86 protein-coding genes are annotated in these 88888 nt (G+C 64.2%); 51 read left to right on the forward strand and 35 right to left on the reverse strand.

What is annotated here, in order from left to right; genetic code table 11:
* From MFF62_RS28005 to pruA, 3 genes are all read right to left on the reverse strand, one after another.
* Positions 1–211 (reverse strand): ATP-binding cassette domain-containing protein (locus MFF62_RS28005; protein WP_238266698.1); only part of this gene is annotated, 211 nt, incomplete at its 3' end.
* A 93-nt stretch (positions 212–304) separates the two neighbouring features.
* Complete coding sequence (locus tag MFF62_RS28010) at positions 305–1513, reverse strand: ABC transporter substrate-binding protein (protein ID WP_238266699.1); 1209 nt, start codon at positions 1511–1513, stop codon at positions 305–307.
* Positions 1514–1550: 37 nt separating this feature from the next.
* Positions 1551–3176, reverse strand: coding sequence for an L-glutamate gamma-semialdehyde dehydrogenase (pruA, locus tag MFF62_RS28015; RefSeq protein ID WP_238266700.1), 1626 nt, complete (start codon positions 3174–3176; stop codon positions 1551–1553).
* A 118-nt stretch (positions 3177–3294) separates the two neighbouring features.
* Between pruA and MFF62_RS28020 the strand changes: the two genes are divergently transcribed.
* Positions 3295–3966, forward strand: a complete 672-nt coding sequence (locus MFF62_RS28020) for a GntR family transcriptional regulator (protein ID WP_238266701.1) — start codon at positions 3295–3297, stop codon at positions 3964–3966.
* A gap of 191 nt (positions 3967–4157) precedes the next feature.
* On the opposite strand, the gene MFF62_RS28025 is transcribed toward MFF62_RS28020, so the two are convergent.
* Positions 4158–4760 carry a helix-turn-helix domain-containing protein gene (locus MFF62_RS28025; RefSeq protein WP_238266702.1) on the reverse strand — a complete coding sequence of 201 codons (603 nt, stop codon included), beginning with the start codon at positions 4758–4760 and terminating at the stop codon, positions 4158–4160.
* 98 nt (positions 4761–4858) lie between these two features.
* On the opposite strand from MFF62_RS28025, the gene kbl reads away from it, so the two are divergent.
* Positions 4859–6061: a glycine C-acetyltransferase gene (gene kbl / locus MFF62_RS28030; protein WP_238266704.1), complete on the forward strand. Its 1203-nt coding sequence runs from the start codon at positions 4859–4861 to the stop codon at positions 6059–6061.
* Positions 6058–7044 carry an NAD-dependent epimerase/dehydratase family protein gene (locus MFF62_RS28035; RefSeq protein WP_238266707.1) on the forward strand — a complete coding sequence of 329 codons (987 nt, stop codon included), beginning with the start codon at positions 6058–6060 and terminating at the stop codon, positions 7042–7044. Before kbl ends, MFF62_RS28035 begins: the two co-directional genes overlap by 4 nt.
* Here MFF62_RS28035 and MFF62_RS28040 read toward each other — a convergent pair.
* The 4 genes from MFF62_RS28040 to MFF62_RS28055 form a co-directional block, all read right to left on the reverse strand.
* The gene (locus MFF62_RS28040; protein ID WP_238266709.1) at positions 7031–7567 is read right to left on the reverse strand and encodes a type II secretion system protein; all 537 of its coding nucleotides are present in this window, start codon (positions 7565–7567) and stop codon (positions 7031–7033) included. The genes MFF62_RS28035 and MFF62_RS28040 overlap by 14 nt on opposite strands.
* A gap of 3 nt (positions 7568–7570) precedes the next feature.
* Entirely contained in the window at positions 7571–7927 is a 357-nt protein-coding gene (locus tag MFF62_RS28045; RefSeq protein WP_238266711.1) for a type II secretion system protein, read from the reverse strand.
* Positions 7927–8346, reverse strand: coding sequence for a hypothetical protein (locus MFF62_RS28050; RefSeq protein ID WP_404990851.1), 420 nt, complete (start codon positions 8344–8346; stop codon positions 7927–7929). The genes MFF62_RS28045 and MFF62_RS28050 overlap by 1 nt, the downstream gene beginning before the upstream one ends.
* A gap of 146 nt (positions 8347–8492) precedes the next feature.
* Entirely contained in the window at positions 8493–8807 is a 315-nt protein-coding gene (locus tag MFF62_RS28055; RefSeq protein ID WP_238266714.1) for a hypothetical protein, read from the reverse strand.
* A 262-nt stretch (positions 8808–9069) separates the two neighbouring features.
* Here MFF62_RS28055 and MFF62_RS28060 point away from each other — a divergent pair, with 262 nt between their 5' ends.
* From MFF62_RS28060 to MFF62_RS28110, 11 genes are all read left to right on the forward strand, one after another.
* Entirely contained in the window at positions 9070–9534 is a 465-nt protein-coding gene (locus tag MFF62_RS28060) for a MarR family winged helix-turn-helix transcriptional regulator (protein WP_238266716.1), read from the forward strand.
* A gap of 5 nt (positions 9535–9539) precedes the next feature.
* Complete coding sequence (locus MFF62_RS28065; protein WP_238266718.1) at positions 9540–11516, forward strand: FUSC family protein; 1977 nt, start codon at positions 9540–9542, stop codon at positions 11514–11516.
* Positions 11516–11725, forward strand: a complete 210-nt coding sequence (locus tag MFF62_RS28070; RefSeq protein WP_238266917.1) for a DUF1656 domain-containing protein — start codon at positions 11516–11518, stop codon at positions 11723–11725. Before MFF62_RS28065 ends, MFF62_RS28070 begins: the two co-directional genes overlap by 1 nt.
* On the forward strand, positions 11722–12708 hold the full coding sequence (locus tag MFF62_RS28075; protein WP_238266720.1) for an efflux RND transporter periplasmic adaptor subunit: 987 nt from the start codon (positions 11722–11724) through the stop codon (positions 12706–12708). Before MFF62_RS28070 ends, MFF62_RS28075 begins: the two co-directional genes overlap by 4 nt.
* Positions 12705–14153, forward strand: coding sequence for an efflux transporter outer membrane subunit (locus tag MFF62_RS28080; protein WP_238266721.1), 1449 nt, complete (start codon positions 12705–12707; stop codon positions 14151–14153). Before MFF62_RS28075 ends, MFF62_RS28080 begins: the two co-directional genes overlap by 4 nt.
* Positions 14154–14373: 220 nt before the next feature.
* Positions 14374–14655, forward strand: coding sequence for a UxaA family hydrolase (locus MFF62_RS28085; protein ID WP_137923741.1), 282 nt, complete (start codon positions 14374–14376; stop codon positions 14653–14655).
* Between the two features lie 63 nt (positions 14656–14718).
* On the forward strand, positions 14719–15894 hold the full coding sequence (locus MFF62_RS28090) for a UxaA family hydrolase (RefSeq protein ID WP_238266723.1): 1176 nt from the start codon (positions 14719–14721) through the stop codon (positions 15892–15894).
* Positions 15894–16829: a hydroxyacid dehydrogenase gene (locus tag MFF62_RS28095; protein ID WP_238266918.1), complete on the forward strand. Its 936-nt coding sequence runs from the start codon at positions 15894–15896 to the stop codon at positions 16827–16829. The genes MFF62_RS28090 and MFF62_RS28095 overlap by 1 nt, the downstream gene beginning before the upstream one ends.
* On the forward strand, positions 16826–17842 hold the full coding sequence (locus MFF62_RS28100) for an Ldh family oxidoreductase (protein ID WP_238266726.1): 1017 nt from the start codon (positions 16826–16828) through the stop codon (positions 17840–17842). The genes MFF62_RS28095 and MFF62_RS28100 overlap by 4 nt, the downstream gene beginning before the upstream one ends.
* 69 nt (positions 17843–17911) lie before the next feature.
* Positions 17912–18925, forward strand: coding sequence for a Bug family tripartite tricarboxylate transporter substrate binding protein (locus MFF62_RS28105; protein ID WP_238266728.1), 1014 nt, complete (start codon positions 17912–17914; stop codon positions 18923–18925).
* A 156-nt stretch (positions 18926–19081) separates the two neighbouring features.
* Positions 19082–19822: a GntR family transcriptional regulator gene (locus MFF62_RS28110; protein ID WP_238266730.1), complete on the forward strand. Its 741-nt coding sequence runs from the start codon at positions 19082–19084 to the stop codon at positions 19820–19822.
* Between the two features lie 49 nt (positions 19823–19871).
* Here MFF62_RS28110 and MFF62_RS28115 read toward each other — a convergent pair whose 3' ends face one another.
* Positions 19872–21386, reverse strand: coding sequence for a CoA-acylating methylmalonate-semialdehyde dehydrogenase (locus MFF62_RS28115; protein ID WP_238266732.1), 1515 nt, complete (start codon positions 21384–21386; stop codon positions 19872–19874).
* A gap of 185 nt (positions 21387–21571) precedes the next feature.
* On the opposite strand from MFF62_RS28115, the gene MFF62_RS28120 reads away from it, so the two are divergent.
* From MFF62_RS28120 to MFF62_RS28170, 11 genes are all read left to right on the forward strand, one after another.
* On the forward strand, positions 21572–22537 hold the full coding sequence (locus tag MFF62_RS28120; RefSeq protein WP_238266734.1) for a LysR family transcriptional regulator: 966 nt from the start codon (positions 21572–21574) through the stop codon (positions 22535–22537).
* A 179-nt stretch (positions 22538–22716) separates the two neighbouring features.
* Positions 22717–23451 (forward strand): succinate dehydrogenase/fumarate reductase iron-sulfur subunit, encoded by a 735-nt coding sequence (locus tag MFF62_RS28125; RefSeq protein WP_238266736.1) that lies wholly within the window; start codon positions 22717–22719, stop codon positions 23449–23451.
* Positions 23452–23453: 2 nt separating this feature from the next.
* The gene (locus tag MFF62_RS28130) at positions 23454–23789 is read left to right on the forward strand and encodes a succinate dehydrogenase/fumarate reductase transmembrane subunit (protein ID WP_238266738.1); all 336 of its coding nucleotides are present in this window, start codon (positions 23454–23456) and stop codon (positions 23787–23789) included.
* On the forward strand, positions 23786–24133 hold the full coding sequence (locus tag MFF62_RS28135) for a succinate dehydrogenase/fumarate reductase transmembrane subunit (protein ID WP_238266740.1): 348 nt from the start codon (positions 23786–23788) through the stop codon (positions 24131–24133). The genes MFF62_RS28130 and MFF62_RS28135 overlap by 4 nt, the downstream gene beginning before the upstream one ends.
* Position 24134: 1 nt before the next feature.
* Positions 24135–25883: an L-aspartate oxidase gene (locus MFF62_RS28140; protein ID WP_238266745.1), complete on the forward strand. Its 1749-nt coding sequence runs from the start codon at positions 24135–24137 to the stop codon at positions 25881–25883.
* Between the two features lie 11 nt (positions 25884–25894).
* Positions 25895–26833: a fumarate hydratase gene (locus MFF62_RS28145; RefSeq protein WP_238266753.1), complete on the forward strand. Its 939-nt coding sequence runs from the start codon at positions 25895–25897 to the stop codon at positions 26831–26833.
* Positions 26827–27510, forward strand: coding sequence for a fumarate hydratase C-terminal domain-containing protein (locus MFF62_RS28150; protein ID WP_238266762.1), 684 nt, complete (start codon positions 26827–26829; stop codon positions 27508–27510). The genes MFF62_RS28145 and MFF62_RS28150 overlap by 7 nt, the downstream gene beginning before the upstream one ends.
* Positions 27511–27529: 19 nt before the next feature.
* On the forward strand, positions 27530–28363 hold the full coding sequence (locus MFF62_RS28155; RefSeq protein ID WP_238266763.1) for an amidohydrolase family protein: 834 nt from the start codon (positions 27530–27532) through the stop codon (positions 28361–28363).
* 78 nt (positions 28364–28441) lie between these two features.
* Complete coding sequence (locus MFF62_RS28160; protein WP_238266764.1) at positions 28442–29356, forward strand: LysR family transcriptional regulator; 915 nt, start codon at positions 28442–28444, stop codon at positions 29354–29356.
* Positions 29357–29612: 256 nt separating this feature from the next.
* The gene (locus MFF62_RS28165) at positions 29613–30707 is read left to right on the forward strand and encodes a tripartite tricarboxylate transporter substrate binding protein (RefSeq protein ID WP_238266766.1); all 1095 of its coding nucleotides are present in this window, start codon (positions 29613–29615) and stop codon (positions 30705–30707) included.
* A gap of 51 nt (positions 30708–30758) precedes the next feature.
* A complete protein-coding gene (locus MFF62_RS28170; protein WP_238266768.1) occupies positions 30759–31502 on the forward strand; it encodes a sulfite exporter TauE/SafE family protein in 744 nt (247 codons plus the stop codon).
* On the opposite strand, the gene aspA is transcribed toward MFF62_RS28170, so the two are convergent.
* Positions 31491–32927 carry an aspartate ammonia-lyase gene (gene aspA / locus MFF62_RS28175; protein WP_238266773.1) on the reverse strand — a complete coding sequence of 479 codons (1437 nt, stop codon included), beginning with the start codon at positions 32925–32927 and terminating at the stop codon, positions 31491–31493. The two genes, MFF62_RS28170 and aspA, sit on opposite strands and share 12 nt — an antisense overlap.
* A 302-nt stretch (positions 32928–33229) precedes the next feature.
* On the opposite strand from aspA, the gene MFF62_RS28180 reads away from it, so the two are divergent.
* Positions 33230–33466: a porin family protein gene (locus tag MFF62_RS28180; RefSeq protein ID WP_238266775.1), complete on the forward strand. Its 237-nt coding sequence runs from the start codon at positions 33230–33232 to the stop codon at positions 33464–33466.
* Between the two features lie 69 nt (positions 33467–33535).
* Here the strand turns inward: MFF62_RS28180 and MFF62_RS28185 are convergent, their stop codons facing one another.
* The 3 genes from MFF62_RS28185 to MFF62_RS28195 form a co-directional block, all read right to left on the reverse strand.
* Entirely contained in the window at positions 33536–34513 is a 978-nt protein-coding gene (locus tag MFF62_RS28185; protein WP_238266778.1) for a FecR domain-containing protein, read from the reverse strand.
* The gene (locus tag MFF62_RS28190; RefSeq protein ID WP_238266783.1) at positions 34510–35019 is read right to left on the reverse strand and encodes a sigma-70 family RNA polymerase sigma factor; all 510 of its coding nucleotides are present in this window, start codon (positions 35017–35019) and stop codon (positions 34510–34512) included. Before MFF62_RS28190 ends, MFF62_RS28185 begins: the two co-directional genes overlap by 4 nt.
* A 180-nt stretch (positions 35020–35199) precedes the next feature.
* Positions 35200–35340, reverse strand: coding sequence for a hypothetical protein (locus tag MFF62_RS28195; RefSeq protein ID WP_238266784.1), 141 nt, complete (start codon positions 35338–35340; stop codon positions 35200–35202).
* Between the two features lie 18 nt (positions 35341–35358).
* Here MFF62_RS28195 and MFF62_RS28200 point away from each other — a divergent pair, with 18 nt between their 5' ends.
* From MFF62_RS28200 to MFF62_RS28215, 4 genes are all read left to right on the forward strand, one after another.
* Entirely contained in the window at positions 35359–35871 is a 513-nt protein-coding gene (locus MFF62_RS28200) for a sigma-70 family RNA polymerase sigma factor (RefSeq protein WP_238266785.1), read from the forward strand.
* 20 nt (positions 35872–35891) lie between these two features.
* Positions 35892–36893 carry a FecR domain-containing protein gene (locus MFF62_RS28205; RefSeq protein ID WP_238266794.1) on the forward strand — a complete coding sequence of 334 codons (1002 nt, stop codon included), beginning with the start codon at positions 35892–35894 and terminating at the stop codon, positions 36891–36893.
* Positions 36894–37101: 208 nt separating this feature from the next.
* Positions 37102–39237, forward strand: coding sequence for a TonB-dependent receptor (locus MFF62_RS28210; RefSeq protein WP_238266801.1), 2136 nt, complete (start codon positions 37102–37104; stop codon positions 39235–39237).
* A 10-nt stretch (positions 39238–39247) separates the two neighbouring features.
* Positions 39248–41653, forward strand: coding sequence for a TonB-dependent receptor (locus tag MFF62_RS28215; protein WP_238266810.1), 2406 nt, complete (start codon positions 39248–39250; stop codon positions 41651–41653).
* A gap of 12 nt (positions 41654–41665) precedes the next feature.
* Here the strand turns inward: MFF62_RS28215 and MFF62_RS28220 are convergent, their stop codons facing one another.
* From MFF62_RS28220 to MFF62_RS28240, 5 genes are all read right to left on the reverse strand, one after another.
* The gene (locus MFF62_RS28220; RefSeq protein WP_238266820.1) at positions 41666–43978 is read right to left on the reverse strand and encodes a TonB-dependent siderophore receptor; all 2313 of its coding nucleotides are present in this window, start codon (positions 43976–43978) and stop codon (positions 41666–41668) included.
* Positions 43979–44157: 179 nt separating this feature from the next.
* The gene (locus MFF62_RS28225) at positions 44158–45024 is read right to left on the reverse strand and encodes a FecR family protein (RefSeq protein WP_238266825.1); all 867 of its coding nucleotides are present in this window, start codon (positions 45022–45024) and stop codon (positions 44158–44160) included.
* Positions 45008–45547, reverse strand: coding sequence for an RNA polymerase sigma factor (locus MFF62_RS28230; RefSeq protein ID WP_238266826.1), 540 nt, complete (start codon positions 45545–45547; stop codon positions 45008–45010). The genes MFF62_RS28225 and MFF62_RS28230 overlap by 17 nt, the downstream gene beginning before the upstream one ends.
* Before the next feature lie 132 nt (positions 45548–45679).
* Positions 45680–46408, reverse strand: coding sequence for a DUF4198 domain-containing protein (locus MFF62_RS28235; protein WP_238266827.1), 729 nt, complete (start codon positions 46406–46408; stop codon positions 45680–45682).
* Between the two features lie 7 nt (positions 46409–46415).
* A complete protein-coding gene (locus tag MFF62_RS28240; RefSeq protein ID WP_238266828.1) occupies positions 46416–48578 on the reverse strand; it encodes a TonB-dependent receptor in 2163 nt (720 codons plus the stop codon).
* Positions 48579–48953: 375 nt separating this feature from the next.
* Between MFF62_RS28240 and MFF62_RS28245 the strand changes: the two genes are divergently transcribed.
* On the forward strand, positions 48954–49463 hold the full coding sequence (locus MFF62_RS28245; RefSeq protein WP_238266830.1) for a response regulator transcription factor: 510 nt from the start codon (positions 48954–48956) through the stop codon (positions 49461–49463).
* 14 nt (positions 49464–49477) lie between these two features.
* Here the strand turns inward: MFF62_RS28245 and MFF62_RS28250 are convergent, their stop codons facing one another.
* The 3 genes from MFF62_RS28250 to MFF62_RS28260 all read right to left on the reverse strand — a co-directional run bounded on the left by MFF62_RS28250 (position 49478) and on the right by MFF62_RS28260 (position 53212).
* Positions 49478–50188: a hypothetical protein gene (locus tag MFF62_RS28250; RefSeq protein ID WP_238266832.1), complete on the reverse strand. Its 711-nt coding sequence runs from the start codon at positions 50186–50188 to the stop codon at positions 49478–49480.
* Between the two features lie 3 nt (positions 50189–50191).
* Positions 50192–52660 (reverse strand): TonB-dependent siderophore receptor, encoded by a 2469-nt coding sequence (locus MFF62_RS28255; protein ID WP_238266833.1) that lies wholly within the window; start codon positions 52658–52660, stop codon positions 50192–50194.
* A gap of 102 nt (positions 52661–52762) precedes the next feature.
* Positions 52763–53212: a Fur family transcriptional regulator gene (locus MFF62_RS28260; protein WP_238266835.1), complete on the reverse strand. Its 450-nt coding sequence runs from the start codon at positions 53210–53212 to the stop codon at positions 52763–52765.
* 374 nt (positions 53213–53586) lie between these two features.
* Between MFF62_RS28260 and MFF62_RS28265 the strand changes: the two genes are divergently transcribed.
* From MFF62_RS28265 to MFF62_RS28285, 5 genes are all read left to right on the forward strand, one after another.
* Complete coding sequence (locus tag MFF62_RS28265) at positions 53587–54330, forward strand: response regulator (protein WP_238266841.1); 744 nt, start codon at positions 53587–53589, stop codon at positions 54328–54330.
* Positions 54327–55700, forward strand: a complete 1374-nt coding sequence (locus MFF62_RS28270; RefSeq protein ID WP_238266850.1) for an ATP-binding protein — start codon at positions 54327–54329, stop codon at positions 55698–55700. Before MFF62_RS28265 ends, MFF62_RS28270 begins: the two co-directional genes overlap by 4 nt.
* Before the next feature lie 206 nt (positions 55701–55906).
* Entirely contained in the window at positions 55907–58162 is a 2256-nt protein-coding gene (locus MFF62_RS28275) for a TonB-dependent receptor (protein ID WP_238266852.1), read from the forward strand.
* 70 nt (positions 58163–58232) lie between these two features.
* On the forward strand, positions 58233–58919 hold the full coding sequence (locus MFF62_RS28280; protein WP_238266854.1) for a Fe2+-dependent dioxygenase: 687 nt from the start codon (positions 58233–58235) through the stop codon (positions 58917–58919).
* Positions 58920–58924: 5 nt separating this feature from the next.
* Complete coding sequence (locus MFF62_RS28285; RefSeq protein ID WP_238266855.1) at positions 58925–60016, forward strand: alpha-hydroxy acid oxidase; 1092 nt, start codon at positions 58925–58927, stop codon at positions 60014–60016.
* A gap of 25 nt (positions 60017–60041) precedes the next feature.
* On the opposite strand, the gene MFF62_RS28290 is transcribed toward MFF62_RS28285, so the two are convergent.
* The 8 genes from MFF62_RS28290 to MFF62_RS28325 all read right to left on the reverse strand — a co-directional run bounded on the left by MFF62_RS28290 (position 60042) and on the right by MFF62_RS28325 (position 68514).
* Positions 60042–61376, reverse strand: a complete 1335-nt coding sequence (locus tag MFF62_RS28290) for a tetratricopeptide repeat protein (protein WP_238266856.1) — start codon at positions 61374–61376, stop codon at positions 60042–60044.
* 134 nt (positions 61377–61510) lie between these two features.
* Positions 61511–62308 carry an ABC transporter permease gene (locus MFF62_RS28295; RefSeq protein ID WP_238266866.1) on the reverse strand — a complete coding sequence of 266 codons (798 nt, stop codon included), beginning with the start codon at positions 62306–62308 and terminating at the stop codon, positions 61511–61513.
* Positions 62305–62928, reverse strand: coding sequence for an ABC transporter ATP-binding protein (locus tag MFF62_RS28300; protein WP_238266867.1), 624 nt, complete (start codon positions 62926–62928; stop codon positions 62305–62307). The genes MFF62_RS28295 and MFF62_RS28300 overlap by 4 nt, the downstream gene beginning before the upstream one ends.
* An 89-nt stretch (positions 62929–63017) precedes the next feature.
* On the reverse strand, positions 63018–63755 hold the full coding sequence (locus tag MFF62_RS28305; protein ID WP_238266868.1) for an aspartate/glutamate racemase family protein: 738 nt from the start codon (positions 63753–63755) through the stop codon (positions 63018–63020).
* Positions 63756–63757: 2 nt separating this feature from the next.
* The gene (gene hydA / locus MFF62_RS28310; RefSeq protein WP_238266927.1) at positions 63758–65176 is read right to left on the reverse strand and encodes a dihydropyrimidinase; all 1419 of its coding nucleotides are present in this window, start codon (positions 65174–65176) and stop codon (positions 63758–63760) included.
* Between the two features lie 27 nt (positions 65177–65203).
* Complete coding sequence (locus MFF62_RS28315) at positions 65204–65932, reverse strand: maleate cis-trans isomerase family protein (RefSeq protein WP_238266871.1); 729 nt, start codon at positions 65930–65932, stop codon at positions 65204–65206.
* Between the two features lie 61 nt (positions 65933–65993).
* Positions 65994–67169, reverse strand: coding sequence for a serine hydrolase domain-containing protein (locus tag MFF62_RS28320; RefSeq protein WP_238266873.1), 1176 nt, complete (start codon positions 67167–67169; stop codon positions 65994–65996).
* 46 nt (positions 67170–67215) lie between these two features.
* Positions 67216–68514 (reverse strand): MFS transporter, encoded by a 1299-nt coding sequence (locus MFF62_RS28325; protein WP_238266874.1) that lies wholly within the window; start codon positions 68512–68514, stop codon positions 67216–67218.
* Between the two features lie 205 nt (positions 68515–68719).
* Here MFF62_RS28325 and MFF62_RS28330 point away from each other — a divergent pair, with 205 nt between their 5' ends.
* Positions 68720–69445 carry a GntR family transcriptional regulator gene (locus tag MFF62_RS28330; RefSeq protein WP_238266877.1) on the forward strand — a complete coding sequence of 242 codons (726 nt, stop codon included), beginning with the start codon at positions 68720–68722 and terminating at the stop codon, positions 69443–69445.
* A gap of 26 nt (positions 69446–69471) precedes the next feature.
* Here the strand turns inward: MFF62_RS28330 and MFF62_RS28335 are convergent, their stop codons facing one another.
* From MFF62_RS28335 to MFF62_RS28355, 5 genes are all read right to left on the reverse strand, one after another.
* The gene (locus tag MFF62_RS28335; protein ID WP_238266879.1) at positions 69472–70284 is read right to left on the reverse strand and encodes a GntR family transcriptional regulator; all 813 of its coding nucleotides are present in this window, start codon (positions 70282–70284) and stop codon (positions 69472–69474) included.
* A 109-nt stretch (positions 70285–70393) separates the two neighbouring features.
* The gene (locus tag MFF62_RS28340) at positions 70394–71596 is read right to left on the reverse strand and encodes an MFS transporter (protein WP_238266881.1); all 1203 of its coding nucleotides are present in this window, start codon (positions 71594–71596) and stop codon (positions 70394–70396) included.
* Entirely contained in the window at positions 71593–72438 is an 846-nt protein-coding gene (locus tag MFF62_RS28345; protein WP_404990852.1) for an isocitrate lyase/PEP mutase family protein, read from the reverse strand. The genes MFF62_RS28340 and MFF62_RS28345 overlap by 4 nt, the downstream gene beginning before the upstream one ends.
* Before the next feature lie 38 nt (positions 72439–72476).
* Complete coding sequence (locus MFF62_RS28350; protein ID WP_238266884.1) at positions 72477–73613, reverse strand: TauD/TfdA family dioxygenase; 1137 nt, start codon at positions 73611–73613, stop codon at positions 72477–72479.
* A gap of 11 nt (positions 73614–73624) precedes the next feature.
* Complete coding sequence (locus MFF62_RS28355) at positions 73625–74590, reverse strand: tripartite tricarboxylate transporter substrate binding protein (RefSeq protein ID WP_238266886.1); 966 nt, start codon at positions 74588–74590, stop codon at positions 73625–73627.
* A 258-nt stretch (positions 74591–74848) separates the two neighbouring features.
* Between MFF62_RS28355 and hisD the strand changes: the two genes are divergently transcribed.
* The 12 genes from hisD (at position 74849) to MFF62_RS28415 (ending at position 86397) form a co-directional block, all read left to right on the forward strand.
* A complete protein-coding gene (gene hisD / locus MFF62_RS28360; RefSeq protein ID WP_238266888.1) occupies positions 74849–76171 on the forward strand; it encodes a histidinol dehydrogenase in 1323 nt (440 codons plus the stop codon).
* A complete protein-coding gene (locus MFF62_RS28365) occupies positions 76168–76944 on the forward strand; it encodes an SDR family NAD(P)-dependent oxidoreductase (protein WP_238266889.1) in 777 nt (258 codons plus the stop codon). Before hisD ends, MFF62_RS28365 begins: the two co-directional genes overlap by 4 nt.
* The gene (locus tag MFF62_RS28370; protein ID WP_238266891.1) at positions 76941–78008 is read left to right on the forward strand and encodes a LacI family DNA-binding transcriptional regulator; all 1068 of its coding nucleotides are present in this window, start codon (positions 76941–76943) and stop codon (positions 78006–78008) included. The genes MFF62_RS28365 and MFF62_RS28370 overlap by 4 nt, the downstream gene beginning before the upstream one ends.
* Positions 78005–78979: a 3-hydroxyacyl-CoA dehydrogenase gene (locus MFF62_RS28375; RefSeq protein ID WP_238266894.1), complete on the forward strand. Its 975-nt coding sequence runs from the start codon at positions 78005–78007 to the stop codon at positions 78977–78979. The genes MFF62_RS28370 and MFF62_RS28375 overlap by 4 nt, the downstream gene beginning before the upstream one ends.
* A gap of 80 nt (positions 78980–79059) precedes the next feature.
* A complete protein-coding gene (locus tag MFF62_RS28380; RefSeq protein WP_238266896.1) occupies positions 79060–80061 on the forward strand; it encodes a Bug family tripartite tricarboxylate transporter substrate binding protein in 1002 nt (333 codons plus the stop codon).
* A gap of 3 nt (positions 80062–80064) precedes the next feature.
* Complete coding sequence (leuC, locus tag MFF62_RS28385) at positions 80065–81468, forward strand: 3-isopropylmalate dehydratase large subunit (RefSeq protein WP_238266904.1); 1404 nt, start codon at positions 80065–80067, stop codon at positions 81466–81468.
* On the forward strand, positions 81465–82070 hold the full coding sequence (gene leuD / locus MFF62_RS28390; RefSeq protein ID WP_238266906.1) for a 3-isopropylmalate dehydratase small subunit: 606 nt from the start codon (positions 81465–81467) through the stop codon (positions 82068–82070). The genes leuC and leuD overlap by 4 nt, the downstream gene beginning before the upstream one ends.
* 58 nt (positions 82071–82128) lie before the next feature.
* On the forward strand, positions 82129–82992 hold the full coding sequence (locus MFF62_RS28395; RefSeq protein ID WP_238266910.1) for an isocitrate lyase/PEP mutase family protein: 864 nt from the start codon (positions 82129–82131) through the stop codon (positions 82990–82992).
* 52 nt (positions 82993–83044) lie between these two features.
* Positions 83045–84040, forward strand: a complete 996-nt coding sequence (locus tag MFF62_RS28400) for a tripartite tricarboxylate transporter substrate binding protein (protein ID WP_238266911.1) — start codon at positions 83045–83047, stop codon at positions 84038–84040.
* A 218-nt stretch (positions 84041–84258) separates the two neighbouring features.
* Positions 84259–85233 carry an alpha/beta fold hydrolase gene (locus MFF62_RS28405; RefSeq protein ID WP_238266912.1) on the forward strand — a complete coding sequence of 325 codons (975 nt, stop codon included), beginning with the start codon at positions 84259–84261 and terminating at the stop codon, positions 85231–85233.
* A 187-nt stretch (positions 85234–85420) separates the two neighbouring features.
* On the forward strand, positions 85421–85789 hold the full coding sequence (locus tag MFF62_RS28410; RefSeq protein WP_238266913.1) for a hypothetical protein: 369 nt from the start codon (positions 85421–85423) through the stop codon (positions 85787–85789).
* A 5-nt stretch (positions 85790–85794) separates the two neighbouring features.
* On the forward strand, positions 85795–86397 hold the full coding sequence (locus tag MFF62_RS28415) for an HD domain-containing protein (protein ID WP_238266929.1): 603 nt from the start codon (positions 85795–85797) through the stop codon (positions 86395–86397).
* A 17-nt stretch (positions 86398–86414) separates the two neighbouring features.
* On the opposite strand, the gene gcvA is transcribed toward MFF62_RS28415, so the two are convergent.
* The gene (gene gcvA, locus MFF62_RS28420) at positions 86415–87305 is read right to left on the reverse strand and encodes a transcriptional regulator GcvA (protein ID WP_238266914.1); all 891 of its coding nucleotides are present in this window, start codon (positions 87303–87305) and stop codon (positions 86415–86417) included.
* Between the two features lie 122 nt (positions 87306–87427).
* Here gcvA and MFF62_RS28425 point away from each other — a divergent pair, with 122 nt between their 5' ends.
* Both MFF62_RS28425 and MFF62_RS28430 read left to right on the forward strand, forming a co-directional pair.
* Positions 87428–88270, forward strand: coding sequence for a DMT family transporter (locus MFF62_RS28425; protein WP_238266915.1), 843 nt, complete (start codon positions 87428–87430; stop codon positions 88268–88270).
* Positions 88271–88286: 16 nt separating this feature from the next.
* Entirely contained in the window at positions 88287–88709 is a 423-nt protein-coding gene (locus MFF62_RS28430; RefSeq protein ID WP_238266916.1) for a GFA family protein, read from the forward strand.
* Positions 88710–88888: the final 179 nt, after the last annotated feature.

Genomic DNA, 88888 nt, shown 5'->3' on the forward strand with positions numbered 1-88888 from the left:
GCGTGATGTCGATGCCGTTGAAAAGGATGGTGCCCGTGGTGGGCTCCAGGAATTTCGTGAGCAGATTGAAGCAGGTGGTCTTGCCCGCGCCGTTCGGTCCGATCAATGCATGGATCGAGCCGCGACGCACCTGCAGATCCACACCGCTGACCGCCGTGAAGCCCTTGAAGGTCTTGGTCAGGTTGCGGACTTCCAGTACGTTGGTAGTCATTCGATAGGGATTGAATATTGCGTATGCGCCTGCGTGTTTTCTCCCCTCTCCCGCTCCGCGGGAGAGGGGAGCACTGTCGTGGCGGGATGAGGGTTACTTCTTCACCAGCGGGCAGCGCGATTGCGACAGCGGCTGGAAGGCTTCCTCGGCGGGCACCGTGGCCACGAGCTTCAGGTAGTCCCACGGCGACTTGGAGTCGGCGGGCTTCTTCACTTCCATCAGGTACATGTCGTGCATCATGCGGCCGTCGGCGCGGATGTAGCCGTTCTTGGCAAAGGCGTCATTGATTTTCGCCTTCTTGAGCGCGGCCATCACCGTGTCCGAATCGTCGCTGCCGGTGGCCTGCACGGCCTTCAGGTATTGCAGCACGGCCGAATAGGTGCCGGCGTGCACCATGTTCGGCATGCGCTTCATGCGCGCGAAGAAGCGGGTGCCGAACTCACGCGTCTGCGGATTCAGGTCCCAGTACCAGGCGTCGGTCATCTTCATGCCCTGCGTCAGCTTCAGGCCCAGGCTGTGCACGTCGCTGATGGTCATCAGCAGGCCCACCAGCGTCTGGTTCTTCGGCAGGCCGAAGTCGTTGGCGGCCTTGATGGCGTTGATGGTGTCGCCGCCACCGTTGGCCAGCGCCACGACCTGCGCCTTCGCTGCCTGCGCCTGCAGCACGAACGACGAGAAGTCCGACGCGTTCAGAGGATGCTTGATCTGCCCCACGACGTTGCCGCCCGAAGCCTTCACCACGTCGGCCGTGGCGGTTTCCAGCGACGCGCCGAACGCGTAGTCGGCGGTCAGGAAGTACCAGCTCTTGAGGCCCTGCTTGACCATCGCCTTGCCGGCCACGTTGGCCAGCGCGTAGGTGTCGTACACGTAGTGCACGATGTACGGCGAGCATTCCTCGTTGGTGTGGCGCAGGTTGGCGCCGCCCGTGATCAGCGAGATGCGCTTCTTTTCCGAGGCAATGCGCGATACAGCCAGGGCGACCGACGAGTTGGGCAGGTCGACGATGGCGTCGACGCCGTCGCGGTCGATCCACTCGCGCGCACGGGCGCTGCCGATATCGGCCTTGTTCTGGTGATCGGCGGTGACCAGTTCGATCTTCTTGCCAGGCAGGCCGTTGCCAAAGTCCTCGATGGCCATCTTGGCGGCTTCGACCGAACCCTTGCCGGCGTAGTCGAGGTAGACGCCGGACAGGTCGGTCATGACCCCGATCTTCACGACATCGCCCGAAATGGCCGCATTGGCAGCGCCGGCAAACGTGGTCAGGCCGAGCGCCAGGGCGCCCAGCAGTGTGGCTCGCTTCATCTTCTTATCTCCGTGGTGGTGGTGCGCAATGAAATCGTCAGTCCGCCATATGCGGGTAGCGGTACTCGGCGGCGGGCACAAAGGTCTCCTTGACCGTGCGCGGCGATACCCAGCGCAGCAGGTTCAGTGCCGACCCCGCCTTGTCGTTGGTGCCGCTGCGGCGCGCGCCGCCAAACGGCTGCTGGCCGACCACGGCCCCGGTGGGCTTGTCGTTGATATAGAAATTGCCGGCGGCAAAGCGCAGCGCATCGGCCGCCTGCGCGATGGCCGCGCGGTCGGTGGCGAACACCGCGCCGGTCAGCGCGTACGGGCTGGTGCTGTCTACCAGCGCCAGTACCTCGGGCCAGTGGCTGTCGGCATAGACGTAGACGCTCAGCACGGGGCCGAACAGTTCGGTTTCCATCAGTGTGTGGCGCGGGTTGTCCACCTGCAGGACAGTGGGCTCGATGAAGTAGCCCACGCTGTCGTCTGCCCGGCCGCCGGTGATCACCTTCACGCTGCTGTCCTGGCTGGCGCGCTGCAGATGACCGTGGATGCGGTCAAATGCGCGGCGGTCGATCACGGCACCCATGAAGTTGGTGAAGTCGGTCACGTCGCCCATGCGGATCGTTTCCACCAGGGCCACCAGGCGCTCACGCACCTGCGGCCACAGCGACGCGGGGATATAGGCGCGCGATGCCGCGCTGCACTTCTGACCCTGGTACTCGAACGCGCCGCGCAGCAGCGCCACGGCCAGCGTCTCGGCATCGGCGGAAGGGTGGGCCAGCACGAAATCCTTGCCACCCGTTTCGCCCACCAGGCGCGGATAGCTGCGGTAGCGCGACACGTTGCGGCCGACTTCGCCCCACAGCGTGTCGAACACGGCCGTCGAGCCGGTGAAGTGGATGCCGGCCAGTTCCGGCCGCGCCAGTACGGCGTTGCTGACGGCCACGGGGTCGCCCGGCACGAAGTTGATGACGCCCTTGGGCAGGCCGGCGGCTTCGAGCAGTTCCATGAACAGGTAGTTCGACAGCGACGCCGTGGCGGCCGGCTTCCACAGCACGGTGTTGCCCATCAGCGCCGGTGCGATGGCCAGGTTGCCGCCGATGGCCGTGAAATTGAACGGCGTCACCGCGTAGACGAAGCCTTCCAGCGGGCGGTATTCCAGGTGGTTGCGCAGACCCCGCGACGAGATCGGCTGCATTGCCGACAGCTCGTGGGCGAACTGGACGTTGAACCGCAGGAAGTCGATCAGCTCGCAGGCCGAGTCGATTTCCGCCTGGTAGGCGGTCTTGCCCTGGCCGAGCATGGTGGCGGCATTGAGCCGGGCGCGCCACGGGCCGGCCAGCAAGTCCGCTGCCTTGAGGAACACGGCCGAGCGTTCGGCCAGCGTGGCATGGCTCCAGTCGCGCTGGGCCGCGATGGCGGCACCAATGGCGGCGTCGATGGTGGCTGCGCTGGCGTTGTGGATGCGGCCAAGTTGTTGCGCGTGGTCATGCGGGGCGGTCACGGTACCGGTGTCGCCGCTGGTGATGCGCTTGCCGCCGACCACTGCGGGAATGTCCAGTACCACCGATTGTTGCGCGCCCAGTTCGGCGATCAGTGCCTGCCGTTCGGCGCTGCCCGGTGCATAGGCGAGAACGGTTTCATTAGTGGTTTTTGGATAGGAATTGTTTACAGACATATACGACTGAGAAGCTATTGGATATTTAAAGTTTAAAATTGGATCCAATATAGCAGTGCAAATATTCAGGCACAATAGGGACCTCACTCGAATCGCACACCGATCTCCAGCACCTCCCATGTCCACGCAAACGGGCCGCGCAAGCGCCCCCACCAAGGGTTTACCCCAGATCATTCGTGACCAGCTTCGCTACGAAATCCTGAAAGGCACGCTGGCGGCCGGCGTGCAGTTGCGCCAGGACGCGTTGGCCGAGCGCTTCAATGCGAGCCGGATTCCGGTGCGCGAAGCACTGCGCCAGCTAGAAACGGAGGGATTGGTGACCTACCAGCGCAATCGCGGCGCGGTGGTGTCAGGCATGGATGTGACGCAGATCTGCGAACTGCTCGATATCCGCGTTGCGCTGGAATGCCACGCGGCGCGGCTGGGCGTGCCGAACATGGTCCAGCAGGACTTCCAGCAGATGCAGGAAATCCTGGACGCGTACTCGAAATCGGAGTCGCTGGTGGAGTGGGCCGAGTACAACCGGCGCTTCCACCTAGCGCTGTGCGCGCCCGCGAACAACAAGAAGCTGCGCCGGCTGATCGAGGAGTTCTGCCTCAATACCGACCGCTATACGCACGAGCAGATGTCGCTGGCCACGGGCAAGGACAGCCCGCAGGCCGATCACTACCGCATTCTGGAGGCGTGCAAGGCACGCGACGCGGAACAGGTGGCTAGTTTGCTTGAGGAACACATCCTGGAAACCAAGCGGAATTTGCTGGCCAGCGAGCGGATGAAGGAAGAGGACTAGTTTTCGGTCTCTCCCGTTTTTTCTCCCCTCTCTTGTTTTTCTCCCCTCTCCCGCGAAGTGGGAGAGGGGCGGGGGGTGTGGGCCGGCGGTTCAAGTTGGAACAAGTCGCAATTTGAACCTCGCTGCCCTCACCCCCAACCCCTCTCCCGCCTTGCGGGAGAGGGGAGTAAGACAGCAGTGCGACACAGGCCTTAACCCGGATGCACCACCACCAGCAGCGCCGTGGCCACGCTTTTCCCCGGGTTTCCAATCGCATGCGCAACGTCCGCACCATAACGTGCCGTCTCGCCATGCTTGAGCTTTCGTTCATCGGCACCTGACCGCACGGTCATCGCGCCGGCCAGCACCGACAGGTGTTCCTGCGTGCCCGCCTCGTGCGGCTCCGAAGCCAGCACACCCCCCGGCTGGATCGTCAATTCATACCATTCAAAGCGTCCGGCCAGGTCGATTGGCCCCAGGATGCGCAGTTCGCAACGCGCGTCCGGGCTCTTGAGCGCCGGCACCGCGTGCGACTGCACCACGGTAATGGCCGGCGCCGACGCCGCGCCCGATCCCTGCGCCAGGAAATCGGTCAGACTGACACCCAGCGCGTTAGCCAGCCGCCACAGCACCGCCACCGTGGGATTGGCCAGGTTCCGTTCGATCTGCGAAAGCATAGACTTGGAGACACCGGCGCGGCGCGACAGGTCGTCCAGCGATAGCTGCTGGGCCTGGCGCAGTGCCTGCAGGGCGCTGCCCACCGCCGGCGGGCCTTCGACGGCCACGGACGGTTTGGCGGAGGAGGGTTGCGTCATCGACATTCGTTCGTTATAGTGCACGTCACGTTCGTTATATAGAACACGTTCGATTTATCGATCGAACGATCCGAGACACTACCACCGGGAGTCTGGCCATGTCGAGTGCCGAGGCTTTTTATGCATCGATCCGTGCGGAACTGGATGCCATCCGCGAAGCTGGCCTGTATAAGCGCGAGCGCATCATCGCCACGCCGCAGGGCGCCACCATCCGCACCGCGGACGGGCGCGAAGTCATCAACCTGTGCGCCAACAACTATCTTGGCCTGTCGTCGCACCCAAAGGTGATGGAAGCCGCCCATGCGGCGCTGCGCACGCATGGCTATGGCCTGTCGTCGGTGCGCTTCATCTGCGGCACGCAGGACCTGCACAAGGAACTGGAAGGGCGGCTGGCCCGCTTCCTGGGCACCGAGGACACCATTCTTTATGGCTCCGCGTTCGATGCCAACGGCGGGCTGTTCGAGACACTGCTGGGGCCGGAAGACGCCGTGATCAGTGACGAGCTGAATCACGCGTCGATCATCGACGGCATCCGCCTGTCCAAGGCGCGCCGCTATCGCTACAAGCACAACGACCTCGACGACCTGCGCGCGCAACTGCAGCAGGCTGATGCCGATGGCGCGCGCTTCAAGCTGGTGTTCTCCGACGGTGTGTTCTCGATGGACGGCACCGTGGCCCGGCTGGATGAGATCCGCAAGATCTGCGACGCGCACGGCGCGCTGCTGGGCATCGACGAATGCCATGCCTCCGGCTTCATGGGGCCGCGCGGACGCGGAACGCACGAAGCGCGCGGCCTGTTCGGCAAGATCGACATCATCACCGGCACGTTGGGCAAGGCACTGGGCGGCGCATCGGGCGGCTTCACGACGGGGCGCAAGGAAGTGATCGACCTGCTGCGGCAGCGCTCGCGCCCGTATCTGTTCAGCAATACCGTGGCGCCGGCCATCGTGGGCGCCAGCATCGCCGTGCTGGACCTGCTCGAAGCCAGCACCGAACTGCGCGACAAGCTGGAGCGGAACACGAAGTTCTTCCGCGACGGCATCGTCAAGCTGGGCTTCGACATCAAGCCTGGGGACCATCCGATTGTGCCGATCATGGTCTACGACGCCGAAAAAGCACAGAAGCTGGCCGAGCGGCTGCTCGAACTCGGCGTCTACGTGGTGGGCTTTTTCTACCCCGTGGTGCCCAAGGGCCAGGCGCGCATTCGCGTGCAGATGAGCGCGATTCACGATGAAGGTACGCTGCAAACCGCGCTCGATGCGTTTGCCAAGGCTGGCCGTGAGCTGGGATTGATTCAATGACTGAAGCAGCAAACAACGCGGCGCCCAAGATCCTGATCATCGGTGCCAACGGCCAACTGGGTTCCGAACTGGCGTTGGCGCTGGCCGAGCGCCATGGCAGGGAACAGGTCGTGACGTCCGATGTGGTGCCTACCGGGCGCCATGTGCATATCGCCCATGAGATGCTCAACGTCACCGACCGCGGCGAGCTGACCACGGTGATCGAGCGGCATGGCATCACGCAGATCTACCTGCTGGCCGCGGCGTTGTCCGCCACTGGCGAGAAGGCGCCGCAGTGGGCGTGGAACCTGAACATGACGGGTCTGCTGAACGTGCTGGAAGCCGCGCGCCATCACGGCATCGAACGCGTGTTCTGGCCCAGTTCCATCGCCGCGTTCGGACCGACCACGCCGCGTACGGACACACCGCAGAAGACCGTCATGGAGCCCACCACCGTGTACGGCATCTCCAAGCAGGCCGGAGAAGGCTGGTGCCGCTGGTATTTCGAGAACCATGGCGTGGACGTGCGCAGCCTGCGCTATCCGGGGCTGATTTCGCACAAGACGCCACCCGGCGGCGGCACCACCGACTATGCGGTAGACATCTTCCACCACGCGATGCGCGGCCTGCCTTATACGTGCTTCCTGAAGGACGACGAGCGTCTGCCGATGATGTACATGGACGACGCGATCCGCGCCACGCTGGAACTGATGGACGCGCCACGCGAAGCCGTGCGCGAGCGGGGCAGCTACAACCTTGCCGGCATGAGCTTCACGCCGGCCGAGATCGCCGCCGCCATCCGCCTGCGCGAACCGGAATTCGAGATCCGCTACGAGCCGGACTACCGCCAGGCCATCGCGCAGGGCTGGCCCGATTCGATCGACGACAGCGCCGCGCGTGCCGACTGGGGCTGGCAGCCCAGGTACGACCTGCAGGCCATGGTCGACGACATGCTCGACAACCTCAGGCAGGCGTTGGCAAAGGACGCCGCTACGGCGGGCTGACCGGGTTGCCGGTCACCTGGCCGGGCCAGTAGGCAAAGCGCCAGTCCTGATAGCTGGCGGCATGCGCCAGGCCCGGCTCGTCGTCCGGGAAGTTGTCTTGCTGAAGCGGACGTTTGGTCGATGCGCTGTGCACACCCATGAAACCGTCACCAGGGGCCGGCAGGTAGATCCAGTCGGCGCCGGTCACCGGACCGCGCCATGCGCGGCGCAGCCATCGGCGTGTCTGCCCCGTACGATTGTCCTCGACCAGGTCGTCCAGCGTGCGGGGATACAGCCCATCCCCGTTCTCCACATAGCGCCGCACGGCCTCGCGGACCTCGTGACCGACGTGCCGCAGTTCAAACTCGCGCTCGCGCTGGACGCGTGTCTGCCAGACCTCGCCCACCTTCATCAGGTAAATGCCCATTACCGCCACGGCCGCCAGGCAGAGGATCAGCGAAAAGCCGCGCTGGCGGCGGCTACAGGTCCTGGACGGCGTGCCATCGCGGGCCTTTCCGGTGGCGGTGCTGCGTACGTCGAACACGCCCTAGGCACTGCCGGCTACGGGCGCGCCGATGCCCGAGGACTCGGCCGGCGGGGGGACGATTGCCCAGCTCGTGCTGCTCTGCGTGATCGGGTCGACCGGTAACTGGCGCAGGTACGCGCACTCGACCAGCACTTCCAGCGAGGCGGGGTAGCCGCCATGGTCGGCGTGAAAGCGGTCGATGGCCTCGCGCATCGTCATCAGGGTGTGCCGCAGGACCACTTCCTCGGCCCGATCGGTCTGGGTAGCATAGCGTGGCACGACCAGCGTCATCAACGACGCCATGATGGCCAGCATCACCAGCAGTTCGATCAGGGTGAATCCGGCGCGCCGCCACGGCGTGCCCTGGCGTCGTTTCATTACCACTCCTTGTAGGGAACCCCATTGATGCCGGCTTCCGTCGACTTCGAATAGACATCGAAGACGTCGTCCCCGGCCTCGGGTGCGTCCGGCGGGCTTGCGTAGGAGCGCAATCCCCAGGTGTCGATGTCGGGCACGCCGGGACACGCGCACATCGGGTCGCGCGGGATGCGGCGCAGGAAGTAGAGCTTGGCCCCGGCCGGATTCCGGATGTCGGTCACGCCTTCGACCAGCGTCGCCAGCGTGGGCGGATATCCGCTGGCGCCGACCATGCGTGTCATGCGTCCCCCGTCCATGGCCGCCTTGTGCGCATCGATGGCGCCGCGGATCTGCCACAGCGCGCGGCGCAGCTCGGTTTCCCGGTTCTGCTTGGCGGCGATACGCGCCAGCGGCCACGCGGACATCGCCAGCGTCGCCAGAAGGGTGAGCGTGCGGCTGGCGTGCCGCGTGTTGCCATGGGACGGTGTCAGGAAATGGATGCTGGTCTTGCCCTGGTTGGGCACGACGTAGATGGTCGGCTTGGGCGACTCGTTGTTGGTGACGGTGACGAGCAGGTCCGGCGTGGCTAAGGCGGTGTGTAAGCGCCGATATCGAACCAGAGCTTCGCCATCGGGCTGGCGGGATGGCCAAAGTAGATGGGGTGGTCCGCACCGGGGCGTTGACCGGGGTGGGCAAATCGGTCGGCGGCCCACACGCGATTTTTGAAGTTGACGCAGCTTTCCGGACCGTAGTGGTCGGTACTGCGCCATTCGGCAATGTGACGGCAGGCGTCCGGAGTTGTTGGACGGGCTGCGTTGGCGTTGGCTGTCGTCATGAGCAGCAGCGCCATGACAGCAGACGGAATGGCTGCTTGCCGGAACAGTTTGTTTTGAGTGTCCATGGTCTCTCGCAGGAGTGGCTGATAAGGCGCGGAACCGATTCGGCGCTCTGACTCTGAGCCATGGGGGCAGCCCTATGAATCGCCGTTCAGCAAAAACCGGCGGGCATTGCGTGGTGAGGGTGGAACAGAAAGATTTTTGGGAAGGTTGTCTCAAAGCGTCTTTTCGGATGCCCGGCGGGAACACGTGTTGCGCAACGCACTCTTAACTAGTTTGCAAAGAAATCATTTGTATTCTAATTAATTCACGTCTATCATTCGGCCCATGCCAAACATAGACGCCCTCCGATTCGCCTTCACCGGACAACTGATGCTGTCCGGTCGCCAATGGCGCCAGATCAGCCAGGCCGCAGTCACCGCCCACGGCATTTCTGCCGCGGCCGCCGCGCCCTTGCTGTTTATCCGTCGCCTGGGCGGCGGCGTGCGCCAGGTGACGCTGGCCGACTACGTGGGTGTGGAAGGCGCCACCCTGGTGCGACTGGTGGACCAGTTGTGTGCCGCCGGGCTGGTGCGCCGCGAGGTGGACCCCAGCGACCGGCGCGCTAACGTGCTGTCGCTGACTGACGCCGGCGAGCGCATGGCCGAGCAGATCGAGGTGGAACTCAAGCAATTGCGCGCCGAGGTGTTCGCGGATGTCAGCGAAGCCGACATGGCCGCCGCGCTGCGCGTGCTCGATGCACTGTCGCAAGCCGCGGCCAATGCGTCGGCGGCGAGCAAGCAGGAGTCCTGAGCGCCATGGTTAGCTGGCCGTCCGCCAGGGACTGGGTTTTTTCGTTCAAGGCCTTCATCGCCGCGATGCTGGCCCTGTGGATCGCGATGTACCTGGGTCTGCCCCGTCCGTACTGGGCGATGGGCTCCGTCTATATCGTGGCGCACCCGCTTACCGGTGCCACGCGTTCCAAGGCGCTGTACCGCGTGCTGGGCACGCTGATCGGCGCCGCCGCCGGCGTGGCCATGGTGCCGCCGCTGGTCAATTCCCCGCCGTTGCTGATGGGGGCCGTCGCAATCTGGGTGGCCTGCCTGCTCTACGTGGCTCTGCTGCATCGCACGCCGCGCAGCTACGTGTTCATGCTCGCCGCCTACACGCTGCCGCTGGTGGCGCTGCCGTCGGTCGACAACCCGGTCGGCATCTTCGACCTGGCCGTGGCCCGTTCCGAGGAAATCTGCCTGGGCATCCTGTGCGCGGCCGTGGTGGGCGCCGTGATCATGCCGGCCAGCGTGGCCGACGTGCTGCGCGACAAGTCGCGCCAGTGGATGGCCGACGCCACGCTCTGGGCATCGGACATGCTGTCGCTGGCGCCCGGCGCATCGGTATCGCGCCATCACAGCCGCCATCGTCTGGCCGCCGACATCCTGGCGCTGGACCAGTTGATCAGCCAGTTGAGCTACGACGCCGAAAGCGCCACCCGTGTGCATGCCGCCCGCGAGTTGCGCGGCCGCATGACGATGCTGCTGCCCGTGTTGTCGTCGCTGTCGACGATCGTCGAATCGCTGCAGGCCGCTGGCGGCGTTCCCGCCCCGCTGGCCGCGCAGATGCACGCGGTCAGGGCCTGGATCCAGGCTGGCGCGGCACCCGACGCGCGTCCGGTGCTGACGTCCACGCCGCTGCAGCAAGGCTGGGACGCCGCGCTGGTGACCGCCGCCGAAGACCGCCTCCAGCAGATGCTGGCCCTGTGGCACGACTGCGTGACGCTGTGCCGGCGCCTGGGCGAGAAGCACGCCGAGGGCCAGTGGATGCCCGAATTCCTGCGCTGGGAGGTGGGCCGTGCCCGCCACTATGACCACGGCATGCTGCTGTTTTCGACCGTGACCGTGGCCATGGCGATCTACGCGATGGGCATGGTGTGGATCCACACGGGCTGGGCCGATGGCGCGGGCGCCGTGGCGCTGGGCGCGATTTCCTGCTGCTTCTTTGCCGCGCTGGACGAACCCGCGCCGATGATCCGGTCGTTCTTCAACTGGAATATCGTCTGCCTGCTGATCTCGCTGGTGATGCTGTTCGCCGTGCTGCCCGTGGCGCACGACTTCGAGATGCTGGTGCTGATGTTCGCCGTGCCGTACCTGATCATCGGCCTGCTCGTGGCGCAGCCGCGCCTGGCGATGATCGGCATGCCGCTGGCGGTGGTCACGGCCAACGACATCGGTATCCAGGGCGCCTACAGCGCCAACTTCCAGTCGTTCTTCAACAGCAACATCGCCGGCATCGCGGGCATTGCGTTCGCGCTGGTCTGGACGCTGGTGGTGCGGCCGTTCGGCACGCGTGCCGCCACGCGCCGGCTGGTGCGGGCCGGCTGGAGCGATATCGCCGAGAACGCGCTGGGCAAGCACCCCGATTCGCATACCCGGCTGCGCGCCCGCATGCTGGACCGTCTGGCGCAACTGGTGCCGCGCCTGGCCGCCAGCGAGAGCGAAGTGTCCACCGATGGCTTTAGCGAAGTGCGCGTGGAGCTGACGGCGCTGGCGCTGCAGCGCGAGATGGCCGACATGCCCGCCGACGAGCAACATGCGGTGCGCCGCGTGCTGCGCAGTATTTCCACCTACTACAAGGCGCGCCTCGATGGCACCGCCGATGCGCCGCCCGCCGCGTTGCGCACACGCCTGGCCAACGCCCAGGGTAAGGTGCGCTCGCCCGTGGCGCTGGCGGCGCTGGTCGACATGCAGGTGGCCCTGTTTCCGCCGGCGCTGCCGGCAACCGTTTCCGGAAAAGCATGATGCCCGGTGAAATCAGTATCTATGGCGTGTTCATCCCCAGCCTGCTGGTGTGGATGCTCGCCGCCTTCATTGTCACCAGTGCCGCACGCGCGGTGTTGTCGCGCGTGGGCTTCTACCGGCTTGTGTGGCACCGATCCCTTTTCAATCTGGCGCTGTACGCGATCATCCTCGGTGGGGTGGTGGCCATGGTGCCGTGGCTGCAATCATGAAACTCAGACTCTCTTCGCTCGGGCCGGTCGTGTTGACGCTGGCCGTCACTGCCGTTGGCGCGGTCGTCGTCAAACACCTGTGGGACTACTACACGGTGGCCCCGTGGACCCGCGACGGCCACATCCGTGCCGATGTAGTGCAGGTGGCGCCTGATGTCTCGGGGCTGGTCACGCGCATCGCCGTCAAGGACAACCAGCACGTGAAGGCCGGCGACGTCCTGTTCGAGATCGATCACGAACGCTACGCGCTGGCGCTGCGCCAGGCCGAAGCCACGGCCGCCGCGGTGCGCGCCAACCTGGCGCAGGCGCGCCGCGAGGCGTCGCGCAGCCAGAAGCTGTCTGACGTGGTGTCGAAGGAAATCATCGAAGAAGGCCTGGCCAAGGTGCAGCAGGGCGAGGCGCAATTGGCGCAGGCCGATGCGGCCATCGGCGTGGCGAAGCTGAACCTGGAGCGCACGAAGGTGATGAGCCCGGTGGAAGGCTACGTCAATGACCGCCTGCCACGCCTGGGCGACTACGTGGTAACCGGCAAGCCGGTGCTGTCGATGGTCGATTCGCGGTCGTTCCACGTGGAAGGGTACTTCGAGGAAACCAAGCTGCAGGGCATCCATATTGGCAGCCCGGTGGACATCCGCATCATGGGCGAGAAGCGCGTGCTGCAGGGCCACGTGCAGAGCATCGCGGCCGGTATCGAGGACCGCGACCGCACCAATGGGTCGAACCTGCTGCCGAACGTGAATCCCACGTTCAACTGGGTGCGGCTGGCCCAGCGCGTGCCGGTGCGTATCCAGTTCGACCAGATGCCCGAGGACGTGCGGCTGGTGGCGGGCCGTACCGCCACGGTGTCGGTGACGGGCGACGGCAAGTCGGCCCCGGCCAACGACAAGCCGTCCGCCGCGCCGGCGGCGACAAGTAGCAATGCCTCGCATGACAAGGTCGCGCTGGCCGGCAAGGGCGCGGCAACAACCGGAGTGCTGCAGTGAAACGCTTTGCCCGTGCCTCGCTGGCGGCGATGTTGCCGCTGGCGCTGGCCGCCTGCATGACCGTCGGCCCTGACCACAAGGTGCCCGACAACGCCGCCGTGAAGGCGGCCGCCGCCAACGGCCCGTTTGCCCACACCGACAGCGACGCCGTGTCCATCGGCGAAGTGCCCAATGACTGGTGGCGCCTGTACGACGATCCGCATATCGACGACCTGGTGCAGCAGGCGCTGGTCGCCAACACCGACCTGCGCGTGGCCGCGGCCAACCTGAAGCGGTCGATCGCCGTCTATCACGAGGTGGAAGCCGAGAACCTGCCGGAAGCCAAGTTCCGCGCCAGTGCGGAGCGCGGCCAGATTGCCGGAGAACCGCTGCTGCACGAGGAAAAGATCCCGGCGATGAACTTTGGCGACATCGGCTTCGAGGTGTCGTACCTGATCGATTTCTGGGGCAAGCTCAAGCGCGCCGACGAGGCCGCGCTGGCGGCGGCGCAAGCCAGCCATGCCGCGCTGGACCAGGCCCGGGTGGGTGTGGTGGCGGAGACCGTGCGCGCCTATGTGCAAGGCTGCACGGCCACGCACGAACTGCATGTGGCGCAGCACCAACTCGACCTGCAGGAGCGTGGCGTGACGCTGGCGCAGAAGCTGGTGGACGCCGGGCGCGGCCAGCCCACCGATCTGCTGCGCGCGCAGGCTCAGGCCGACACGCTGCGCGCGGTGCTGCCGAAGTATCGTGCCGAGCAGGAAGGTGCGGCCTACCGTCTGGCCGTGATGCTGGGCAAGCCGCCCATGGCGCTCGATGTGAAGAGCGTGGCCTGCGAACACGTGCCCGCGCTGAAGCAGGCGCTGCCCGTGGGCGATGGCACGGCGCTGCTCAAGCGGCGCCCCGACGTGCGCCAGGCCGAGCGCGAACTGGCGTCCGCCACGGCCAAGATCGGCGTGGCCACGGCCGACCTGTTCCCGCAGATCCGCATTGGCGCATCGGCCGGCTTCACCGGTATTCTCGATCACCTGGGCCAGGCGCCGACCGCGCACTGGGGCTGGGGACCGGCCCTATCGTGGACCATCCCCACCAGCGGCACGCGTGCACGCATCCACAACATGGAGTTCGGTGCCGAAGGCGCACTCGCGCATTTCGACGGCGTGGTGCTGAAGGCGTTGCGCGAGACACAGAGCGCGCTATCGGCTTACTCGCACGAGCTGGAGCGCAACCAGTCGCTGCGCGCCGCCCGCGACAAGGCCGACGAGGCCGCGCGCCAGAACCGCCTGCTCTGGCAGGCCGGCCGCTCGCCGTACCTGCAGAGCCTGGACGCCGACCGCACGCTGGCCAACACCGATGCCGCACTGGCCGCCTCCGATGCGCAGGTAGCGATGGACCAGATCAACCTGTTCCTGGCGCTGGGCGGTGGGTGGCAGAACGCGCCGGCGATTGCTGTGACTGCACAATAAAGTCAGGATATGGTTGGTCTGAAAGGCCGGGATTGCTTTGCCTGGCTTGATTTCGAAGACTTTCCGCCGCCAGAACTCAACTGAATCAACGCCGGGGCACCCCGAAAGGGATGCCCCGGATTTTTTTCGCTCCGCAAATTCATATATATGAGTTGGTTGACATGGATGAATTCAGCGCCTACGATGGTTTCACGCTTGACCCACACGAAGGAGACAAAAAATGATTCACGTCGTACTGCATGACGCCAAGGACACCGTTGCGGTGGCCGTGGTTGAAGGGATCGAGCCGGGCACGAAGCTCAACGCCTGGATCATGGATGAAGACAAGGTGGTGACGGTGACAGCGCTGCAGCCGATTCCCATCGGACACAAGGTGGCGCTGCGCGATATGGCGCTGAACGAAACCGTCTACAAGTACGGCATCGACATCGGCAAGGTCGTCGCACCCATCAAGGCCGGCGAGCACGCACACGTGCACAACATCAAGACGAAGCGCTGGTAAGCCGCCACGTCCCGCACGTCAGTCCACGATTCCACTTCCCTTTCAAGACTCTGAGGACCCGTCATGTCTGTCATCGATCAAAACACCACGTTCTGGGGATATCGCCGCGACAATGGTCGCGTCGGTGTTCGCAACCACGTCATCATCCTGCCGCTTGACGACCTGTCCAACGCGGCGGCGGAAGCCGTTGCGGTGGCCATCAAGGGGACCATGGCGATTCCCCATCCCTATGGCCGGCTGCAGTTTGGTCCCGACCTGGACTTGCACTTCCGTACGTTGATCGGTGCAGGCAGCAATCCCAACGTGGCCGCGGTGGTGGTGATTGGCATCGAGGATGGCTGGACCAAGAAGGTCGTTGACGGCATCGCCAAGACGGGCAAACCTGTGGTGGGCTTCGGCATCGAGGGCCATGGCGACCACGACACCATCATGCGGGCGTCAAAAGCCGCCAGGCAATTCGTGCAATACGCCACGGCGCAGCACCGCGTGGAATGTCCGATTGGCGACCTGTGGATCTCAACCAAGTGCGGCGAATCGGACACCACGTCCGGCTGCGGTGCGAACCCCACGGTCGGCAATGCATTCGACAAGCTGCATCCGCTTGGCACCACGCTGGTGTTTGGGGAAACCTCGGAACTGACTGGCGGTGAGCATATCGTGGCCAACCGTTGCGCGAACGACGAGGTGCGTCACAAGTTCATGGCGATGTTCGAGCGCTACCAGGGCATGATCGACCGCTGGAAGACTTCCGACCTGTCGGAATCGCAACCGACCAAGGGCAACATCGCCGGCGGGCTCACCACGATCGAAGAAAAGGCGCTGGGTAACATCCAGAAGATCGGCAAGCAATGCACCGTCGATGGCGTGCTGGACAAGGCAGAAGAGCCTACGCATCCGGGCCTCTGGTTCATGGATTCGTCGTCGGCCGCTGCCGAAATGGTGACACTGTGTGCGGCCGCCGGTTACGTCGTTCACTTTTTCCCGACGGGCCAGGGCAACGTGATTGGCAACCCGATCGTCCCGGTTATCAAGCTGTGTGCCAATCCGCGCACCGTTCGTCTCATGAGCGAGCACATGGACGTGGATTGCTCGGGGCTCCTGCAGCGGGAGCAGACGCTGGACCAGACTGGCGACAAGCTGCTCGAATGCATGATGGCGACCATCAATGGGCGCTGGACGGCCGCCGAGGCACTGGGTCACCGTGAATTCGTGTTGACCCGCATCCACGAGTCCGCATGATGAAGCGAATCTGCATCAGCGAGTTCATGGACTCGGCAGCGGTGCAGACGCTCACCCCGGGTTTTGACGTGCGATACGAACCGGGGTGGGTGGACAAGCGCGCTGATCTGCTGGAGGGGCTGGGCGGTGTGCACGGACTGATCGTGCGCAATCGCACCCAGGTCGACGGAGCACTCCTGGCTGCGGCCAGCCATCTCAAGGTGATTGGGCGGCTGGGCGTAGGCCTGGACAACATCGATGTCGAATCGTGCCGTCAACGCGGTATCCGCGTGATCCCGGCATACGGTGCGAATGCGCGATCCGTCGCCGAGTACGTTGTGACGACGGCTGCGGTGCTGTTGCGCGGCGCGTATCTATCCAGTGCCGAGGTAGCCGCTGGAAAATGGCCGCGCGCGAGGCTGTCCGATGGCAGGGAGGCTCTGGACAAGACGCTGGGCCTCGTGGGCTTTGGCGATATCGGCAGGCGTACGGCGGCATTGGCGAAAGCCTTCGGCATGGAAGTGATTGCCCATGATCCGATGCTCTCTGCCGATGACCCTGCATGGAGCGCTACCGGCGTGCGCTGCGTTGGCCTTGACGAACTGCTGGCCCAGGCCGACGCAGTGAGTCTGCATGTGCCGCTTGTGGATGCCACGCGGAATCTTCTCGATGTGGGCCGTCTGGCATCGATGAAGCCCGGTGCCGTGCTGATCAACACCGCTCGAGGTGGCGTGGTGGATGAGGCCGCATTGGCCGACGCCTTGCGTGCGGGGCATGTCGGCGGCGCCGCGCTGGACGTATTCGGGCACGAGCCGCTACCGGCAGGCAGCCCACTGGCCAACGCGCCCAACCTGATTCTTACGCCGCATATCGGAGGCGTCACGCAGGAAGCCAATGCGCGTGTGTCGATGATGATCGCCAACGAAGTACGCAAAACGCTGGAGGCCAGCACATGACTCTTGTTCGCCTGGACGTCCTGGAACAAACGGCTACGGCTGCCTTGCGCCGGGCTGGTGCAAGCGAGGCACAAGCCTCGGCCACGGCCTCCGCGCTGGTACGGGCCGATGCAGTGGGGCTGCCATCGCACGGCGTCTCACGGGTTCCCATGTACGTGGCTCACCTGCGTCATGACAGGGTCGATGGTAATGCCGAGCCCACTGCCAGTGGCCGGCGTGCCAGCTCGCTGCTGGTCGATGCAGGCTGCGGCTTTGCCTTTGCCGCATGCGACCTCGCGGTGAAAGAGGCGATTGCGTGTGCCCGTGTGACCGGCGTCGGCGTTGCGGCCGTCACCAACAGCCATCACTTTGGCGCTGCGGCATTGCCGCTTGAGGCGGTTGCGGAAGCGGGCATGGTGGGAATTGCGATGGGCAACTCTCCGGCGGCGATGCCTGCCTGGGGCGGCAAGCGACCGCTTTTCGGCACCAATCCGATCGCCGCGGTGTTTCCGCGGCGCGGCAAGCCACCTGTCGTCATCGACTTGTCGTTGTCCGAGGTGGCGCGCGGCAAGATCATGGTTGCTGCAAGGCAAGACAGGCCGATTCCGCTGGGCTGGGCACTGGATGAAGCGGGCCAGCCAACCACGGATGCCAAGGCAGCGCTGCGCGGCTCCATGTTGCCAGCAGGCGGCGTCAAGGGCGCGATGTTGGCGCTCATGGTCGAGCTGCTGGTGACATCGCTGGCCGGTGCGCAGTTTGGCGCGGAAGCCGATTCATTCTTCGATGACGGAGGGAATCGTCCGCGCATTGGCCAGTTGTTCCTGGTGCTTGATCCAGGGGCATTCGCAGGGAGCGCGGCCTACGCGGAGCGTGTAGAAGCCCTGCTCGGCGCCATGCTGGACGACGAAGGCGCGCGCGTGCCAGGCGAGCGGCGGCATCGTGCCCGAACGGAAGCCGCGGAACGCGGGTTGGAAGTACCAGATGCGTTGTGGAGCGAACTTCGCACCTTGGCAGGAGAGTCCATCGAAGCTTGACGTAATCACTCATCCGTACAGCGGCTAGCCTGCGCAAAGACAGGCTGACGACCACAAAGGAGACAAACCATGCATCGACGCTTTAACCTTGGTGCGCGCAGAAGCATTTGCTGTGCGTTCGCGATGTTGGCAGTGATCACTACCCTGGCGGGGCCCCGATCCGTGGCCGCGGCACCGCAGGATGGCGTGGCAAATTATCCGGACAAGCCGATTCGGTATGTGGTGCCGTTTGCCGCGGGCGGACTGACGGACCTCATGGCGCGTACGGTTGCCCAGCAACTGAGTGAGGAGTGGAAGAAGCCGATCGTCGTCGACAACAAGCCAGGTGGGAATGCCAATATCGGCGCGGACCAGGTCGCCAAGGCGCCTGCGGACGGTTACACGTGGCTGGCGGTGACGCTGACGCACGCGTCGAATGTGACGTTGTTCCCCTCGCTGCCGTTCAGCATGCAGAAGGATCTGCTGCCGGTCGTCCGGGTGGCGTCGTCGCCCATGGTGGTAGTGGTGCCCGTCAACTCTCCGATCAAATCCCTGAAGGAACTTGCGGGGGCTGCGCAGAAATCGACGTTGAATGCCGGATCCAGTGGCAATGGCACGCCGCCGCACCTGACGCTGGCGCTGTTCGAGAGCCAGGCCAAGGCCAACATGACACATGTGCCCTACAAGGGCGGGGCGCCATCGATGACGGATCTCATTGGTGGACAGATCGACGTGGTGTTTTCCAACTTTCCCGAGTCGCTGGCGTACGTAAAGGCAGGCAAGCTGCGCGCGTTGGCAGTCACTACGCGCGAGCGCCACCCATTGCTCCCGGACGTGCCGACCGTCGCCGAGGCGGGATATCCGGACCTGATCGTTGAAAACTGGACTGGCCTGATGGTGCCGGCTGGTACGCCGCGCCCCATCGTGGAGAAGATATCGGCGTCCGTCGCGCGAATGCTGGGATCCGACTCGGTGCGTCAGCGCATCGCGGCCGCCGGATTCACGCCGGCTCCGCAGAGCGGACCGCCTTTTGCCGAGTACTTCGGTACCGAGGTGACGCGATGGGCAAAGGTCATTGAAGAGAAGCGCATCCGGGTGGAATGACATCGAGTACCGGGTGCTGATTATTACTGGAGTGCGCGGATGCGCGCTTCAGTGACCCGTATGTTGGGGCCGCGCGGCAACTTCAGTATCATGCAGGTTATCTATCTGAATTGCGCCCGTATTGGCTTGGCAGTCGCATAACTTGAGGATTTCGACGTGGGTTCCAGATTCGACGCGAGCGCTTCCATTGGCGGCGTTCTCTACAAGGATGTGAAGCGTGCCCTTCTGGCCGCGCTCTCGGAAGGCGAGTGGAAGCCGGCCGAGGCGATTCCGTCCGAGCGCAGGCTGATCGAACGGTTCGGCGTTTCCGTCGGGACACTGCGCAAAGCGATCGACGAGCTGGTTGCGGAGAACATCCTGATTCGCCACCAGGGCCGGGGCACGTACGTGGCAACGCATCGGATGGAAGACCACTTCTTCCGGTTCTTCCGTGTCGTGCGCCAGGATGGACATCGGGACTATCCGACCGTTCGTCTCGCAAAATTCCGCCGTGCCAAGGCAGACAAGTCTGAAGCAACTGCCCTGGGATTGTCGCCCGGCGATGCCGTTTTCAAGTTCTCCAACGTACTTTCGCTGGAGAACACCCCCGTCATGATCGATGACATTGCAGTACCGGTCGGAAGATTTCCGACGCTGACCGAGGCGCGACTTCGCGAGCGCCCGAATACGCTCTACAACTTCTACCAGGACGATTTCGGCATCAACATCATTCGTACCGACGAGAGGCTCCGCGCGACGCTGGCGAACAAGGAGGATGCCGAATTGATGGGAGTCGCCGAGGGAGATGCGTTGCTGCAAATCTTGCGCGTGGCGTATTCGTATCACGATGAGCGTATCGAGTATCGGGTTTCGAAACTCAACACGACTCATCACGAATTCACGTTCGCGCAGCCTTAGCAAGAGCGGGGCGGGAAGCCACCGGACAGCGGCGGCCTTATCCGTAGTTTTACTTTGCAGTCGGCATGGCGAATTCCGCGCCGCGTGCCGTGTCGTTCGGCCACCGTTGCATGATGCTCTTCTGGCGGGTGTAGAACCTCACGCCTTCTTCGCCGTATGCGTGCATGTCCCCGAACAACGAGCGCTTCCAGCCACCAAAGCCGTGCCACGCCATCGGAACAGGAATGGGCACGTTGATACCGACCATGCCCACTTCGATGCGGCGGCCAAACTCGCGGGCGACCTGGCCATCACGCGTATAGCATGCGACGCCGTTGCCGAATTCGTGTTCGTTGACCAGCTTCACGGCTTCTGCGAAATCATCCACGCGCACGCACGACAACACGGGACCGAAGATCTCTTCCTTGTAGATGCGCATCTCGGGCGTGACGTTGTCGAATAGCGTGCCGCCAGTAAAGAAGCCTTGCTCGTGGCCGGGGACCTTGTAGTTCCGGCCATCGACGACGAGCTTTGCTCCCTCTTCCACCCCGAGCGCAATGTAATTCTCGATGCGTTCGAGCGCTTGCCCCGTAACGACCGGGCCCATTTCCGCGTCGGCCTCCATGCCGTTCTTGATCACCAGTTCGCGTGCGCGGGCTTCCAGCTTCGGAATGATCTTGTCGGCCACGTCGCCGACGAGTACGGCTACGGAAATGGCCATGCAGCGCTCGCCCGCGGAACCGTAGGCTGCGCCGATCAGTCCGTCCACGGCCTGGTCGATGTCTGCATCGGGCATCACCACCATGTGGTTCTTCGCGCCGCCCAGTGCCTGCACGCGCTTGCCCAGCTTTGCACCCGTTTCGTAGATGTAGTTTGCAATCGGCGTGGAGCCGACGAAGCTCACAGCCTTGACGTCGTGGTGATGGAGAAGGGCGTCGACGACCGTCTTGTCACCTTGCACGACGTTGAACACGCCGTCGGGCAGTCCGGCTTCCTTGAGGAGACGGGCCATGAAAAGCGATGCGGACGGGTCGCGCTCGCTCGGCTTGAGGATGAAGCAATTGCCCGTGGCGATCGCAACAGGGAACATCCAGCAAGGGACCATGCAGGGAAAATTGAACGGCGTGATACCTGCAACCACGCCGAGCGGCTGGCGCAGCGTCCAGTTATCCATGCCGGTCGACACCTGGTCAGTGAAGTCGCCCTTCAGCAGTTGAGGCACGCCGCAGGCAAATTCGATGATGTCGATGCCACGGCTGACTTCCCCCGCCGCGTCGCTCAGCACCTTGCCGTGCTCGGCCGTGATGATCGCCGCCAGCTCGTCCTTGTGCTGATTCATCAGTTCCAGAAACTTCAGCATTACGCGCGCCCGCCGAATGGGCGGCGTGTCCGCCCACTTGGGAAATGCCGCTACCGCCGAGGCCACCGCAGCGTCGACATCTTCCACGGTACCCAGGCGGACCTGGCGTGCTACCGCGCCGGTGGCGGGGTTGAAAACGGCCTGAGCCCGCTTTCCATTGCCTTCATACGGCTTGCCGGAAAGGAAGTGAATTACCTCGGAGGTGTTGGTGTAGGGCGCAGTCATGGGCATCTCCTGTCAGTACTGAGCGGGAGGAATCGTCCTCCGCGTTATGGATGCATGCAGTGTAAGAACCGGGTGGGGCCCACGGTAGCCCCGCAGCGCCGAACTCACTGTTCAGGAAATTTATATGGTGGCATGCTATAGATACGGAATATCCCAGATATTTGTGACGATTAAGGAGCGTGCCGATGCGCAAGGAGAATGTGGAAGAGCTTTGGGAACACCTGCATTGGCTCGTTGTTCTGCAGCAGCAAGGCAGTTTCAGCAAGGCCGCCGCACGTCTTGGTGTCAGCAAGGCATCCATGAGCCAGCACATCACCGACCTCGAGAAGGCCGCCGGCATCGCGCTGGTGCAAAGGACCACGCGCAGCGCGAGCCTGACGGACGCCGGTCGGCAACTGGTCGAGTCGATGCGTGGCGCATTCGAGCAGATCGCAACGGGCTACGCCAACGTTCGAGACCTGGCAGGCGCGCCGAGGGGATTTCTGCGCGTAACGGCTCCCGTGGCATTTGCCAGGCAACAACTGGTTCCTCGTCTTCCCGAATTCCTGCGGCAGTATCCACAGATCCAGTTGGAACTGGACATGTCGGATCGCCTGCGGCCGCTGGCGCAAGAGGGCTTCGACATCGCTGTCAGGCATACATCTGCGCCGCCGGAAACCCATGTGGCATGGACGCTGTCGTCGACCCGCGCCATTCTCGTAGCGAGCCGGGCGTACCTGCGTAACCGGGGCTCCCCCGAAACGCCGCAAGCCTTGGCCGACCACGCCTGTCTGCACTATCCGAGGCGGCAAGGGGCGGCAACCTGGACGTTCGTGCCTTCGGTGGCGAGTCCTGGGTCGAAGCATGCCGATCCGGTGACTGTTCCGGTCGCCGGGCCTCTGACTGTGAACAATAGCGAAGCATTGCGTGATGCAGCGATCGATGGCGTAGGCATTGCACTGCTGCCGGACTTCAGCGCGCAGTCCGCACTTGAGACCGGCCGCCTGGTCGAGGTCTTGCCGCAATGGCGATCGACCGGTGCCTTTGGCGACTGGCTCTATGCGATTCGCCCGTACTCGGCCCATGCCTCACGGGTGTCGCAGGTATTTGTGGACTACCTGCGGGAGATCTTTTCGGAAGGTTTTACGTCGACGCCGCCCACCCTGATTTGACTTGCGCGGAAATAAGTAACGCGTAGGGCATTTTTCGTTCTTTAGTTCAAAAAATATCAAGTTATTAATTATTGATTAAGAAATAACGATTACTTAAACTCGTTTCAACACACCACGAAAGACCACGGGCACGCAGTCAGGTTTGCGCGTCCGCGCGTTGAATGAAACGGGAGACAGTGATGGAGGCGACAAAGACCGCGCAACGCATGTTGACGGTGCGGATTGCCCGCGGCACCGAGGACGGAAATTTCGCGACGTATAAGGTGCCGTGGCGCGAGAACCAGACTGTGCTCGATGTGGTAACCGAGGTGCAGCGTCGCATTGATCCGACGTTGTCCTATCGATTCGCTTGCCGTGTGGGTGTGTGCGGATCCTGCGCGATGACGGTGAACGGCAAGCCGCGTTGGACATGCCGCACCCACGTCAGTCGCGTCGAGGAGGATGGCGTGATCGTCATCGAGCCGATGCGCAACATGCCACGCATCAAGGACCTCGTGGTCGACATGTCGGAGTTCTTCGACAAATGGAAGAAGGCGGGTAACACGTTCGTTGGCACTGCCACGCGTCACGACCCGCCCGCCGCGGTCTCTCCGAACAGCAAGAAGCGGAAGATGGCCGATGCCGCCATCGAGTGCATCAACTGTGGCGTCTGCTATGCCTCGTGCGACGTGGTGGCATGGGACAAGGAATACCTTGGTCCTGCCGCGCTGAATCGTGCATGGACGCTCTACAACGACGAACGTCACGCCGATCCGAAGGATGTCCTGAAGAAGGCAACCTCGGGCAGTGGCTGCAATTCCTGTCACACGCAGGGCAACTGCATGACGCACTGCCCGGTCAGCCTGAGCCCGACGGGAAGCATCGCGGGGTTGAAGAAGAATGCCCTGATTCAGTTCCTCAAGGGAGGTGACTGACCATGGAGCAGCGTCTGTTCGCACTCCAGCGCCTGAGCGCGATGGTCATGGCCCCTTTCGTGCTCGTACATCTGGGCGTGATCTTGTACGCGGTGCGAGGTGGGCTGACCGCGGCGGAGATCCTTTCCCGCACGCAAGGCAGCCTTCTCTGGATCCCGTTCTACTCGCTGTTCGTGATCAGCGTGGCCGTTCACGTGCCCATTGGCCTGCGCAACATCCTGATCGAGTGGGGGCGCTTGAGCAGAAGCACCGCATCGATCTGCTGCCTGCTGTTCGGGCTGCTGCTGCTTTCGATGGGCCTGCGCGCCGTGGCCGCGGTTGGAGGACTGGTGTCATGAAGTCGCCGAGAAATCACCGTGCCTACTGGGCGTTTCTTGGGCATCGTCTATCGGGCCTGGCGCTTGGCATCTTCCTGCCAGCTCACTTCTACGTCCTTGGTCTCGCGCTGGATCAGCAGGCCCGCATGGACGCCTTCCTGAAGATCGCCGATATGGGCGCAGTCAAGTTTGGCGAATGGGGCCTCGTGCTGCTCCTGTCCATCCACATGTCGTTTGGCCTTCGGCTGCTGACGCTTGAACTTCTGCCATGGAGTACGACGCGCGACGCGCGCCTGTCGTGGATTAGCTGGGGAGGCGCGCTATCACTGTTCATCGGCGTGATCTTTGCCGTGGGGGTAATCTGAAATGCAAATCGAGAACTACAAGACAGACATCCTGATCCTGGGCACAGGTGGAGCGGGGCTGTTCGCGGCGTTGCATGCCAAGAAGGCAAATCCGACGCTCAGGGTGTCGGTGGCAGTCAAGGGCCTGCTGGGCAAGTGCGGCTGTACTCGAATGGTCCAGGGTGGCTACAACGTAGCGCTGTCCACCGGCGATTCGGTCGAACGTCATTTCATGGACACGATCGAAGGCGGCAAATGGTTGCCGCGCCAGGATCTGGCCTGGCGCCTCGTTGAGGGTGCAATCGAGCGCGTACGTGAACTTGAAAACGAGATCGGCTGCTTTTTCGACCGCAACCCGGACGGGACACTGCATCAGAAAGCATTCGCTGGCCAGAGTTTTGACCGGACGGTTCACAAGGCTGACCTGACGGGCATCGAGATCATCAACCGCTTGATGGAGCAGGTGAGGGCGCTCGATGTGGAAGAGCTGGAAGAGCATCGGGCTATCGAACTGATTCCCGCTGCGGACGGATCGGGTATTTCCGGCGTTCTTTTCATCGACATGCGTCGCGGCACCTATCGCTTCGTGCAGGCCAAGGCGGTGCTGCTGGCGACCGGTGCAGGACCGACGATGTACCGCTATCACACGCCATCCGGTGACAAGACCTGCGACGGGCTTGCGATGGCCATGCGCTATGGCTTGAGCCTTCGTGACATGGAGATGGTGCAGTTCCACCCAACAGGCTTGCTGGGCGGACCGGACACCCGCATGACTGGGACTGTGCTCGAGGAAGGCTTGCGCGGTGCGGGCGGCTGGCTGATCAACGGCAACGGGGATCGCTTCATGACCAACTACGACCCCCGTGGCGAGCGCGCTACGCGCGACGTGGTCAGTCGTGGCATCTACGCCGAAATGCGCGCAGGCCGGACCGGCCCGATGGGCGGTGTCTACATCCAGATGAGCCATCTCGGCCCCGAGAAGGTGGCAAAGACCTTTCCGGGGATGGTCAACCGGTGCAAGGACTGCGGCTTTGACCTGGCAGGCGGACGTGTTGAAGTGGTACCAACCGCCCACTATCTGATGGGTGGCGTCGAGTTCAATGTCGACTGCAGCACCGCGTCTCCTGGCCTGTTCGCGGCCGGCGAGGACTGCGGAGGCGTGCACGGTGCCAATCGTCTTGGCGGCAACGGGGTGGCGAACTCCACAGTTTTCGGCGGTATCGCAGGCGATTCCATGGCCGCCTACGCATCGAAGGTTCAGCATTGGAAGGAACCGGACAAGCGGGTCATCCTCAGTGGCATCGAACGTGCCGAGTATCCGTTCTCGAAGACGCCGGGCGCGATCCATGAACTCCGCGATGCGCTCGCCCAGACGATGTGGGATGACGTTGGCGTGCTGCGCCATGAGTCGGCAATGCGTCGAGGGCTTGCCTCGGTCGCGTGCCACCACGACGCGTTGATGGCCATGGGCGTGCCCGATGGCGACCGCCGCTACAACGTGACCTGGCATGACTGGCTGAATCTGCAGAGCCTGGTCGACATGTCCCGCGTGATTACCGTTTCGGCACTGGCGCGCGAGAACAGCCGCGGCGCCCATGCTCGCGAAGACTTTCCGGAGCCCGGCGATCTGCATGGCAGTCGCTATACCCGCGTGACAGCGGATGGCGATGACATTCGACTGGAGATGGTGCCGGTGAAGTTCGACATCGTGACGCCGGGCACATCACTGATTACCGGTGAGGCCGGTCAACCCCCCAAAGTTGCAGCATAAGGACCGCTACGATGACGACGATATCCATCGACCGGGTCGAGGAAGCCGCGTTCGAGATCATGAAACGCGCCGCAATCGAAATCCCCAAGGACTACAAGCAGGGCATCCGGGCGTTGCAGAAGACCGAGACCGGCAAACTGCCGCGATTCGTGATCCACGCAATGCAGGACAACTGGGAAGCCGCCGACCAGGATCGCCGGCCAATGTGCGCCGACACCGGCCTGCCGCGCTACTACGTCAAGGTAGGCAACAACGCCACAGTGCAACGCGGCTTTGTCGCGGTGGAGCGCGCGCTGCGCAAGGCCACGGCCGACGCCACGCTGGCGGTTCCGCTGCGCCCCAATCGTGTCCATCCGCTCTGGCGCACGGATAACAACAACAACGTGGGCATCAACGCGCCCGAGATCGAATGGTCGTTCGAGCCGGATTCGGACTGGGTGGACATCACCACGGTCCACAAAGGCGGGCTGTTCGGCACCGACTACCGGATGTTATTCCCCGGCGATGGTATCGACGGCATCAAGCGATTCGTGCTCGATACCCTGATCGCGTTCGGGAAACGGGGCCTGGCCTGCCAACCCGCGATTGTCGGCATCGGCCTGGGCGGATCGAAGGATACGTGCATGCAGCTTGGCAAGCAGGCAGCCTGCCTGCGGGTCGTGGGTGACCGCAATCCCGACCCGAAGATTGCCGAGCTGGAACTCGAACTCATGAAGCTTGGCAACTCCATTGGTATGGGCGCCATGGGCTTCGTGGGCTCGTCGATGGTGGTCGACTGCCATATCGAGGTTGGGCATACGCATACCGGCGGGATGCCGATCAGCCTGCATACGTTCTGCCTGTCCTCGCGGCGCGCCACAGCGCGGATCCATGCGGACGGCAGCATCGAATACCGGACGGACCCACAGTGGTTCACCCCATACCTGCGCAGGGAGACGGTCGAATGGTAAGCCCGCAAGACGATGACCTGAAGGTCTTCCACATCAATCTGCCCGCCACCACGGAAGACATTGCCAAGCTTGAGCTGGGGGCCGCCGTGTACCTGACTGGCGTGGTCTACACGGCGCGGGAAGGTGTCTACAAGAAGGTGCTCGACGAGGGCCTGGAGCCGCCCGTCGAGCTCCGCGGCCTTAGCAATGTCAACTTTCACTGCTCGCCTGCCGCCGCGCCCAATGAGGATGGAAGCTATAACGTCGGTGCAGTGACAGCCACCGCAAGTTTCCGCTTCTCGAAGTGGATACCAAAGTGGATGGAGAAGACCGCGTGCCGCATCTTCATCGGCAAGGGCGGCATGCCTGCCGACGACTACAAGCGCGTGCTAGCGCCAGGTGGGGCCATCTATCTCACGACGGTAGGTTACGGCACCGGTGCGCTACTCGGTCGGGGTATCAAGCAGGTGAAGGACGTGTTCTGGCTCGACGAACTCGGCATTGCGCAAGCCATGTGGATGTTCGAAGTGGAGAACTTCGGTCCGTTCATTGTTGAGAGCGACCTGGAGGGCAACTCGCTTTTCGCGCAGCACGCCGAAGTCATCAACGCTGGAATCGAAAAGCTTTACGCAGGGCTGAAGCCGCCAGCACTGCATCGATACGGCGAGACCGACGATCGGAAGAACGAAGTGATGTAACCAGACCCGGGAGCACGCAATGATCATCGATTTCAGGCTTCGCCCACCGATTGGGGGCTTTCTCGACACGCTGATGTATTCGGCAGGCGAGCGCCGCGACGGCTTTACCCGTACCGTTGGCTTTGACCCGTCGCCCGCGGCCCAGCAGCAATCCATGGACCTGCTGGTCAAGGAGATGGACGAAGCCCGCGTAGACAAGGGCGTCGTGGTTGGGCGTCTCGCTGGAACACTGGGCAGCGTGTCAAACGAGGACGTCGCGCGAATCGTGCGCGACTATCCGCAACGCTTCATTGGTGCGGCATCCATCGACCCGACAAACCGGGTGGCGGCATGCAAGACGATCTCGGATGCGGTCGCCGGGGGCTTCAAGGCCATCAACATCGAGCCGGGCTCGTATCCGGTTCCCATGTATGCCGATGACCGGCGCCTGTATCCGATCTATGCACATTGCGAAGATCTGGGCGTGCCCGTGATCATGATGGTTGGTGGCACCGCAGGTCCGGATCTGAGTTACTCGGATCCGGTGAAGACCGACCGCGTCCTGGCGGACTTTCCGGGGCTCAAGGTTGTTGTCGCGCATGGCGGGTGGCCCTGGGTAACGGAGATCCTCCATATCGCCTTCCGCCGGCGGAACATGTATCTGTCGCCGGACATGTACTTCTCGCGGATGCCCGGCTGGGAGGAGTACGTCAAGGCGGCGGACACGTTCCTCTCAGACCGCATGTTGTATGCAAGCTCCTTTCCATTCTGTCCGGTGCGAGACTACAAGCAATGGTTCGAGACGCTGCCGATTCGTCCTGAGAACCTGGAAAAGGTGATGGGCGGCAACGCGCGTCGCCTCCTGGGGATCTAGGTCGCGTGCGGGATGTCCATGCGGCAAAATGACAGTCTCACGCGCTAGCGGAATGCATCACTCCACAATTTGGCAGACATGGACGTCAAAACGCTTTATACGCTGGTAGCCATCGCCGATCGAGGCAGTTTTGCCGAGGCTGGCAACGCTATCGGGTTGACCGTCTCGGCCGTCAGCATGCAGATGCGGGCGCTTGAGGAAGAACTGGGCATCACCATCTTCGACCGCAGTCGCCGTCCCCCTGTGTTGACTGACGCCGGGCTGGCATTCACCAATCGTGCGCGTGACCTCCTGACCCATTGGGAAAGCATGAGCGCAGCCCTCAAGCGGGAAGCGGCCGGTGGTGTGTTGAAGCTGGGTTCGGTGCATACCTGCGTGTCCGGCGTCCTGCCGCTTGCTCTCAAGCGGCTGCATCAGCAGGGGCATCGCATCGACATCCACCTCACCACAGGCCTTACCCATGACCTGGAGCGGGCGGTGTATCGACGGCAATTGGACGTGGCTGTCGTCACTGAACCGGAGGTCCCGCGCCTGGACTTGCAGTTCATGCCTTTTTTCAACGAGGAATTCGTGGTGATCACACATACCACCACGCGAGGAGACTCGGACAAGGGAATCCTGGAGACAACGCCCTACGTGCGATTCAATCGTACCGCCCGTGTGGGGCTTCTCGTCCAGGAGGAAATGGTCCGGCGCCAGATCGCGGTCCGATCGACCATGGAAATCGATACGCTCGAGGGCGTGATCGCCATGGTCGCAAATGGGCTGGGCTCGTCGGTTGTACCTGCCCGTGGAGTAGAAAACGAATTTCCGGCATCGATCCGAACCATCCCGTTTGGCTCACCGCCTTTGATGCGCCGGCTCGGCATTCTGGTCCCCCGGGACAATCCGCGTGCGCATCTTTCGCACCTGCTGCTGGAGGCCCTCACTGCCGTGACAAAGCCGACAAGTACACCGGACGATGGTCGTCCGAGACTCGTGCAGAAGAGCTGACCATGGCCATGTCGGATTTTCTGAATCCGTACCGAATGGCATAAAGATTACCAAGTAGCAGACATTGGTGACTCCGATCCGGAAGGTCGGATGGGGGGCGTTTTGTCAAAAAAAATAGATAAGAACTTTAACTGGTAACGGTGAGCGTTATATCTCGTTTTCGTTATCAGTGAGCTGAAACTAGGATTTTCTGAAAGCACACAACGATATGCACACATAGTCGTCGACGGATGACGACGCCACAAAGGAGACAACAATGAACGCGAATGACACGGAGATGGCCAGAGGCGGTTGGATTGTGCGAGGGCGACAGTGGTGGCGTCGCATACGCCAGCATCCCATCGTCAAGGAGTTGTACCGCGACCGCGATGCACCGTCGTTCAGCACGTCTACCGGAGTGGCCATGTTTGCGTTTGTCATTGCGCCGGTGGCAATGGTGCAGGTTCATGCAGAGGAGTGGCCCACCAAGCCGGTTCGCCTTGTGGTGCCGTTTGCCTCTGGGGGCGCCACGGACCTGCTGGCTCGCGCAGTCGCCGTCGAGCTTGGCAAGCAGTGGAAGCAGCCCGTCGTCGTGGACAACCGGCCAGGTGCTGGCGGCGCGGTGGGGGCGGAAGCCGTTGCCAAATCTGCGCCTGACGGATACACGCTGTTGCTTGCGTCGGGAAGCATGTTCACGGTCAATCCATTCATCTATCAGAAGCTTCCGTACTCGGCCGAGAGTTTCGAGATGATCAGCAAGATCGCCAGCGGGCCGATGGTGCTGACTGTGAATACCAGGTTGCCGGCGAAATCGATGGCGGAATTCATCAATTATGCGAAGGCAAATCCTGGTAAGCTGACTTTCGCATCGGCCGGCAATGGCAGCCAGGTACACATTGCAAACGAAGCCTTCGCGGAAGCCGCCGGTATCGATGTGGTGCACGTGCCGTACAAGGGGGAAGGGCCCGCCTACGCAGATCTGATGGCGGGGACGGTGGACATGACGGTGGGCAACATCAATGCCATCTCTCCGCTGCTCAAAGGCAACCGTCTCCGGGCTCTGGCTGTGACCGGAAAGGAACGATCCCCGCTGTTGCCCGACGTACCGACCACATCCGAGGCAGGTCTTCCTGGATTCACCTTCTATGGGTGGTTCGCATTGATGGCGCCGACAGGGACGCCCAAGGAGCTGACGGCGAGGATGTACGCGGATCTGGAGAAGGCCACCGCCGGGCCGAGCATGCAGCAGTATCTCGCTGCGCAAGGCATGACGAGAACGTTGACGCCAAAGGGCCAGCTGCCACAGGAGATCGCACAAGAGTCCGGGCGCTGGAAGCAACTGGTCACCAAGCGCAAAATCTCTGCCAACTAAATGAATTGCGGCAGTTCCTTGCTACGCATTTCAGCCGTGAACTGGGGATCCATGGGTACGGAACACTATGCAGTGCTTGGGGCAACGGTCGTAAGTGCCTACACGGTATTCGGACTCACCGGTTTCGGCGCGGCGATGGTGGCCGTACCGATCCTGGTGCAGTTCATGCCGCTACAGTTCGTGGTGCCCATGCTTCTGCTCCTCGACCTTGTGACAACTGCGATGGTCGGCATGCGCAACTGGAGCTCGGTATCCCGGCCAGAGCTGCTTCGCCTCATTCCATTCATGCTGGTGGGCGTGGCGCTGGGCACTACGGTGCTTGCACAGGTCGAATCCCGCTGGCTGCTCGTAGCCCTGGGCCTTTTTGTGATCCTGATGACGGCACGGGCGCTGCTAAGCGCTTCGGCACGCGCAGAGGGCGTGGCAAACGGCTGGGCGGTACCGGCTGGCGTTGTGGGGGGGATATTCAGCGCGCTGTTTGGAACCGGAGGCCCGATCTATACGATGTACTTGTCTCGCAGGCTGCCGCAGATCGACGCATTCCGATCGACAATCGCTGCTGTCATCCTGTTGAGTGCCCTGGTGCGCCTGGCAGCTTTCGCCAGCAGCGGCCTGCTTCAGCAAGAAGACTTGCTGCGCAGCGCCGCCATTGCGATGCCCTTCAGCCTGATCGGGCTGGCGATTGGATCGCGACTTCGGCGTGTCATCTCCGCTGACGCGGTGCGGCGCGCGTTACTGCTCTTTCTTGGCCTCAGCGGAGCTTCCGTGCTCTGTCGCGGTCTGCTAATGCATTGAACGCGGCTTCGTATGAAGATCAAGCGGGACAGGGCGCGTGAGCGACTCCGGCTGCAGGATTCTGTCGAGTTCTTCCTGCGATAGCAGCCCTCGACGCAGCACGATCTCATAGACGCTGCCGCCTGTGACATGGGCTTCCTGAGCAACCGCCGTCGCGTTCTCATATCCGATGTAGGGGTTCAGGGCCGTGACCACACCAATCGAGTTTTGAACTGCGGCGCGTAGTTTGTCCTCATTGGCCGTGATGCCCTTGACGCAGCGTTCCGCCAGGGTCAGGCAGCCCGCGCGAAGATGGCTGACGCTCTTGAAGAGGCTGTGCGCAATGATGGGTTCGAAGGCATTCAGCTGAAGCTGCCCTGCTTCTGCCGCAAAGCTGACAGTGACATCGTTGCCGATGACTTCGAAGGCAATCTGGTTAACCACCTCGGGAATGACCGGATTCACTTTTCCCGGCATGATGCTCGACCCGGCCTGCATCGGCGGCAGGTTGATTTCACCGAATCCCGCCCTGGGTCCGCTGGACAGCAGGCGCAAATCATTGCACGTCTTGGAAAGCTTGACCGCCACGCGCTTGAGCACGCCAGAAAGCTGCACGAATGACCCGCAGTCTTGCGTGGCTTCGATAAGGTTGGGCGCTGTCGAGAGTGGGATACCGGTGATGTCACACAGCCGCTTCAGCACAACCGGTGCGTACGACGGATGCGCCGTAATGCCTGTACCGATCGCCGTGGCGCCGAGGTTGATCTCGCAGATCAGCAGGGCGGCCTCACGCAGGCGTTGCTCGTCTTCGCCCAGCATCACCGCATACGTGCTGAACTCCTGCCCAAGCGTCATGGGTACGGCGTCCTGCAATTGCGTGCGCCCCATCTTGATGATGTGAGCGAACTCGTCTGCCTTTTCCTCAAATGCCTTGCGCAAGACGGCCATGGCATCCACCAGGCCAGCAATCCCGAACCAGGTGGCAATCTTGAGTGCCGTCGGATAGACGTCGTTCGTGCTTTGGCCGATGTTGACGTGCTCGTTCGGGTGGAGATGCTGATACTCCCCTTTGCCGTGGCCGAGCAACTCCAACGCACGATTCGCGATGACCTCGTTGGCATTCATGTTCGTCGAGGTGCCGGCGCCGCCTTGTATCACATCGACCACAAACTGCTGATGGAGCGCACCATTGGCGATTTCCTTGCACGCATTGACGATGGCATCGCAACGCTGCTGGTCCAGCAAGCCGAGTTCATGATTTGCAAGGGCAGCCGCTTGCTTGATTGCGGCCAGGGCCTTGATGAGCTCGGGATAGATGGAAATCGGCGTGCCCGTGATCGGGAAGTTCTCGACGGCGCGTAGTGTATGGACGCCATAGTATGCGTCCGAAGGAACCTGGCGATCGCCAAGTAGGTCGTGTTCGGTTCTGAAGCCTGCGCTGGACATGATCGCCTCCGGGTACGGTTCGCCTGCAGTTGGTGGCTGAAGTCTAATGCTTGATCGCGTGCCTCACCGTCGTCCATGCAAAGACGGTATTACGGCAGAAGGGCACACAGACGTTATGCAAAAAGTGCATGGATACAGGTGCCGACGTTCCTTCGAGGCGGTCACGCTCGTCACGGGCAAGGCAGAGGCTCGATAGAAATCAAAAAAAGCGGCGCAATGACTTCTGGTTTACGGGTGTCACCTACAAGTTCACGCCGGCGTTTGACGTGCAGTTGGGGTAGTACTACTCCAACATCAAGAAGATGAACCTGAATGGTCCCACAGGTGCCACCAGCAATCCGGCGAACCCGCAGCAGGTCAATCTGGTTCTGGACTATGCGTTGAGCAAGCGCACCGACGTCTATGTGTCGACGGCCTGGGCGCATAACGGCAGTCTGGACAATGACGGCGCCTTCACGCTGTACCTGTTCAACTACGCACAGCCTCCCGGCGCCAAGAATATGGTGGGCTTTGCAACGGGTATCCGGCACGTGTTCTAAATTCCGGGTACCGGAATGCTCACGCCAGAAGGCTCAACTGGGCCTTCTGGCGTCATGCAGGCGATTCGATCAGGCTGGCAGGACGGTCGTCCAGTACCGCGTCAGGGAATGGATGCGAACGGGCAGGGCACTGCGTAGCGCATCGAGGATGCGGTCAGTGTCCTGGACCGGAAACGTTCCGGATACGCGTAGGGCCGCAATCGAGGGATCACAACGAAGATGCCCGGGTCGATACCGGTCGACTTCGGTCAGGAACGAGCCCAATGGCATGTCCGTGGCTACCAGCATGCCGTCCGCCCACGCAATCGCGGCCTCGGCGAGGGTCTGCGGCGCGTCCACCTCACGCGACGAGAATCCAGCTTCCTCGCCCGCGCTGACGACGTGCTCCGCGAGGGCATCGTCCGCTGGGCGCACAGCTACCGCGCCTTCCGTAACGCCGATCCATCCCCGGTCCTGATGTTGCCGAACCGCGAAGCAAGTGCCAAGCGGTCTTAGCGTGGCGCTACGCAAGGCCACCACGAAGGGTCGCGGAACGGCATAGGGGTCTGGTGCAGTCTCGACCTGCACCTCGCCGCGTTGCAGCGTGACGCGGCGCTCGGCGGCCGTGAAGGCAACGTCGATAGCGGTGTCCGTGTTCAGGCGAACTTTTGTGCCGTCATCGAGCGTGATCAGCCGCTGTTCGCCCACGCTCGTATGGACATCGGCCATCATGCCTTGCAGGCCGGTGTAATCGCGTGTCAGCCAGGCCGCGCCCCCACCGACGAAGAGTAGTGCCAGCGTATTGACGGCGCGCCTGCGGCTTGCCGACTTGGGCGGCGTCAGCGCCGCGCGTGCCACCGCCGTGGCCAGTGGCGACGCAATGCCGCTCAACCTCGCGTTCACCGTTTCGATATGGTCCCAGGCCCGCTTGTGGTCGGGATGCTGGCCGAGCCAGTTGCGCCAGGCGCGCCGGATATGGTCGTCCACGTCATCGCCTTGCAGCGTGACAAGCCATTCGACGGCGGTCCGGGCGATCTCGGGAGGGATGTTGGTGCCAGCGTTGGTCATGTCGGCCCGATGGCGAAATAGCACTGCGTGCCGGCCTTGACCAGGTAACGCTTCACCGTTGTCAGCGAAACACCCAGCGCAGCGGCAATCTCGGCATGGCTCATGCCATCGAGCTGGGCCATCAGGAAGGCGCGCTTGACCGGAGCCGGCAGGCCGTCGAGAAGATCGGCGATTTCCTGCAGCGTTTCCAGCAGAATCGCGCGGTCCTCGGTCGACGGAATCGAATCGGACGGCAGGTGGGCCAGCGCTTCCAGGTAGGCCTGTTCGAGCTTCTCCCGGCGCCGCTGGTTGGCCATGACGCGCTGGGCCACCGTGGTCAGGAACGCCCTTGGTTCGGCCAGGGGCGGCATCTCTTCGCGGGCAAGCAACCGCATGAAGGTGTCGTGGGCGAGGTCCGCCGACTTGTGCCAGCAGCCCGACTTCCTGTGCAACCAGCCCAGCAACCACCGGTGGTGGTTGACGTAGAGCGCACCAATGTCCTGGTGTGGACTTGCGTCGGCAGCCATCAAACGTTCCTTGTACCGCAGCGGGTTTTGCTGGAAATGAGAATCGTTATTGTATAGGGATGGGCGTACGGAAGGTACTCGTCTTGTGCTTCATCGCCCATTCCCGGCGCAGAGAAGCCATCTGTTCGTGGCTTGTGTGGCGCGCCAGCATCGGCCTCTATATAAGTAAGTGAGAATCAGTTACAGTTGCGCCCGTGAATGCACGCCTTGCAGTGAGGAAAGCGGCACACGATTCACATCACTTCCCATGTTCCAGGCTGCGCCAGAGTTTTCCCAGATGGCGATCGTTCGCGTCACATTCCCGGTTTCGGCATCCGTCATGGCGGCGGAGTCCGCTCGATGACGGCCGTCGATCCGTCGACGCGGTCTCAGGTCGACGCGCTCTACAGTCGTCATCACGACTGGCTCAAGGGCTGGCTGCTGCGAAAAATCGGGAACGCATGCGATGCGGCCGATCTGGCGCAGGACGTCTTCGTGCGTGTGCTTCACCGGAAAGTGGCCGAGATCCGCGAGCCGCGCACCTACCTGGGCACCATCGCCAATGGTCTGGTGATCGATTTCTGGCGGCGCAGGGAGCTGGAACTCGCGTGGCTGGAGACGCTTGCCCATCTGCCGGAGGCCCATGCGCCATCGCCGGAGAGCCGGCTGCACTTCCTGCAGACGCTCATGGAAATCGACCGGATGCTGGACACCCTGAAGCCGCGCGCCCGCACGGCGTTCCTGCTCGCGCAGCTCGACGGCCTGACATGCCCGCAGATTGCCAAGCATATCGGCATGTCGCTGGCCACCGTGGAGCGATACATCGCGCAGGCAATGCGCCGATGCTATGAGCTTCAGTTTGCCAACGGGTGATCGGGTCAGCCTGCCGAGCCATGTCCAATCCTCACGTAGATCTACCGTCCAGCATTGTCGACGAGGCCATCGACTGGGCCGTCCGCCTGCTGTTCAATGAGCCGACCGACGAGATGCGCCGCCGATTCCTGGCCTGGGAAGGCGCCGACCCCCGGCACAAGCTCGCCTGGCAGCGGGTCAGGTCGTTGCGCGATGGATTTCCGAGCGTGCCTTCAACGCTGGCGCTGGAGACGATGCGGAACGCGGATGCCATACGCGGCCGTCGCCGAGCCGGACGCCGGCAAGCCATCAAGGTCCTGGCGTTCGGCGGGGTATCGGTGCTTGGGTTGTCAACCGCATACCACCAAGCGCCGTGGGAGCGCTGGCTCGCGGAAGTCAGTACCGGCGTGGGCAGGCAGCGCCGGCTGGTGCTGGACGATGGCACGGTCGTCGTCCTCAATACCGACTCTGCGGTCGACATCCGCTTCAATGACGAGCGGCGCGATCTCGTGCTACGACGCGGAGAGATTCTGGTCACCACCGGTCATGACGAGCGATTTGCCGCCCATGCGATGCGCCGCCCGTTCCAGGTGCGCACGCCATTCGGGACGATGCGCGCCCTGGGCACGCGCTTTGTCGTGCGACTCCAGGACGATTCCGCCCGGGTGAGCGTCCAGGAGGGCGCGGTCGCCCTGCACGCAGAGCGTGATATCACCTCATCGGTTGCCAAGGCGGGGACGTCGTGGCAGATGGACCGCGTTTCCAGTTCGGAGAGCGCAAACGCGGGCATGTCGCAGGATAGTTGGGCCGACGGCTTGCTGTCGGGCAGCAATATGCGCCTGGGCGATGTGCTGGCTGAACTCGGCCGCTATCGGCATGGGCGCATCGATTGCGACCCGGCGGTAGCGGACCTGACGCTGTCCGGCACTTACCGGATCGACGACACGGATCGCACCCTGCGCTTCCTGGAGAAGGCGCTGCCTATCCGGATTTCGTATTTCAGCCGCTACTGGGTGCGGGTGGGACCGGCGGCCCGAGGTTAGGCCACTGCCTTGTTACAAATTAGTGCGATGAGAATTGAGGGGATTGGGGGCGACTGTCCGGCTTGGATTGAAGGAACACCCTTCAACCTGCCTTGGACTATCGAGAACCATGTCGTTACCGCAATCCCGTCGCCAGCCTTCCTCGCTCCGCACCGAAATCTCATGCCGACTTCCCCTGCGTCCCATCACTGCCGCACTGCATCAGGCCATGTTGTGCCTGGCAGTCGGCTCGGGCGCGGTCACCTGCAACGCCTTCGCCCAGACCCCCACTGCACCGGGGCCGGAAACCACGCTCCCCACGGTCACGGTAAGCGGCGTGGCCACGAATGATGCGACCGAACTCCCCGCCGCCTACGCGGGCGGGCAAACCGCACGCGGTGGCCGGCTTGGCCTGCTGGGCAATCGCGGCAACATGGATACGCCGTTTTCCACGAGCAGCTACACCGCCCAGCGCATCGAGGATCAGCAGGCCGTGACCCTGGCTGATGTGCTGAACGCCGATCCGTCGGTTCGATTCACTGGCCAGACCGGTGGCGTCACCGACTCGTTCATGATTCGTGGCTTCCCGATCAATGAAGGCAACCTCTCGGAAGTTGCCTTCGATGGCGTGTACGGTGTGTCGCCGAACTACCACCTGTTCCCGGAATACATCGAGCGCGTGGAGGTCCTCAAGGGCCCGGCCGCCATGCTCTACGGGATGTCGCCGAACAGCGGGGTAGGCGGTGTGGTGAACCTGGTGCCCAAGCGGGCGGGGGACACTGACCTGACGCGCTTCACGCTCGACTACGGCTCCGATGCACAGGTGGGCGGCGCCGTGGACGTGAGCCGTCGCTGGGGCAAGGACAAGGAGTGGGGCGTTCGCTTCAACGGGCTGCATCGCCAGGGGGGAACGCCGCTGGACAACCAGAAGTCGCGTAGCGAAGTGGCGGCGGTCTCGCTCGACTATCGCGGCGACCGTCTGCGCGCATCGCTTGACCTGATCGAGCAGTATCAGTGGATCGACGCGCCGACACGTCCGTTCCTGGTAGCGGCCGGCATCAACGTGCCGACCGCACCGGACGGGCGGCGCAACACCACCCAGCCGTGGGGATGGTGGAAGTCCAATGACGTATCGACTCTGGCGCGTGTCGAGTACGACATTGCCGACAACGTGACGGTCTATGCCGATGCGGGCGGGACGCGTTCGGACGTTGCGCGGCTTTCCGACCAGACGCCGACCATTCTCAACGCGGCCGGCGATACGTCGACTGCGGTGCAGAACTGGAAATTTCAGGTGAACCGGATGTCGTTCGACACCGGTGTGCGCGCGAAATTCGACACCGGGCCCATCAAGCACGCGCTGGCGCTGCAGGGCAATTTCTACTCGGATCGCATTGCCAACGCGAACGTCGCGGGCACGCCCGTCCAGTCGAACATCTACAATCCGGTGGTACGCCCCGAGCAGTCGATCGCGCCGCCGAAGTATGTGCCGAAGGTCTCGGATTCGACGCTGTCGGGCGCGGCGCTTGTCGATACCCTGAGCACGCTCGATGACCGCGTGGCGCTGACCCTGGGTTTGCGTTACCAGCAGGTCGAGTCGAACAACTACAACACCGCGACGGGCGCGAAGTCCTCGTCCTACGACGAAAACGCCGTCACGCCGCTGGCGGGCATCGTCTTCAAGCCGTGGCAAAACGTGTCGCTGTACGCCAACTATGTGGAAGGACTGAGCAAGGGGGACATTGCGCCGGCCACCGCTTCGAATGCCGGCCAGGTCTTTGCCCCGTACAAGACGAAGCAGCAGGAGGTGGGCGTCAAGGTTGACTCCGGTTCGCTCATGGCGACGCTGGCCGCGTTCCGGATGACCAAGCCGAGCGGCCAGTTGTTCGGTACCGTCTACGCCGTTGACAGCGAGCAGCGCAATCAGGGTCTGGAACTGACCGTGTCGGGCGAAGTGGTCCGCCGCGTGCGCCTGCTGGGCGGGGTGACGTGGATCGACGGCAAGCTGACGAAGACCAACAGTGCTGCAACCCAGGGGAATCGTCCGGTTGGCGTGCCCACCATCATGGCCAACCTTGGCGCGGAGTGGGACCTGCCGTGGCTGCAGGGCCTGACCCTGACCGGCGCGGTCAACTACACGGATCGCATCTACGTGAATCAGGCCAACACGCAGTCGGTACCGTCCTGGACCACCTTTGATATCGGTGCGCGCTATCGGACCAAGGTCGCGGGCAAGGCGACCACGTTCCGCGCCACGGTCATCAATGCCTTCGACAAGAACTACTGGGGTGGCGTGGCGTCGTACAGCACCATTTCCCAGGGTGCGCCCCGGACCTTCCTTGGCTCCGTGACGGTCGACTTCTGATGCGGGTTCCATGCTGATGCGCCATCGCCGGGTATTGCAGTGGATTGTTTCCGCGATGGTCATTGCCATGGGCGCTCAGGATTGCCGCGCTGCCGACCCGATGCAAGGGGCGGCAGTGGCGGTACACCAGTATTCGATTCCGGCCGGGCCGCTGGACCAAGTGCTGATACGGTTTGCGACCGCGTCGAAGATCGACCTGGTGTTTGACGCCGATGCATTGCGGCGGCATCAAAGCACCGGATTGACGGGGCGTTATGCCGTCCTGGACGGCATTCGCAAGCTGCTCGACGGCACCGAGTACCAGGTGGTGGACATGCGCGATGGTGGCTATCTCATTCGCCACCGCTCGCTTGCCGGCGAGCGTGCGGAGGTGCCGCAGACGTTGCCGATGGTGATCGTGACGGGCCGTGCCAGCCGGTATCTAGGCTCGACCGGCACGGACACACCGTTCGGCCGGGCGAACCTTGGCATCCTCGGGAACGTGGATGGCATGGACGCCCCGCTTAGCACCAGGCGCTTCGATGCCGAGGCCATCAAGGATAGTCAGGCATACAGCGTGGCGGACGTCGTGGAAAACGACGCGTCGGTAAGGTCCGTCAGCAAGCCCGGCGGCATTCTCGATGCGTTCACGATTCGCGGGCTCCCCTACAGCAATGGAAATTTCGGCGAGATTGCGTTCGACGGCGTCTATGGCGTCGCCTCCAACTATCGCGTTGCGACGGGGTACGTCGAGCGTATCGAGTTGATCAAGGGGCCGACGACGCTGCTGTACGGCATGTCGCCGGTAGGCAGTCTTGGCGGCGCCATCAATATCGTGCCGAAGCGGGCGGGCGTCGATGACGTCACCGAGTTCGGCGTGGACTACGGCTCTGTTGCGCAGGTTGGTACATCCGTGGATGTGAGCCGGCGATTCGGCGGCGACCGGGCATTCGGGGTGCGGTTCAACGGCGGATATCGGGCCGGGGACACCGGCCTGGACAATCAGCATCGCAACGCCGGATCCGGCGCCTTGTCGCTGGACTATCGCGATAGCCGTCTCCAGGCAAGCCTGGACATCATCGGCCAGCACGAGACGATATCGGCGCCATTCCGGCTGGTGCACATCGTCCCCGGCATCGCCGTGCCCGAGGCCCCGGATGGGCATCGAAACATCTCGCAATCGTGGGAATCCTCAAGGATCAATGACGGTTCGGCGCTGGCGCGTGTGGCTTACGACGTCAATGAGCGCGTGCAACTGTTTGCGCACGTTGGCGGCGGGCAAACGCGCGTGGCGCGCGTGTTTGCCATCACGCCGACGATCATCAACGAAGCCGGGGACGTGTCGGTGTTCGATACCAACTACCGTTTCGAGGTTGCGCGAGCCAGCGCGGAAGCCGGGGCGCGCTGGGATTTCGGTACCGGGCCATTGAAGCACCGGCTGGCTTTGTCCGTGAGCGGCTATCGCGACCAGCTCAATCGCGGCCTGGTGAACTCCGATGTGACGTCCATCACCAACCTCTTCCGCCCCGTGGCGTTGCCGTCCCAGACCATTCCCGAGCCGGCGAGCGTACCGAAGGTCTCCGCGACCTATCTGTCGGGGCTGTCGGTGGTGGATACCGTGACCGCCATGGACGACGCCGTGCGGTTCACGGCAGGGCTGCGCTTTCAACGGATTCGTTCCGATAATTTCGATCCGGACGGCACAGTTATCGCCCACTACGACAAGGGCGCTGTGTCTCCGATGCTGGGCATCGTGTTCAGACCGAGCCAGGCGATCTCCCTCTATGCAAATCGCGTGGAAGGGCTGAGCAAAGGGGAAACCGCACCGACCAACGCCTCAAACGCGGGCGAGGTCCTGGCCCCGTATCGCTCCACCCAGTATGAAGTCGGCGTGAAGTTCGCTAGCGGGACGACGGCGGCCAGCCTCAGTGCGTTTCAGATCGGCAAGATCAGCGGCGTGATGAACGGGTCGCGCTTTTCCGCTGACGGCGAGCAGCGCAATCGCGGGATTGAGTTCGGGGTGCGTGAGGAAATCGTCCCCGGCGTTCGCGTGAACGCCAGTGCGATGTGGATTGATGCCACGATATCCGGCAGTTCCGCGTTTTCAGGGAAGACACCGATTGGCGTGCCGTCCTGGCAAGCCAACCTCGGAGGAGAGTGGGACCCGCGCTGGGTATCTGGCCTGACGCTCTCCAGCAACCTGGTCTTCACCGGCGCGCAGTATGTAGATGCATCGAACACCCAACGCATTCCGTCCTGGACGCGTTGGGATCTCGGCGTGCGCTATCGCCTGACTGACGGCCAATATCCCGCAACGCTGCGCCTCGCCATCCGGAACGTACTGAACCGGTCGGGCTGGGTGGCGGTGGACGCCTATGGCGGGTTGGCCCAGGCCGACCCGCGCACAGTGTTGGCGTCCGTATCGATTGGCTTCTAAGCGAGCAGCGGGTTACATGTCGAACTGCGCCGACAGCCAGACCGTACGCGGCCGGCCAGGCCAAGCACCATTGATGCTCGGATCACCCGCTGCCCAGTAGCGTTTGTCCGTCAGGTTCTGGACCGTCAGCGCGAACGTCGTGCGGTAGCTGGCGATCTTCGTCGTGTAACGGACGCCTGCGTCAAAGCGGGTATAGCCCGACATCCAGCTCGTGTTCTGGGCATTCAGTGCGCGACGACCCACGTAGTACACGCCGCCATTGACGCTCAGGCCCGGGAGGGCGGCGATTCGGTAGTCCAGGTACGTACTCGCCTGGAAGTTCGGCACGTCGGCGATGCGCTTGCCTGCCACGGACGGATCGCCGGGGTTGTCGGCTTCGGTATGAAGGAAGGCGAGTCCGCTCACGATCGACAGTCCGCTGCCAATTCGTCCGTTTGCCGTCAGCTCCAGCCCCTGGTGACGCTGCGTGCCGCCCTGCACCGTGAAGTGATCCGAATTGACGTACTGCAGCGTCTTCTCCAGACGGAAGATTGCACCGGTCAGCAGCAGATTGTCGTTCACGCGTGACTTGACACCAAACTCATACTGCTTGGTCTTGAGCGGCGCAAGGTTTTCGCCCGCGTTATTGGTGTCGTAGCCGGCCGGTCCCAGCTGCTCGAAGCCTTCCGCATAGCTGACATAGGTCGACAGGCTGGGCAGCGGCTTGAAGGTCAGTGCAAAGGATGGCGCGTTGACGCTGGCTTCCTGCGTCGTGTTCTTGCCCGATGCCGGGTAACTGTCGTTCTTGTAGCGGATACGGCGCAGGCCGAGCAGCACGTCCCACTTCGGCGTCAGCGAGATCACATCACTCACGAACACGCTCGGCTGGAAGTTCTTCGAGGTGTTGTGTTTCGGGAACGTGAGATTGGACGGCGCCGGCGAGTAGACGGGTTGGTAGATATTGCCGACCGTCGTGTCCAGCACCGTGAAGCCCGATTCGACCGCCTCGAAGTGACGCGTCGAGACGCCTGCCACAAGCTGGTGTCCAATCGGTCCGGTCTTGAATTGGCCGGTGACGTACGTGTCGGTGGACAGCACCCGGAAGTTCTGGTCCGGGTTCAGGTAGATGTCGCCAGAAAGGATGTCGCCGTTCCGCGCCACGTTGTAGATGTCCGGAAACGCCGCCACCCGGGCGTTGTAGGACTGGGCCACGCGGCTGGTGACCTTCCAGTTGTCATTGAAGCGGTAGTTGAAATCCGCGCCAATGTTGTAGGTCTTGGTCTCGTACTGCAGCCAGGGCTGGCCAAGCAGAATCCGGGGATTGACCGGCGAAGGCAGTGTGCCGTCGGGATAGGGCCCGATGGCAGGTTGCGCGGCGATCTTCCGGTTCTGATAGTCGAAATTCAACTGCAGCAACGCCTGGGGCGTGATGGCCCAGTCGAATGCACCCGCGATGAAGGTGCGCGACGTATCGCCGTTGTGCCCGAAGTTGCCCAGCTTTTCGCCTGCGACATTGAACCGGTAGCCGAAGCGGCCATCCCCCAGCGGGCCGCCGATGTCCGCGCTGGCGTAGTAGCCGTCGTGGTCGCGAATGCCGGTCTTGACGCTGGCAAAGCGGTCGCGGGTCGGACGCTTGATAACGTAGTTGATGGTGCCGCCGGGCGAGTTGATGCCGTAGAGGAAGCCGGACGGGCCTTTCAGAACGTCGATCTGCTCGATGTTTTCAAGCGGAATTTCGTAGTACGGGGCGACCGACATGCCGTCCCGCCGGATCGTGTTGGTCCAGTCCACGAAGAAGCCGCGAATCCGCACGGTTTCGTAGGCGCCTGCCTGGGTCGCGTCCTGGATCGACGGGTCGTTCTTGAGCACGTCCATCAACGTTCTTGCGTCCTGGCTGTTCATCAGTTCGGCGTTGTAGGACTGCACGGAGAAGGGCACCTCTTCCGGTTGCCGCTCGCCGAGCGCGCCCATGTTGATGCCGGGGCTGGCGAACAATGCCGGGCGGCTGCCCTGTACTTCGACGGTCGGGAGTATCGCTTCCGAACTCTTGGGGGCGGAGGCGGGCGGGGTGGTGGTCGCCTCCGGGGCGCCGATGGCGTACGACTGGCCGCCTACGTTGCGTGCAGCCATGCCGCTACCCACCAGCAGCTTGTCCAGTGCATCGGGTACGGAGAGCTTGCCGTTCACGGCAGGCGCCTGGCGCTGCTGAGCCACGTCCGTCGCGTAGACGATATGTGCCCCCGATTGACGCTGCAGTGCGCGGAGGGCCTGATCCAGCGGCTGCGCCGGAATGTTGATGTCGTAGGCCTGGCTTTGCGCGATGGCATGGGTGGCGACGACTGCCATTGACGCGGCGGCCACCAGTCTCAGTGCGCACGAGCCAAGCCCGGCTCCCCGGGCGCTGAAAATACCTGAAATCACGATTTCCCCTGTAATGCTGGTTCTTGGAAGCACCCGAATCGGGTAGCTCAGGGGTTGGCGTCTGTCGCCACGGCGATGTTGATGTCGGTTACGAAATAATTCTGCTATCGCTTCGAGATGGTGATCGTGCCATCGGCGAGTCGCGTCACCGCGACGGGAAGGATGACCGGCAGCGTGTCGATGAAGGGCTCAAGTCGGCTGATGTCGAAGTCGCCGGACAGCCGCAGGGCGCCGATGTCGTCGTCGCGCATCCGTATCGGTGCCGTCCTGTAGCGCTGAAGCTCGGCCACCAACTGCCGCAATGGCGTACCGTCCAACACCAGGCGGCCGTTGGCCCATGCCGCACTGTCGGCGTGTGCGGCGCGCTCGGCCATGGCGCCATCGGCGGTGACGGCGACGGCCCGGCCTGCCAGCAGCGGCTGCGCTTGCGGAACGCTGGTGGTGGATACGGCCACCTCGTCCTCCAGCACCGAAACGTCGACGGCGCGAGCCGGGTCATCCGGGTGGCGGCGAACATTGAACACCGTGCCGATATCGAGGACGGTCGTATTGCCGGCTTGCACGATGAACTTGCGCCATCCGTGCGAGACCGTGAAACGGGCCTCTCCCTGCTCCAGGCGGATGCGCTGGCTGCGCAAGTGGTTTTCCACGACAGCCACAGAATTGGTATTGAGCTGGATGGTCGAGCCGTCGCGGAGCGTCCAGGTCGTTCGTTCGCCGATGCGCGTGGCAATCTGGGTCGACTGCCATGCCGGGTCCAGTGTCCACAACGCGGCAGTCACCGCGCAGATGGCGGCGACCGTGGTCCCAGCGGCACGCCTGCGCCGACGCTGGCCATCGGCGCGCGCCTGCTTGAGCAATGCATCCTTGCTCGGGTAATGCCCGATGAGCGCTTCCTTGAACGACGCCAGGGGATCGCTGGATTTGGTGGGGTGCCGGGGCGACCCGGGCGGATCAACGCGGTTCTTCATCGGCACAATCCGTTGGCGCGGTGGCGGATGCCTGCTGCGGTGTCACGCCGAAATCCAGCAAGGGGCGCAAGGTAGCCATCGCGCGCATGACGTGGCGGGCGACCATGTTCCTTGAAATACCCAGCGCATCGGCAATGTCGGCCTGGGGCATGTCATGAAGTCTGTGAAGCAGAAAGACCTGCTGGCACCGGGGCGGCAAGGCGTCGATGGCCCGGCGAATGAGATCGAACTGCTGGCGCCAGAGGATCTGTTCCTGCGGGCTGATCGTGTGGATGACGTCGGCATGGTGCGTGCCGGCTTCCGCGACGATGCTGGCGTGGCCGGCCTCCGCACGCACGCGGTCGATGGCGCGATAGAGCGACGCGCGACGGAGTAGCGCCAACGGTTGACGTGCCGTTGTCCGGCTGGGGCGCTCCAGCAGTTGCAGGCAAAGGTCATGCACGACGTCCCGCGCGAACGCGCGACCCGAGAAGCGGCGGCGCACGTGATCGACCAGGTCCTCGTAGTGTCGGACCAGCGTCATCAGCAAGGTCTGGTTCTCGGGAAGTGGCGTCACGGGTGCGGAGCAGGCTGGCTTGGGTACGTCGCCATCAACATCTGCAGGCCCGACGCGGCGGGTTGACCAGAAAGGCCGGAGCCGCGTCGGCACTACTCATCAATGAGGCTGCGACGATCCCCATTGGGTCGGCACCTGGGTGGCCGGACCTTGCGCGACGTTGACGGTGGCGGTCATGCGATGACGCAGGGCCGTATAGGCCACCCCGTTGAACTGTCCCGGGGTCTTCTCCAGATGCACCACGTGCAGGATGTACTGGCCGTGCCACGGGAATTCGAAGTGCACCAGGCCGTCCTTGCCGGTCGTGGCCTCACGGGTCCAGGCATTGGGCGCGATGATGCGTACGTCCGTGCTGGCAAGCGGCGCGCCCTGGAACACCACGCGGTATTCGCCGCGCTTGCCGGTGGGCAGGATGTCGAGCGTCATGGCTTGTGCATCGGGCTGAACCGTCGCACCGATAAAGCGCGCATAGAACATGGGCTTGACGATGCCGATACCGGCGCGGGTCCAGTCCTTGACCTCGTAGGCAGCTTCGGTCGCCACGACGGCCGTGCCACGTGCCGGTGCCGCGAACGCGAATCCGCCAGCTTCGCGCTTGGCCTGGATGTCGCTTGCCTGGCCGGCGCTGTTCACGCTACGGATGACGGGCGCCGGCATCTCGTCGAGGCGGCCAGGCGAGCGCTCACGCAGCATCTCCTCGTACTCGCCAAAGTAGAGATGTCCGCCGGCCTTGTCCTGTTCCAGCCAGAGGTAGTGGGCTTGCGCCGCGGCTGGGGCCAGGACAGCCAGCACCAGGGCAAGGCGCGACAGAAAGGTGTGACGTTTCATGGTGTCCTCACTGGAAGCGATAACGGGCCGTCAGCATCGCGCTGCGCTTGTCGCCGGGCAGGGCGCCCGAGAACGTCGGCGAGACGTAGTAGGTCTTGTCGGTCAGGTTGCGCAGGTTCAGCGTCACGTCGAACTTCTTCTGGCGATAGTAGATCGCGGCATCGAGCACCACATACGACGGCACCTGGTACAGGTTCAGCGTATCGGCGTAGCTGTCGCCCTTGTAGGTCAGGCCCAGGCCCACGCCCCAGCCATGCAGCGCCTGCTGCTGGAAGTCGTAGGTGGTCCAGATGCGGCCGCCGGTGCGGGCCACGCCGGCCGGACGCGTGCCGGCGATGCTGCGGTTGTTCACGCCCATGATGGCGTTGGACGCCAGCGCGTTCGATTCGACTTCCACGTTCTGCAGCACGAAGTTGGCCAGGATGGTCCAGCCCGGCATCGGCAGGGCAGACAGCTCCAGTTCCACGCCACGGCTCTTGTCGCGGCCATCGGGCGTCGGGCTCAGTGCGCCCGGCAGCGTGATGTAGTAGTTCTTGCGCGTGGTTTCGAACAGCGACACATTCGTGTTCAGCTTGCCTTCCAGGAATTCGGCCTTGACGCCGATTTCCTTCTGCAGGGCCTTTTCGGGTTCGGTCGACAGCGCCGCCGGTTCCGTCGAAACGTTGATGAACTTGCTGGTCGAAACGCCCGCGTAGAACGACAGCGCGCGCGTGGGCTGCCAGACACCGCCGAGCGAGCCGGAGGTCAGGTTCTGGGTATCGCCGATCGAACGGAAGGCCGTGCCCTGCGTGCCGACGTCGCTGAACTTGACGTTATCGTTACGCACCGCGCCGCGCAGCTTGAAGTGCTCGCCAAAGGCCAGCTGGTCCTGCAGGTAGACGCCAAAGTCTTCCTGCTTGAGCACGCGGTTGAACCCCTGGGCGGGCACGGCCGGAATGCCGGCCAGCGTCGTTTCGGGGACGATCGGGGCGTTGATGTCGAGGATGTTGGGCAGGTTGTAGCCCGTGCGCACCGTGTTGATGTGGGTGTCCGAGTACTCCAGGCCGAACAGCACGGTGTGGTCGACCGGGCCGGTGCGGGTTTTCCAGACCAGCTCGTTCTGGGCCAGGATGAAGTGGCCGTCGTCGAGCTGGGTCCGTGCGTTGCGGCCCGTCATCTGGTTCTGCGCATTGCCGCCGTTGCCGCCGGCATTGCGGGTCATGTTGAGCGAGCGTTCGTCGTAGATGAACGCCGTCCGCATGGTCAGCGACGGGTCGAGGCGCCAGTCGTGGCTGACGGTGACGCGGTCGATGAGCTGGCGGGTGTCGTTGAACGGGCTGTAGTAGCGCGCGTCGCGCGGCGCGCCGGCGATCTTGCCCTGGTTGTTGAAGATGATGCCGTAGTTGTCCGGGACGATGTTGATGTCGCGGTGGTCGTAGTCGATCGACAGCGTCTTGTTGGTGTCGTAGGCCCAGCTGAACGACGGGGAGACTTCGCGGATGTCGCGGCCCAGGCCACGGTAGCCGTCGCTCTTCTCGTAGTCGGCGATCAGGCGGGTGCTGACCTGCGAGCTGACCGGTCCGCCCACGTCCACGTAGGTGCCCCAGGTGCCGAAGCTGCCGCCAAAGGCGCCAACCTCGGCGCTGAACTTCGACAGCGGCGGCTTGGTGACGATGTTCACCGTGCCGCCCGGCTGGCCGGACCCATAGAGCGCGGAGCCCGGGCCCTTGAGCACTTCGATGCGGTCCACGTCATACATCGTGCGGTAGTAGCCGTTCTGGCTCGGGCCATCGAGGTAGCCGTCGCGCAGGAAGCGCATGGCCAGGCCGCGGATCGTGTAGTTGTTGGCAAAGCCATAGCCACCGGCAAGCTGGGGCTGCACACCGGCCGAGTTCTGCAGGGCGTAATTCAGGTCGATCGCGCCCTGGTCCCGCAACACATCTTCCGGAATCACGGTGATGGCGGCTGGGATGTCGCGCAGCGGCGTATCGGTCTTGGTGCCGGTGGTGGTGCGCTCGTTCGGGTTGCCGGGCAGCGTCTTGCCGCCGGTGACGGTCACGGCCGGCAGCGTCTGCTCGGAAGGATTCGACTGGGCCAGTGCGGCGACGGGCAAGCCCGCGATCAGGGCAGACGCCAGGGTGGCGATGACAGTAGGGCGTGACGCGTGACCGCGATGGGCAGGACGGGACATTGAAGTAGGACGGTTGAGGTCGGAAATTCGGGTGCAACGGCGCGCGACGCGCCGGCATGCTGGCTGGTGGCCCGCTTCAATCAGCGCGGGGCAGTCAGAAGAAACCTAATGGGAATCATTCGCAGCAACAATCCGACAAGTGCACTTCCTGACCTTTGTCCCGTGGAAACCGACCATTTGCCGGGCGGATTCTGATGAACTTTTGCAACACGGGACATGTGTCCTGTATGACATAAGTGAAATAAAAGGCGCTTTTATTGTTGGCTGATCTCACAGAACCTCTTTCGTCTTAAGTGAGAATCAGTTACATTTTGGGCTGCCTTTGGGCGCCGACACGCACGGCGACGGGGCGCCAACGTCCCCAAGCTTGCGACAATGCCCACTAAACTTGCCTTCCTGCTGATCGTTTTTCCCGCATATCAGGCGTGGGATCTGTACCAGCTATTCCATAGCGGTGCCGACTTCCACGTGATCACGGAAGCCTTTGCGACATTGGCGTTTGTCGCCATTCTTTATGTCGTGATTCGGGAGCGCCGCCGTGCGGCAAGGGAATTCGCCAGTCTCAAGGCGTCGGCCGAGGCGGCCCAGCGGGCGGTGAGCGAGCGTGACGAGGCATCCAAGGAATCGACGCGGCATTTCCTGCAGTCGATGCAGCAACAGTTCGATGCCTGGAGGCTGACGCCTTCGGAAAAGGACGTGGCGCTGCTTCTGGTGAAGGGGCTTTCGCTCGAAGAGATTGCCCAGGCGCGCGAGTGCGGCGCCAAGACAGTCCGCCAGCATGCGGCCAATGTGTACGCAAAGGCGAAGCTCAATGGGCGCCACCAGCTGGCTGCCTATTTCCTGGAAGACCTGCTGGTAGCGCCGAGCCCTCAGCTTGCGCGCTGACTGAGCCGAACTGCTTACTTCCGGGCTGGCTGCGCCGCCCAATCGACCGTGGCGTCGAACAGCCGCATGCCTTCGGCTGACAGGTTGGTGAACGTCTCGTTACCCAGGAAGAACATCACGCGTCGTGCCGGCGCGATGGACTCGTAGTCCATGGTCGCCCCTCTCTCATAGGTGAAGACCGCCGCCTTGTCCGGCTGCCCGTAGAGCGTGGCGATCGTGCTCGCGCCGAGTCCCGGCTTTCCCCAGCTCATGCCGGCTTGCTTCTGATAGACGTTCACCACGCCCGGCGCCAGCCCTGCTGCGGCCGGGTGCGGGGCGTTCACAAGCCAGACGTAGCGCTTGCGCGCAGCCTCTCCGAAGTCGGTATCGTGCCGCTTGCCGGTCATTGCCAGATCGTCGAGGTAGTCGTTCTCCCACGTCACGATGGGAACGGCAAGCTGCCGCCATCCACCCTTCATCGACTTGGCCGATATCGTCGACGACAGGATCACGCAATCGACGTCCGCGACGGCATCGGGCGCGATGTCCTGGTTGAACAGCTCCACGCGATAGCCGCGTGACTCCAGATGTGCCTTGACCCGCTGGTCCACGACGGCGCTCGGTCCTCCCGCCTGGGTCACCAGCGCGATCTTGCGATCGGCGGCACTGGCGGGGGCGGCGCAGACCGCTGCCGCCGCAATCAGGGCCGCCAGGGTCCGGCGGCATGCTTGGGTTGGCTTGCGCATTGGTCAGAACTCGAACGTGGTGATCAGGGAAATCTGGCGGGCATCGCCCACGGCAACAAAGTACCGGTTGGCGCTGGACGGGTAGTACACGCGGTTGAAGAGGTTCTTCGCGTTGAGTTGGAATCGCACCTTCTGGCCGCTGATGCGCGTTTCGTACGTGGCAAATGCATCGAACAACGTATAAGCCGGCAGCGAGAAACTATTGGCCGAGTCGCCCGGCCGGTTGCCGACGTAGTGGACCATGCCGCCCAGCCGGAAGCGGTCGCCACCAAAGATCTGTCCGAAATCGTAGACGGCCGACAGCGACGCCGTGTGCTGCGCCACGTTCCACAGCCGGTTGCCGGCGTACAGCGGGTCCTCGGTCGTCTTGGCATCGATATAGGCGTAGCTCGCGATGACGTTCCAGCGTTGGCCAATCTGCCCGGACACGTCCAGCTCGGCACCGCGCGAGCGTGCCTTGCCGGAGGTGCGCCAGTCGGTCAGCTTCGTTACGTCGTTGTACTGCGAAACCAGTACGTTCTTCTTGTCGATGTTGAACAGTGCGAACGTGCCGGTCAGCCCGCCGATGAAGTCCAGCTTGGTGCCCAGTTCCCACGACTTGGCTTCTTCCGGCGCCACGGCGGAGTCGATGACCACGCCGGAACTCAGTGGCGCAATGGTAGACGTCGGCTTGAGCGACTCGGTGTAGCTGGCGTAGACCGATACGGCCGGCGTTGCCTTGTAGACGACGCCCGCCCGTGGCAGCCATTTGTTGCCCGAGATGTCGGTGTTGGTGACAAACGGTCGACCACGGCCCGCCACCTGGCTCCACGTCATATAGCGCACACCGCCCACCAGAATCCACTTGTCGGTCAGGTACAGGCTGTCCTGCAGGAACACCGAGGTGTTGTGCAGCGAATCGGTCTGGTCGCTGTCGCTGGCCGACACCGTCGTGGACGGTTTCTCCAGGCCATAGATCGGATTCAGGTAGCTGAACGTGCTCGTGGTGGCCTGGCGCAGCAGGTCCTTGCGGTAGATCAGCCGGTTTTCGCTGTCCATGCCGAGCTGGATGTTGTTGCGCATCCCACCCAGGTTGAGATTGCCGTCGACATACGCAATGCCGTAGCTGTCGGTGCTCAGCGCGCCGTGCGTGGCATCGTTGCTGCGGCTCAGCGTGCCATTGTTGGTATTCACGCCGTTCACGCGAAGCTGGCCCGCGTCGTAGATCTCGCGGTTGTAGCTGTAGCCGAAATGCCCCTTCCAGTCGCGGTTGAACTGATGATCGACCGAGAGCTGCGCGAGGTGCGATTCGCCGCCCATCTCGTTGAACGATTCGTCGAGCCGGCGTCGGCTGGGAATCGGCAGCGGCTCATTGGTGCGCGGGTCCAGCGCCGTGCCACGGTCGAACGGGTAGAGGAATTTCCGGTATTCGTACGACAGCACCGCCTGGGTGTCCTTGCCATACCACGCCACGGACGGCGCAATCAGCGTCTCGCGATGCACGCCGAAATTGCGCCAGTACTGTTCGTCCGTGTAGTCCGCCACCAGCCGGTAGGCAAGCGGCGTATCGCCAACCGCCCCGGTCGTGTCGATAGTCCCGCCGGCCCCGTTCTTGCCGTGGCCATAGGTGGAGCCGCGAAGCGACAGTTCCGTGTGCGGTTTCAGTTCAGGGACCTTGCTGACGACATTGACCACTCCGCCCGGGTCCATGATGCCGTAGAGCAGCGACGCGGGGCCTTTCACCACTTCCACGCTTTCGGCGTTGGCGTTGAACCCGCGGCCTTGCACCAGCGGCATGCCGTTATGCATGATCGAGCCGTCACGGTTGCCGCCGAAGCCGCGCTTCATGATGGTGTCCTGCGTGCCGGCCAGCGTATTGCCCTGGGTGATGCCGCTGACGTTGCCCAGCGCATCGTCCAGGTTGCGGGGCCGCTGGTCCTGCAGCACCTGCGCCGGCACGATGTTGACCACCTGCGGCGTGTCCTGCAGCGGCAGATCCGAGCGAAGGGTCGATGGGCTCGGCTGCGGGCGATAGTTATCGGGGGGCCGCGTGCCGCTTACCGTCACCTGTGGAAGGGTCGATTCTCCCGCCAGGAGTCCGGTTGCGGCCTGGGCAGTCGTTTCCCTGCGTACAAGAAGATAGCTCCCGTTGTCGCGCACGGCACCCAGGCCCGTGCCTTCCAGAAGCTTGTCCAGGCCGTCTTGCACGGTGTACTGGCCGCGCAGGCCGTTGGTGGTCAGGTTCGCCGTTTGCTCGGGAGTGAAGGCGAGCAGGATGCCCGATTCGCGGCCGAAACGGTTGAGCGCCGTTTGCAGGGAGCCGGCGGGAATGTCGTACGCGCGGGCGGCTGGCGCGACGTGCGGCGGGTTGCCTTGCGCGAAGGCCGGGACGGCGGCAAGTCCGAGGATCTGGACCGCTGCGGCAAGGACCGTGAGCGGAACGAGTTTCGGGGTACGACGGAAGCGGCTGGAAGAAGGACTGGAAGAGGGCATACGTGGATCTGACGGCATGGCGTGAGAGAAGGTCTCACTAGCTATGTCACGCGAGAATCCAGAACAGACCACCCAAATTGAAAAAACTTGGCCGGCCTCAACTCACCGGGGCGTCGCGCAGTTGGCGCAGATCCCCACCATGGCCAGGTCGACGTTGGCCGGCCGGAGGCCGTGGTCACGATAATGCTTCAGCAGAACATCCTCGAATTCGGCATCGAAGACCTCGTCGAGCGTGCCACACCGTATGCAATACAGGTGCCGATGGAACGACTGGTCCGCGAGTTCGTAGAACGTTTGCGTGCGATTGTTTTTCTCCTGCACCAGAACGCGCGCCAATATTCCGGCGCTTGCCAGTTCGTAAATTGCGTTCTTCAGGGTAGATAATCCGGACCGTTCGCCATTATCCAGCATGACGGCACAAAGCTGCTCTGCGCTCAGATGGCGTTTCGCGCTGCCGTGCAGCGCATTCAGAACCGCGATTTTGGCGGGAGTCTTCGCGATCCAGTTGTTTTCCAGCAGTCTGGACGACCACTGGCTGTCTTCGCTGGACATTGGGTAAATCATGGCTCCCATATGTTCGAGCGGGATTTAACAATCCCAATAATGGTCCCTCGGTCAAGATTCGAATCGCGTCCTTCGACGGCGCTTTGGACGGCGCTTTGGACGGCAGCGGCGATTCGGGCGGCAGTCTAGGGTAGGGCCGGGCTGGAATGCTGCACAAGATGCATTCCGCCCGATTGGGACATTTGTACCGGGGCCTTTGTACCTTTGTACCGTGAGGATCGGGGCGATTGGCGCGGCGATTACCGCGCGGGAACTGCATGCGCGGCACGGCTCGCACGGCAAATGGCCCTCAGGAGGCGGGTCTCTTACGGTAAAATCCCGAGAATGATTCGTATTTCGCCCCGAAGGTAGCCCCAAACAGCATGGACTTGCGTTCGAGCATCCTGGTCGTCGATGACCACATCAACATACGTGATCCTCTTGCCGCCTATCTGCGCCGTTTCGATTTCGATGTCGAAACCGTGGGTGACGGCAAAGCCATGCGTCAACGACTGGAAGAGCGCCGCTTCAGTCTGATCGTGCTGGACGTGATGCTGCCTGGCGAAGATGGGTTGTCGCTATGCCGTTATGTGGCCGAGCACGTGGGTACACCGGTCATTCTGCTTACGGCGGTTACGGAACAGGCAGACCGAATCATCGGGCTGGAAATTGGGGCGTCCGACTATGTCGTGAAGCCTTTCGATCCGCGCGAACTGGTAGCGCGAATTCGCAGTGTGCTGCGGCGCAATCGAATCATCGAACCGGTGGAAACCACGCCGGCACCTTCGCCCGCGCAAACGGAATATCAATTTACATTCAGCGGCTGGACGTTTAATACCCGGTCGAGGGAATTGCGTAATCCATGCAATGAGGACGTTCCGCTCAGTACGGCGGAGTTTCACCTGCTGCGCGCCCTGGTGGAGAACTCGAACCGAGTCATGAGCCGCAGCCGGATTCTCGACCTGACGCAACGGTCTGAGACGGTGACGTTCGACCGCAGCATCGATAGCCAGATCAGCCGGCTGCGCAAGAAGCTGGAGCCGGACCCCCGCCGCCCGGAGATGCTGAAGACCGTCCGCGGCGACGGCTACCTGCTGACCAGCAAAGTCATGGTCGCGCCGGCATGAAATGGTTTCCGCGCAGTCTGTCCGGGCAACTGATCGCCCTGTGGCTCCTGGCGTTGCTGGCCGCCCACGTGATCGCCGTCGTGGCGATGTCCTGGTGGCGCGCGGACAACGCCACCATCCATCCCTTGTCGATTCGTACCATCGAGACGCGGGTGCTCTCTGCCTATCGCGTTGCGGAGCGGTCGTCGGAAGCCCCGGAAGTCCTCAAGGACATCAGCCTGCCCGACTCGATCTTCCGGCTGGCGTCCAATCCGTCGGCCAGGTCATCGGAGACCGACGAGAAGGAGGCGGCGATTGCCGGGCGCATTCAGTCATTGCTCCGCGTGCCTCAGGGGACGCCGGTGTACGTGCGACTGCAACAGGCGGAGCCGGAGCCGAACATCCACCGGAACGCCAACTGGCTTGAGCAAGCGTTCAAGGGCGCGCAAGCCTGGGCGTTGGACATCGAGGTCCGGCTGCCGAATGGCCAATGGCTGCTGAGCCGGCACTGGCCGACCATGATGCCCGCGCACTGGTCGCGTGTGCTGAGCTTTTCCCTGATCGTCGGCATCTTGCCGACCGCCCTCATTGCCTTGCTATTTGGCCGCCGGATCATGCGCCCGCTCAGGATCCTCACCGCGGCGTCCAGGCGCGTGAGTCGCGGCGAGCAGGTCATCTTGCCGACGCCGGATGGACTGAGCGGCGTGCGCGAGATCACGAAAGCGTTCAACGACATGCAGGCCAGCCTGACGCGCTTCGTGAATGGCCGGACGCAGATGATTGCCGCGCTTGGGCACGACCTCCGTACCCCGTTGACATCCCTGCGGATTCGCACCGAATTCATTGAAGACGACGAACTGCGCCGCGCGATGGTCCAGACGCTCGATGAAATGAACGTTATGGTCGAGGAAACGCTGAAGTTTGCGCGAGACGACGCCATGCAGGAGCCAACGCAGAACGTGAATTTCGGCGAACTCGTCCAGGAACTGGTCGGCTTGCAGGTTCTCCAGGGGCGGCAGGTCAAGCTCACGACCGCCGTGGACCCGGCGACGTCCTACCGTTGCCGGCCGGTTCACCTGAAACGCGGGATCCACAACATCATCGAGAACGCCACGCGCTACGGCGATGTCTGTATCGAAGTGCTGACCGATGCCGTCCAAAAGACACTACGCGTGGTGATTGAGGACAACGGACCGGGCATCGATCCCGATCAGCTCGAACGGGTTTTCGAGCCCTTTGCGCGGCTGGACGCGTCCCGCAGTACCAATACAGGCGGGCTGGGCCTGGGTCTGGCCATCGCCCGGTCGTCCATCCGTGCGCACGGCGGAGACGTCACGCTCCACAACCGCGAAACCGGTGGGCTGCGGGCAGTGATCGAGCTGCCAGCCTGAGCGCTGGGGCAGTTGCAACAATTCGCCACAATTCAACAAACGCGTACAACATCAAATAGTAATCATTTGTATTTTGACGGGTGCTGATGCCGCCTTAACGGCCGCGTCGATATGCAATGCAGGCCTCTTTGACGGGGAGGGTGTCATTTGTCCAGCGGAAGGCTCGGCTCGCGTCATGTCCGAAAGTCCTTTCCCTGGAGTTCTCCGTGCAGCAAAGAAAAATAGCAAACGCCATCCGCCTGCTGGTCTCGGGCGCGTCGGCCGGTCTCGTCCTGTTCCCGCTCGCCGCGCATGCGCAGGTGGCCGCCGATGCCACCGCCGGCGCTGCCCAGCGCAGCAACATGCTGCCGCAGGTGACCGTCAGTGGCCGTGGCATCGAGAACACCAACGACGCACCCACCGGCATCTCGCGCCTGCCCGAGACCGTCAAGGAAACGCCCAAGACGATCAACGTCGTGCCGAAGGAAGTCATCGAGCAACAGCACGCCACGTCGCTGGAGCAGATCCTCAAGAACGTGCCGGGCATCACGATTTCCACCGGCGAAGGCAACGGCGGCCAGAATGGCGACCAGTTCCGGATCCGGGGCCTGTCGGCCAAGGGCGATATCTATGTCGATGGCCTGCGCGATTTCGGCGCCTACAAGCGCGACGCGTTCAATACGGAAAGCGTCGAGGTCATCAAGGGACCTTCCGGTGAAAGCTTCGGCGTGGGCAATGTTGGCGGCCTGATCAACCAGACCACCAAGAAGGCCAACCTCCATACCAGCACGAGCATCGACCAGGGCATTGCCTCGGACGCGACCTATCGCACTACGCTGGACAGCAACATCAAGCTGAACGACACCAGCGCGCTGCGTATCAACGGCATGTTCCAGAACGGCCGCGTTGCCGACCGTGACCACGTCGACGACGATCGTCGTGGCGTTGCCATCGATTTCGGTACTGGTCTCGGTACCAGCACGGAATGGCATCTGAACTACTCGTACCTGCACCGCAGCGGCGCGCCTGACTATGGCGTGCCGGTTGCCGCCGGCTCCGATGGCATCTATCGGCCGCTCACGCAGTACGGCGTGCCGGGCATTTCCTCGTCCACGTCGTATGTCCGCAATACGGACCGCGATACGACCGACGCCCACATCGTCTCGTCGAACTTCGTCAAGCGGCTGGACAATGGCATCACCATCAGCAACGACACGCGTTTCAGCTTCTACGAGCGCGATTTCTCGTCGACCAATCCGGCCGCGCTGACCTACGCCAACCTCCAGACGCTGCTGAGCGGCCGCAATGTGCCGCTGTCCTACGGCGCCGGTGGCGGCACGACCTACCTGCAACGCGGCTGGGGCGTCCAGAACGTGCTGAGCGCGAAGGGCGAGTTCATGACCGGCAGCGTTCGCCACAAGGCCATGGTGGGGCTGGATACCATGTACCAGCGCGACCATCGCGACCAGGGCACCTGGACCGGGCGCAACAACAACCAGACCGTGGTCAACCCGGTCTTCTACAACAGCCCGAACGCGACCGTTGCCTATAACAGCACGCGCGATGCCAATGCCACCGACATCGGTGTGTTCATGAGCGACCGCGTGTACCTGAACGACCAGTTCTCGCTGCTGGGCAGCCTGCGCTGGGACTACTTCCGCAGCGAGTACTCCACGAGTGCATCGTCGCTGGGTGGCACTGCCGATTCCAAGAAGCTGAGCCCGGCCATCAGCGCGATCTGGGAACCGACCAAGGACTACATGTTCTACACGTCGTTCTCGCGCACCTATCGTCCGGTGGGCACCGACATCGCCGTGGCAGTGGGTGGCGTGGGCAGCGAAGTGCCGCAGAACGGCGTCAGCAACGAACCGGAACGCGCGGATACCATCGAAGTCGGCACCAAGCTCGATTTCCTGGACAAGCGCCTCGGTGTGACCGGTGCCCTGTTCCAGACGAAGAAGTACAACGCCTACACGGTGGATCCCAACACCGGCGATATCACGAACGGCTTCTCCGATTCGGGCGAAGGCCGTCGTATTCGCGGTCTGGAACTGGGCCTGAGCGGCCGTATCGTCGGCGGCTGGACCGCGAACTTTGCCTATGCGTACCTCAATGGCGAAGTCACGTCGGCCACCACCGCATCGACGGTGGGCAATACCGCCCCGGGCGTGTCGAAGCACAACTTCACGCTGTGGACGGCCTATGACATCCCCCATACGCTGCTGCCGGTACCTGGCCAGCTGACCATTGGCGGCGGTCTGCAATACGCCACGGGCTACTGGGCGGATTCCGCGAACACGACGAAGATGCCGGACAACTTCTCGCTGGACGCGATGATCTCGTACCGCCAGGGCAAGTACCGCATCTCGCTGAACGGGTACAACCTGACGAACCACCTGAACTACCAGTCGTCGTTTGGCGCCGTGCGCGCCGTGCCGACCTCGCGTCGCACCGTGCTGCTGAACGTTGGCATGACGTTCTAAGCGCGCCCAAGGGGGCGCGGAGAGCCGCTATCATAGGCATTCCTCGCGCCCCCGCCACCCCCGAAGTCCCATGCTCGTACAGATTCCCAACGTCCTCACGCCTGAAGAGATCCGCCATTGCCGGGAGCGCCTGGAGCGGTCGCCTTGGGTTGACGGACGCGTCACGGCGGGCGATCTCGCCGCCAAATCGAAACACAATCTCCAGCTTCCTGTAGACAGCGCCGAGGCACGCGAACTGGGCGAACTCGTCCTGAACGCGCTGGGCCGCAACCCGACCTATCACTCCGCCGCGTTGCCACTGCGGGTGCTGCCGCCGATGTTCAATCGCTACGACACCGCGATGACCTTTGGCAGCCATGTGGACAATGCGATTCGAACCGTGCCCGGTTCCGGTGGCATGCGCATCCGGGCCGATGTCTCCAGCACGCTGTTCCTGTCCGACCCCGACGAGTACGAAGGCGGCGAGCTGGTCATCAAGGATCTCTACGGCTCTCACACGGTCAAGCTGCCGGCCGGGCACATGGTAGTGTATCCGGCGTCGTCGCTGCACGCGGTGACACCGGTCACGGCGGGCGCGCGCTGGGCGTCGTTCTTCTGGGCGCAGTCGATGGTCAAGGATGACGGTCAGCGCAGCATGCTGTACGACCTGGACCTCGCGATCATCGATATTCGCCAGCGCCTCGGCGACGAGCAGGAGTCCGTGCTCGCGCTGGTCAATCACTATCACAATCTGCTGCGGCGCTGGGCGGAGCTGTGACGACCATGCATATCCCGCCGGATACCGTCTCGCTCGGCGACTACGAGCGTCGCTTCCACGAACGGGTAGACCCGGCCATCCAGGCCTATATCGCCGGCGCCGCCGCCGACGGCGTAACGCAGCGCGATAACCGGCTTGCCTTTGACAGGGTCCGGTTGATGCCGAGTGCATTTGCCGACTTTGCCGGCGCATCCACGCGCTCGGTCCTGTTTGGCGAGGTCCTGGAATCCCCGATCCTGATCGCGCCCACCGCCTATCACAAGCTGGTTCACCCGGCCGGCGAAATCGCGACCGCACAAGCCGCATCGCTAACGCGTACGTGGATGACGGTGAGCACGCAGGCCAGTGTTGCCATGGAGGAGGTGGCGCGCGCGTCCAGTGCGCCGCTGTGGTTCCAGTTGTATTGCCAGCCGCGCTGGGAGGATACGCTGACCCTGGTCGGCAGGGCGGAAGACGCCGGATACAAGGCTTTGGTGCTAACCATCGACGCGGTGGTCAGTGGCATCCGCAACATCGAGCAGCGCGCCGGATTCCGCCTCCCCGCCGATGTGCGAGCCGTCAATCTCGATGGCTTTCCACCGACGCCACCGGTCAACGCCAGCAATGGCAGCCCGGTGTTCAAGGGCATGCTCGACAACGCCCCGACCTGGGCGACCGTGCAGGCGCTGTGCCGGCAGACCCGTCTTCCGGTCATCCTGAAGGGTTTGCTGAATCCGGCCGATGTCAGCAGGGCGCTGCAATGCGGCGTGGCCGGCATCATCGTGTCGAATCACGGCGGACGCACGCTCGACACCGTACCGGCGACGCTCGATTGCCTGCCGGGTATCGTCGAGGCGGTCGATGCCGCCGTGCCCGTCTTGCTCGATGGCGGCATCCGCCGCGGCACGGACGTCGTGAAGGCCATCGCTCTTGGCGCGTCGGCCGTGCTGCTGGGCCAGCCGGTGCTGCATGCGCTGTCGGTAGGTGGCATGCCCGGGGTTGCCCATATGCTCACGTTGCTGCAGACCGAGCTTGAGGTGGCGATGGCGCTGCTGGGGTGTCCCACGCTTGATGCGATCGACCGTTCCAGGATCTGGGTACCCTTGAACGGCGCATGAGTTGGCGTGTGAGGGGCGCCGCCATTCAGGCGCAGCTTGGCGGCGGCGCGCGCAGTACGGCGGGATCTTGCTGGTTTTCGAGCCAGACCCTGGCGGCGTGCGGTCTGCCTGCTTTCAGATAGGCCGCGAGCAGCGTCAGGCCAACCAGGTCCCGCTGGGCACGACTACCGCCGATGCGAACGGCCAGAGGCCAAGCCGCCTCCAGCGCGTGGATCGCGCCATCCCACTCTTGAGCCGCATACGCGGCAAAGCCCTCGGTGATCCGCGTCACGACGCTTCCCGGCGGATAGCTCTCTGCGTCCAGCCGGGTTTGAATCTCGGCCAGCCGGTCCTGCAGCGATGCGGTGTCTTCCGCAACGACACAGGCGATGAGCGCGTGGGTGTCCGCATAGCCGAGCCCGGCTTTCGGATAGCACTTCAGCGCGTAGGCGTGAAGCTCGCGCCAGGCATCCTCGTCGCGTTGCGCGCCGGCCAATTCCAATCGCCACAGCAACGACACGCTATCCGTCACCACGTTGATGGGCGGGCCCCAGGCCCCGTGCGGACAAACGCTGCTGCGATAGGCATCCCACGCACGATCGAACTTGCCAAGCGCCAACGCGGCCAGCGCCACGTGCCATGAGAGATGGCAATGCGTGAGGCTGCGCGGATCGTGCATCGGCATCCAGCCGTCTAGAAATTCGAGAATCGATGTCTGCTCGTCTCGCTCGTACATGACATGAGCACGAAAATGCGCGGCATGCGCATGCTGAGGGTTTGCCGCCAGCGCACGTTCCAGCAGGTCCTCTGCTTCATCCAGCCGGGCGGTCTCGCAGGCGGCAAAGCCGAGCACCGCATCGAACCACCAGTCGGGGCCGTAGGCCGGTGCAAGCGACGTCAGGTACTGGTAGAGATTCTCTTCGCGTGCCTGATCGCCGCTGAAACCGTAGAGGCCGAACACGCTGGTGGCCGGGGCCAGCACCATGCCATCGCGCGGCCAGGTGGCCAGATGCTCGTGCATCGCCTGCATCGCGTCCTTGGGTTTGGCTTCGATGCCGAGTGCCAGAACGTTGACGTGGCTGCGTTCGCGCGCCGTATGGTGCGCGACCTGCTCGCGCGCCGCCGCCGCAAGTTCGCGGCCGGCCGCGAATTCACCATCGAGAAAGCGGCCCCTGGCCAGCGCGATCGTAGCCAGTGCAAAAGCCGGGTCGTGGCGTAGCGCTTCCGCCAGGTGTTCCCGATAGCCGACCACACCCGCCATCACACTGTCTGCCCCGGCAACGTACGCGTCGCGCGCCGGCGCCGATGTGGTGGAAAGACTCAAGCCAAAGCGATCGGCGAGCATGGTTGGCTCCTCGGCGTCGTCGATGTCGACTGCCATGGGAGCCAGTCTATGCAGCGCCGCTGCAAGTTCAAACCGCTCTTTACCGGGGGCAGTGCCGCCATGTCCCGGCAGATCGCGGGATGGGGCGAGAAAGAAACAAATCTACGGGGGACGACGCGTCGCCGGCCAGGCTACCGGGCATGCAGCCGGTCGAGCCGCAGTCTGTGGCGATCATCGGTGAGTCGCCAAAGGCCCAGCCACGCAGCCAGTACGACGGCGAGGATCGAGCCGCCGGACAACAGGAACATCAGCAGAATCTGGTAGCGCGCCGCCTCGATGGGGTCCATGCCGGCCAGGATCTGGCCGGTCATGATGCCCGGCAGCGTGATGATGCCGGCCGCGGCCATCGTATTGATCGTCGGTAGCAGGCCACTGCGCACGGCTTGTCGAAGAATCGGCCGCAGTGCGGTCTGGCGGTCGGCACCCAGCGCAAGTCTGGCTTCGATAGCCTGGCGTTGATGCCACGCCGCGTTGAAGGTGGCCTGTAGTGTCAGGCTGGCGGCGTTCATCGCATTGCCCAGGATGATGCCGGCCAACGGAATCGCGTGTCTGGCGTCGTACCACGGCGACGGGCGCAAGGCAGTTACCAGGGCCAGTATGGTGACGACGATGGTCGGCACGCTGACCGTGGCCAATCCCACGATAAATTGCCAGCGGCTATCCAGGCGCCGCTCCTGCCGGCTTCCCGCTTCGCGTGCCGCCGCGACGATCATCGCCAGAACCAGCGCAAACGTGAGCCATGGCGAAGCAATCGAAAATACCGCGCGCAGCACGAAGCCGACGAGCAACAGTTGCACGACCATGCGGATCGCCGAGATCAGCAAGGTGCGATGTATGCCCAGTGACAAGGCCAGCGAGAGGGCGGCCCCGGCCACGATCAGGAGGCTGGCCATGACCAGGTCGCCAGTGGTGAGCAGGATCGGGTTCATGCGCAGAGCACCTCCAGGCCGTTGGCGCACAGGTGCAGGTGTTTGCCTTGCAGGCGGGCAATCTGCTGGGGATTGTGCGTGACGACCAGCAGCCCGGTGCCCTCGGCCATCAGGTCCTTCAGCAGCGCTTCCACGGCGAGCGTGGAGTCCAGGTCCAGTCCGGAGGTCGGTTCATCGAGCAGGAGAAAGCGCGGGCCGAGGACGATCGCGCGCAGCAACGCCAGCCGTTGCCGCTCGCCGGTCGACAGATGGGTGACCTGCGCGTCGAGGATATCGCCGCGCAGATGCAGCCTTTCCAGCAGTGAGCCGAGCTGTGATTCCAGCTGCGAACTGCCACGGACGTCGAAATGGCTCCGCACGTCGTCGGCCCACCAGCCGGATTCGGCGGCCACGTACACCACCTCGCGGCGCCAGGCTGGGCCGCTCAGGCTTTCGCGCGGGCTCTTGCCGATGCGAACCTCACCCGTGTTCGGGATGAGATCCGCGATCATCCGCAGTATCAGGCTCTTGCCCGTGCCCGACGCGCCGGACAGGATCGTGCACGCTCCAACGGCAACGTCGAAGTCGAGCGGGCCGCGACCGTGGCCAACCAACTGGCGGATATGGAGGTGGCCGTCCATGCGACGCGAGAAAGCTGTGGGAAGGGCGTAAAGGATACCTGCGTTGTCTTAAGCGTGGATTATCCCGTCACCCTTCAGTCACATTGCGGTCAGGCCAGCAGCGCCGCCAGTGCCGCCGGCAGTCCGGCATTCGGCTTTTGCGGCGGCCGCGCGAAGCTGCCTTCCCGGGCGCTGCCGGCGCGCAGTGCCACCAGCGATTCGCAATGACGCACGGCGCTGCTGACGCCGTCGACCACCGGCACCGGAATCTTGCCCTGTAGCGAGCGCGCCAGTCCGGCCAGCGGCGCGCCGGCCACGATGATCACATCGGCGCCGTCCTCGCGCACGGCCTGCAGGCTCATCGCTTCCAGCCGTTCGGCGTGGTCCTGCTGGACGCTGCCGATATCCCGCAACGGCGACTGCAGTGACCGGATGCTCGCCAGCCGCGAGGACAGACCGTTTGCCGCCACGCATTCGCGATACCACGCCTCGATGCGGTGCGAGATGGCGATGATCGAAAAGCGCTGCCCCAGCAGGCAGGCGCTGGCCAGCGCCGCTTCGGTCATGCCCACCACGGGCACATCGAACAGCTCCTTGAGTCCGGCGAGTCCCGGGTCGCCGAATGCCGCGACCACCAGCCCGTCGAAGTTGCCGGCGTGTTCGGCCGCCGCGCAGGCCGTGGCGTAGCCGCCCACCAGTGCCTCGAAGCGGGTTTCGATATAGGCCACGCCAAAGCCGGCGGTGGCCATGGTGATGCGCGTGTCCGGCGCCGCCGTGCGCTGCGCTTCCGCGTGGATCAGGTCGGTGACCGATTCGCTGATGTTGGGATTGACGATCAGAAGGTTCATGGTCAGAGCTCGGGTTGTCCCGCTTCCAGGAACCGGCCGCGACCGGCCGTGGGTTCCAGGTATTCGCCGTTGCGCACGATCATTTCGCCGCGCGAGAACGTGGTCATCGGCCAGCCGGTAAGTTCGATGCCTTCATACGGCGTGTAGTCCACGGCGTGGTGCAGGTTGGTGTTGGCAATGCGCACCCGGCGCGCCGGGTCCCACAGCACGATATCGGCATCGGCGCCCACGGCGATGGTGCCCTTGCGCGGATACAGGCCGTACACCTTGGCGGGCCGGTACGACGTCAGGTCGACAAACTGGTGCAGCGACAGCTTGCCGCGCTGCACGCCATCGAACAGCAGCGGCAGCCGCGTCTCGATGCCCGGCACGCCATTGGGAATATGGTCGAACGGCTGGGCGGTGCCGCCGAGCTTCTTGCCCTCGGGGTCGTCATAGTTGAACGGTGCGTGGTCCGACGAGAACACGCTGAACACGCCATTGGCCAGCGCGCGCCACACGGCGGCCTGGTTTTCCGGGTCGCGCGGGGGCGGGCTGCAGATGCACTTGGCGCCCTCATAGCCGTCGTCGCCGGGCAGGCCCATGTCGTCGGCGGTCAGGTACAGGTACTGCGGGCAGGTCTCGGCCAGGATCTTCAGGCCACGGCCCTGCGCCCAGCGAATCTGCTCGATGGCTTCCTTGCCCGATACGTGCACGATCAGGATCGGCACGTCGACCAGTTCGGCGAACGAGATGGCACGATGCGTGGCTTCGCGCTCCACCACGGCGGGGCGCGCCAGGCCGTGGAAGCGCGGCGCGATGCGGCCTTCGCCGGTCAGCTTGTCGGTCAGCCACGAGATGCAGTCGGCATTCTCGGCATGCACCATCACCAGCGCCTGGTTCTGGCGCGCCACGTCCAGCACTTCCAGCATTTCTCGGTCAGACAGCTTCAGGTCGTCATAGGTCATGTAGACCTTGAACGAGCTGTAGCCCTGGCGGATCAGTGCGGGCAGTTCGTCCTGCAGCACCGCCGGGGTGGGGTCGGCCACGATCAGGTGGAACGCGTAGTCGATCACGGCACGCCCGTCGGCGCGGCGATGGTAGTCGGCCACGGCCGCCTTGAGCGAGTGGCCTTTTTCCTGCGCGGCAAACGGGATCACCGTGGTGGTGCCGCCGCAGACGGCGGCGCGCGTGCCGGTGAAGAAGTCGTCGGCCATGCGCATGCCGTCGGGCATGGGCTGGTCCAGGTGGCAGTGGCCGTCGACGCCGCCGGGCAGGGCCAGCAGGCCGGTGGCGTCCACTTCCTGTCGGCCGGCGGGCAAGCCGTGGCCCAAGGCCACGATCTTGCCGTCGCGTACGCCGATGTCGCAGTGAAAGCGGTCGGACGCGGTGACCACGTCGGCATTGCGGATCACGAGGTCGAGATGGTTGTCTGCAGGCATGGTCATCACTCTCCGATGCTACTGGGGTTATTCGACGTCGCGGAACAGGCGGCCCCAGCCCTTCAGGGCGCGCGTGTCCACGCCGGCCAGGCGCAGCGACTTCCACACCACCGTGGAGATCGTGTCGTAGAGCGGAATGCCGGTCTCGGCCTCCAGTTCCTCGGCCAGATGTGCCGCGTGCAGGTTGGTGCAGAACGTGGTGATGGCCTGCACATCCTGGGTGGCCAGTTCGCGCACCATCTTGCGGATCGTGTCTTCCTGCACTTCGGCGAAGCTGTAGTTCACGTGCAGGTCCAGGTGACGCTCGGCCGATGCGTCGAAGCCGCTGCGCTTGTAGTTGGCGATGATGCGCTGCTGCACATCGTCCAGGTAGGGCGTGGCCAGGCCGAAGCGGCGCGCGCCGGTCTTCTCCAGGATCTCGTTCAGGGCCAGTACCGAGGTGGTGGCGGGAATGCCGGTGGCTTCCGTGATCTGCTTGCACAGTGCCTGGTCGCGGTCGAAGCCAAGCCAGCCGGACGACGTGCCGTTCCAGGCAATCACGTCGACGCGGGCATCGGCCAGCAAACGGGCGGCCCCCAGGATCTTTTCCAGGTCGAACTGGCCCAGTGCCTGGTCACGCAGCGAAATCTCGGTGACTGTGAAGCGCGAGAAATGCGCGCTGACGTTGGGCAGGCCGCTCACCATCGCGCTGGTGATCGGTTCCAGCGCGGTATTGGACGACGGCGTCAGCATGCCGAGACGAATTTTCTTGCTCATGTTGTTTCTCAAGAGTGGGTCGGGCACCGTCTGTGTGCGGTGCCTCGATGAAAGAGGGGATTTACTGCTCGGGCTTGTCGTTGAAGGCGAGCTGGGTGCCCGGCACGCCATGGCTGGTGCGCGCGAGTTCCAGTTCGTGCTTCAGTGCGGCTTGCCGTTTGGCATCGGGCTTGACGCTGTTGCCGGCCTGCAGTGCGGGCAGCACATAGTCGTTGACCATCTGCCGGTACAGGTCCAGGTACTTGGCGTCGCGCAGGCCGCCTTGCGTCGACATGATGCTGTTCATGACGATGACCGCGTTCTGCTTCGGCAAGACCGTGATGAACTGGCCCTTGTAGCCCATCGCGCTGAACTCGCGTTCGGACTTGACGATGTTGTTGACCCAGCAGTAGTAGCCGTAGTCCCTGGCCGGCCCGTTGGGGGTGGTCATTTGCGCCACCCATGCCGCGGGCACGATCTGCTGGCCGTTCCAGCGGCCCTGGTTCAGCATCAGCATGCCCAGGCGCGCCATGTCGATGGAGCGCAGGCGCAGGCCCCAGCCTCCCGACACGGCGCCCTTGCCATCGGCACCGTCCCAACGGAAGTGCGACATGCCCAGCGGCTGGAACAGGCGCTGCGCGGCGTACTGCTGCTCGGGCATGCCCGTGACCTGGCTGATCGTGGCGCCGACCAGCACCGGGTTGACGTCGATGTAGTCGAACTCGGCGCCGGGCTTGGCACGCACGCTGGCCGACGCGGCCACCTTCAGGCGGTCGGGTACGCCGTAGTACAGCGTGTCGGTGCCTTCGACGAGCTTGTACGACAGGCCGCTGGCCATCGACATCAGGTGGCGCAACTGGATCTGCTGCTTGTCGGCCAGCGCGGGAGCCAGGTCGGGGCGGGCAGCAGCCAGGCGCGGGGCCGGCGTGTCGGTATCGCTGAGCTTGCCGTCGCCAACCAGCGTGCCCACCAGCAATGCGCTGATGAACTTGGTGACGGAGTACAGCTCGTGGTTGTAGTCGCGGCCCAGTCCGTCGCCGTAGCGCTCGAATACGAGCTTGCCGTCCTTGATGACCAGCAGGCTGCGCACATCGAGCTGATCGCGGCGAATCCATTCGGACAGCGCGACGAGCCGCGTGGAATCCACGCCGACTGCTTCGGGCTGCGCCGTGGGAATGTCGCCAGCGGTGGCGGCCATGGCCTGCACGGCGCCGGCCGCGAGTACGACGGCGGCGGCGATCAATGACAATCGTTTCATGGGTGTCTTCTCCAGCCGGATACGGGATTGGAAGCGCTTGCCGGTATCAGACCGGGAGCTTCTTTTCGTAGTCGATGGCCGTGGATGCCAGCAGCAGGCCCACGCCGGCCGCGGCAAAGAACATCAGCGCCAGGAAGTACGAACCCGTGTACTGCACGATCATGCCGACGATGATGGGTACGCTGATGCCGCCGATATTGCCGCCCAGGTTCATCACGCCACCCAGGAAGCCGATCTTGTTGCGGGTGCCCAGGATCGACGGAATGCACCAGAACAGGCCGCACCAGCGCAGGAAGAACAGCGTGGACGAGAGCAGAGCCACCACCACCACCGGGTTGGTCACGTAGGCCACCGAGAAGATCGAGACCGTGGCCACCACGGCGGCGATGCCGAACAGCGTGCGCATGACCACGTTCGGGCGTCCGCCGGCTTCCTTCCACTTGTCGGCAATCCAGCCGCCGATCAGTTCGCCGATAAAGCCGCAGAAGAAGATGATGAAGCTGGCGCCGCCCATGGCCTTGATGTCGAAGCCGTGCACCTTGTTCAGGTAGTTCGGCATCCAGGTCAGCAGGCCGTAGAACACGGTGTTGAAGCACATCCAGCCAATGGCCATGCACCAGACCGAGCGGTACTTGAAGAAGTCGAGCGAGCGGCCCGACAGGTTGGCCGGTTCGGCGCGGTGCTCGTTGGCTTGCGCGTCCTCGATATAGCGGGCTTCCAGTTCATTGACGCCGGCGTGTTCGCGCGGCGAATTGCGGATGTACCACCACGCCACGGCACCGGCGATGACCGTGCCCACGCCGGCTACCACGAAGGCCAGGCGCCACGAGCCCAGCGATGCGATGAGCCAGGTGATGATGATGGCGCCAAGTGCCGCGCCCAGCGGTGCGCCGCCGTCCAGCAGCGTGGCGCCGCGGCCGCGTTCGTTCTGCGTCATCCAGATGGCGTTCAGCTTGCCGCCGGCCGGGTAGATCGGCGCTTCGGCGGCGCCCAGGCCCAGGCGGGTCAGCAGCAGGGCGGTGGAGGTGGTGCATACCGCGGCCAGTGCCTGGAATGCGCCCCAGAACACGGTGGCGCAGGCAATCACGATGCGCGGCTTGTACTTGTCGGCAAGCATGCCGCCCGGCACCTGCATCAGCGCATAGGTCCAGAAGAACGAGCTCAGGATCAGCCCCTGCATGGTGGGGCTCAGGTCGAATTCCTTGGCAATCAGCGGCATCGCCACCGACAGCGACGCGCGGTCGATGTAGTTGATGGCAATGAGGAATAGCATCATCAGGAAGATCTTCCAGCGGACGCTGCTGCGCGGGGCCGTCATCGTGGCGGCCTGGCTTGTGGTTGGCATGACAGGGGTCTCCTTGGGCTCGGGGTACTGCGTTTTCGAGGCGGTTTCTGTTTGGGATGTCGCGCAACTGGACGGAGTATAGGATACGTAATCTGTAATTACAACGCTGCTAAGTTATTGATTTATATAGTCATAGGGTAAGCACTAATTCGGTGAAATGGCGGTGTGTTAGTCTTCGCCCTGGTGCAGATTCCCTCTTCTGGTGATGTTCGTGACACAAGCGCTTCCTAAAACCGCCCGCCTCCGCACACTCGGCATGTCAGCCGAAATCGCGGCGAACCTGCGCACCATGATCCAGGAGGGAGAACTGCCGCCGGGCGCTCGCATCGACGAGCGCGCGTTTTGCGAAGCATTCGACGTATCGAAGACGCCGCTGCGCGAGGCGCTGAAGGTGCTGGTGGCCGAAGGGCTGGTGCTGCATCGCCAGTACATTGGCTATCGCGTGGCGCCGCTGGACCTCGATGAACTGCGCGAAACCTTCGAGACGCTGCATGGCCTGGAGGCACACGCCGGCGAACTGGTGGCGCAACGCCTGACCGATGCTACGCTGACGAAAATCGAGCGCAAGCACCAGGCCATGATCGACGCCCACGACGCCGGCAAGCGCACCGACTACTTCCGCATCAACCAGGAAATCCACCAGCTCATCATCGACAGTGCCGACAACGCGGTGCTGTCCGGCATCTATGCCACGCTGATGAGCAAGGTGCATCGCGCGCGCGGTGCGGCCAATGCCGATCAGCTGCGCTGGCAGGAATCGCACGAGGAACACGAGGCCATCATGGCCGCGCTGCGAGAGCCGGGCCGCCCACGGCTGGCCGGCATCCTGCGTGACCATTCGGAGAACACCGCGCGGGAAGTGCTGCGCGTGGTGGAGCAGACGCTATCGGAGCCCGCCGCCCGCGTGGCCAATGCACGGCGGGGCAGGTAACACTGACATTGCAGAAGGGTGGGCCGTCAGCCGCCCGCGTCCGACGGCTTGACGCTGCGCCACGTCCGGTCCAGCACCATGCGGTACGAGAACCGTTCGGCCGGGTGCACCGACCACGCCATCTCGATCAGGTTGCCGCTGGTGTCGCGGTACTGACGATTGATCCACAGGCCGGCCGCACCAGCGGGCATGCCGAGCAGCCCGGCAATGTCGTCGGGCAGCGCGGCGGCGTGGATGATCTGCTCGATGCGCGAAACCGCCACGTTGAACTGTTTCTCGATCAGATGGAACACCGACGCCTCGATATCCTGCTCGGCACCGCGCACGCCGCGATAGTCCGGATGCACCCACACCTCGTTGTAGCAGATCGGCGTATCGGCATCGTCGCCGGTGCGCACCCCACGAATCACCAGCCATAGCTGCCCCCGGTAGGGATGCAGCACCGGGTCGGCGTTTTCGTCGACTTCGCGAAGGTCGCGCGACAGCACATGCATGCGTGTGGTAGCCGCGTATTGCAGCAGGTCGCCCACCTGGCCTACGGCCAGTTCATACCCCTGCTTGGCACGCGAGGCCGTGACCACCGTGCCCACGCGCGGGGTGCGCTTGATCAGTTCCAGCCTGACCAGCCGTTCGATGGCGGCGCGCACCGTATGGCGGCTGGCGCCGAACTGCTTGCAGAGTTCCATCTCGGTCGGCAGCTTGCTGCCCACAGGATACTTGCCCGATTCGATCTCGGCACGCAGGCTGCGGGCCAGGGCCAGGTAGCGCGGGATGGCATCGGCGCGCACGCTGTCGTCCGTGTTGGCGATGTCGTCTGGGAGGTTGCCGCCGTGTTCCATGGATCGCGATGCCTGGCTTCAGAGTAAAGGTGGTCGAAACGTTGATCGAAACGGATGGTCGCAGGATAGCCGGGACCCATCATGGCGAGCAAGCGTTGGCGGGTAAGCGTCAGCCGCCCCGGCCGCGTCCGCCCCACAATAGCAGCGCTGCCGCCAGCACTGGCACGATGGCCAGCGCCAGGTAGGCCGCGCTCAGGCTGTGCATGCGTTGCGCGAAATAGCCAAACGCGAGCGGGCCCGATACCACGCCAAAATACGTGCAGAACAGCGCGCCGCCGGTCACCGACGCCACCCGTCCCGGCGGCGCCAGCCGCGCCACTTCGCCCAGGTAGACACCGTTCCATCCGATTGCCGTCGCGCCCAGCAGCGCGGCCACCAGGCAGAGCGGCACCAACGTCCACTGCGACGTAAACATGCCCACCGCCACGGCGGCGGCGCTCATCAGCACGGCCAGCACCACCAGCACGCCACGCGGCGCGCCGGCCATGTCGGCGATATGACCCCAGGCCAGTCGCCCCGCGATGCCCGCGCCCTGCGTCACGGCGTAGATCAGCCCGGCCTGCGTCAGTCCGATGCCGATCTCGGCGGTCAGGTACACCATCAGGTAGCCGCTGACCGATAGCTGGCAGGCCGAGAACAGCAGCGAGACCGCCGCCATCGAACGCAGGCTGCGGTCGCCGAGCACATCGGCAAACATCTGGCGCAGGTTGGCACGCAGCACGACCCGACCGGTGGCGGCGTCGTCATGAATGCGTCGCAACGGCTGGCTCAGCGCCGCGATGGCCAGCCCCGTGGCCGCCAGCACGCCTAGCGCGGCCTGCCATGACGTCAGCGCAGCCAGCGGCGGTAGCACGGCGCCGGCCAGCAGGCCGCCAGCCGGCACGCCAGTCTGCTTCAGCGAGAAGATGAAACCCATGCGCCCCGGCGACGTCGTGCGCGCCAGGATCTGTGAACTTGCCGGCGTGATCGGCCCATAGCCAAAGCCGCTGGCCAGCGCCGCCACCGGCCGCAGTTCCGGCACGCCGGTGGCCAGCATGCCCAGCGCCGCCGCCTGGGCCAGCAGGCCCAGTTGCGAGGCCCGCACCGGCCCAAGCGCCCCGACCAGTCCCGCGCCTGCCAGGCTGCCCCCCATCCCGCCGATATACACCAGCGACAGGAACACGCCGACGCTGGTCAGTGCCACGCCCGGCATCACGGGCGCCAGCACGGCAAACGCCAGCGTGGCGGCCGTGGCCAGCATCTGGATGGCCAGCGTGCTGGCCAGCGTCAACGCCGGTTGCCCGGCGGCGGGTGCCGGCAGGGCAGCGGTCATGAAGCGTGACGCTTGTCGAAGTCCCAGACCGACTCGAAGTCCATCAGCGTGTTGAAGCGCGGGAAGTCATACAGCTTGTCGCCGATGCCGAGCGATGTCCGGTTGGTCTGCAGATGGCCGTACACGTCCTCCAGCGCCTTGCCCATGGCCAGGAAGCCAACCGCCGGGTAGATCGCGATGGAAAAGCCCATCTGCTCCAGCGTCTCGGCCGGCAGTACCGGCGTGCGGCCCGTTTCCACGACGTTGACCAGCAGCGGCAGGTCGAAGGTGCGGCCGATGATCTCCAGTTCCTTCTCCGATTCGGGCGATTCCACGAACAGGATGTCGGCCCCGGCGCGCGCATAGGCTTCGGCACGGCGCAGTGCCTCGTCGAGCCCCAGCGTCGTGCGCGCATCGGTGCGGGCCAGGATCAGGAAGTCGCGGCTACTGCGCGCTTCCACGGCCACCTGGATCTTCTTGACCATGTCGTCCACCGGAATCACGCGCCGGCCCGGCGTATGGCCGCATTTCTTCGGGAATTCCTGGTCTTCGAGCTGGATCACGCTGGCGCCGGCGCGCTCGTAGCCACGCACGGTGTGCGCCACGTTGAGCAAGCCGCCATAGCCGGTGTCGCCATCGCAGATCATCGGCACCGTGGCCGCCGAGCAGAACGCGCCCACGCGGTTCACCATGTCGGTGTAGGTGGCCAGGCCCGCGTCGGGCAGCCCCAGGTACGAGGCAACCGTGCCATAGCCGGTCATGTAGAGGCAGTCGAATCCCATGCGCGTGGCGATGCGCACGGAGATCATGTCGAACACGCCGGGCGCGGCGATCAGCCGCTTGCGTGCGAGCAGTTCGCGCATGGACGGACGGGCGGTGCCCTGGGAGGGGGTGGTGGTCATCAGGCAGCTTCCTTGACGGGATAGATACGCAGTTTCATGCCATGGGCGTTGGCCATGCGCGCTTCGAACGCGCGGATTTCAGGGGTGATGCCGATGCCGCGGAATCCACCGCGCACGCACGCGGCATCCACGTCCTTGTAGGCATCGAGCCAGCCCAGCGGCAGCGGTTGCGCCTGTGGCAGCGACAGCCACAGCCGGAACAGATGGCGCTTGCGCTCGGGTTCGGGATGGTCTTCGTACTCGGTGCGCGAATGCAGCACGATATGGTTGTTCAGCAACTGGATATCGCCGGGCTGCAGGTCCATGTCATAGCACAGGTCCTCGCGTGCCAGCAATGCGTCGAACATGTCCAGCGCCTCGGTCTGGCTCGGCGACAGGCGCGGTACGTCGGGAAAGGTCGCCTGCGCGCCCTTGATGTGGTTGCGGATGTGGCGGCACGCAAACTGCCCGTCGCGCATGCCGAAGATCGGTGCCTCGTACCAGGGGGTTTCCTCGGCGGCGTGCTCGCCTTGCCGGCTGAAGACCAGCGGGGCATACAGTTCGGCGGCCAGGTCCGGGCGCAGCCGCACCATCTCGTTGTGCGCGGCAATCGAACTGGTGATCAGGCTCGATCCGCCCTGCTTGGCGGTGCGCACGCAGAACAGGCCCACCATGTCGCTGCCGTCGGCGTGGAAGTCCAGGCCCGAGCGCGTGTTGTAGCCGCGTCCGGTGCTTGAGCGATACGTACCGCCCGCGTCGCGTACGTCGGACACGAACTGGCTCATCTTGCCCTGCGGACGCGCCACGCCCAGCAGCAGGCCGATGCCCCAGAACAGCTTGCGCAGCGCATCGGTGTCCCAGCGCTCCACGGGGAATCCACGCAGCAGCTTCGCGCCGAAGCCGCCCTGCGTGTCGTCGATCAGCGCCACCAGGCGGCGGCGTACGCGGGCGTCCAGCGGAAAGTCCTCGATCGACATCTCGAACATCTCGCGGCCAGTGGCCAGCGCATGGCGCAGCGCGTGCTCCAGCGCGTCGATCTCGTCGGCTTGCAGCACGTGGATCCAGCTCTGGTCGCGCTCCATGTCGGCGCGCGTCCAGCCGCCCGGTACCGGGCGGATCGTGTCGAGGGTCGGCATTTCGGTCTTGGTGGTAGTCATGTCGGCGTCTCTTATTCCGCTTGCAGGTTCACTTCCTTGGCCAGCCGCTGCCAGGCCGCGAAATCGGTCTTCACCTCGGCGTTGAATTGGTCCACCGATTGCGCCACCGGCGTGGCCGCCTGTTCGGCGAGGATTTCCTTCATGTCGGGCGCCATCACAATGTCATGCACTTCCTTCTGCATGCGTTCCAGCGCGGCGCGCGGCGTCTTGGCCGGGGCGTATAGGCTGTAGGACGTGTAGACCTCGAAGTCCTTCATGCCGGACTCGATCATCGTCGGTACGTTGGGCAGGGCGGGGGTGCGCTGTGCGCCGGTCACGGCCAGCGGGCGCAGCTTGCCGGACGTGATGAACGGCTTGGCGGTCAGCACGCTGGTCACGCCAATGGTGGTGATGCCGCCGATCACGTCGGTCATCAGCGGCGCGCCGCCCTTGTAGGCCACGTTCACCATGTCCAGGTGCTGCTGCTTGTTGTACATCTCGCCCACCAGCCGGGTCATGTTCTCGGAGCTGCCATACGAGTACTTGTCGGGCTTGGCCTTCACGTACTTGGCGAAGTCCATCGCGTTGGTGGCCGGGAACTGGGTTTGCGTGACAAAGACCAGCGGCGACTTGCACACCATGGTCACGCCGATCAGGTCGCCGAACGTGTCGTACGGCATCTTCTTGTAGAGGATGGGATTGAGCAGGTGCGTGTTCACCACCAGCACGTAGGTGTGGCCATCCGGCGCGGACTTGGCGACGAAGTCGGTGCCGATGATGCCGTTGGCGCCGGGACGGTTGTCCACCACCACGGTCTGCTTGAGCCGGGGCGTCAGCCGCTCCGCCAGCCGGCGGGCCACGATGTCGGTGCCGCCGCCGGCCGAATAGGGCACGACGATCCTGACCGTCTTGTCCGGGAATTCGGCGTGCGCGGGCAGGGCCAGCGCGGCGCAGCCCAGCGACAGGGCCAGGGCGGTGATTTTGTGTGGGGCGAACATGCGGTTGTCTCCTCTTTTCGTGCGACTGATGTGGCCCGGGCGGAACCGGATCGGAATCGTCGTGTCCGTATTTATTATTTTGTCCGGACAAATGGTGAGACAAGCATAGGAAGGTAGCCCAACGCTTGCAAGGCGGACGGTCTTGGTGCTTTCCCTATGCCAACAAATTTTGATCGAATCAGGGAAAACGCTGAGTTTGCATACGAATGCAAGAAAAGTAGTCTGCATACGTATGCACAACCCCACACGGAAAAACCCATGATTCGATACCTCAAGCGTGGACGCGACGTCCAGGCACGCGCTGAAGACGATACCGCCGTTCGCAACACCGTAGAAGGCATCATCCGCGACATCGAGACGCGCGGCGACGCCGCCGTGCGCGAGTACAGCAAGAAGTTCGACAACTGGGACCCGCAGGACTTCTGCCTGTCGGACGCCGCCATCGAACGCGCGATGAAGAGCCTGTCGGCGCGCGAACTCGAAGACATCCGCTTTGCCCAGGCGCAGGTGCGCAACTTCGCGCAGATCCAGCGCGACTCGATGCTCGACGTGGAAGTGGAGACCCGCCCCGGCGTGTTCCTCGGTCACCGCCATGTGCCGATCAACGCCGTGGGCTGCTACATCCCCGGCGGCAAGTATCCGCTGCTGGCGTCGGCGCACATGAGCGTGCTGACCGCCAAGGTGGCCGGCGTCAAGCGCGTGGTGGCCACGGCGCCGCCGTTCCACGGCGAGCCGCACCCGGCCATCGTTGCCGCCATGCACATGGCCGGCGCCGACGAGATCCTGGTGCTGGGCGGCGTGCAGGCCGTGGTGGCGATGGCGGTTGGCACATCGAGCATTGCACCGGTGGACATGCTGGTCGGCCCGGGCAACATGTTCGTGGCCGAAGCCAAGCGGCAACTGTTCGGCCGCGTCGGCATCGACCTGTTTGCCGGCCCCACCGAAACGCTGGTGATCGCCGATGACTCGGTGGACGGCGAACTCTGCGCGGTCGACCTGCTGGGCCAGGCCGAGCATGGCTTGACGTCGCCGGCAGTGCTGCTGACCGACAGCGAAGCGCTGGCGCACGCCACCATGGCCGAGATCGAGCGCCAGCTCAAGATCCTGCCCACGGCACAGATCGCCGCCAAGGCATGGGCCGATTTTGGCGAGGTGATCGTCTGCGATTCGCGCGAGGAGATGCTGCAGAAGGCCGACGAAATCGCGTCGGAGCACGTGCAGGTGATGACGCGCGACCCGGACTGGTTCCTGAACAACATGAGCAACTACGGCGCGCTGTTCCTGGGCCCGCGCACCAACGTGGCCTTTGGCGACAAGGTCATCGGCACCAACCACACGCTGCCCACCAACAAGGCCGCGCGCTACACGGGCGGCCTGTGGGTCGGCAAGTTCCTGAAGACCTGCACGTTCCAGCGTGTGACGACCGACGCCGCCAGCGCCGAGATCGGCGAATACTGCTCGCGCCTGTGCCACATGGAGAACTTTGCCGGCCATGGCGAGCAGGCCAATATCCGCGTGCGCCGCTACGGCAATCGCCCGGAAGTGCCCTGGTACGAGCCGGTGCCGGAGCTGCAGCAGTGACAGCGGCTACGCCATTGCCCGCGTTCGGCGGCTTCCGGCTCGACGGCAAGCGCGCGCTCGTCACGGGCGGCGGCCGCGGGCTGGGCCTGGCGGCCGCCGTGGCACTGGCCCAGGCCGGTGCCGCGGTGACGCTGGCGGCCCGCTCGGCTGATGAGCTGGAATCCGCCTGCGCCGCGATCCGCGCGCAGGGCGGCAGCGCCGACTTCATGGTGCTGGACGTCACCGACTCGGCGGCCGTGCGGCACGCGATCGACAGCCGTCCGCCGTTCCAGGTGCTGGTCAACAACGCGGGCATGAACCGGCCCAAGCTGCTGACCGAGGTGGCCGACGACGACATCGACGCGGTGTTCGCGCTGAACGTCAAGGCCACGTTCTACGTCTGCCGCGAGGTGGCGCGCAGCCTGCAGGCCGCCGGTCTGCCGGGCTCGATCATCAATGTTTCGTCGCAGATGGGGCATGTGGGCAGCCCGCGCCGCACGCTGTACTGCGCCAGCAAGCACGCCGTGGAAGGCATGAGCAAGGCGCTGGCGTGGGAGCTGGGCCCGGCGGGCATCCGCGTCAACACGCTGTGTCCCACGTTCATCGAAACGGCCCTGACCGCGCCGATGTTCAAGGACGCGTCGTTCCGCCAGTTCGTGCTCGACAAGATCGCGCTCGGCCGGCTGGGCCGCATCGACGAGGTGATGGGGCCCGTGGTGTTCCTGGCCAGCGACGCGTCGAGCCTGATGACGGGCAGCGCGCTGATGCTGGACGGCGGCTGGACGGCGGCATGAAGAAGGTCACCGCCCACGACGTGGCCCGGCTGGCGGAGGTGTCGCAATCCGCCGTCAGCCGCACGTTCACGCCCGGCGCCAGCGTGGCGCCCGAGACGCGCGAACGCATCGAGATCGCCGCGCGCAAGCTCGGCTATCGGCCCAATGCGATTGCGCGCAGCCTCATCACGCGCCGCAGCCGGATCATCGGGCTGGTGATGAGCTATCTGGAAAACCAGTTCTACCCGGTGGTGATCGAGCGGCTGTGCCAGGCGCTGCAGCAGGACGGCTACCACGTGCTGCTGTTCATCAGCGAGACCGAGGATGCCGACAACGTGCTGGCGGACATCCTGCAGTACCAGGTGGATGGCATCGTGATGGCGTCCACGACGCTGTCGTCGGCGCTGGCCAACGATTGCCAGAACGCCGGTATTCCCGTGGTGCTGTTCAACCGCGTGGCGCAGATGGGCGCCATGGGCGCGTTTTCCACGAGTTCGGTGACCTCCCAGAACCGCGAAGGCGGCCGGCTGGTTGGCGAACTGCTGGTGCGCACCGGGCATCGCCGCATCGCGTGGCTGGCCGGCGCCGAGAACGCATCGACCAGCCGTGACCGCGGGGCCGGGCTGCTGGACGCGCTGGGCGCGGCGGGCCTGCCATTGCATGCGCGCGGCGTGGGCCACTACGACTTTGCCGAAGCACGGCGCGCCATCCTGGAGATGTTCAGCGACACCGCCAACCAGCCTGACGCGGTATTCGTGGCCAATGACCATATGGCCATCGCCGTGCTGGAAACGCTGCGCACCGACCTGGGCCTGCAGGTACCGCGCGACGTGTCCGTGGTGGGCTTCGACAACGTGCCCCAGGCCGCGTGGCCGTCGTTTGACCTGACCACCGTGCAGCAGAACATCGAGCAGATGGTGGATGCCACGCGCACGCTGCTGTTCGACCAGATCGGCGGCCAGGTCATGGCACGCAGCGTGGACGTACCGTGCGTGCTGGTGGAACGCGGCACCGTGCGTGTGCGCGAAGCGGCCGAAACTGGCGCCGCCCCCAAATCCCCCCAACGCAAGCGCAAGACAACATGAACCAACACCAAGACATCGCGGCGCTCTGTGCTGGCCGCCCCGTAGCCATCGTCGGCGCCGGGCTGGTTGGCGCCGGCTGGGCCATCGTCTTCGCCCGCGCGGGCCTGAACGTGCGGATGTTCGACGCCAATCCCGACATCACCCGCAAGGCGGTGCCGCTGATCGAGGCACAACTGGCCGGGCTGCAGCGGCATGGGCTGATCGACGAAGAGCCGGCCGTGGTGCTGGCCCGCATCACGCCGGTTGCCACGCTGGCCGAGGCGGTGGACGGTGTGGCCTACGTACAGGAATCGGTGCTCGAACGCGTCGACGTGAAGCGGCAACTGATGGTGGATCTGGACGCGCTGGCCGCGCCCGACACCGTGATCGGCAGCTCAACGTCCGGCATTCCCGGCTCGGCCTTCGCGCTGGGGCTGTCGATTTCGCCACGCGTGCTGATCGCCCACCCGGTCAACCCGCCGTACCTGGTGCCGGTGGTGGAACTGGTGCCGTCGCCGGAAACCGCCGGGAGCACGGTCGACTTTGCCGACGCGCTGATGCGCGCCGTGGGTCAGGCCGTGGTGCACGTGCGCAAGGAAGTGGAAGGCTTTGTGCTGAACCGCCTGCAGGCTGTGCTGCTGCGCGAGGCCTGGGCGCTGGTGCAGGAAGGTGTGGCCTCGTGCGAGGACGTCGACAAGACCATCCGCGACGGCCTGGGCTGGCGCTGGTCGTTCATGGGCCCGTTCGAGACCATCGATCTCAATGCGCCGGGCGGCGTGGCCGACTACGCGGTGCGGCTGGGGCCGCTGTACCAGCGCATTGCCGAGTCACGCACCCATGAGGCGCCCTGGGACGCCGACCTGATCCGCGAGGTGGAGTCGCACCGGCGCCAGCACCTGGCAGACGCCGACCTGGAAGCCCGCCGCGCATGGCGCGACGAACGCCTGATGGAATTTGCCGCCACCCGGCGCACGCAAGACCCAAGGACCTGAGCCACGTCCTTTCCAGAACACATACAACCCAGCAAGGGCACGCAGATGCCTTCATCCCGATAAAACAGGAGACCCTCACCATGCAACAGCCCTTCAGCGTATCCAACCGCGCCCGCCGCCGCCTGCTTGGCGTCACTCTTGCCCTGGCCGCCTGCGGCCTGCCTGCCGCGCACGCGCAGAGCGACTACCCGAACAAGCCGATCCGCCTGATCGTGCCGTTCGCGAATGCCGGCGTGACTGACACCAGCGCCCGCATCGTGGCTGAAAAGCTCGGCCAGCAACTGGGTCAGCAGATCGTGGTGGACAACAAGCCTGGCGCGGGCGGAAACATCGGTACGCAGATGGCGGCCAAAGCCGAACCCGATGGCTACACGCTGCTGCTCGGCTACGACGGCACGCTGGTGATCAATCCGAACGTCTACGCCAAGGTGCCGTTCGATCCCGTGAAGGACTTCACGCCCATCGGCAAGATCGGCGACGCGCTGCTGCTGATCGCGGCCAATCCGAAGCTGGGCATCAAGACCGTGGCAGACCTGCAGAAGTACGCGAAGACGCTGCCGGGCGGCGTGTCGTACGGTAGCGCCGGCAACGGCAGCACCACGCACCTGGCCGGCGAAATGTTCCACCAGCGCACCGGCATGCCGATGACCCACGTGCCGTACAAGGGCGGTGGCCAGGCGCTGCTGGATGTGGTGGGCGGCACGCTGCCGGTGACGTTCGCCGCGGTGACCGGCGCCATGCCGTTCGTCAAGGCGGGCCAGATCGACGCGGTGGCCGTGACTTCGCGCGAGCGCGCGCCGTCGCTGCCCAACGTGCCGACGCTGATCGAGGCAGGCATGAAGGACTTCGAGATCAATTCCTGGGTGGGTCTGATGGCACCGGCCCGCACGCCGAAGCCCGTGATCGACAAGCTCAACGCCGCGCTGCAGAAGGTGCTGGCCGATCCGGCCATGCGCGAGCGTCTGTCGTCGCTGGGCATTATCGCCACGCCGGGCACGCCGGACGCCTACGGCCGCGAGATCGTGCGTGACCTCGAAAAGAACAAGGCGATCGTCAAGGCTGCCCATATCCAGCTGGACTGACCCATGACCACACTGTTCGACAAGATCTGGGGCGCCCACGCGGTGGCCCGCAACGATGCCGGTGAAGACCTGGTCTATATCGACCGGCATCTGGTGCAGGAGGTCTCCAGCCCGCAGGCGTTTGCCAGCATGGCGGATTCCGGCCACGCGCTGCGTTCGTCGCCGCGCCATATCGCGGTGCAGGACCACAACGTGCCCACCACGGCGGACCGGCTGACGAATATCCCCAACGCGGAAAGCCGCGAACAGATCGCCACGCTTCGGCGTAACACGCAGGCCACCGGCATGCGGCTGTTCGACCTGGACCACCCGCTGCAAGGCATCGTCCACGTCATCGCGCCAGAGCTTGGCTATGTGTTGCCGGGCAGCACCGTGGTGTGCGGCGATTCGCACAGTGCCACGCTGGGCGCGATGGGTGCGCTGGCCTGGGGTATCGGCACCTCGGAAGTGGCGCACGTGATGAGCACGCAGAGCCTGTGGATGCGCAAGCCGCGCACGCTCGGCATCGCCATCTCGGGCGCGCTGGCGCGCGGTGTCTACGCCAAGGACCTGGCGCTGGCCATCATCCACCATATCGGCACCAGCGGCGGCAATGGCTACGGCGTCGAGTACTTTGGCCCCACGGTGCAGGCGCTGTCGATGGAGGCCCGGCTCACGCTTTGCAATTTGACGATCGAGGCGGGCTCGCGCTTCGGGCTGATCGCCCCCGATGCCACCACGCTGGCCTACCTGCGCGACCGCGTGCAAGGCGCGGCACGCGAGCACTTTGAACAGGCCGCCCAGGTCTGGAGCGCGCTGCGCACCGATGATACGTCCGACTTCGATCGCCGCGTCGACTTCGATGCCACCACCGTCGCGCCGCTCGTGACGTGGGGCACCACGCCCGCCGACAGCGCCGAGATCACCGGCCGTGTTGGCGACGGCGCGCGCCTCGACGAGGCCGCCGAGCGCAACCGCCTGGAAGAGAACCTGGCCTACATGGGACTGGAGATTGGCCAGTCGCTGTCGTCGGTGCCCATCGACGTGGCTTTTATCGGGTCGTGCACCAATGGCCGGCTCGAAGACCTGCGCGCCGCCGCCGACGTGGTGCGCGGGCGTCGCGTGGCCACGGGTGTGCGTGCGCTGGTGGTGCCCGGGTCGGGCAGCGTCAAGCGCGCGGCCGAGTCCGAGGGCCTGGCACAGGTGTTTGTCGACGCCGGTTTTGAATGGCGCGAATCGGGCTGCTCGATGTGCATCGGCATGAATGGCGACAGCCTGGCGCCGGGCGAGCGCTGCGCGTCCACGTCGAACCGGAATTTCGAGAACCGGCAGGGGCAGGGTGGCCGCACTCATCTGATGAGCCCGGCCGCCGTGGCGGCGTCCGCGCTGCAGGGGCGCCTGACCGATCCCCGGGAGTACCTGGCATGAAATCCGTGATTGCAGAAGTCCAAGGCCGCGCCGCCGTGATGCAGCGCGACGACATCGACACCGATGCCATCTTCCCGGGCCGCTTCCTGCGGCTGGTGCAACGCACCGGCATGGGCGCGCACCTGTTTGCCGACTGGCTGGCCGAAGGGCGCCACGAGGTGGCCTTCATGGCCGAGCCGTCGCCGCCGCGCGTGCTGGTGGCCTTGCAGAATTTTGGCTGCGGCTCGTCGCGTGAACACGCGGTCTGGGCACTGTCCGATTACGGCGTGCAGGCTGTGGTGGCGCTGTCGTTCGGCGATATCTTCCGCAACAACTGCGTGAAGAACGGCGTGGTAGCCGCCATCGTCACGCCGGCCGACCACGCACGCCTGCTGCAGGCACTGGCCGCCGCTGGCGACGCGCCGCTGCACCTGCGGGTTGCCGAACGCAGCCTGCAATTGCCAGATGGCAGCGTCATCGCTATCACGCTGGCCGACGGGCACGCCGAACAATTGCTCTCCGCCGAGGACGAAGTGGACCGCACGCTGCGTTACGACGCCGAGCTGCGTGCCTACGAGCAGCGCGTGCAGCGCGACCAGCCGTGGCTGGCCTCGATGGACTGAGCCGCTGATCCCTACATTTCCCTTTTTCGCTTACGCACCGCGCATTACTGGAACCGCCATGGCCAATCCCATCCTCCGACAAAGACTTGCCGCCAAGGAATTCATCGTCATCCCCGGCGTGCAGGACATGATCGCCACCGTCATGACGACCAAGGTCGGCTTCGACATCATCTACGGCTCGGGCTACTGGCTCACCGCGTCCAGCCTGGGGCTGCCCGACGCCGGCATCGCCACCTACACCCAGATGGTCGACCGCATGCGCACCATCACGCGTACGTCCAAGGCCGCGCTGATCGCCGACGCCGACACCGGCTACGGCGGCCTGCTCAACGTGCACCACACGGTGCGCGGCTACGAGGAAGCTGGCGTGACCGCGATCCAGATCGAAGACCAGGAATTCCCGAAGAAGTGCGGCCATACGCCGTTCAAGCGCTGCGTGCCCATCGAGGACATGGTCGAGAAGATCAAGGTTGCGTCGGAAGCGCGCGAGGACAAAGAGAACTTCCTGATCATCGCCCGCACGGACGCCCGCGCCAGCCTGGGCGTGGACGACGCCATGCGCCGCATGGAAGCGTATGCGAAGGCCGGGGCCGACATCCTGTTCTTCGAGGCCCCGCAATCGGAAGAAGAAATGCGCCGCGCCTGCGAGGCGTTCGACCTGCCGATGATGGCCAACATGGCCGACGGCGGCAAGACGCCGATCCTGCCGGCCAAGGTGCTGGAAGAGATCGGCTACTCGCTCGCGATCTTCCCGGCCATGACCAGCCTGGTGGCCGCCGCCGCAATGGAGGCGTCGCTGCGCCACCTGAAGGAAGCCGGCACCAGCCTGTCGCCTGACATCCCGATGGCCGACTTCAACGAGTTCTGCAGGTTGATCGGCTTCGAGCAGGTCTGGGATTTCGAGAAACGCTGGGCGCGCTAAGCACAACGACCCGCGACGACCCGCGACACAACAACGACAGGAGGAGACTCAAATGCCGATCGCCAATCCAATCCGTGGCCGTACCCTGTATCAGGGCGCGCTGCTTCTTTCGGCTGCCGTGGCAGCCGCCACGTCGATCACGCCTGCCATGGCGCAGCCCGCATGGAAGCCGGATCGCCCGGTGACCATCGTGGTGCCCTACGTGCCGGGCGGCGGCACCGACGCCTCGGCCCGGGCCACGGCCAAGCTGCTGGGCGAGCAGTGGGGCCAACCCGTGCTGGTGGTCAACCTGCCCGGCGCGGATGGCCTGATCGGCACGCGCAAGGTCACCGAAGCCAAGCCCGATGGATACACGCTGTTGCTGCAGACGCCGGCCATCGTGCTGACCAAGCACGCGCCGTCGTTCACCGGCACCGACCCGCTGGCCAGCCTGGTGCCGGTCACCAACATCGCGCAATCACCAGGCGTGATCGTCGCCAACGGCAAATTCCCGGCCACGTCGCTGCCGGAGTTGATCAACTATTGCAAGACCGCCACCACGCCGTGCTCGATGGGCACCGGTGAAAACGTGGCCAAGCTGTTCGGCCAGCAGTTGAAGGCCGAAGTGCTGCCGAATCTCATCGTGGTCAACTACAAGGGCACCGCGGCCATCATCACCGACATGATCGCCAACAACGTCAACTTCGCCGTGACCGGCGTGGCGTCGGCGCTGCCGCACCAGAAGGCCGGCACGCTGAAGATCGTGGCCAACCAGGGCACGCATCGCTTCGCCGGCGCGCCCGACGTGAAGACCGTGATCGAGACCGGCTTGCCGCAGTACGAATACACCACGTGGTTTGGCCTGTTCGCACCGAAGGGCACGCCGCCGGCGGTGACGCAAGCCATCTACGCTGCTGTGCGCGAGGCCATGAGCCATGCGGAGCTGCAAAAGGCCATCACGGCGGCCGGAGCAGAACCGCTGGTGAATACGCCGGACGAATTCGCGGCCCAGGTGCGCAAGGAAGACCAGCGGTTCACGGCGCTGGCCAAGCGCTTTCCGTTGAACTGATGGCCGTGGCGTGACGGTTCCGGCGCGCCGGGCCCGCACGCCTGGCGCGCTTTTTGTATCGGCCTGTATCGCGGGCGGGCTGGCCATACATGCCGATACGCCGGGCCTGTACGCCGGCCACAAACGCGATACATCCGGCTTTCCTAATCCTTCGCACATACAGCGGTTCGGTGATCGATGTTGCCGAGCGGTTGTCTCCAGCATGCGAGGTGAAGGACATGAAGTCGGAAAGATCCAAAGGCAGGGCATTTCGCGCCCGCAGGGCCGCGGCAGCGGCAACGGTAGCGCTGCTAGGCGCCATCAGTGCCGGTGCGGCCGCTGCAGGGCAAGAAGCGGTGGCTACCGAGGGATACCTGGAAGTCGGGCCCGACATGCGGCTCAGGCGGATGGTCGTGAGCCCAACGCAGGCCAAGGGGACGGTGCTGTTCCTGCATGGCTTTCCCGAGACCATGCTGGCCTGGAAAGAGGCGGCGGCGACGCTTGGGCGCGACTTCGAAGTCCATGCATTCGACTGGCCAGGCTACGGCGACTCTTCGCGGCCGCCGGCGGACCAGTTCAGCTACGCACCGCGCGCCTATGCCGACGTGCTGCAACGCTACATCGACAAGGCCGGCATCGACCGCCAGCGCCTGGTGATCTACGCCACCGACATCGGCGCGCTGCCCGCGTTGCTGGCCGCAATCGACCGGCCCGACATCGCGCACACCATCATCGTCGGCGACTTCGCGCCGTTCAATCGTCCCCAGTACATGCAGGAACGGCTGCAGGCCATGAAGGACCCCAAGTCGGCGCCGGTCGTGCGGAAGGTGTTCAACGACACCCGCGACGAGATCCTGCAGAACGCCTTCACGCGGGGCTTGCCCGATGTGGCCCGTTATGAACTCAGCGCGGAATACCGGGCCGACATGGCGCGGGGCTGGCAGAACGGTTCGCTGACATCGGCCGACGCGTTCTACCACTACTACTCGCATTTCACGCGCGACCAGGATGCGTTCGAGGCCGCGCTCGACCGGCTCAAGACGCCGGTCAAGGTGGTCTGGGGCGAGCGGGATATCTTCATCACCCCGGGAATGGGCGCCGAATTCGCCGCGAGGGCAAATGCGCCGCTGCACGTGCTGCCCGGTGTCGGCCACTATCCGCATCTGCAGGACCCGCAGCATGCCGTGGAGGCTGTGCGCGAAGCGTTCCGCTGATCCGCGGCTTGCTGCGCTGCAAGAATCAGACAGCCCCCGACAACTCTGCCACCTGACAGGCGCTATCGTCTCTCCGTAGCTGTGGTGCTTCTTCCGGCCCGATCCATCTCCAGTGGCGGGCTTTCTTTTTTTGCGCGCCGGCTGCGGTATATTCGGCCGCTTGACACGACACGCATACAGGAAGGGCATGGACAAGAAGCGGATTCGGGTATCGCATGTGGCAGTTCCCGGCGATCTCAGCGTCCTGAAACTGAAGGGTTACCTGCGCACGGCGCTGGCCGAGGCGGCTGAAGCATCGGGCGACGAGATCCTGCTGGTCAAGGTGCTGGTGCCGCAGGCGCTGGGGCTCAAGGCCGGGGAAAAGCTGTTCGACAAGGTGCTGCAGGGCATCGTCGACAAGGACAAGCGGGTGAGAAGGGTGTCGGTCGAGTTTGTCGACGGCGAGATCACGGCCGAGAAGATCGCTGCCAGCGAGGCGCGTACGCAGAAGGAAATCGACGCCTACGGCCACCTGCTGGAGGACGACAAGGCAGGCGAAGAAGACGAAGCAAAGTGACCACCGTGGACCTCACCAACCTGGAGCGCCAGCTCGCCTTCCTTCGCGAAATCGACCGCCTGAAAGGCGTGCTGCGGATGTCGCCGCTGATCGACCAGTCGCGGCGCGAGAACAGTGCCGAGCATTCGTGGCATCTCGCCATGTATGCGCTGGTGCTGTCCGAGCACGCGGCGGCACCGGTCGATGTGGTGCGCGTGGTGAAGATGCTGCTGCTGCACGACATCGTGGAGATTGATGCCGGCGACACGCCATTCCACGATCCATCGCAGCAAGCCGACCAGGCCGAGCGCGAGCGCCTGGCTGCCGAACGGATTTTCTCGTTGCTGCCCGCCGCGCAGGGGACCGAGTTTCGCGATCTCTGGGCCGAGTTCGAAGCTGCTGACACCGACGACGCCCGATTCGCCAAGGCGCTGGACCGCTTTCAGCCGCTGATCCACAACGTGGCCACCGACGGTGGCACGTGGGTCGCGCATCAGGTCAGCGAAGCGCAGGTAAATGAGCGCTACGGGCCGCCCATCGCACGCGGCGCGCCGGCGCTATGGGAGGCGGCCACCCGGCTCGTGCAGGAACATTTTCGTGGCTCGTCCAAAGAGAACACGCCGGAGTGAGTGACGGGTCGCGCCGGTCAGGCTGCTGCCCCTTCGCGTTCCAGCCACGAACGGAACAACCCCACCAGTGCATCGTCGGCCTTTTCGTCGGGCACGTAGCTGCAATAGCTGCGTGACGGCAGACGCGGGCTATCGAATGGCGTGACCAGCCGACCGGCGGCAAGGTCGTGCGATACCAGCGCGGTGGGCCCCATCGCCACGCCGATGCCGTCGATGGCGGCCTGCAAGCTCAGGTAGAAGTGGTCGAAGGTCAACGTCGCGGCCGGCCTCAGCGCCGGGATGCTCGCGCGGGCCAGCCAGTCCGGCCACAGCCGTGGCAGGCTCGATGTATGCAGCAGCGTGTGATCCCGCAAGTCGTCCGGCGTACGCAACGGCAGGCGCTGCAATAGCGCCGGGCTGCAGACCGGCAGCCGTTCCTCGGTCAGGAACGGGTGCATCGCATAGCCGTAGAACGTGTCCGGGCCGCCCCGGATCACGATGTCGTGGTCTTCCCTCAGCCCCTCCAGCGGTCCGTTCGACGTCTCCACCCTGACCTCGATGTCGGGATGCTCGGCGCGGAATGTCGCGAGTCGCGGCACCAGCCAGCGCAACGTGAACGTGGCGGGCGCGTTGACGGACAGCGTCCGACTGACGGCCTGCGGCATGCCATATCTCGCCGTGGCCTGCGAGAGCTGTTCGAACAAGGGGCCGATTTCCGCCAGATAGGCGCGGGCTGCCGGCGTCAATGTGACGCGCCGATTGTGACGCTCGAACATCGGCGTCCCGAGCCAGTCCTCCAGCAGGCGCACATGCTGGCTGACCGCGCCGTGCGTGACGTGCAGTTCGGCGGCGGCCTCCTTGAAGCTGCCCAGCCGGCCCGCCGCCTCGAAGGCGCGCAGGGCATTGAGCGGCGGCAATACGCGTTTCATTCGAAATAGTTTTTCTAACGTGAAGTGGCAATTTATCTCGGTTGCAGGCGCTTTACAAGATAGTTATCTTTGCTTTCGCCCCGTTTTCTCCCCCAATTCGCGATAGAGACACCCAGGACCCCATGCTTACCTACACCGGCGGCATCGTGCTGTTTGCCGCCATGCTCCATGCGAGCTGGAACGCGATGCTGCACGGCAATCGAGACCGGTTCCTGTCGATGGCGTGGATGAGCATCGCGATCGGCGCGGTTTCCACGTTCGTCGTCATGTCCAGCCCCTTGCCGGCCCCCGAGTCGTGGCCCTACATCGCCGCATCGGGGCTTGTGCATATCTTCTACAACGTGAGCCTGGTACGGTCCTATGGCCGCAACGACCTGGCGCTCGCCTACCCCATCGCACGCGGCTCGTCGCCGCTGCTGGTGACGCTGGGCGCGGCGCTGTTTGCGGGCGAGGCCATCCAGCCGTTACACGCACTCGGCATCGTGATGACCACGGGCGGCATCGTCGCCATCGCACTGCAGGGGCGTCACGTGTCGCGCTCGGGGGCGATGGCCGCGCTGGTGACCGGCGCGACGATTGCGCTCTATACGGTGATCGACGGCATCGGCGTGAGATTGTCCGGCGGTCAGTCGCTGGCGTACACCGCGTGGATGTTCCTGTCCTACTGGCTGATGCCGGTGCTGTTCGTGGTGATGCGCGGGTTTCCGTCGCTATGGAAGCCGGTGGTTGACCAGCCTCTGGCGGTGGGCACGTCGCTGGTCGGCGGGCTGGTGTCGCTGGCGGCCTATGGCATCGTGATCTGGGCGCTGCAGTCGGGCGCGATGGGCACGGTGTCGGCACTGCGCGAAACGAGCGTGGTGTTCGCGGTGCTGATCGGGCGCGTGTTCCTGCGCGAATCGGTCAGTGGGGCGCGCTGGCTGGCCTGCTTCGTCGTGGCGGCGGGCGCGGTGTGTCTGGGGCTTTGAGAGAAGGAGAAGCAAGGTGGGTGATACGAACAAGGTGGCTGGCCAGTGCCATTGCGGCGCGGTGCGTTTCGAGGTGACGCTGGCCGATGGTTTGCGCTCGGCGCGTCGCTGCAACTGCTCCTATTGCCGGATGCGCGGTGCCGTGGTGGTGGCGGCCGACGTGGGTGCGATGCGGTTCGTGCAGGGCGAGGATGTGCTGACCTGCTACCGCTTTCACACCGGCGTGGCGCAGCACTATTTTTGTTCCCAATGCGGCATCCACACGCATCTGCGGCGGCGCTCCGATCCGAACCTGATCGGTGTGAACGTGGCGTGCCTGGACGGGGTGAGCCCGTTCGACTTCGCCGAGGTGCCCGTCTCCGATGGCGTCAATCATCCGGGCGATACGGGCGGGCCGCCGCGGTTGGCGGGCACCATGCGCTTTATCCCCGTGGATTGATCTGTCCACGCGGGCTGGGCATCGCCGGGGTTTGGCATTGATGTAAGCTTGCGCCGGGCCTGTCAGCGTTTTTGTGTTCAGGGCAGTTAAAGGCTCACCGTCAACTTAGCCGGTGAGCCAGCATTATCTCAGCGATGCGGGGTGGGTGAAGCGTTCCTCATAGAGAATAGCAAACTGGT

The sequence above is a fragment of the Cupriavidus pauculus genome (assembly GCF_022179805.1).
GTDB lineage: Bacteria > Pseudomonadota > Gammaproteobacteria > Burkholderiales > Burkholderiaceae > Cupriavidus > Cupriavidus pauculus_E.

What these genes read in the sequence shown, in the direction of transcription:
- MFF62_RS28135 (WP_238266740.1), top strand. Translation starts at nt 23,786, where the DNA reads ATGAAGTCGCCGAGAAATCACCGTGCCTACTGGGCGTTTCTTGGGCAT.
- leuD (WP_238266906.1), top strand. Translation starts at nt 81,465, where the DNA reads ATGAAATCCGTGATTGCAGAAGTCCAAGGCCGCGCCGCCGTGATGCAG.
- MFF62_RS28325 (WP_238266874.1), bottom strand. Translation starts at nt 68,514, where the DNA reads ATGCCAACCACAAGCCAGGCCGCCACGATGACGGCCCCGCGCAGCAGC.
- MFF62_RS28375 (WP_238266894.1), top strand. Translation starts at nt 78,005, where the DNA reads ATGAACCAACACCAAGACATCGCGGCGCTCTGTGCTGGCCGCCCCGTA.
- MFF62_RS28165 (WP_238266766.1), top strand. Translation starts at nt 29,613, where the DNA reads ATGAACGCGAATGACACGGAGATGGCCAGAGGCGGTTGGATTGTGCGA.
- MFF62_RS28035 (WP_238266707.1), top strand. Translation starts at nt 6,058, where the DNA reads ATGACTGAAGCAGCAAACAACGCGGCGCCCAAGATCCTGATCATCGGT.
- MFF62_RS28130 (WP_238266738.1), top strand. Translation starts at nt 23,454, where the DNA reads ATGGAGCAGCGTCTGTTCGCACTCCAGCGCCTGAGCGCGATGGTCATG.
- MFF62_RS28255 (WP_238266833.1), bottom strand. Translation starts at nt 52,660, where the DNA reads ATGCCCTCTTCCAGTCCTTCTTCCAGCCGCTTCCGTCGTACCCCGAAA.
- MFF62_RS28170 (WP_238266768.1), top strand. Translation starts at nt 30,759, where the DNA reads ATGGGTACGGAACACTATGCAGTGCTTGGGGCAACGGTCGTAAGTGCC.
- MFF62_RS28320 (WP_238266873.1), bottom strand. Translation starts at nt 67,169, where the DNA reads ATGAAACGATTGTCATTGATCGCCGCCGCCGTCGTACTCGCGGCCGGC.
- MFF62_RS28140 (WP_238266745.1), top strand. Translation starts at nt 24,135, where the DNA reads ATGCAAATCGAGAACTACAAGACAGACATCCTGATCCTGGGCACAGGT.
- MFF62_RS28055 (WP_238266714.1), bottom strand. Translation starts at nt 8,807, where the DNA reads ATGGACACTCAAAACAAACTGTTCCGGCAAGCAGCCATTCCGTCTGCT.
- MFF62_RS28260 (WP_238266835.1), bottom strand. Translation starts at nt 53,212, where the DNA reads ATGTCCAGCGAAGACAGCCAGTGGTCGTCCAGACTGCTGGAAAACAAC.
- MFF62_RS28340 (WP_238266881.1), bottom strand. Translation starts at nt 71,596, where the DNA reads ATGACCGCTGCCCTGCCGGCACCCGCCGCCGGGCAACCGGCGTTGACG.
- kbl (WP_238266704.1), top strand. Translation starts at nt 4,859, where the DNA reads ATGTCGAGTGCCGAGGCTTTTTATGCATCGATCCGTGCGGAACTGGAT.
- MFF62_RS28250 (WP_238266832.1), bottom strand. Translation starts at nt 50,188, where the DNA reads ATGCGCAAGCCAACCCAAGCATGCCGCCGGACCCTGGCGGCCCTGATT.
- MFF62_RS28350 (WP_238266884.1), bottom strand. Translation starts at nt 73,613, where the DNA reads ATGACTACCACCAAGACCGAAATGCCGACCCTCGACACGATCCGCCCG.
- leuC (WP_238266904.1), top strand. Translation starts at nt 80,065, where the DNA reads ATGACCACACTGTTCGACAAGATCTGGGGCGCCCACGCGGTGGCCCGC.
- aspA (WP_238266773.1), bottom strand. Translation starts at nt 32,927, where the DNA reads ATGTCCAGCGCAGGCTTCAGAACCGAACACGACCTACTTGGCGATCGC.
- MFF62_RS28280 (WP_238266854.1), top strand. Translation starts at nt 58,233, where the DNA reads ATGCTCGTACAGATTCCCAACGTCCTCACGCCTGAAGAGATCCGCCAT.
- MFF62_RS28010 (WP_238266699.1), bottom strand. Translation starts at nt 1,513, where the DNA reads ATGAAGCGAGCCACACTGCTGGGCGCCCTGGCGCTCGGCCTGACCACG.
- MFF62_RS28060 (WP_238266716.1), top strand. Translation starts at nt 9,070, where the DNA reads ATGCCAAACATAGACGCCCTCCGATTCGCCTTCACCGGACAACTGATG.
- MFF62_RS28185 (WP_238266778.1), bottom strand. Translation starts at nt 34,513, where the DNA reads ATGACCAACGCTGGCACCAACATCCCTCCCGAGATCGCCCGGACCGCC.
- MFF62_RS28330 (WP_238266877.1), top strand. Translation starts at nt 68,720, where the DNA reads ATGTTCGTGACACAAGCGCTTCCTAAAACCGCCCGCCTCCGCACACTC.
- hisD (WP_238266888.1), top strand. Translation starts at nt 74,849, where the DNA reads ATGATTCGATACCTCAAGCGTGGACGCGACGTCCAGGCACGCGCTGAA.
- MFF62_RS28265 (WP_238266841.1), top strand. Translation starts at nt 53,587, where the DNA reads ATGGACTTGCGTTCGAGCATCCTGGTCGTCGATGACCACATCAACATA.
- MFF62_RS28155 (WP_238266763.1), top strand. Translation starts at nt 27,530, where the DNA reads ATGATCATCGATTTCAGGCTTCGCCCACCGATTGGGGGCTTTCTCGAC.
- MFF62_RS28150 (WP_238266762.1), top strand. Translation starts at nt 26,827, where the DNA reads ATGGTAAGCCCGCAAGACGATGACCTGAAGGTCTTCCACATCAATCTG.
- MFF62_RS28095 (WP_238266918.1), top strand. Translation starts at nt 15,894, where the DNA reads ATGAAGCGAATCTGCATCAGCGAGTTCATGGACTCGGCAGCGGTGCAG.
- MFF62_RS28370 (WP_238266891.1), top strand. Translation starts at nt 76,941, where the DNA reads ATGAAGAAGGTCACCGCCCACGACGTGGCCCGGCTGGCGGAGGTGTCG.
- MFF62_RS28195 (WP_238266784.1), bottom strand. Translation starts at nt 35,340, where the DNA reads ATGACGGATGCCGAAACCGGGAATGTGACGCGAACGATCGCCATCTGG.
- MFF62_RS28335 (WP_238266879.1), bottom strand. Translation starts at nt 70,284, where the DNA reads ATGGAACACGGCGGCAACCTCCCAGACGACATCGCCAACACGGACGAC.
- gcvA (WP_238266914.1), bottom strand. Translation starts at nt 87,305, where the DNA reads ATGAAACGCGTATTGCCGCCGCTCAATGCCCTGCGCGCCTTCGAGGCG.
- MFF62_RS28160 (WP_238266764.1), top strand. Translation starts at nt 28,442, where the DNA reads ATGGACGTCAAAACGCTTTATACGCTGGTAGCCATCGCCGATCGAGGC.
- MFF62_RS28100 (WP_238266726.1), top strand. Translation starts at nt 16,826, where the DNA reads ATGACTCTTGTTCGCCTGGACGTCCTGGAACAAACGGCTACGGCTGCC.
- MFF62_RS28425 (WP_238266915.1), top strand. Translation starts at nt 87,428, where the DNA reads ATGCTTACCTACACCGGCGGCATCGTGCTGTTTGCCGCCATGCTCCAT.
- MFF62_RS28345 (WP_404990852.1), bottom strand. Translation starts at nt 72,438, where the DNA reads ATGCGCGAACTGCTCGCACGCAAGCGGCTGATCGCCGCGCCCGGCGTG.
- MFF62_RS28025 (WP_238266702.1), bottom strand. Translation starts at nt 4,760, where the DNA reads ATGACGCAACCCTCCTCCGCCAAACCGTCCGTGGCCGTCGAAGGCCCG.
- MFF62_RS28020 (WP_238266701.1), top strand. Translation starts at nt 3,295, where the DNA reads ATGTCCACGCAAACGGGCCGCGCAAGCGCCCCCACCAAGGGTTTACCC.
- MFF62_RS28200 (WP_238266785.1), top strand. Translation starts at nt 35,359, where the DNA reads ATGACGGCCGTCGATCCGTCGACGCGGTCTCAGGTCGACGCGCTCTAC.
- MFF62_RS28355 (WP_238266886.1), bottom strand. Translation starts at nt 74,590, where the DNA reads ATGTTCGCCCCACACAAAATCACCGCCCTGGCCCTGTCGCTGGGCTGC.
- MFF62_RS28245 (WP_238266830.1), top strand. Translation starts at nt 48,954, where the DNA reads ATGCCCACTAAACTTGCCTTCCTGCTGATCGTTTTTCCCGCATATCAG.
- MFF62_RS28075 (WP_238266720.1), top strand. Translation starts at nt 11,722, where the DNA reads ATGAAACTCAGACTCTCTTCGCTCGGGCCGGTCGTGTTGACGCTGGCC.
- MFF62_RS28115 (WP_238266732.1), bottom strand. Translation starts at nt 21,386, where the DNA reads ATGACTGCGCCCTACACCAACACCTCCGAGGTAATTCACTTCCTTTCC.
- MFF62_RS28205 (WP_238266794.1), top strand. Translation starts at nt 35,892, where the DNA reads ATGTCCAATCCTCACGTAGATCTACCGTCCAGCATTGTCGACGAGGCC.
- MFF62_RS28395 (WP_238266910.1), top strand. Translation starts at nt 82,129, where the DNA reads ATGGCCAATCCCATCCTCCGACAAAGACTTGCCGCCAAGGAATTCATC.
- MFF62_RS28235 (WP_238266827.1), bottom strand. Translation starts at nt 46,408, where the DNA reads ATGAAACGTCACACCTTTCTGTCGCGCCTTGCCCTGGTGCTGGCTGTC.
- MFF62_RS28410 (WP_238266913.1), top strand. Translation starts at nt 85,421, where the DNA reads ATGGACAAGAAGCGGATTCGGGTATCGCATGTGGCAGTTCCCGGCGAT.
- MFF62_RS28295 (WP_238266866.1), bottom strand. Translation starts at nt 62,308, where the DNA reads ATGAACCCGATCCTGCTCACCACTGGCGACCTGGTCATGGCCAGCCTC.
- MFF62_RS28220 (WP_238266820.1), bottom strand. Translation starts at nt 43,978, where the DNA reads ATGGCAGTCGTCGCCACCCATGCCATCGCGCAAAGCCAGGCCTACGAC.
- pruA (WP_238266700.1), bottom strand. Translation starts at nt 3,176, where the DNA reads ATGTCTGTAAACAATTCCTATCCAAAAACCACTAATGAAACCGTTCTC.
- MFF62_RS28400 (WP_238266911.1), top strand. Translation starts at nt 83,045, where the DNA reads ATGCCGATCGCCAATCCAATCCGTGGCCGTACCCTGTATCAGGGCGCG.
- hydA (WP_238266927.1), bottom strand. Translation starts at nt 65,176, where the DNA reads ATGCCTGCAGACAACCATCTCGACCTCGTGATCCGCAATGCCGACGTG.
- MFF62_RS28125 (WP_238266736.1), top strand. Translation starts at nt 22,717, where the DNA reads ATGGAGGCGACAAAGACCGCGCAACGCATGTTGACGGTGCGGATTGCC.
- MFF62_RS28190 (WP_238266783.1), bottom strand. Translation starts at nt 35,019, where the DNA reads ATGGCTGCCGACGCAAGTCCACACCAGGACATTGGTGCGCTCTACGTC.
- MFF62_RS28290 (WP_238266856.1), bottom strand. Translation starts at nt 61,376, where the DNA reads ATGGCAGTCGACATCGACGACGCCGAGGAGCCAACCATGCTCGCCGAT.
- MFF62_RS28145 (WP_238266753.1), top strand. Translation starts at nt 25,895, where the DNA reads ATGACGACGATATCCATCGACCGGGTCGAGGAAGCCGCGTTCGAGATC.
- MFF62_RS28210 (WP_238266801.1), top strand. Translation starts at nt 37,102, where the DNA reads ATGTTGTGCCTGGCAGTCGGCTCGGGCGCGGTCACCTGCAACGCCTTC.
- MFF62_RS28405 (WP_238266912.1), top strand. Translation starts at nt 84,259, where the DNA reads ATGAAGTCGGAAAGATCCAAAGGCAGGGCATTTCGCGCCCGCAGGGCC.
- MFF62_RS28240 (WP_238266828.1), bottom strand. Translation starts at nt 48,578, where the DNA reads ATGTCCCGTCCTGCCCATCGCGGTCACGCGTCACGCCCTACTGTCATC.
- MFF62_RS28315 (WP_238266871.1), bottom strand. Translation starts at nt 65,932, where the DNA reads ATGAGCAAGAAAATTCGTCTCGGCATGCTGACGCCGTCGTCCAATACC.
- MFF62_RS28305 (WP_238266868.1), bottom strand. Translation starts at nt 63,755, where the DNA reads ATGAACCTTCTGATCGTCAATCCCAACATCAGCGAATCGGTCACCGAC.
- MFF62_RS28380 (WP_238266896.1), top strand. Translation starts at nt 79,060, where the DNA reads ATGCAACAGCCCTTCAGCGTATCCAACCGCGCCCGCCGCCGCCTGCTT.
- MFF62_RS28230 (WP_238266826.1), bottom strand. Translation starts at nt 45,547, where the DNA reads ATGACGCTGGTCCGACACTACGAGGACCTGGTCGATCACGTGCGCCGC.
- MFF62_RS28270 (WP_238266850.1), top strand. Translation starts at nt 54,327, where the DNA reads ATGAAATGGTTTCCGCGCAGTCTGTCCGGGCAACTGATCGCCCTGTGG.
- MFF62_RS28085 (WP_137923741.1), top strand. Translation starts at nt 14,374, where the DNA reads ATGATTCACGTCGTACTGCATGACGCCAAGGACACCGTTGCGGTGGCC.
- MFF62_RS28045 (WP_238266711.1), bottom strand. Translation starts at nt 7,927, where the DNA reads ATGAAACGACGCCAGGGCACGCCGTGGCGGCGCGCCGGATTCACCCTG.
- MFF62_RS28225 (WP_238266825.1), bottom strand. Translation starts at nt 45,024, where the DNA reads ATGAAGAACCGCGTTGATCCGCCCGGGTCGCCCCGGCACCCCACCAAA.
- MFF62_RS28285 (WP_238266855.1), top strand. Translation starts at nt 58,925, where the DNA reads ATGCATATCCCGCCGGATACCGTCTCGCTCGGCGACTACGAGCGTCGC.
- MFF62_RS28215 (WP_238266810.1), top strand. Translation starts at nt 39,248, where the DNA reads ATGCTGATGCGCCATCGCCGGGTATTGCAGTGGATTGTTTCCGCGATG.
- MFF62_RS28065 (WP_238266718.1), top strand. Translation starts at nt 9,540, where the DNA reads ATGGTTAGCTGGCCGTCCGCCAGGGACTGGGTTTTTTCGTTCAAGGCC.
- MFF62_RS28105 (WP_238266728.1), top strand. Translation starts at nt 17,912, where the DNA reads ATGCATCGACGCTTTAACCTTGGTGCGCGCAGAAGCATTTGCTGTGCG.
- MFF62_RS28070 (WP_238266917.1), top strand. Translation starts at nt 11,516, where the DNA reads ATGCCCGGTGAAATCAGTATCTATGGCGTGTTCATCCCCAGCCTGCTG.
- MFF62_RS28090 (WP_238266723.1), top strand. Translation starts at nt 14,719, where the DNA reads ATGTCTGTCATCGATCAAAACACCACGTTCTGGGGATATCGCCGCGAC.
- MFF62_RS28180 (WP_238266775.1), top strand. Translation starts at nt 33,230, where the DNA reads ATGAACCTGAATGGTCCCACAGGTGCCACCAGCAATCCGGCGAACCCG.
- MFF62_RS28120 (WP_238266734.1), top strand. Translation starts at nt 21,572, where the DNA reads ATGCGCAAGGAGAATGTGGAAGAGCTTTGGGAACACCTGCATTGGCTC.
- MFF62_RS28300 (WP_238266867.1), bottom strand. Translation starts at nt 62,928, where the DNA reads ATGGACGGCCACCTCCATATCCGCCAGTTGGTTGGCCACGGTCGCGGC.